This window comes from Aquimarina macrocephali, assembly GCF_051627225.1.
Classification (GTDB): domain Bacteria; phylum Bacteroidota; class Bacteroidia; order Flavobacteriales; family Flavobacteriaceae; genus Aquimarina; species Aquimarina macrocephali.
In genome coordinates this window covers 4,614,157-4,729,499 of record NZ_CP151795.1, presented here as the reverse complement: position 1 = coordinate 4,729,499, position 115,343 = coordinate 4,614,157, and the positions used below count along the sequence as shown (strand labels likewise).

Genomic DNA, 115,343 nt, shown 5'->3' with positions numbered 1-115,343 from the left:
TTTTATCAGGATCGCGTTTTACTGCAACTTTAATAGCTTTAGCAAAAGCTTTAAAAATAGATTCAATCTTATGATGCTCATTGATACCTTCTGCTTTTACATTTAGATTTGCTTTAGCTCCGTCTGTAAACGATTTAAAAAAGTGGAAAAACATTTCTGTAGGCATTTTACCAATCATTTCACGATTAAATTCTGCTTCCCATACCAGCCAATTACGCCCTCCAAAATCAATAGCAACTTGTGCCAAGCAATCATCCATTGGTAAACAAAAGCCATAACGTTCGATTCCCAATTTGTTATCCAGAGCTTTACTAAATACTTCTCCTAATGCTATCGCAGTATCTTCGATAGTATGGTGTTCATCAACTTCTAAGTCTCCTTTAACTTTTATATCTAAATCCATTTGACCATGGCGAGCAATTTGGTCCAACATATGATCAAAAAAATCTAATCCTGTACTAATATCACTTTTACCGGTACCATCAAGATTTAATTTGATGTAAATATCAGTTTCATTGGTTTTTCGGGAAATTTCGGCAACTCGATCTTTTAGTTTAAGAAATTCATATATTTTTTGCCAGTCATTGCTCTCCAGAGCAATATGATTATCTAATTCCTCCCTTTTGATTGTAATCTCTCCTGTTCCCAGGTTAGTATTATCATTAATAAAAATCCCTTTTGCTCCCAGATTTTTAGCCAATTCCATATCAGTTAGACGATCTCCAATTACAAAAGAGTTTATCAGATCATATTCATCAGAAAAATATTCGGTTAATAAGCCTGTTCCCGGTTTTCTGGTATCGGCATTTTCATGAGGAAAGGTTCTATCAAGAAATACGTTATCAAACACAACTCCTTCATTTTCAAAAGATTTCATAATAAAATTATGCACAGGCCAAAATGTATCTTCAGGAAAGACATCGGTACCCAAACCATCTTGATTGGTAATCATTACCAATTCATAGTTTAATTCCTGAGCAATTTTACCTAAGTACGTAAATGCTTTTGGGTAGAATATCATTTTCTCGAACGCGTCTATCTGCTCGTCTGCAGTTTCTTTAATAATCGTACCATCACGATCTATAAATAATACTTTCTTTTTCATAATGTAATAGTGTCTCTAAGTTTAGAGTATTTTTATTTAATTGCTAATATGTTATTTGACTACTCTAGTTTTACTTTTATTTAAAAATTTCTGAAATGAGTTCACGATTTCGAAATTGACATAAGTACCTGTATTAGTTTTTCATTTTCTTCTTTAGCACCGATTGTAAACCGAAGCGTATTTTCGCATAAAGGTTGTGTACTTCTATTGCGAACCACAATACCATTCTTAATCAACTGATCGTATCGTTTATTGGCATCATCTACTCTTACCAAAATAAAATTGGCATCACTTCTAAATATCTTCTCTACAAAATCTATGGTGGACAAAGCTTCTTCTAATTGAATGCGCCCTTTTATTATAGCAGATACTTCATCTTTAATTTGATCTTCTTCAATAACCCTTTGCAGTGCTCGCTGTTGTGTTAGTTCATTCACATTATAAGGGGGTTTTATTTTGTTTAAAACATCTATTATTTCTTCAGATGCATAACAAATCCCTAATCGTATACCTGCCAAGCCGTAGGCTTTGGATAAAGTCTGTGTCACTATAAGGTTTGGATATTTGTATATCCCATCCACCCAACTTTTTCTATCGGTAAAATCGATATAGGCTTCATCAATAATTACCAATCCACTAAAACGATCAAGAAGTTCCTCTATTCGTTTTTGTTCAATTAAATTTCCCGAAGGATTATTAGGAGAACAAATAAAAAGTAATTTAGAATTACTATTCTCAGCTGCTAGTATCGCTTCAACATCAGGTTGAAAATTTTCTCCTAACCATACTTGCTGTTCTTCTATATTATTGATATTTGCCAATACTTTATACATCCCATATGTAGGGGGCATTGTAATAATATTGTCGATACCAGGTTCGCAAAATGCTCTAAATATTAGATCTAATACTTCATCACTACCATTACCCAGAAGTATATTTGTTTCTGAAACTTTTCTTTGGCTTGCTATTATCTTTTTTAAACTTTTCTGTTGTGGATCAGGGTATCGATTAACTCCGTTCTCATATGGGTTTTCATTGGCATCCAAAAAAACCATATCCTGGTCAAAATCTGTAAACTCATCTCTTGCCGAACTATACGGTTTTAGATGTAGTATATTCTTGCGAACTAATTGCTTTATATTAAATTGTGTTTTCTTCATTTTTAGTTTATTGCTGTTGGTTAAAGCATCATTTATGATTCCTGACTACTTGTCACGGCCAACTATTTTAAACTCTCTAGTCGTAATGTTACTGCATTTTTATGTGCTTGCAAGCCTTCTGCTTCGGCCATAAGTTCAATTGCTTTGCCTATATTCTGGATACCTTGTTTTGATATTTTCTGAAATGTCATTGATTTCATAAAGCTGTCCAGGTTTACACCACTATATTGTTTTGCATACCCGTTGGTAGGTAATGTATGATTGGTTCCCGAAGCATAATCACCTGCACTTTCTGGTGTATAATTACCAATAAACACTGAGCCTGCATTAGTTATATTATCAATATAAAATTCTTCATTCTTCACACATACTATAAAATGTTCTGGGCCATACTCATTGATTAATTCTATAGCTTCCTGATCATCTTCGACATAAATTAATTTAGAATTGGATATTGCTCCTTCTGCAATTTCTTTTCTAGGCAAAACTGCTAATTGTTTGATAACCTCTTCTTCTACTTTATCCATTATTTCTTTAGAAGTAGACACCAAAATTACCTGGCTGTCTTTGCCGTGTTCTGCCTGGCTTAACAAATCAGAAGCAACAAAGGATGCATTAGCAGTATTATCTGCCACCACTAGTAATTCACTTGGTCCGGCTGGCATATCTATAGCGACACCAAACTTCGTTGCCAGTTGTTTTGCTACCGTTACAAATTGATTACCCGGACCGAATATTTTATATACAGATGGAATAGTTTCTGTACCAAAAGTCATTCCTGCAATAGCCTGAATCCCTCCTACTTTACATATTTTCGTTACTCCGCAAAGGTCGGCTGCATACAAAATAGCTGGATGTATTTTCCCTTCCTTATTTGGAGGAGAGCACAATACTATTTCTTTGCATCCCGCAAGATTAGCGGGAACAGTTAGCATTAAAATCGTAGAAAACAAAGGAGCTGTTCCTCCTGGAATATATAGTCCTACTTTTTGGATTGGTCTTTTCTCTTGCCAGCATTTAACTCCACTTGTTGTTTCTATAGAAACTTTATCAGTTTTCTGTGCCGCATGAAACTTTTCTATATTAGATTTAGCTAATCGTATTGCATCTTTTAAACCCTGATTTACTTGTCTTTTTGCTTCTTTTATCTCCTCAGCATCCACAAGGATAGTATCTAGATCTACATTATCAAATTTCTTAGTATATCGTTGTATTGCCTGATCACCCTCTGCTTTGACTTCTTTAAAAACAGTAATTACTTTTTCTTCAATATCAGCCACAGTTTGCGTTGGTCTTTTCAATATTTCGGGCCAATTGTTTTTATTTGGATTGTATATTTTTTGCATCTCTTCTTAATTTCTGTCTTTACAGAAACACATTAAGTTATTTATAAAACCATTTTTTCAATTGGGCAAACCAAAATTCCTTCTGCTCCTTCTGCTTTTAGCTCATCAAGAATATCCCAAAACTTATTTTTCTCTACAACAGTATGAATAGAACTCCATCCTTTTTCTGCCAACGGTAATACTGTAGGACTTCGCATACCAGGTAGTATCTTAACAATGTCTTTTATTTTGTGGTTGGGAGCATTAAGTAAGACATATTTAGAATTTCTGGCTTTTAAAACTGCTTTGATTCTAAATTGTAATTTCTCAAGAAGTCTTTTATTATCGTTTGATATTTTTGGGGACACTGCTAGCACAGCTTCAGAAGTGAGCATTACCTCTACTTCTTTCAGGTTATTTTTAAATAATGTACTACCGCTGGATACAATATCGCAAATTGCATCTGCCAAACCAATATTCGGTGCGATCTCTACAGATCCCGATATTTGGTGTAATTCTGCCGAAATCCCTTGTTTATCCAAATATTCACTAACTGTATTTGGATACGATGTAGCAATTCTTTTTCCATCAAGATCTTTAATCGAACTGTATTCAAAATCTTTTGGAACCGCCAGAGAAACTTTACATTTAGAAAAATTGAGTCGTTCTGTAATCGAAATATCTTTTCCTTTTTCTATAAGTACATTCTCTCCTATAATAGCAATATCAACAATACCATCCCTTAGGTATTGAGGTATATCTCCATTTCGTAAAAACATAACTTCCATAGGAAAATTACGAGTTTGAGCTTTTAGTTGATCTTTACCATTATCAATAGAGATACCACAGTCTTTCAGTATTTTTACTGAATCTTCATTAAGACGCCCACTTTTTTGAATTGCAATTTTAATTTTTGACATTTTTTATTGTTGTTGTGCTTGAGTAATTCAAAAACGAGTTTTGTAGAAACAAAAAACCCGTTTGAATTACTCAAACGGGTTTTCATATTATTGTGTTATACACATATCATACCTACCACGCCTGAGCGAAAATGTAAGAATGATGATGATGTATAAATATATTATTCATTGTTTTTTTCTAAATACCCTGCGAATTTATAAAAAATTATTTTTACTCAAACGCATTTCAACTTATTTTTTTGCGATTCATCTTTTTTCTATGATTAAATCCATAGAATTTAAAGCCTTCAATAGGTTGATTATAAACATTTTTATAACTTTAAGAAACCAATACTAATCAACAACACATGAAAAATCTTTCCTCTTTTCTTATTTTTCTACTTTTTGCCTGGCTGGCAATATGGTGGTATTACTCCTGTGATTGGTGTACAAAAAGCACTAATAAAAGTATACCTGTGGTAGAACAAAAACCTGATCCGGAATCAGAAGCATTAGCTAAAAAAGCATATGAAGATAGCATTACAGCAGCAAATAGAACTGTTGGATTATTTGCAAAAGGCCCACATGGGCAAGATGTATTTAGATATGTCGAAAATTTAAAAATTAACAATACTAACGCAGATGTATTTATTCCTGATCCTCTAAAAGGATTTAGTCAACAAGTAGCTGATTATTTAGGTCAATATCAAGATCAGGAACTCATCGTTTATGGTTACGAGAATTCTTCTGAAAATAGAGATAGTACACAATTGGGTATCTCTAGAGCTAACTTTATTAAAGATATTTTGGTTAAGACCGGAATTAATGCAGATCGTATCGTTACCAAAACACAGTTGAATAATTACACTTATTCTGATGATGGTAACTATACAGGTGGAATACTATTGAATTTTATGACACTAAATGAAGCTAGATTGGCTGAAGTAGAAAAAAGTATAGCGGCCAGGACATTGCATTCTAATTTTGCTCAAAAAACATTTCAACCAGATGCTACTTTATCTAATTATGCACTAGAACTCAAAAATTACATCAATAAATATCCTGACAAGTCTGTTGTAATCACTGGACATACAGATGATGTTGGTGAGGAAGACGCAAATCTCTGGTTTGGACAACAAAGAGCAAATAATGTACGGGAGTATCTTATTTCACAAGGTATTGTCAAAGATAAAATCATAGCCTTATCCAAAGGAGAATCAAGTCCTATCGTTCCAAATGATAGTGAGGAAAACAGAGCAAAAAACAGAAGAATAGAAATAACCGTAAACTAAAAATATTACAACTATGTTAGATTTTTTAAACGAAGCAAATTGGTGGTGCTTATTATTGCTATTATTCCTGGCATTTTTGTTAGGAAGATTTTTAGCAAAAAGAGCGCTCAAAAAAAAATATAAAAAAGCATTGGATGAGTGTGAAAGAGAAAATACCATGCTTAAAAATGCAACTAATGAAAAGGCAAATTCTACATTTTCTAACCCAGAAAATGGGATTAAAGCAGTTAAGACGCGGGATCATGGAGGAGTAGCTGTTACAAATGGTGGAGAACTGCCTACATTAAATTTTGATAGTTTTGGTAAAGCAGATGCCTCTCAAAAGGATGATTTAAAGCTAATTAGCGGTGTCGGTCCTTTTATTGAAGAAAAATTAAACAGTATTGGTATCTATACTTTTGATCAAATTAGTAAATTTACCGCAGAAGACATAGATACAGTAACAGCACTTATTCAATTCTTTCCTGGTAGAATTGAAAGAGATAAATGGACAAAACAAGCTGAAAAACTTAAAAATAAGTAGTAACCACTAACCATTTTACTATTTAGTTAAGGCCTTCATAATTTATATTATGGAGGCTTTTTTACATATAAAGTTAAAATCAAGATATATAACTTATTCAAAAAAAAGAAGACTGCCTTTTCAGACAGCCTCCTAAACAAATCACTCTAATAAAATTATTATTTTTTCACAAATTGTTTAATCATTATATCATTTTCTGATTTCAATTTCAGTATATATATTCCTTTATTCAAGCTTTGAACATCTACTATATTATTAGTAATAACTCCTTGATCTACAATTTGACCAGCAGCATTCATTATCATATAATTTATTTCTGATGTATCTGTTGTAGCAACATACATATCATTTTCTACAGGATTAGGATAAAAACTAAGTGGTATCGGAGGTCCTGCAAGATCAGTGTTTGAGGCTGAATTAACAGATGCAACCGCAGCGGCAACTCCACATGGTCCAAGATTAGTCCAGGTAGTAGCCGTCCTCTCATATAAACTTCCTAAGTATGTAACTCTACTTCCAACCGGATATGCCTGGCCAGAAACATGGGCAGCCACTCCTGCACAAGGGTCAACTGGTGCTGGAGCTAATGTATTAACATTAAATGCATTACTAAATCCAGATTCGTTTCCTGCTGCATCCTTAGCTTTAATAGTGTATTGATAGGCAGTATTGGCGGTTAATGAATTAACCCCTGTACTAGTTGCACTTGTAGATCCAATTTTAGTATTTCCTTGATATACATCATATTCTGTAACTCCAACATTATCATTAGATGCGGTCCAGGATAATGTTAGTGTAGTTTCTGCAATATTAGATGCTACAAGATTCGTTGGTGCTGTAGGTGCTTGAGTATCTCCTGGAACTCCACATGCTCCAAGATTAATCCACGTTGTAGCAGTTCTCTCATACAAATCTCCCGAGAATGTCACCCTGCTTCCAACCGGATATGCCTGACCATTAACATAGGCAGCTACTCCTGCACAAGGGTCAACTGGTGCTGCCGCTAATGTCGTAACATCAAGCGTATTACTAAATCCGGATTCGTTTCCTGCTGCATCCTTAGCTTTGATTCTAAATTGATATGAAGTATTAGCAGTTAATGAATTAATACCAGTACTAGTTGCGGTTGTTGATCCTATTTTAGTATTTCCCTGATATACATCATATTCTGTGACTCCAACATTATCATTAGATGCGGTCCAAGATAATGTTAGTGTAGTTTCTGCAACATTAGATGCTACAAGATTCGTTGGTGCTGTAGGTGCTTGGTTATCTTGCACTCCGTTAGCAGTAAATGAACCTGTAAAAATGCCTCGTCCATAAGTAGAAGCTATAATCTTATTGTTATTTTGATTTCCATTTATTTCCCAATAATCGAAAGAGGTTACACTAGCATCGCTCATACCATTTTGTGATCGAACCCAATTTGGATTTGCTGCATCAAAATTTGTAGTAACCCAAACTCCTAGTTGTGTTGCTACAATTACTTCTGTTCTATCTAAAGGGTTTTGTAAAATATCTCTAACTGGGATATCAGGAAGGTCTCCTTCTTTATTTGACCAATTAGCTCCTGCATCAGATGAGTACCATACACTAGTAACACCATAATTATGAATCGTCACTATAATATCATTTGCAGTTGCTCCTAATCTAACAGAGGAAACAGATCCTACAAAAGGTGTATTTATTTCTGCCCAGTTAGCTACTCCTAAACCAACATTTGTTAATCTCAACAAACCGCCAGAGGAAGTACCCACATACCATGTATTGTTGGCAAAAGAAGAAGCTATAAAAGCTGTAGGTTTACCTGTTAATAATGCATTTGTAATATCTGCATTTCTATCTCCTGCAACATCTATTGTCTTTATAGAATAATTCCAAGCCCCAGCGGCTCCATCATAAGAAGAACCATTTGACAATAGGTAATTAGCGTTACTATCATATCCCATTTGGTTTACAAAATCACCAGTTCCCTGATCATTTACAAGCGTTGTTGCTCCTCCTTGGATTCTACCGCGCCCGTCCCATGGTAAATTAAACCTATAAATTACATTATGTACATACGTAGCAATCATATATTCACCATCTTTATCTACAAAAGTATAGAAACCATCTCCTCCTGTTAATTGTTCGGATCCATTTATTCCCGCTACTACATTTCTAAATACCTGAGATCCATTATCCTGAGCTCCTGCAGAAAAAATACCAGCTACGTCACCAGCTCCATTAGGTCCTATACCTGCCTTTACATATTGGGTTACATTATAATTATTATTTCTTGCTCCAAATACATTATTATTTGCAGCTGTAGACAAGCTATTTGCATAAAATATCCCTCCATCATTACCAAAAATTGCTTGATTTGAGTTTCCTGGTCTGAACGCCATAGCATGTTGATCAGCATGAACAATAGAAGCTCCTATTCCTGCTAAATTATTATTGTTTGACCATTTAGAAATTTGGCTCCATGCGTCACCGCTATTTGCTGATCTAAAAAGATCTATTCCTCCAACATATACAATGTTATCATTATTAGGATCAGATTCTATCATTAAATCATAAAATGCTTGTCCTCTTGTAAAATCTTTTGCAGGAATACCATTATCTACATCATTTGGTAATGCTGTAGCAGTTGGAGCTGTTGCAAAACCATCCAGTGTTTTATATACATGAACTGGGTCTATGACTTTATTATTTGCATCTCTGGCAACACCTTGAGTTAGTGCATATATTTTATTAGCATTGGTTGCGGAAGTCTCTAACTCTACTCTATTAGAATCATTAAGCGGGGAAGCCGCTGCTTCTGTCCAGGTTGCGCCATCATTAGAACTAAATACGCGTCCTCCACCATTTCCTCCAATTCCCGGAGAAGTAATAGTTCCCATCCACAGTCTATTATCTGCTCCAATTTCAAAATCATTTGGAATATATGAGTATTGGTTCCCATTATTCGCAAATCTCATATTTGCCGATTCTATTCTATTCCAGGTAGCGCCTCCATCTATAGAACGATACAATCCTGCAGATTGAAGTCCCAACCAATTTCTTGGTGTAGAAGCATTACCATATAAATGGGCTCCTACTCCTACAAATAATTCGGTACGATTCTGCGCTGTATTATTCCAGGCTACAACATCATTTACATAATAAATACCCGAAAGGAATAGGTTTGAGGCGTTATTATTAAAATTACCACCACCAGCAGCAGGGATATTAACAGCTTGCCAAGTATTACCACCATCTGTAGAACGGTATACTCCACTACCAACTACTGCTCCAAAGGTATATTGTTCTCCTGTACCTACATACCATATGTTTGAGTTTCTTGGATCTACAGTTATTGATGTTACCGAAAGGTTTCCGGGGACATTCTGCACTCGACTCCATTGTGAAGCTGCGGATGTAATATCATTATTAACCCATAATCCTCCACTAACACCTCCGGCATAAACCTTTCTGTTGTTAGCATCATTAGGATCAAATAAAATAGCACGTGTACGTCCTCCTATATCATTAGGACCTCTTTCTACCCAAGGATTATCTTGAGCATCTCCCGGTGCTCTTTTTGCTGTATTTACTAATTGTTTTTGAACTGCATAGATTTTCTCAGGTTCTGTTTTACCAGTTGCAGGGTTCATTGTCAATTCCCACATCTGCTCAAAATATCTATTTGGCGGAAGTCCTTTGGCTTTTCTCTCAGACTTTGTTAATTTTAAAGTCTCTTTGTAGGGGCTGTTTTTTAAATATTTACTGTGTTGTTCTCGTAGATTATCGATTTCAGTTTTGTTCGTACTTTGTTCTAAATTGTCTTTCTTTATAGAAATTATTACGATTACTGATAGGGCGATTAATCCTAGGCCCAGTAGAACCGGGCGGATCATTCTTTTTTTCATATTAGCATTAGTTGAGTTTGAGGTTTAAAAGTAATATAATTACGGTAAAAAACCAAATTTAACATAATAAAAGTTAAATTTAACTTAATTTAACTTTTAACATCTAATACTAACCTAACTATACTCTATTTTTCATCACTCCAAGCCACAGAAGACATTTTCCAATCAAGACCTACTTTGATAAACTGAATCGTTTTCATTCCCCGAGACTCAAAATATGAACCGTTTAATTTACCAGATTTTTCGTAAAAACTAAATCGTTGCGCTACATTTCTATATATTTCTGTTTTATGTGAAATTTCACGTTCACTAAAATCTGTAAGCGTCCCATCACTCAACATTTTTTTTCTTGGAGTTATAAACTCATTAATATTATAGGTCTCTGGAACACCATGAGTATTACTTATTATAATACCATTAGTAATAAATATATTTTCTATATCCTCAACATTAGGAATCTTCCCTCCTGCATTGGTAAACAGACTAAAAAACCTCGTTGTAAGTTTACTTATTTCGTTTTCTTCTTTAGTATCTGTAGGGGTAGAAAAAAATAGAACTGTATCCTTTTCTGATAATTCTATAGTTTTTTCAAAACGTAATCCAATCTTATTTAACAACTTAATCGAAGCAATATTATTAGGGTTTGTTATACCTACAATTTTATCAAGATGTAAGGTATTTTTAGCATAGTTCATTGTTGCATTTGCTATTTCGTAGCCATAGCCCATCCCTAAATATTCTGGAAGCATTGCAAATCCAATATCAATATCTTCTAGTGTATCTCTATTTACTAATCCACACATTCCTATAGAAACATTGGTTTCTTTCAATACAACTACCCATAAACCAAACCCATTTTCTTTGTAACTTTTTATTAGGTTATTTTTTAAATATCCCTCTGCTTCAACATTTGTCTTAATATTCCTGTCTCCAATAAATTCTATCCACTTTGGAGAGTTTATCAATTTTAAAACAAAGTCAGAATCTTCTAAACTAAATTCACGTAGAGACAATCTTTCGGTTTCTAATATTTTTCTCATTTGCTGCCTAACTTTCTATATTATAATTAATTATTGCTCACTTATGATTTTATTAAACATATCTATATCTGTTGCACCTTCTGTACTTATAAAAAGAATATTAGTGGTTTCATTTATATTTAGTTCATCTATAATAGGTTTACATCCTTGTTCTGTCATGATTGCAATAAAGCCAGCTAAACCACTAGCACCGGATTCTCCAGAAATTATTTTTGCATCTGAATCATTAGCAAAATAAAGTTCCCGAATTGCTTCTCTTGAATATTTATCATCAATTTTGATAGACACATCACTTCCATTTTTTAGTAAGTCCCAGGCTCCTAGTGAAGGTGTTCCACAATTAAGCCCTGCCATTATTGTTTTACTATTCCCTAATGAAGTAGTTATTTTTCCTTCTTTAAATGAAGCAAGAATAGCATCTGCTTCTGTTGGTTCTATAATGATAATCTTAGGACGATTTGCGCCATACCTTTCTAAGTAATACCTAATTCCTGTTCCTGCGAAACTCCCAACGCCAGCCTGTAGAAAAACAAGATCTATTTTTGGGTTTGGTATGAGATGAAGATTATCTTCCATTTCCTGAAAGAGCGTTAAATATCCACCCATAATATATGCCGGTATTTCTTCATAATTTTCCCAGGCAGTATCTTGTACTAGCTTCCATCCATTTTTTTTACTCATTTCTTTAGCATAAGCACAAGTTTTATCATAATTACCATCCACTTGTTCAACTACTGCTCCTTCTTTCTCAATAGCTTTTATGCGTTGATCTGTAGTATCGTTTGGGACAAAAACCACTGCTTTTTTATTAAAAAAATTAGCGGACCACGCCACAGCTCTTCCATGATTACCATCTGTAGCTGTACAAAAAGTTTCTATCTGTGGTTTCTTTTTAAGAATTTGATATATAGCATATGAAGCTCCTAACCCTTTAAATGCATTTAAACCAAAACGAAATGATTCATCTTTGATATAAATATTACCAACATTATACTTTTTTGATAAGCCAGGTAAATGAACTAAAGGCGTTGGTTTATATCCTGGTAAAGATGAATGAAATGCCAATGTATCATCGCATTCCTTAAGAATAGAAGTAGTTGTATTATCTACAAACGTATTATCTGGATTATTGATGTAAAACGAAGAATCCTTCTTATTTTTTATCTCCATTTAAATATTTTTATATGTTTACCAAAAATGCTTTTACACGTATTTCAACTCATAAAAAGAACAGGCACCCTAGAGTGCCTGTATATATAATCATGTGATCCAGTTTTTTACTGATTACCAAGAATTATTGGCATTCCGTTTTTTCCTGATCCTACAACAACAACCTTAGCATTAGGTGATTTGGCCAGTTGTAATGTTGCTTCAATTCCTTTTTCTGTAAGAATTTTATCTGTTAACGACGCACTCAAAATCTGGTTAGCTACTGCTTTACCTTCTGCATCAATTTTTTGTCTTTCAGCTTCTTTTTTGGCTTTTTCTAGTCTAAACTCATATTCCAGAGCTTCCTGCTCTTGTCTTAGTTTACGCTCGATTGCTTCTTTAATCGTAGGTGGTAATGTTACATCACGTACCAACACCTCATTAAGCTGAATGAATTGATTACCTACTATCTTTTTTGTCTCTTCAAAAATTTCTTTTTGGATCGCATCCCTTTTACTAGAATACAATTGTTCTGGAGTATATCTTCCTACTACACTACGAGCTGCAGATCGTATTGTTGGTAATAAAACTCGTGCTACATAATTTTCTCCTTTTTGCTGGTGTAATAGCCCTAATTTATCATAATCTGGTTGAAACCATGCAGAAGCATCTAATTTAATTTCTAATCCGTTAGAAGAAAGTACCTGCATTTTTTCAAAAACTTCTTGCTGTCGTACTTCGTAAACGATTACTTTATTCCAGGGAGCAACTAGATGAAAACCTTCTCCCAGAGGTGGACCATCTGTAACCACACCTCCTCCAAATGTTTTATAAAGCACACCGGCTTCTCCAGAACCAATAGTTTCTGTTGATTTTGAAATAAAGACGATTGCTAATACTAATAGAATTAGAATAGGCAATCCTATTTTTGGTAATTTTTCCATAATAATTTTGAGTTTTTAATTTTAAATAAGTCCGTTATATTTTCGTGCAAACCACTCTATAGTAAGTAACAAAATAACTATTGCCAAAAGATATTTCCAGTCTATTAAAGATACTACATTTTCCTTATTTTTCTGTATGGTTTGATATCTTTGATCTTCTAGCAGTTCTTTTATAAGTGTGTCTTTTTGGTTTAAATAATATGACTTACCATTAGTATTAGTAGCTACTTGCATTAGTTTTGTTACATCTGCATTAAGAAATTGTTGTTCTACATCATATTCTAGAATTGCAAAACTCCCAGAACGTGCTATATTCTCACCTAATACTGTTACTGTATATTCATAATTTCCTGCTTCAAGATTACTCAAATCCACTTCATATGAATTATTTTTCAATAACATAGGTATAGTCTGGGTAGCTTCTGTTTCTTTATTTTTAATTGAAATTCTTAAATTTCCTCTCCTTTCAAATTCATAATTCTTTGTAAAATACTCTGCTTTAATAACAACACTAGCATTACCATAATAAAATGACTCAGAGATGGTATTTAACCTACTCTTTCTTTTACTAGAAGCCAGATACTGAATCAGTTTACCGAAAAACTCATCAAAATCTTCAAATTTTTGAGTATCTAAATAATTTTGAGCTCTCCATCTCCATATTCCTTCTCCAAACAAAACTGCTTCTCTTACCCCTCCTCGTTCTATAGTAGCAAGTAATATTTCTTCAGTATCAATATTACTTACCGTTCTGTATAATAAAGGATCGTGATTAGAATTCATTCTAATTTCGCCAAAAGTTCCTATTAAAGGAGGATAACTTTGAAAACCAATATCTTCTTGAAGAAATGCTCCATAATTATTATTATACCTGGGAACATAATATTCATTTTGCCTTGTAATTTCCTGGGTATACTTATTTTGAATCCTATTAAGAAAAACCCAATCTGTTTTTGGGCCGGTAATAGTAAAATAATTTTTTTTCAGCGTATTTAATTTTTCATAAACTCCTCTATATCTGGTGTTGGGTTGATATAATATAACTAACTGATAATCGTTTAGATCCTTCTTCTCATTAGGTTTACTAATCGTAATACTTCGTCTTTCATTGCTTTCAACACTTTTCTTTATAGCTCCAAGATCTGGATGTACTATATCACTTATCAATAAGACATTGGTTTTTTGATCAATTACCTCTACTGCAAAAGTTTTTGAGTTATTTATTGTATTTTTTTCTATATCCAAAGGTGTCAATGCGGCAACATATTGATTTACACCTACTCTATTAGCCGGAAGCGTAAAATTAACTACTGTAGAATTATTTGTACCTGAGAAAGAAACGGGCTGAGAAAAAATTGTACTATTTCCCGATTTTACTTGAAATGTAGTCGTAATTTCCTCATTACCGGAATATGTAAGAATTACCTCGACGGGAAACTTATTTTTTAAATATGCATAACGATTAACATTAAGTTGTTGGATTTTTGTATCCAACACCTTTATTGTATCTCCAGAAATAATTGGATACACAGCTTGCTTATACCCTAAGCTACTAAATTGATAATCTTTACCATAAGTTTGATTTCCATCTGTGATCACAATTGTGGGTGCAATTGTATTTTTATGAATTTGCTCTAATTCTTCTAACGCTTTCGATATATTGGTCTGCTTTTGATCAAAAGAAAAACGTAGAGAATCATTTAATTTATCAGAAAATGAATAGTAAGTAATATCAAACCTTTCATTGAGTTCTTCATTCTCTGCAATTTGATTTGCAAACTGAGTAACTTCCTGATCTTGCTTAAGATATTTTATTGAAGAAGAATTATCCACTGCAACCACCAAAACCGGTTTCTCTATATAGTAGGTATTCTGTTTGAAGGTAGGGTTAATTAACAACAATAGCAGTGCAAAAACACTAAGGAAACGCAAAAAAGCAAAAAACAGGATATTTTTTTTCCTGTTTTTTGTCTTATACCAATATTGAAACAATGCAACAATTAATGCTGTTATAAAAGCGGCTATGATCAATAAGATTATTTGTGTTTGCATTCTATAAATTACAATATACGATGGTTGAGTTACGGATTACAGTTTATTTTAGAGTGTTAAGTGCAACTCTTTTCATACAAGTTGAAATTTAATGACTTTAAAATCAAAAAATATTAAAATATTCAAAAAAAAATGATTCTGAAATCGCTAATCGTAATTCTAAAATCAGGTAAGCATTCCTCCATCCACATTAAGTACTTGTCCTGTAATATATGCGCTTAAATCACTTGCCAGAAACAAACATGTATTTGCAATATCTTCTGGACTACCGCCTCGTTTTAGCGGAATAGCATTACGCCATCCTTCGACAACTTTTTCGTCAAGTTTTTCAGTCATTTCAGTTTCAATAAAACCAGGTGCAACTACATTACTTCTAATATTTCTAGATCCAAGCTCTAACGCAACAGATTTTGAAAAGCCTATAATTCCAGCTTTTGAAGCTGCATAATTAGCTTGACCTGCATTACCTTTTACTCCAACAACAGAACTCATGTTTATTATACTTCCTTTACGTTGTTTAAGCATAGTTCTTTGAACAGCCTTAGTCATATTAAATACGCTTTTCAGGTTTACTTCGATAACTTTATCAAAATCTTCCTCACTCATACGCATTAAAAGGTTATCCTTTGTAATACCTGCATTATTCACTAAAACATCAATACTACCAAATGTTTCTAAGACATCTGCAGCTAATTCCTGCGCCTGATCGTAATTTGCAGCATTACTTTGATATCCTTTAGCTTTTATTCCTAATCCATTTAATTCTTTTTCTAATGTCTTAGCTGCTTCAACAGAAGAACTATAAGTGAAAGCAATATTGGCTCCTTGCTGTGCAAAAATTTCTGCTATTCCTTTGCCAATACCACGAGTAGCTCCAGTGATAATAGCTGTTTTACCTTGTAAAAGATTCATTCGTTATGTTCTAATTTTTGTGGTATCTAAACCAGTTATAATTTGCAATGTGAATTCAAATATAAGAATTACAAACAGGTCAACAGCAATAAACCCTGTGATTTCTCACAGGGTATATAAATTAATAATCGTTTATCTGATTTTACAGTTTTATATCTTCATTTTTCTTCTCGTAATTAAAAAGATAATCAACATCCATTTCTTTAACTACACCTAATTTAGATAACGCATCCATATTTACATCTTTTTTATTACCAACTACAAGTACGTTATAGGTTTCTCCTTTTATATTTTCATTAAAGAAAGACTTAAGATCTTCTAGAGTCATATCTTTAATGGTATTATACATCTCTTCTCGATTATCATTATCGATTCCTCTTTTTTTCAACCCTTCATAAGTCCAGAAAATTTTAGATTTAGTTATACGCTGAGCAGCAATTTTCTTTAATGTTGCTTCTTTTGCAGCATTAAACTGTTCTTCTGCTTCTGGCATATTAGTCATTAAATCCATCATTGCATCTACTGCCTGAGGCATTTTATTTGCCTGGGTACCTATATATGCATATACATAATTAGAATCTCCTTTTTCTGATGCTGTTGAATATGCAGAAAATGCAGAATATGCTAATGATTTTGACTCTCTAATTTCTTGAAACACTATAGATGATAATCCACTACCAAAGTATGTATTAAACAATCTTGAAGCTGCCATTTTACCAGAATCAAACTCTGATCCTTTTGCCAAAAATATCATTTCACTCTGTACCATATCATAATCAACAAAATACACATTACCTCCGGTTTCTTTTTGGACGTATTTAACTTCTTCTGGATAGTCTAACAATTCACCCTGAATCTTATGATTTTTGTTTATAGAAGCTATTGCCGCATCTACATCTTTACCATAATAAAATATACGTTGTTTAAAATTACGAAGCTCTTTAATTTTATCTACTAATTCCTGTGGATTAACAGCCTGCAACTCTCCTATTGTATAGATATTACGTAAAGGAGAATTATCACCATACATACCATAGCTCATCAACCCATTCCATAAAATGTTTCCTTTTTGTGTTTTCGAATCCTGACGTCCTTTTGCGATCTGATCTACATATTTCGCATATGTTTCCTGGTTAGGAACTGCATTAGTCCATAAATGCTCTAATAAAGCCAAGCCTGCATCAAGGTTTTCTTTTAACCCAGAAATACCGACATAAGTTTTATCAGAACCTGCATTTACAAAATAATCAATTCCTAGTTTATAGAATTCCTTTTTTAGCTCTTCTGGAGAGTATTTATCTGTACCTAAATAATCTAAATATCCTGTTGCCAGAGAAACTTTACGATCATTATCTCTTCCCATATCAAAAATGATACTAAGGTTAAATAAGTCATTATTAGGGTTATCAATATAGGATACTTTTAATTCACTTGTTGTCTTAGTTTCTTTAATCGCTGATTTATAATCAATATACTTAGGGGTTAAAGCAGGAGTTTCTTGCTGAGTAAATGCCTTGATAAATTCTGATTGTTTATCTCTGTTTAACTCTACAGGAGTAATACCAGGGTTTTCTACTTTAGTAATGTTTTTATCTTCTCCTTTACGCTTGTATATCACTACATAATTATCCTTATAAAAAGAATTTGCAAAATCTACTAATTCTTGTTTTGAAACTTTCTTAAGTTCATTTAAAAATTCGACTTTATCTTTCCAATCTTCTCTATGAATAAATGCATTGTAATATGCCGAAGCTAATGCAGTATTATTTTCATATTCTCTTGTTTGGCTAAGTTTTAAGTCATTAACCACTGCAGAAATCATCCACTCGTCAAACTCTCCTTTTTTTAACTTATCGATTTGAGAGAGCAATAAATCTTTCACTTCATCCAGAGTCTGATCTGCTTTTGGTGATCCATAAAATTGATGGTATCCATAATCATTTAAAAATGTTGGTGAACAACCTGCATTTTGAACCGCTTGCTTTTGATTTAAGTTCAAATCAATTAGACCAGCATTACCATTAGCCAATAACATATCTGCTAGTGTTAGAAGTTTTTCTTCTTTTGTTCCTATAGCACCTGAACGAAATGCTACAGAAACAGATTCTGCAGTAGGTCCAAATACTTCTTTAATAACCGGACTGGTTATTGGTTCTTCTTTTGGCAATACAGGATGAACAACTTCTTTCTTCTCAAAACCACCAAAAGCTTTGTTTACTTTCTGTATAGTTTGATCAAAATCAATATCTCCAACCAATACCATAGCCATATTATTAGGAACATAATACTTGTCAAAATAATTATGTATCGCTACCATTGAAGGGTTTTTAAGATGCTCAGAGGTTCCTATTGTTTTTTGTTGCCCATATGGGTGATTGGGAAACAACCCTTCTAGCATTGCAGCATATGATTTCCACCCATCGCTATCCTGTCCTCTATTAAATTCTTCATAAACAGCTTCTAGCTCTGTATGAAACAAACGCAATACCAGTTGACTAAATCGCTCACTTTCTACATTAAGCCATTTATCTAGTTCATTAGCCGGGATTTTGTTTTTATATACAGTCTCTTCAAACCATGTATGTGCATTGGTTCCTTCTGCTCCTAAAGAACTAATCATTTTATCATATTCATTAGATATAGATATTTTTGAGGCTTCAAAAGAAACTTCATCAATCTTCTTGTATATCTCCTTCTTTTTATCTTCATCTGTTTCTGCTTTATGTTGTTCATATAAATCAGAAATCTGTTGTAGTAATACTTTTTCTTTTTCAAAATCCTGAGTACCTATCTCATCAGTACCTTTAAAAACCATATGCTCTAAATAATGAGCAAGCCCTGTAGCTTCTTTAGGGTCATAATTTGAACCAGCTCGTACGGCTATAAAAGTTTGAATTTTTGGTTCTTCTTCATTTTTAGCTAAATATACTTTTAAGCCATTCTCCAAGGTATATAATCTTAACCCTGTTGGATCGTTAGTAACAGTTTCATAGTTGAAACCTGCTGTGTCGGTATGTTGTTCGACTTTAATTTCTTGCGAAACACTCGTTTCTGATGATGATTTTTTACAATTGCTAAGACAAATAACTGACAGCAATAACAAAACCGTTTTAATTAATTTCATATGTTATTTTAATTGTTTTATGGTGTCTTGTAAACACACCAGAGTTGATTATATGAGTTAGTTTATAATTAATGTACTATAATACGTGTAGTAATTATCAATGTTACAAATATTAAGAATATTTTAACAGGAATAAAATTATCCAAGAAGAGTAAATTATGGGTAGTAAGCTGCCTCGATACTGGTATACTAAATATTCAATAAAAGAAAGGTTTCTCAATAAAAACCCTAGATACTCAAACTTTTCTGCTTATAAGAAGTTAAGCTTGGTAAACTGAGCTGTACGAAATTAAACGAGGAGTTTTCAAAATGCTTCTGTAGTACAATTAGATTACATTATAGGATTTTCTAAAAAAGGAAATACTGGTATTGAAGATATATTAATACAAAAAAAATCATTAAATACATCAAATAGAATTTTTACAATTCTTTTATTTTTAAATATTCAAGAAAAAAATCCACTGGATAATAAGATAAGTATTCTTCATTGGTTATTAACCTTTCATAACCTTTTAATTTTTTGCCAATAGGTTTTACTGTAAATTTTTTATTGTTAGCAAATACTAAAGCATTATAAACAAATTCTGAGCAATACAACCCCAAATTGGTTTTAGGGTCAAAATCAAAATGAATCTTTTCTTTTTCAAGTTTTTTTATATACTCTTTCAATCTTTCATATTCTTCTTTACTAATTGGCAATGACCAAATTCTATTATCTTTATTATTTGGTGAAGACCAAAAGAAATCTATTCTTTCTTTAATTAAAGAAGACCCAAAACCATTTATACTATCATAGCTAACATTGTAAACATACGCATCTATATCTTTGCTAAAAGTGATACCAATATGTGAAATGTCGTTAGGAGTTGAATTGTATTTTAAAACTAAATTACCCTCTTTACTTTTTGAGTTTCGTGATACAATATATAAATGCCCATCATAATTAGTACGATCACAACTTAATAACATAAGAGTTAGTAAAAAGAATGCAGCTATTTTGACTAAATAAATTTTCATAATTGTGTATAAAACGAATTCTAAATATTATGTTCCAGTAATTAAATGTAATCTGTATTTTTAAATAGCGTGAGTTTGAATTATGAAAGCTGTTTTAGTTTCATAATTCAAACTCACGCTATCTAAAATTGGGTTATGCTATTTATACAAACCAATCCCTTATTTATTGTCTGGATCTGTATAGGTATAAGCTGTTGAGCTTGCAGTCACTCCTGTAGCTATGGTCCCCGCCATTGTACCGCCAACATCTGCAGCACCTACTATTAACCATTGCCACCATTTTCTCTTCTTTGCAAGTGAATTATCAGCTACTCTTACAGAGCCATAATAATTATACCAGTAACATGTTGAGTATCTCGCCGTAGAAATAGCAGATAAAATTGTTTTTCTCTCCTCTCTAGTGTAATCTTTATTTCCAAGAGCATTATTCTCGAATCTAATTAAATCCCTCTGAACTGTATCAAAATTAGGTTCTCTCTCCGAATATGCGCTATCAAACAGATAATCAATTAAAACTTTTAAATCATTTTTTGCACGTGATGACAATCTCAGGTCGTTTATAATGTTATGAAAATTATTTCCAAAATCATCAATTCCTCTCAATATATCTGATGGATCTACAGGGGTTTCCTCACCCTCAATACTTAAAAATCTAGGATTCTCATTTGCTAAACCTTCAACAATACTAACTATTTCATCTACCGACAATCTTTTTCCCGAATAGTTAAGAACAAATTCATTTAATATTTCATTATGTATTTCACCAACATAATTATAAGGGTTTTTCGAATCAGCTATTGTATTACAATATTCAGTAGCATTTTTAGAGCTATCAGAAATAGTTTTTAATTGATTTTCTTGTAAATCATTATTATTATCTTCTGCACAAGAAAACAGTAAAAAACCTAAAAGGAACGTTATTATAATTTTTGATTTGTGTAACATATTTATTATAATTTTAATTGTATTAATACTATAAACATTTAAAGACACTCATAGTGTATGTCCATTCTTCGCGAAAGAATTTTTATGATATAATTAGAAAAGAAAAAAAAGATTCTCTTTTAATAATTATGCTGTCCTGTGACCATAACTAGTATTTTGTTACCCAAAAAAATTATCTTTTTTTGATAAAAAACAGTAAAACACTGATTATCAATACTAAAAAAAGGAATGAAATAATCCCATAGAAGAGATTATTGGATGGAAATAATTTGGTTTCTGAATCACCAATTAATACAAATGTTGCCCAATAATGTGGAGAAGCGTCTGATAAAGAAGTAGAGTTTATATATTCAATTTTGGCATTATGCAAAGCTTTAGATTTAGTTTGCCCCTTATCTAAATTACTATAAAAGCTTTCCATTATTTGAGCTGTAGATTTATCATTAGCATTCCATAGAGATGAAATCACCGTATTAGTCCCTGCATAGAAAAATCCTCTAGCCAAACTCATAACACCTTCTCCTTTAGCTATTTTTCCTAAAGACGTATTACAAGCACTTAATACCACTAATTCTGCTTGATTTCTGGACGTATATAACTCATGATATTCTAGACTAGTATCATTAAATGCTATTTGAAGGTTATCCGAAAAATTAGCATGCGTAGCCAGGTGGATTATTTTATGATTCGTTGTTTTGGATAAAAAGTTTTGTTTAGATGCTTCCTTTTCTAGGTAACTATTTAAGGATATATAATTATCTATAGCATTAATTTCATTGATACTGTTGGTAATATCATCTAAATCACTATGTGCAAAAGTTACTGGAGCAAAGGCTACTAAATCCATAGATGGTTTTCTCTTTACGGTAGCATTATGCTGTAAAAAAGACATAGAATACCCATAACTTATTTCGTTGTCTTCTATAAGATATCGATTGGTATTCTTATCTACTACTAAGGATTCAAAAGGAATATATTGTAGAGTACCATCAGGAATTATAATAAGGTGTTTTTGATTCAAAGACGTTGAGATTTTGCCTTTTGGAATCAATAAAGTATATAATTCGGAAGCTATTTCCTGAAATCTTAATCTATCTTCTTCTGTCTCAAAAGGTTTAGATAATTGATTTCTGTATGTTCTGATTAGCTTTTCTACAGCTTTTAATTCGCTTATTCTTATTATTTCTGTTTTGGTATTAGAAACCAAAACAGCATACAATTCACTAAAAGAATCATCATCATCATCCCTATTACTAACATAAGATATGATAACACTGTCTTTATCTAAAGTTTCTTGAATTTTCTTTAAATCAATTATGCTAGTCGTTTCTTTCTCTTTGTAATAATCTGGAAATGCTATTTGTAAAGAATCTTCTTGTTTCTGATATTGTTGTTTTAATTCAAAACGCTTATACTCTAACTTCTTAATACTATCTCTATTTTTCTGAGAAGAAATTAAATTTTCTAAATCTAGAATCTGTTTTTTAAGCTCATTTTCTTGTTCTAATATTTCACCTGGTAATTGCCATTTATCAGTATTCTTAAGGATATCTTCTGTTAAAAGTAATGCTTTCTTTTTTTCTGAAAAGTAAAAGGCTTTTTCTTCTTTATCAAGAATTTCACAAACCAGTATTCCCTTTAGATAAATTTCTGAAGCTTTTTTTCGCCAGTTTAATCTTGATTTTTCTTCCTTGCTAACATCGAGTAAAATATCAACTAATTTATCTGCTGATAACAAATTAGAAAGCGCAAGTTCAATATGTTTACTATTATTTTCTTTCTCATATAATTTTATAAGAATAGTTGCTTTCTGGATCAAGGCTAATAAAACATAGTACTGATTATCCGAAATCATTAAATCATTCTGCCTAGGTAAAGCTGAGATATTCTGATCCAGACGAATACTCTCAATTAAAGATTTTTGAATATTAACAAGTGCATCGTGATACTCATTCTTATCTAAATAATAATTACTCAATTGATGGTATACAATAGACTTCTCTTCTCTTCTTCGAGAATATTTCAATCCATTATTCAAAAAGAAGAGAACGCTGTCTTTTTGTGTTTCATCTTTAGCATCTATATACAATCTTCCAAGGTTGGTATAAGATGTACATATAAAAGTAGAATCATTATCCTGTATGGCTTTATTTAGGTTTCGATAGCTATAATACCTGGCTTTATGAAAATCTAATCTTTCTTCGGTAGAATAATAATTTGCATAGTCATTGTTCAAAGTACGATAATCGTTTAATGAATAATCTTGAACAAGAAGAAAAAGCTGATTAGTCTTATTCATCACTTCAAACATTTGGTCCAGACTCTTTTTAGTGTCTATCCCAAATAAAACATGATAATAATCTATATATTTTTTTATTAAAAGTTTCTTTTTATCAAATTTTTCTAAACCAGTAACCCCACGAGAATAGTAATCTTTTGATCTAAAAAAATCTCCTCTTTTATAATAATACTTTCCTAATTCGCAAAATGCCTTGGCGGTACTATACTCATCGGTATTAATATCAACTACTTCTTGATAACAAGTTATAGATTTTTCAAAATTCTTTACAAGGGAATAAAAAAGCCCTAAATTATATAGAGCTTTTGCATACATATTATTTCTTAAATTTAACTTTCGGTATACTGATATTTCGTATTCTACATAGTTAATTCCCTTTGTATATAAATCTTCTCGATAGAGTTTTCTAGAAAATTCATGAGCGATTTTAATACTATGTAAATACTGTTCTTTTTTCTCATAAAGGTCTATAATACTATCAACTTCTTTTTCAATACTAGAAATAGTGATGTCCTTACGATCCCATAAAGATTCGTAATATTCATACAGGTCCTGAGCATTTCCATTTATTGTTATGCACAAGAATCCTATCCATAGAAATTTATACGATTTCAATATTAATCTTACTTATAGTCTTTACAGTTAGCATTCAATGTCACTTTATCCATATCTTCTTTATCAGGATTGGTAAGTGGTGCAGGATCTTTTGCATAATAAATTTCAGCATTTACTACCCAAACTTCAACATCGTCATTATCCTTAATTTCACATTCTTCCCAACTTAACAGCAGCCCGGTGCGGATGTAATTGCCACGAACTTTTTCCTTATTATATTCCGAAGTCCCTTTTCTATATTCAATTAAAACTTCCATAGTTCTAACAGCACGTACCTGCTTCACATCTGTTTTTTTAGTAACATCATAAGGTATATCAGTATCATATGTACAACTTACTACAGACAAAAATGCACATATAATCAATACTATATTCAAAAAAAAACTTCTTTTCATCACTATAATTTTATAAATTAATTTACTTTCACCTTATCAGTTACCAAAACATCAATTTTGTTACCCAAACGAAGATAAAAAAATTATTTTCGCATAATAGATTCACAATTTTTTGATGACGGAAAAAACACAACACCTTACTAGTTTACTTAATAATGATTCTAAAGGAATCATGAACATCTATAACCTGGTATTTCCTAGAGTTAGAAAATTTATTATACAAAATAAAGGACAACAACAGGATGCCGAAGATATTTTTCAAAAGGCTTTGTTACAGATTACCGTTCGATACCGTAAAGAAAGATTCGAAATCAAAAGTAGTTTTGAAGCCTATTTATTTACCTCTTGTAAAAATTTATGGCGTAGAGAATTAAAAAAATTAAAAAACAGGGTAACAAATAGTGAAATTATTGAACTAGTACCTGCTGAGCGTAATCTTGCATTATCAATTCTAGAACAAAAAAGATGGGAATTGTTTACCGAAAAATTGAGTTTAATCTCAGATAATTGCAAAAAAATATTAACCCTATTTTTTAATAATACTTCTTATAAAGATATTGTAAAAACAATGGGTTATAATTCTGAAACCGTTGCCAGGCAGCGTGTTTTTAAATGTAAAGCAAAATTATCTGAAGTAATCAAAAACGATGAGCGTTATAATTCTCTAAAAAAACTATGAGTATAGATGAACATATATTAATTCAGGATTTTCTAAATAACAAACTCACAGAAAAAGAAAGAGATCTGGTTTTGTCAAGAATGGAAAGTGATAAAGATTTTCTTGAAAAAGTTAATTTTGAGAAACAACTCATTCTTAATTTAAATGATTCTGAATGGAGTATTAGTAGTAATATTCATCACCCTGAAATTGATGAGTATGAGAAAATACTTAGAAGTGAATCAACTCAGACACTAAAAGACACATTGTATGCTGTAAATTCTAAATATCAGCTAAAAGAAAAGAAAAGAAACCGGTCTTGGATTCTATACACTGGTATCGCAGTTATTTTGGTTATCATTGGTCTTACTCTTTTTTCTCCTTTTAAAACTTCTCCTAATGAACTATACGCATATTATTTAGATTTATCAGAACTACCTTCTTTAGTAGACCGGGGCAATAGTGAACAAAAATTACTAATCAAAGCGCAAAAATTATTTGAAGCTAAAGAATATGAGCAATCATTGGGTATTTTAGAGAAGGAGTTTTCTACTGCTCAAGAGAATAGAGCAACCATATATCTTTATACTGGAATTTCTCAAATGGAACTAGGGCAATTCGATAAAGCAGAAATCAGTTTTAATACGTTAATAGAAAACAAATTTATAGACAGTCCTAAAGGACAATGGTATAAAGCTTTATTATTTCTCAAAAAGAATGACTTGTCAAAAGCAAAAAACATATTACTTCAAATCACAGAATCTTCAAGTAATTACAAATTTAAAGAAGCATCAGAACTTCTAAGTAAGCTATAAAAAAAAACTTATAATGAATTTTCATTATAAGTTTTTTTTAAGCGATAAACTAATCCCTTTTTTTGAGACCAATCGTATAATTTCTAACCGAGTACTTCGGCTACTTTTTTACCTATTTCTGCAGGAGAGTTTACTACATGAATTCCGCATTCTCTCATAATTTCTTTTTTTGCTGCTGCAGTATCTTCACTACCTCCAACAATAGCTCCGGCATGTCCCATGGTACGTCCAGCAGGGGCAGTTTCACCAGCAATAAAACCTACAACAGGCTTAGAGGTTCCACTTTCTTTTATCCATTTTGCAGCATCTGCTTCTAATTGACCTCCTATTTCACCAATCATAACCACACAGTCTGTTTCTGGATCATTGATCAGTAATTCAACCGCTTCTTTTGTTGTGGTACCAATAATTGGATCACCACCGATTCCTATTGCAGTAGTTATCCCAAGTCCTTGCTTTACTACTTGATCTGCTGCTTCATATGTTAGTGTACCTGATTTTGATACAATACCAACATTACCTTTTTTAAATACAAACCCTGGCATAATACCAACTTTTGCTTCTCCCGGTGTAATTACTCCAGGGCAATTTGGACCAATAAGTCTACATCCTTTATCACTAATATAGTTTGATGCCGTAATCATATCCGCAACGGGAATACCTTCTGTAATTGTAATAATTACTTTTATTCCTGCATCTGCAGCTTCCATAATTGCATCTGCGGCAAAAGCTGGTGGTACAAAAATAATTGTAGTATCTGCATCTACTTCTCTAACTGCATCTTCAACGGTATTAAAAACAGGTCTATTCAAATGAGTTTGTCCTCCTTTTCCGGGAGTCACTCCTCCAACAACATTTGTTCCATACTCGATCATTTGACCTGCATGAAAAGTACCTTCACTACCTGTAAATCCTTGTACAATAATTTTTGAATCTTTATTAACTAAAACACTCATTGCGTTATGATTTTTTATTTTTTTAGAGCTCCAAAAGTAAGCTTTTGAAAATTATGGTTGAAATGAAAAACTAATTATTTTGAAATAAATGACATTATACTTTCTGGAGCATTATCTACTTGTTGACTTATTTGATATCCTTTATATAATTTATCATTCTTAAGTTCCCAAATTGTAATAAAATGAGCTATCGGATCTTCTTTATCTGGTGCTTCGATAGTTTGAACATAATATGTATATCGTATAGTCACTGTATCCCCTTCGGCTATAAGGTGACTAATTTCGCATCTCAAAGTTTCAAAAGACAGGGCCATTTCATTAAACATGGCCTTAATATCATTAAAATCTTTCTTGTTGAACCCAAAACTGCTATTCCAATACAATTCAATTTCAGGATGTAAATACTCAGAAAAGGCTTCAGTATTATGAATAAGATCTGTTTCATAAAAAGACCGTACTATATCCTTAACTGTTTTACTCATTTTTTTTCAATTTATCTATCAAATCAGGAATTTGTCGTATTGCAGCAATCTCCTTGTATTTTTTTCTAAAATCATCTGCAGGAGTACCAAAATAACTCTTATTAGCTTCTAAAGATTTACTCACTCCTGATTGCGCAGAAATAATAGCTTTACTACCAATAGTAATAGCACTGGTAATACCAACTTGCCCCCAGATCGTTACTTCATCTTCAATAACAACACAACCAGAAATGCCTACTTGAGAAGCAATTAAACATTTTTTCCCTATTACAGTATCGTGGCCAACATGTACTTGGTTATCTATTTTGGTTCCTTCTTTTATAATAGTATCTCCGGTAACTCCTTTATCTATAGTACATGACGATCCCAAATCTACATTATCCTCTATAATCACACGACCTCCAGAAATTAATTTATCAAATCCATGAGGTCTTTTCTGATAATAAAAAGCATCTGTCCCCAAAACGGTACCTGCATGTATCGTAACATTATTACCAATAATAGTGTTATCATAAATGCTTACATTGGCATGAATAAGGCAATTATCACCAATATTTACATTATTCCCAACAAAACCACCAGGTTGTATAATTGTATTTTTACCTATTTTGGCTGTTTCTGAAATCAAAGAATCAGCTTTTTTAAATGGCCTAAAATATGTTGTAAGTATATTAAAATCTCTAAAAGGATCATCAGAGATTAGGAGTGCCTTACCTTCTGGGCATTCTACTTCTTTATTAATCAAAATTACTGTTGCTGCACTTTGCAATGCTTTATCGTAATATTTGGGATGATCAACAAAAACTATATCTCCTGGAGAAACTACATGTATTTCATTCATCCCTAAAATAGGGAAATTAGAGCCCCCTACATACTCTGACGATATAATAGTGGCTATTTGCTGTAAGGTATGCGCTTGCGGAAATTTCATTCTAAAAATTCGGAATATAAAATGTTATTCTTTTATTCTTTCTTTATACGTCCCTTTTTCTGTTTCGACCTTAATTTTATCTCCTTCATTAATAAAAAGAGGTACCATTACTTCTGCTCCGGTCTCTACGGTAGCTGGTTTAGTAGCATTGGTTGCCGTATTTCCTTTAACACCTGGCTCTGTACCTGTTACTTCAAGAATAACACTGGCAGGCATTTCTACAGAAAGAGGCATTTGGTCTTCAGAATTGATAATAACAGTTACCACTTCTCCTTCTTTTAATAATCCAGGAGCATCCAAAGTGGATTTCTCTAATGTGATTTGATTATAATCCTCGGTATTCATAAAATGAAAAGTATCTCCCTCTGCATATAAGTACTGAAACTTGTGTGTCTCTACTCGCACATCATCTATCTTATGTCCTGCAGAAAATGTATTATCAATTACTTTTCCAGTAGTTACACTTTTTAGTTTTGTACGTACAAATGCAGGTCCTTTACCAGGTTTCACATGTAAAAATTCAATAACTTTAAAGATGTCGTGATTGTATTTGATACACAATCCATTTCTGATATCACTAGTACTTGCCATTATTCCTTAATTTCTTATGATTATTATCTATTATCGAATTATTTAATTAGAGAAATATCCTTTCATAATTCCTCTCTGAGAATTTTTAATAAATTCTAAAACCTCATCTCGTTCTGGAGTTGCTTCCATTTCGGCTTCAATAATCGCTACTGCTTGAGTATTATTATAATTCTGTTGGTATAATATTCGATAAATATTCTGTACTTCTCTTATTTTTTCTGTTGTAAATCCTCTTCGGCGTAAACCTATAGAATTAATACCTACATATGATAAAGGTTCTCTGGCAGCCTTAACAAATGGAGGGACATCTTTACGAACCAATGATCCTCCTGTTACAAATGCATGATTACCTATACTGCAAAACTGCTGTACCGCAGCCATACCAGCCAAAACAACATAATCACCAACATTGATATGACCTGCTAGTGTGCTGTTATTAGAAAATATACAGTTGTCACCAACAATACAATCGTGGGCTATATGGCAATATGCCATGATCCAACAATTTTTTCCTATTTTGGTTTTCATTCTATCGGTCGTCCCTCTATTGATTGTAACACACTCTCGAATCGTAGTATTATCTCCAATTTCGGTTATGGTATCTTCATCATTAAATTTTTTATCCTGAGGAGTAGCAGAAATAACAGCTCCTGGAAAAATACTACAGTTTTTTCCTATGCGTGCTCCTTCCATAATAGTAACATTAGAACCTATCCAGGTTCCTTCTCCTATCACCACATTATTATGTATGGTTGTAAAAGGTTCTATTACAACATTTTTTGCAATTTTTGCTCCTGGATGAACGTATGCTAATGGTTGATTCATCTATTTTATTGATTATTTTGATTTTACAATTTGCGCCATAAGTTCTGCTTCGGTAACTAATTTACCATTAGCATAGGCAAAAGCCTGCATATGACAAATACCACGACGAATGGGTGTTATAAGTTCTAATTTAAATATCAAGGTATCGCCTGGTAATACTTGCTGTTTGAATTTCACTTTATCTATTTTCATAAAATAGGTAAGGTAATTTTCTGGATCGGGTACAGTACTCAATGCTAAAATACCACCTGTCTGAGCCATCGCTTCAATCTGAAGTACTCCTGGCATTACTGGTGCACCCGGAAAATGTCCTACAAAAAATGGCTCATTCATGGTTACATTTTTAAGGCCGACCACATGTTTATCAGACATTTCTAAAATCCTGTCTATTAACAAGAAAGGAGGTCTATGCGGAAGCATACCCATTATCTTATTAATATCCATTAAAGGTTCTTTGGAAAGATCAAATTGAGGAACTTTATTACGTTTTTCAATTTTTATAATCTTCGAAAGCTTTTTAGCAAACTGAGTATTCACATAATGCCCAGGCTTATTAGCAATGATTTTTCCTCTAATCCTTGTTCCTATCAATGCTATATCTCCTATAACATCCAATAGTTTATGGCGTGCAGCTTCGTTTGGGTAATGTAATGTCAAATTATCCAAAATACCATTAGGCTTTATAGCAATAGATTCTTTTCCAAATGCTACTTTAAGTTTTTCCATAGTACTTGGACTTAATTCTTTATCCACATACACGATAGCATTATTTAAGTCTCCTCCTTTAATCAAACCATGTTCTAGCAGCATTTCTAATTCATGTAGAAAACTAAAGGTTCTAGCATCTGCAATTTCTTTTTTAAAATCCGATAGACGCTTTAAAGAAGCATTTTGAGTCCCTAAAACTTTGGTCCCAAAATCAACCATTGTAGTCACCTGATATTCATCAGATGGCATTACAATAATCTCACTACCAGACTCTTCGTCAATATAAGATATTACATCTTTTACGATATATTCTTCTCTTTCTGATTCTTGTTCTACAATACCAGCTTGCTCCAGAGCTTCAATAAAAAACTTACTAGAACCATCCATAATTGGAGGTTCTGATGCGTCTAATTCTATCAAAAGATTATCAATCTCTAATCCTACACAAGCTGCAAGGACGTGTTCTGATGTTTGAATACTGACTCCGTTTTTCTCTAAATTTGTCCCTCGTTGTGTATTTACAACATAATTAGCATCAGCTTCAATAATAGGATTGCCTTCAAGATCGATTCTGCAAAATGCATAACCATGATTCTCGGGTGCCGGTTTAAAAGTTAAATTCACTTCTTTTCCAGTATGTAGGCCTACACCTGTAAGCTTTATCTCCTTTTTAATGGTTCTTTGTTTTCCTACGACAATATCACTCATTATTGTTTATCTTTTTCTCTAGTTTGTATATTCTATCCTCTAATTTGGGAAGATTTTTAAAATGTACATAAGATTTATTAAAGTCAGAATATCCTAAAGCAGGGGAACCCTGAATAGCTTCTCCGTCTTTTATATTTCTTCCTATACCTGATTGCGCCTGAATTTTCACATTATTACCTATAACAAGGTGTCCCGCAATACCTACTTGCCCACCAATCAAGCAATGTTTACCTATTTTGGTAGATCCTGCAATTCCTGTCTGAGCAGCAATTGCTGTATGTTCTCCTATTTCTACATTATGAGCAATTTGTATTTGATTGTCTAGTTTTACTCCTGTACGTATGATTGTAGATCCAAGTGTAGCTCTATCAATCGTTGTACCCGCTCCTACATCAACATTGTTTTCTATTACAACATTACCTGTTTGGGGTACTTTACTATATTCTCCTTTTTCATTGGGTGTAAATCCAAAACCATCAGCTCCTACTATAGCTCCGCTATGAATTACACAATCATTTCCGATTATAGTCTCTGAATATATTTTTGCTCCGGCAAAAACAATTACATTATCCCCTATAGTTACATTGTCTCCTATATATACATTAGGAAAAATCTTGGCGTTTTCACCGATTTTAACATTGTCTCCTATATATGAAAATGCTCCAAAATAAATATTTTCTCCAAAAGATGCTGTTTCAGAAATAAAACTTGGTTGTTCTATTCCTGCTTTATTCATCTTTACCATATTATAGTACTCCAGTAGTTGGGAAAAAGCTTTATATGCATCATCTACCCTAATAAGAGTTGTTTTAATTTCGGACTCTGCCTCAAAGTTTTTATCTACAATAGTTATTGATGCATTAGTAGAATAAATATATTGGGTATATTTAGGATTTGACAAAAAGGTTAATGAACCTTTAGTTCCTTCTTCAATTTTAGCTAGTTTAGATACTTCGACGGTTTCATCCCCTTCGATTTCCCCGTTCAAAATACCCGCAATTTGTGTGGCTGTAAAAATCATTCTAGCAAAAGTATAAAAAATGTGTTAATGTTTGTACTTTGGATAGCACATAAAATATTTGGTTACTGGTTTTGATAGGGCTTCAAGATTAAACTCATCTGTAGCTTTAACTACATCTACAATTTTTCTTGACTTATATAAAATATTTATATTCTGCTTGTTAAGGTGGTAAGCCTGGTTAGAAATAGTCCCTTCAAAAATAAAATAACGAGCTTCTTCATCAGAAATTTTATATTGTTTCTTAAATTTTTCGATATGATTTTCTTTTTTATGATTCTGAAAAGGCTTCTTTTTAATTTTTATTTTCAAAAGATCCCTATCAATAATCATCGAAGACAACGTGCTTAAAACAAAATCTTCTGAACGTGACCATTCTTTCATTGCCGAAATAATATCATAATCATCTAATCTAGAAAATGTTTCCAAAACTTCGGAAGTGAAGTTTTCTGCTGTTATCTTATTTTTGAGAAAAAACGTTAGTGCTTCACTTGCTTTTAGTGTCACCCCAGTATCTGCCAATTCTTTAGCTCTTTTTAATACTCTAATCAATAAATTCTCTGCTACTAAGCTTGTTTTATGAAGATATACCTGCCAATACATCAAACGCCTAGCTAGTAAAAACTTCTCAACAGAATAAATTCCCTTTTCCTCTACTACTAATTCATCATTAACAACAGTAAGCATGGTAATCAAACGCTCACTATTAATATTTCCTTCGGCTACACCAGTATAAAAACTATCCCGTTTCAAATAGTCCAAACGATCCATATCCAGTTGGCTCGAAATCAACTGGTGTAAAAAATTACGATGGTATTCTCCCTTAAAAATCTGAATTGCCAGCGTTAAACTACCGTTAAATTCTTCATTAATCTTCTCCATAAACATGAGGGAAATAGATTCATGATTCACCTCATTTACAATACTATGTTCCATCGCATGAGAAAAAGGACCATGACCAATATCATGTAATAAAATTGCTGCACAAAGGGCTTCCTCCTCTTCTTCAGAAATGGTAACTCCTTTAAAACTAAGAACTCTCACAGCTTTTTGCATAAGATGCATACATCCTAAAGCATGGTGAAATCTAGTATGATGTGCTCCCGGGTATACCAAATATGAGAGCCCCATCTGAGATATACGACGTAACCTCTGAAAATACTTATGTTCGATCAGATCAAAAATTAGTTCATTCGGTATCGTAATAAAACCGTAAATTGGGTCGTTTAATATTTTAAGCTTATTTCTTTTTTTCAAGTTCATCTTGCATTTACGGGAGCAAATATACATATATGCTAGGCATATAAAACATTTCAAAATGAAATTAAATTATTAAAGTTTTCTTAGTAAAGTGAACAAATAGGCTAAATATTAAGTTTATAAACAAAAAAAATAAAATTTGATGAGTAAAATAAAGATACTTTGGGTAGATGATGAGATTGATTTGCTTAAGCCACATATATTATTTTTGGAACAGAAAAACTATGACGTAACCAAGTGTCAAAGTGGTACTGAAGCATTAGATATAATAGACGATAATAATTTTGACATCATTTTTTTGGATGAAAACATGCCTGGACTTTCTGGGATAGAAACATTATCAGAAATTAAGGAAAAAGAAGATAGTATTCCTGTAGTAATGATTACCAAAAGTGAAGAGGAATATATCATGGAAGAGGCAATTGGTAGTAAGATTGCTGATTATCTAATCAAGCCCGTTAATCCAAATCAAATACTTCTAAGTTTAAAGAAAAACCTGGATAACTCTCGTTTAGTTTCAGAAAAAACTACAGCCAATTACCAGCAGGAGTTTAGAAAGATAGCTATGGATATGGCTATGGTAAATTCATACGAGGAGTGGTCTGATTTATATCAAAGACTAATTTACTGGGAACTACAACTAGAGAATATTGAAGATACCGGGATGTTCGAAATTTTAGAATCACAAAAAGTAGAAGCCAATTCGCAATTCTGCAAATTTATCGATAAAAATTATCCCGATTGGTTTGATAAAAAAAATGAGGCACCAATAATGTCTCACACTTTGTTTAGAGAAAAAGTAGTACCCGAAATTAGTAAAAATCAACCTACTCTTTTGGTAGTGATTGATAATCTACGATATGACCAATGGAAAGCTTTTGAACCTACGATAAATAACTATTATAAAAAGGAGCAGGAAATTTCGTATTGTAGCATTTTACCAACAGCAACTCAATATGCCAGAAATTCAATTTTTTCTGGTCTTATGCCCTCTGAAATGAAAAAAATGCATCCTGATCTCTGGTTAGATGATACAGATGAAGGAGGAAAAAATATGCATGAGAATGATTTTCTAACTGCACAATTAAAACGATTGGGCATGGATATCAAACATGAATATTATAAAATCACTAATGAAAGATCGGGAAAAACTTTAGCTGCAAATTTCAAAGGATTAAAAGATAATGATTTAACAGTCGTAGTATATAATTTTGTGGATATGCTTTCGCATAGCAAGACAGAAATGGAAGTTATTAAAGAACTTGCTTCAAACGATAAATCGTATAGATCTTTGACTCAAAGTTGGTTTAGAAATTCTCCTTTACTGGAAATGATACAGCAAGCGCAGCAACTAGGATTTAAATTACTGATAACCACAGATCATGGTACAATAAATGTAAAAAACCCATCTAAGGTAATAGGTGATAAAAACACAAGCCTTAACCTACGATACAAGACAGGAAAAAGTCTTACCTATGAAAGAAAGGAAGTTTTGGAAGCTACAAACCCAAAAGAAGTACATTTGCCATCAATAAATATGAGCAGTTCTTTTATTTTTGCAAAAGGAGATTATTTCTTTGCATATCCCAATAACTATAATCATTATGTTGGTTATTATAGAAATACATATCAACATGGTGGAGTATCTTTAGAAGAAATGATCATTCCTTTTATAGTATTAAATCCAAGATAATTTCAAGATTTTTGTAGTATTCTGGATTTAGAATATCGAATTATTAAAATGACAATAGAATATACCTTGCAGGACCTTCCTGATGTGGCAGAAAAAATAATCTCAAATGCAGCGAGTAAAATAATTCTCTTTGATGGTGAGATGGGAGTTGGTAAAACTACTTTAATAAAAGAAATATGTAAACATCTGGGGGTAAAAGATATTATCTCCAGTCCTACCTATTCTTTGGTCAATGAATATGAAAGTAATAAAGGATTAGTATATCATTTCGATTTCTACAGAATAAAAGAAGAAGAAGAAGCGTATCAAATAGGGTTTGAAGAATATTTGGATTCTGATGCATGGATATTTATAGAATGGCCACAAAAAGTTTCTAGCTTATTGCCAGAAAACTGTGTTACTATTACTATCCATTTACTTGATGATAAAAAGCGTATTCTTTCGTTTTAGACGTATTGATTATTAAGTTTATACTATCAAATAAGCGATCCTATTTGTTTTCTTGGCATTTTTATTCGTAATTTGAGTTACAGAATTTCACGCAAATGAGTACACCAAAATCTCCTTTTACCAAAGAGCAGCTGCTACCGCAGGAAGAAATGATCGAAGTAGCCCGCAAAAAAGGAAAACTTTTTATTGGAATCCCAAAAGAAACCCATTATCAAGAAAAACGAGTATGTCTTACTCCAGATGCTGTGGCTGCACTAACAGCACATGGTCATCGAGTTTTATTAGAAACCAATGCTGGTATTGGAGCTAGTTTTACCGATAGAGATTATAGTGAAGCTGGTGCAGAAATCACTAATGACAAAAGAAAAGTTTTTGGATGTCCGATTATTTTAAAAGTAGAGCCGCCTTCTTTAGAGGAACTTGAGTTTATAAACCCACAAACCGTACTAATTTCTGCTCTACAGCTTAAAACACAGTCCAAAGAATATTTTCAGGGACTTGCTAAAAAAAGAATTACAGCACTTGGTTTTGAGTTTATTAGAGATATCGATGGTGCCTATCCTGCTGTAAGAGCACTTAGCGAGATTGCAGGAACAGCAGCAGTACTCATTGCTTCAGAATTAATGAGTAGTGTCACAACTATGGGGTCAGGATTAATGATGGGTAATATTAGTGGTGTACCTCCTGTAGAAGTCGTTATTCTTGGCGCAGGTACTGTTGGCGAGTTTGCTGCACGTTCGGCTATTGGGTTAGGTGCAAATGTAAAGGTCTTTGACAACTCTATTACCAAACTTCGTTGTATACAAACTAATGTAGGCAGGCCATTATACACATCTACTATTCAACCAAAAAATCTATTAAAAGCTTTACGCCGTTGTGATGTGGTAATTGGAGCTATAAGAGGAAAAAACCGTGCTCCGATTATAGTTACAGAAACAATGGTAGAAGCTATGAAACAGGGAGCAGTAATCATTGATGTAAGCATAGATATGGGCGGATGTTTTGAAACAAGTGAAGTTACTTCTCACGACCACCCTACTTTTGAAAAACATGGAGTTATACATTATTGCGTACCCAACATCCCTTCTCGATATGCCAGAACATCTTCATTATCGATAAGCAATATCTTTACACCTTATTTATTACAAATTGGTGATGAAGGAGGAATAGAAAATGCCGTACGCTTCGATCGAGGACTTAAGAATGGGTTATATTTTTATCATGGAATTTTGACCAGCAAACCTATTGCTGATTGGTTTGATCTTTCTTATAGAGATATAAACCTATTAATTTTATAGCATTTATGTTCTAATTTTTTTACAGTAAACTTTGCAACTCATAAGAGTATAATTCTTTAAAACTTTACTTACTTTTGGCATCATAATATTGCATTCTGTTTATGAAATTAGCACAACGATTATTTTATTACTTAGGTGGATTTGCCATCGGTCTTATTCTTTTATTTTTCTTTTTGGGCGGAAAAAAAGCTTCTTGTGACTATGGTCCCTCGGCCAGGGTTCTTAAAAACATCAGAATAAAGAAAAAAACTTTTTCTGAACAAGCATCAGACAACATGCTGAAATACCAAATAGACACTGCAGATATTGCATTATTATTAACAAATGGAGATGTAAGTTTTTCTAAAAGTAATACCAAACTAGATTCCTGCAAAATCTATTTCATTGAAGGTTCTGTTAAAGAAAAAAATATTAGCATGCTTATTGAAAATTGTGATTCTATTGCCAGAGTTAATGTGTTGGATATTATTCAATAATTTAACTATACTTACTTATTCTTATCGGAAGTTCTACGCAAATTACCGTACCAATACCATAGTTAGAATCTATTTTTATAAGTCCATTATTATCTGATATTCTTTGTTTTATACTTCTTAATCCAACTCCCGAATTGTTTTTTTTAGTATTAAAACCTCTACCATTATCTTCAACTATCATATTCACTATATTACTTTCTTCATGAATTGCAATATTTATGGATACTTCGGTCGCCTGGGCATGCTTATTTATATTAGTTATCAATTCTTGAATAATTCTATAAATTGTTAATTGTAGACTTTCTGATATACTATTTAGTTTTTTCTCAGGATGAATATAATATTTATACTCTATATCTTTACTGGTAGAAAAATCAACTAGTTCTTTCATTAAATCTGTAAAATACAAGTGATTAATATTTTTTGGCATTAAGTCATGAGAAATGGATCGAATTTCATTGTAAGTAGAATCTACACTAGTAATTATGGGCTCTAACTCTGAAGGCAATCTATTCTTTATACGATTCAATCGCATCTTGATAGCAGCTAAACTCCCTCCAATGCCATCATGTAAGTCTTTTGAAATTCTTTCTCGTTCTTCATTTTGACCATCAACATACGCCTTGATTTTTTGCAACTTATGTGTATCTAATAAATTGCTAACCTTTTCCTCGTTTAGCTCTTTCTGATTCGTATATAATAGTTTTTGACTCTTCAAACGTTGTATATACATATATAATATCATACTTAATAGCATGACCAATACTATAGCAATAACGATATGTGTTCTTTGAGTAAGCACCAACTCTTTTTGACGTGCTATTTCTAATTCTTTTTTTGAAGTTTCATATTTAGCCTCTATTTCAAATATTTTTTGATTACGGTTAAAATTATATAAACTATCAATTGCATTACGATATCTAACGATGTATCGCCTAACCTTTTTAATATCGGATTGCAAAGCATATACAAGTATCATATTATTTGCAACTGTAGAAAGTGCCTGATAATTACCAGTCTCCTTAGCCAATTCTTCAGCTTTTTTTAAATAAACTAATTCCTTTTCATAATCTTTTTCTTTATGATATATCACAGATAGATTAATCAGAACCATGCTATATAAATTTATATAGCCGAATTCTTTAGTCAATTTACTTGCTTCAATTAGATATTCTTTAGACTCCTCAATCTTTTTTAATTTGTAATGCATCGCTCCTAGATTGATTAAAATCTTACAAATATTATTGTTGTCTTTTAGTTCCTTATACAACTCTAAGCTTTTTAAAAGATTAGCTTTTCCGTTATAATAATCCTTATTACTATATTGAATCAATCCCAAAGAGTTATATGCAGCTGCCAGTAAATGATCTAATTCTGTTTCTTCGATGATAAGCTGTAGATAATGCTTTGCTTTATCAAAACTCGCTAGTTCTCTATGTACCTCAGAAAGTTTATAATACAATTCATGTTTTTGTTTTGGATTTGGATTATTTTCTATTTTCTGTAATGCTTCAAAAATTAACTCTACAACTTTTTCCTGATCTCCGCGTATACTATTTAATTGGCTCATTCTTATTACTGAAAAAGCAAACAAAGTATCACTATCAACGGTTCTACTTATATCAAGAGCTTTGTCATAAAACACAACTGCAGAATCTGACTTCGCTAAATTCTCATAAGCGGTGGCTAGTTTTACATAACTACTAACCATGTAGGTATTATTTTTAGATTTCACACTATAGTCTACCATCCCTCGAGCATGTAGTAATGCTTTATCAGATGACTCGTTCTCAATACTATCAAATTGCCTCTCAAGAGTTTTGAAATAATCCTGCTGACTATACAGATGGAACGTTGAAAGAATAAAAACTAGGGTAAGAATATTGTTATGAATGCTATTCATTACACAAAAATAAAGTTAGGTTTATTCACATTGTAGTTACACTCATAAAAAGAAATAAATGAGTTAGGTGGTAATATACTAATTGTTTAGATATAAAATTGATCTCCAAAAGGAATTCGGACAAAAATATCCGAAAAAAGATCACTTTTTACAGAACTACATTCATATTTGGAATAAAAAATTAAAACTGAGTAACTGTAATTTACAATAAAGAAAAGCCTGAAGATTCTCCTCTTTTCTTCAAAAATGTGGTTGCTCGACTTCGAATCTTTTATTCAAAAAAAGCAACACATATCTTTATTCTTTAACTGAGTTTTGTGAAGAAACCAAGTTTCATGGTATACACCCAATATCTTTTTCCTAATCGTTCAATTTCTTTTACTCTTTTAAATCCTTTTTTCTCATACATGATCCGAGCAGCATTCATAAACTCTGATGTATGCAGTGCAATGATTTTTTCTTCACTCTTTTTTGCATACCTTATACAGAGATCAACTAGTTCTTTTCCTATTCCAAGACCTCGATATTTTGGATCAACACCCAAGAATCGTATATAGCACCAATCAGATTCGTACAATTCTGTTGGGTTTCCATTTGGAATGAAATAAATCATCCCAGCTATACCCGAATCTATTTCACAAATAAAAATTTTACTAATTTCTATAAGATTTAATACATTTTCTTCGCTTTCTAAAATAGCACTCAATGTGTTCCAGTTCTCTGTACTTAATACATTTGAAAACTCTGCATATGAAATTTTTCCTAATTGTCGTAATCCTTCCAGGTCATTTATATCGGCTACTCTATACTTCAAATCTTTACTTATTTACAATTATTTCAGTTTAGTTTTCATTGCCCAAAACTCAAAAGTTTCATCGCCAATAGTAAAGTTATGTTCTCCGGCAATTTGATAGCCTTTCTTTTTATAAAAAGCAACAGCTTGTTTTTTTAGTTTCAGATTAGATAACCATAGGTAATTGTGTTTACTATCAACAGCAGCTTGTACAATACATCGATGTAACTTCCCTCCTATACCTCTTGCCTCATATCCTTGTAATAAATATATACGCTGAAGCTTACAAATATTCTCTTCATCAATAAGTTCTGAAGGGGAATCTAATTTTAATTTGGCATATCCAATTGGTAATGAGTTATAAGTGTCAGTAACCAACCAATATAGATTTTCGGGTTTTGTCAAACTATTTTTGATTTTTTCAATAGAAAAAGCCCAATCCAAATAACTTATCAGGTTATTCTTATTATTAAAAAATTCTCCATAAGATTCATCAAAAGTTTTTCTTCCTAAAGACGAAATCTTTTCTGCATCCTCTATAGTTGCTCTTCTTATATCAATCGTCTTCATTTTTTATCATCTTTTCTTCAGTAAATTTATTTAAGTTACTATTTTAGAATCTCAATTATTTCTAATAGTGTAACTGTATGCATAAAAATCTTCATCCTTTACAAATCCAATCTTTTCATACAATCTTTGAGCTGTAGCATTATCTTTTCCTGTTCCTAAATCTACTCTTATAGCTCCAACTTGTTTTGCTAAATCAAAAGCTGAATTAATTAACCGTTCTGCAACTCCTTTTTTACGATACTCAGGTACCACAAATAAATCATTCAAAATCAATATTTCCCCCTGTGATACTGAACTAAATGAATAGTAATTTAATACGAAACCTGCAGGGTTGCTAGTATTATCATCTAAAGCTAAATAGACTGTTGCTTCTTTATTTTGAAGCCTTTCTTTTAGATAAGACCTGTACTTGTTTGTATCTGAAGGCTTCTTATAAAAAACCATATATTGATCAAATAATTGTGTCAAAACATCTAATTCTTCAACAGTAGTTTCAATAATTTTAATATTCATTTTTTGTAGTATGTTACTTAGATTTGTTCTTATCTTTTTCTTGGTTCTATGTTAGTAAACTCTTTCAAAATCTCTTTAAAAGCATTTTCATTAATTGGTTTGTATACTACTCTTATACCTACAGGGTGTTTTTCAACGCAATTACCCGTTAGGCAATTTACCGGTCGAGTTGGTCTTTTTTCAAAACCACCTCCGCAATTAGGACATACATTATGCAGAACAGTATCCACACAACTAGTACAAAAGGTACATTCATAAGAACAAATCATTGCCTCATCACTATCATTAGGTAAAGCTTTATTACAATGCTCACAATTAGGTCTTATTTCTAACATATCCTTGTTTTTTTATGGTTTGTATTGCTTTAGCGCACTTTGTATTTGTTGTTCTTCAGTAGTTTCTGGATATAAAATATATTTTGGTGCTAGTATTCGCTTTACCTCTTTAACAACAATATTTGTGATTGTTGCGAATGGAAACTTACCACCCGTTATCTGTAACAAAGGGGTTTGGATAGAAGTATAATCTGGATCATCCTTTGCCACAATATTAGCCACTCCTTTTAACTGAAAACCTTTTTGAACAAAGACATCTATAAAACTAACACATACATTATTATTTTCTCTAATATTTTTAACGGTTTGTGGAGAAGCAATATTGGCAATAATAATATTAGTATTACTATAATACGTAAAAACTTCTTTGGGTGATACATTAGGAATATTATCCAATGAAGATGTAGCTAACCAGCATAAAACACTTTTATTAACATATTCTTTTATTTCGGTAGTAAGCATTTCTATTATTATTTATTATTCTTCACATAATTTAATACTGCTTTTGGCACTTCTATATTTTTTGGTAGATCATTATCAGAAATCGCATCAAAAGCTACTTGTTTAATAGGAACTACTCCAGCCCATATCGGTAAATCAAGATCACTAGGTTCGTCATTTACTCCTTCTGCTCTTACTTTTGCTGAAGCCGTTTCTATACTAATTTCTAAAACTAAAGTTCCTTTAAATTCTTTTTCGTTTGGTTGCCTCACATTATCCCAATGACCAGGAACCATATGATTAAGTATGCATTCCAGAGCGTCCATTTTTTCTTGTGGATCTTCTACTTTTTTCACTTTACCAAATACATTCACCGATCTATAATTTGCAGAATGATGAAAAGCCGACCTTGCTAATACCAATCCATCAAGATGCGTTACTGATATACTAGCTTCTCCCGCATCCAACAAACTCAACATCATGCGGTTCTTTAGTGATCCATGCAAATAGATCTTATCATCCTTTCTGGCGTATGCCATAGGAATCACAATAGCCTGATTTTTAAAAACATACCCAACATGACATAAAAATGCATCATCCAATATGGAATTAATAGTATTTACATCGTAATTTGCTCTTTTTGGACCACGAACTACTTTATTAAGTTCTGAAATTGAATATTCTGCCATAATTTGTTTTATTTCTTACTCAAAAATAATAGTTTTATGGTGTGTTAAAGTAATCCAGTTTATAAATAATTAGTAGTCCAGTTTTGTTTCCATTTAAAAATAACATAATCCTTGTCAGAAATAGTAATCGCAATCTATACCTTCAATTATGTGATCAGATTATTGGATTCATAAAATCTGGAAAGCTACCGCCTTCTACAAAATTGCCAGGGTCTCGAAAACTAGCTAACGATCTTAACATTCATCGCAAAACAGTAATTTCGGCATATGAAGAACTTATCTCACAAGGATGGGTTGAGGCTATTCCAACAAAAGGTACCTTTGTTACCAGTTCTCTACCTGTAGTTAATCCTAAAAATTTTGTTCAACCAGCTCCAAAAAACAACAGAAAAGAGAAAAGCGGTTTCCCATTCCTGACTCGACCACATTTAATACGTAAAACTAAGAATAAAATCAATCAAAAAATGCTAGTTGTTGATGATGGATGTCCCGATCATAGATTAGCACCTATAGAGGAAATTGCAAAAATATATCGAAACATTACTAAAAAAAGTTACCATGAAGATTTACTTACCTATGGTTCTACATATGGAAATTTAGAACTTAGAAAAGCTTTGGTTACTTATCTTAATCAAACCAGAGGATTGCATATTACTATTGATAATATTTTAATTACTCGTGGAAGCCAGATGGGAATCTATTTAAATGGCCAATTACTACTTTCTGCAAAAAATAAGATTATTGTTGTTGGCAATACCAATTATATGACTGCTGATAATACATTTAGAGAGGCAGGTGCACATATAGAGCAAGTACCAGTAGATAACCAAGGATTGGACACCAATGCCATCGAAAAACTTTGTAAAACCAAACAAATTAGTGCTGTTTATGCTACTTCTCACCACCATCACCCAACTACCGTAACGCTTTCTGCAGAACGACGCATGCATTTATTGCAATTAGCTCAATATCATAATTTTGCAATTATAGAAGATGATTATGACTATGATTTTCATTATAGTAATGCTCCAATTTTACCCTTAGCCAGTAATGATGACCACGGAAATGTAATCTACATTGGAGGGTTCACCAAGATCATCGCCCCCTCTATTCGGATTGGATATTTAGTTGCTCCAAAAGATTTTGTTGACGAAGCTGCCAGGTTAAGACGGATTATCGATCGGCAAGGTGATGCTCTGCTAGAACAAACTCTGACTCAAATGATTAGTACAGGAGATGTACAAAGACATTGTAACAAGGTTCTTAAAATTTATAAAACACGAAGAGATCTGTTTTGCTCTTTATTAAAAGAAAAATTAGATGATTATTTTGATTTTGAAATCCCTAAAGGCGGAATGGCGATATGGGTAAAACTAAACAAAGCATACCATTGGGATACAATATGTGCTGAAGCCGAAAAACTAGACATGGAGCTTAACCCGGATTGGCGTCGCTATGATAATGATAACTCAAGACATAATGGAATTAGAATGGGATTTGCTTCATTAAATGAAGAAGAGATTCGCGAAGTCATTGAGCGATTGGTAACAATTTTTACATCAATTAATATCACATCCAATTCTAATTGATATGATAATCATCAATATATTCTTTTGGATATCGTTCATAAAGAATTTTAAGATATTGATTTTTCAACCTCTTTATCTTTAAAGCCCTAAAAAAACTACTCAATATCCAAATCATATTTTGTCAACAACCCTATAAGTCCTGATGCACTAAATCTGGCTCTCTTTAGCTTATTGATTTCTGGATCAATTGTAAAGTTTTTAGAGGTTCTAAAATCAACTTTATCTGCAATAGTTCTTTCAAAAATTGCTCCTGATAAATTACAATTAGACAATATTGAACCAGTAAGGTTGGTATCTGTAAAATCTGCTTCTTTTAAGCTACAATCGTTAAACCTAGTATTTTTCATAGAAAAACCATAAAAAGATATATAATCAAGGTTGCAGTGATCAAATTTTACTTCAAATAGAAAATCATTGCATGTACCAAAATCTAATCCCAGCATTTTACAAGCTTCGAAAGTAACTTCCTGAAAAGAAGTCTCTTTCATCATTACAACATTAAAATTACAGGTATCAAATCTACATTCTAAAAAAGTAACCACAGACATATCTGTCTTAGAAAAATTACAATTTATAAATATGCAATTATCATATTCTCTTGATGGTAATTTTTGATTAGAAAAATCCTGATTTTCAAAGGTTTGATCGATGACTGGATTACTCATAAAAATAGGTATCAATACGTTAGTTTATTCTCCAGGGTGGATTTTTTCTATTATTTCCAGCAAAATACAAAATGATTAGGTTACCATCAGGATCTTTAAGTCTTGCTTCTCGCCATAACCATCGTTGATCTGTTGGCAGTAAGTCGAATTGCAGTCCTTCACTAGTAAGACGCTCTACTTCTTTATCTAATTTTTCAGTTTCAAAATATATATGTACACCATTATTTCCGGGCAATGCATCAACCAGGTGGATAGAAAAAGTAGCATCACCATCTACACATTCAAAACGCGCATACTGCGGTAATGATTCAACAATAAGATGTAAACCTAGTTTCTTATAAAAAGAAATAGATGTTTCAACATCAAGGGATGGGATGGTAACTTGGTTTAGATTCATTTTTATATTCTTTTTAACTTATAAAAACAGTACTATATACCTCATTTTATCCCATATACATCTTTTAAAATCTGTAAATACGAGAAATTCTGAAATTTCGTTTTCAAAATTTCTAAGGTATACCTATAGTCTTCTTCTTTTCTTCTCTTGAGAAAGTAAATTTAATTCTCTACTGGTTTGTCCAGCAACCGAAGTATTTTCCTCTGCTCTTCGAATTAGGTATGGCATTACATCACGTACAGGGCCAAAAGGCAGGTATTTTGCCACATTATACCCTTCTTCTGCCTGATTAAAACTAATATGATCACTCATACCATATAATTGTCCAAACCAAACTCTAAAGTCATCTTTGGCAATATTAAGTTCTGTCATTAATTTCATTGCCAAGTAACTACTATCTTCATTATGCGTTCCTATAAAAACAGAGATATCTTCTATGTTTTTAAGAATATATTTCATTGTAGTATCAAAGTTCTGATCTGTATGTTCTTTATCTTTACAAATAGGTGTAGGATATCCTTTTTCATTAGCACGTTCGTTTTCTTTTTCCATATACGCGCCACGTACAATCTTTATACCAATCTTAAAATCATATACCCTTGCTTCTTCATGTAGTTTTTGTAAATACTCCAGGCGATCATGTCTATAAAGTTGCAATGTATTATATACTATAGCTTTTTCTTTATTATACTTTCTCATCATTTTAGCCACCAATTCATCTGCAGCTCCCTGCATCCAGCTTTCTTCTCCATCGATTAGTAAAGCTACATCGCAATCATGGGCTTTTTTGCATACCATATCAAAACGTTCTTCGATACGCTCCCACTCTTTTTCTTCTTCTGCATTTAAAGGAGTGCCTTCGGTTTTCTTTTGCCAAATTAAAAAACGACCAAATCCTGTAGGTTTAAATACCCCAAAAGGCATTGCATCTTTTTGATCTGCAAACTCCAAAAGTTTTATCGTTTTCTCTAATACGGCATCAAATTGTGCCTCCTCTTCTTTTCCTTCTACCGAATAATCTAATACAGAACACACCTTTTTGCCATACATGTTATCTACTACCGATAAACAATCTTCTTCACTAACTCCTCCACAGAAATGATCAAAAACAGTTGCTCTTATCAACCCTTGAACTGGCAAATGTGCTTTTATGGCAAAATTTGTAACCGCAGTTCCTATTCTAACCAAGGGTTCATTAGAAATCATTTTAAACAGAAAGTACGCTCTTTCTAGCTCTGAGTCGCTTTTTAAGGTAAATGCAGTCTCAGTATTATCAAACAAATTGTTTTGGTTCATCAAAAGTTAATTTTAAAAATATGCACGTAGAAATATGATTAATTTCTATGCATACATTGCATTTATTTTAAGATATCTGCAAATATAGAACTTGCGAGTTTATTTTATTATAAATTCTGCTTAATTTCGCTCCTCATAATTTAATACTATATGAAGCCCATAGTTTCAAAAGATTCAGTCGTTTATTTTGGTCAGGAATGCTATACTGCATTAAACACTTACCTCTCAACAGCAAACCATTCAAAAATATGTATTCTGGTGGATGATAACACCCATGAACATTGTTTGTCTTTATTGATGAGTAAGATTGAAAAAGAATATGATATCGAGGTTATTGAAATAGAGAATGGTGAAATTCATAAGAATATTGAAACGTGCAGTGGTATCTGGAATGCTCTTTCTGAATTAGGTATGGATCGAAAAAGTTTAATGATCAATCTGGGTGGTGGTGTTATTACAGATCTAGGTGGTTTTATAGCTTGTACCTACAAAAGAGGAATTAGCTATATCAATATCCCAACTTCACTACTGGCAATGGTAGATGCTTCTGTAGGAGGAAAAACCGGTGTTGATCTGGGTAACTTAAAAAATATGGTAGGTGTAATTAGTGAATCCGAAATGGTTCTTGTTGATACAGAATACCTGGGAACCCTACCAGTAAATCAAATGTGTAGCGGGTTTGCAGAAATGCTAAAACACGGCCTTATTCAAGATCGAAGTTATTGGAAAAAAATAAGCGATCTTTCTCAACTTAATTTTGAAGATCTGGATCAAATGATCTATGACTCTGTGGTGATTAAAAACAAGATTGTTTCTGAAGACCCTACTGAGCAAAATGTTCGTAAGTATCTTAACTTTGGTCATACACTAGGTCATGCTATCGAATCTTTCTATCTAACTCATCCAGAAAAACCTACACTACTACATGGTGAGGCAATTGCTATAGGAATGATCATGGAAGCTTATATATCTACAGAACTACTATCCTTAGCAAGGGAAGATTTGCAATATATTGGAGCAGTAATTTTGGCTACGTTTCCAAAAATAGATATTGACGCAGGAGATTATAAAAGTATTATGGAACTTCTTATTCATGATAAAAAGAATGAAAAAGGAAATATTTATTTTGTTCTATTAAATACTATTGGTGAAGCAAAATATAACTGTGTCGTATCTGATGAGTTGATTCTTAAATCCTTTGAGTATTATGCTTCTTCATAATGTAAGAGATACAGTGTGTTTATTTCATGATTAACTAGTGCTGCGATATAGGTTTCATTATCACATTCTTTTTCTTTAAGCAGGGATATCGATTTCAATAATGGTACCTCTATCAATCATAGTATCTATATGCATGTTACCACTTAGCGCCTTAGTACGGGACAATATATTATTCAACCCTATTCCTTTTGAAATGTTTTCTGTATCAAACCCTACTCCATTATCTTCGATAATAAACTTAATTCGTTTGTCTAGTATAGTAAACTGTAAATTTACCTGATCTGCATGGGAATGTTTAATAATGTTATTCATTAATTCCTGGGTAATTCTATATAGCTCAATTTTTATCTTATCTGTTAGTTGATTAAACCTTGATGATGGATAAAAATCATTATTTATAATGAATGAGCAGGTTTTGGATAGATTACTCAAATACTCTTTTATTAATTTCTCAAATGAACTTTTTAGGATTTTTGGAGGTATTAAATCATGAGAAAGCGTACGAACCTCATTATATGTTCCATCAACATTTTTAATTACTTTTTGAAGCTCACGATTAGAGTTATTTGACAACTTAGACAAATCAAGCTTTATTGCAGCAAGATTCCCCCCGATACCATCATGTAATTCTTTTGCTATTCGTTCTCTTTCTTTTTCTTGACCATTGATATTAGCGTTTATTGTTTCTATCTCTTTTCTTGCAATAATTTTTTGTGTTTTTAATCGTTGTCGATAATACATTAATGCAAAAAATGAAACTATAAGAGCTAGGACTCCACCACCTATTATAATATTTCTGATCAGCAATTCTCTCGCTAAACGGGATTTCTGTATACTTAGCTGGTTATTTTTGATTTCTTTTTCTGCAATCTGCAGATTATTTTGCATATTTAACTGTTCGATCTCGCTATGTTTTCGAGCCGCTTTTAATTGAATTATATCACGTTCTTTTCGCTCTCTTTCTAAATCTTTTTCCAGATTTACTCGATATAACTCATTCTTTTGACTATTAAATAAAATGGTTTGATACTCCTTTTCTTTTTGCAAAAATAATATCTCTTTTTCCTTTTTATCGGTATCATACTTTATCTGTATATCTGCAATTTGCTTAATCTTATTAAGATTAAAAATACTATCTTTTACAATAGAGTATTTTTTATAGTACTCTAAGCCTTTTTCATATTTATTTAATTTTTCATAACATTTGGATAACCAAAAATAATTATTCTTGACTTCCATTTTAGATTTCATTACTATAGATGTTTTTAAGCTTTTCTTAAAAAACATCTCTGCCTTTTCGTATTTCTGAAGTTCGTAATAAATTGTACCTAACCTTGTGTATGATTCTATTTCTGGTTTTTTAAATTCTTTCAATTTATCTTCCATATTCAAAACCTGAAGCATTAAATCGAGGGCCTCTTCAATTTCACCCTGATTATACTTACATTCTGCCATAGTATTATAGTAAAGTATCAGTTCTCTAGAGTTACCCATTTTTTTCACCTTATCATGTGCTTTTTCTATATACAACATAGCTTCTTCAAATAGTTTTTGTTTCACTTTTAAAGCTCCCAAGTTCAAATAAGAAACCGCAATACCTTTCTGATCCCCCAATTCTTCGCATAACACCACCCCGTTTTGATAATTTTCTTCTGCTTTGCTAAAATTATTTAATCGGTAAAAAGCTTCTCCAATATAGTTATACAGTACAGATAGTGAACTTTTATCATTTAACGTTTCATAAAAACCTAAACTTTTATATAAATACTCAATGCTTTTTTCATAGCTCCCTTGTTCTATATGTATAGCCCCAATTTTTCTATATATACTAGCTTTCCCCTTTTTATTATTTGTTTTATTTACTACTCTTAAAGCTTTAACAAAATAATTCATAGCTTTCTCATAGCCTCCTTTACCAAGGGAATTTTCTCCTAGACCAGAGTATACAAGTATTATCCTATTATGATATCCATACTGTTCGCATGTTTTTAAAGCATCCATAAAATACTTCTCTGCTTCCTTAAATTTCTCATAGTTGCTAAGAGTTACCGCCCAATTGATATTTATTGCACTACTTGCTCTTGGATTCTTCTTTTCTACCGCTAACTGAAGAGCTCTTTGATAATGCTCACTTATCTTATCTAAATCTCCATGTTGATAAGCGATAATATCGGCAATCTTTACATGTAGATTAATCTGTAAATTTTTATCTTTTAATGATTTAGCTAATTTTAATGCTTCCAGTGCAGAGCTTTCAGCTTCCTCCATTTTCCCTCTTTCAAGATAAATACTCACAAGATTATTAATACTCCATGCAATCTTTTTTTTATCACCTATTTTTTTGCTAATTTTTAATCTCTTAAGATAATATTCCTCAGCTTTGTCGTAATTATTTGTTTTAATATATAACTCTCCCAAGTATCCATATAAATCAACTTCATCTTTTTCACTTTTAACCATAGAAAATACATCTTTTGCTTGTTCAAGATGTTTTTCAGCTTCGTCAAATTTACCCGAGACAGTATATGCATCTCCAATTAGAATATGAGCTCTTCCCATATTTAACTGATCATTATATTTTTCACTTAACAGTATGGATTTGTTTGCATACCTAATGGCTTCTTTTTGCTCGCTGTTCTGGTAACATTTGGCCAATGCTAATAATATAGAAATACGTTCTCTCTCATTAGAATTAGCTAATCTAGTAGTAAGACTATCAATAACATCAAGGTTTTGTGCCTGAACCACTGGAAACGATAAAACAAGTATAAGAAAGATTTTAACGAAGAATTTTGATTTTAAAATATTTTTCAAAACACAAGGGGTATTTTTTGGTGAGTACGCTAAAATAAATAATTCACCAGTTAAATCCTATAAAACTAATTTCGTATACACTATAGCTACTTAATTGATCAGAAGTAGTCTGTGCCTCTTCTATAACTTAATATTAAAAAGTCATATTCTTAGTATTTTATTACATTCGTAAAAGACAAAACACACTAAAATCATAACCTCTTGAGAAAAAAACTAATAAAGCTTCTTAAAATACTATTGTTAAGCATACTTGCATTGGTGATTATTACTGTTACAACTTTGTATTTTTCTTTACATGAAAAACTTCCTGAAGGGAAATCTGGACCAGAAGCTGATGAATTTGCATTAAAAATACTAGATGCCGTTAAACATGATAACTACCTGAACACTGATTATTTGCAATGGACTTTTAGAAGTAAAAATCACTATCTATGGGATAAAAAGTCAAATACGGTAACTGTAAAAACAGAGGATAACTCAGTACTTCTACATTTGGATTCTCCAGAAAAAAACCGAGTACTAAGTACAATGTATTTTAATGATCAGGAAAAGAAAAAAATGGTAGAAAAAGCATTGATGAATTTTAATAATGATTCTTTTTGGTTGATTGCTCCTCATAAACTTTTTGACAAAGGAGCTATTCGTAAATTAGTAACCTTAGAAAATAATACTAAAGGATTATTAGTTACTTATCAGTCCGGAGGAACTACTCCTGGAGACTCTTATCTCTGGAAAGTAGATACAAACTACAGGCCAACAAGTTACAAAATGTGGGTATCTATCATCCCGATTGGAGGTCTCGAAGCTTCCTGGGAAAACTGGACAACTACAAAAACAGGAGCCCACCTCTCTCAACAGCATAAATTACTTGGTTTCGGAATCCCAATAAGTAATCTTAAAACCTGGAATGACTAAGACATAAAAAAAGGGTGAAACATATAGTTTCACCCTAATATAATAGCCCAAATGTTACATTATAATTATTTTATAGACACTTTCTGGGTAACTGTCTTTTTAGAATCTGTTACCTGAATAAAGTACATTCCCGGAGAGAGAGAGCTAACATCAATTGTATGACGATCTTTTCCTCCCGGAGGGGTATCTAAACCAACAACTTTTAGCACTCTACCATTGATATCTTTAATAGATAATGTAGAAGAAGTATTTAATACGTTACTTACTTCAATAGTAAGAACTTCATCAGCTGGATTAGGATACGCTTTGATACTTAGTTCTCCCGAAATCTCATCTCTTTGTAGAGAAACTCGAGTAGCAGAACCACAAGACCCAAGATTTTTCCATCCAGTAGATGTTCTTTCATATAAACTTCCTTGATACGTCACCTTATCTCCTACAGAATATGTTGTACTGCTAGAATATGGCTGCACTCCTGCACATGGATCATTTGGATTAGTTGGGCATGGTCCCAGGTTTTTCCAACCTGTAGATGTTCTTTCATATAAACTTCCTTGATATGTTACTCGATCTCCTACAGAGTATGTTGTACCACTAGAATATGGTTGCACTCCCTCGCAAGTGATTCCTCCACCGTCATTACAGTTACCCGTAGAAGCATAACTATCTTGACTACATTGAATCGTAAAAGAATCCACAGTAGCATTAGACGAGTTTTTAGCCTCCCAGCTTGCTCCTCTAGTAGTTGAAACCTGTCTGGATTGACCAGAATTAATCGAAAACTTAGAGCTATTATTTGTAAAATACTCTAAAGTACAATCTGTATTATTATTAAACGTTACAGTTGCAGAATCACCAGTATTACACCCGGTAGTACCACATGCCTGAAGGCAGCTTGAAGAACTGATCTTGTTACGAATCACATTACCCGGTTGAGTACCAAATCCTTTAGTGAAGTTGATTCCTGCACTAGTAAGATGACAATAACTCATAATAGTACCTCCATCTGATGGGATTGCTGGTCTAGAACAACTACCTTCTACATTATAGCAACCATCAATTGCAGTATTATTACCGTTCCAAACACAAGCTTGAGTATGATTTGAACCCAGGTTATGCCCCATCTCATGTGCAATTACCATTACAGAAAATGAGTATGTAGGTACATTACTAAAAGTTTTATTAATACCAGAAACTCCATATCTATAATTTGACTGACAAACACCACCTAAATATGCCACACCGCCAGAAAAATTATAAGTAACAAAATGTCCAAGATCTGCTCCATTAAGACCATTTTGCTCTCTATAACTTGAATAATCGGATAACCCACTAAAAGGGTTTTGAGAAGTCCACGCGTTTATCTGCGATATTTTCACAGTCACATTATCATTTGAATATAATATAGCTACCTGATTAAATATAGATTGTAAATAATCAGAAGCCTGCTGACTTCCTCCTTTATCCGTTACAACATCATTTCCTATATCAAAGTATACTTTAACACACTTTTCTGCTGCTTTACTGGTAGAAGGATTGTCTGAAAGCTCTTCTTCTGTATAACCTTCATAATTCGCTTCGGTATTACAAGTAAAGTCTTGTAAATGAAGTAAATTATTATCCTCATACATAATGTGTTCTGAACTATTTTCTAATCGTCCCATAACGAGGTTCCCATTACCGCCATCAATACTGATAACCCCAGAAACTTCGCCGTCTAATAAACTAACAGCCGCAATAGAGTTTGTTTTACCTCTTACTACTCCTCTATAATGAGAAACAGTTTTAGTCGATTTAACAACTTTACCCGAGGGCATTTCTACAACTTTAAAATCATCTGTAGCGATATCTACTTTTACTAATTCTAGTACCATCGAAGATTTTTGCCCTGGGATTTCCAAATTCATAGTTTTGGGAGCATTAGACTTCATAGACACTAATTTTTTAGTGTCTAAAGAAAATAAAGCATAATCTTTAACCTCTTTTGGTAATTGAACATTTGCTTTTTGTTTAACAGTCATTAAACTAAACAAATTAACTTCTTGAAAATCGGAACCCTGTGTTTTTTGTTGTTTTACCAACTCACCAGGTGTATGCTGCCGCTGTTGAGCGTGCATAAAATTTATTACCATGAAAAAGGTAATTGCAATTTTGAACATGTTTTTCATCGTGATTAGTTTTAATTTTGAAGAATTACTCTATTGACTTTATTGGGCTATTTATACTATCAATAGTAAAAACTTCAAAGAGTTTGTGAATAATTAAGTTACTAATTCTGCATGCCGTTTTAACAAAGTTTATGGGTAGTTTTAAAAAATAGAAATCATTCAATCTTTTAGTTAAAAAACTAAAATATTCTCATTACAAGAGTTATTTGGGTAAAAAAAAACATCAAAAAAGAGCATAGTACTGGATATATATACTTCCAAAATTTAGTCATAAAATCAAATAAATACCTAATAATTGACAATAAAAAAATTTGAGAATGCAACCCATTCAAAATTTCACAAAACTTCTTACTTGTTAAAAAAAAATTCTTACATGCACTTTAAAATGAAAGAAAAATAATACATTCAAATTATGTTTTTTCCATACATAAGATATTGTTTTTCAGTTATTTAAAATATTTTAAAAAAAATAAAAAACTATTATATCTAATAAAAATGTTGATTTAACATAACTGAAACTTATCCAATTTCACAAAACGCTGCCAAATAACTACATTTGCAATCTTGGTTTAAAATTTATGGTAGCATCAGAAGAAAATATTGAGGTTTTAGGAGCACGTGTTCACAACTTGAAAAATATAGACGTTACCATACCTCGTGAAAAGTTAGTAGTGATTACAGGTTTATCAGGGTCTGGTAAATCTTCCTTAGCCTTTGATACCATATATGCAGAAGGACAACGACGTTATATAGAAACTTTTTCTGCCTATGCCAGGCAATTTTTGGGAGGATTAGAACGGCCAGATGTGGATAAAATTGACGGGCTTTCTCCCGTTATTGCAATCGAGCAAAAAACAACCAGCAAAAGCCCACGCAGTACCGTTGGAACCATCACAGAAATCTATGACTTTCTTAGGTTATTATTTTCTAGAGGAAGTGATGCCTACAGCTATAATACCGGAGAAAAAATGGTAAGTTATAGTGATGAGCAGATCAAGGATCTAATTTTAAAAGATTTTTCTGAAAAAAAAATCAGTATCCTGGCTCCTATTATTCGTTCTAGAAAAGGACATTATCGGGAGTTATTTGAGCAAATTGCAAAACAAGGCTTTGTAAAAGTACGTACCAATGGTGAGATCAAAGATATCACCAAAGGCATGAAACTTGATCGCTATAAAACTCACGATATTGAAATCGTTATAGATCGATTAATGGTTACCAAAGATCAGGATAACTCAAAACGCCTGATGGAAACAATCAATACTGCAATGTACCATGGTAATGACGTATTGATGGTAATCGAACAAGAATCTCAAGAAGTACGTTTCTTCAGTCGAAATTTAATGTGCCCATCTAGTGGTATTTCATATCCTAACCCAGAACCCAATAATTTTTCATTTAACTCCCCAAAAGGAGCTTGTCCCAAATGTAATGGTATTGGTAATTTATATGAAGTAAACTTAAAAAAGATCATCCCAGATGATTCTATATCTATAAAAAATGGAGGATTAGCTCCGCAAGGACCTCAAAAAAACAATTGGATTTTTAAGCAATTAGAATTAATTGCGCAACGATATGATTTTAAATTAAGTGATCCTATAAAAAAGATTCCCAAAGAAGCCATGCAAATTATCCTTCATGGTGGAAAAGAAAAGTTTACTGTAAACAGTAAATCTCTTGGGGTTACCAGAGACTATAAAATTGATTTTGAAGGAATCGCTTCGTTTATCGATAATACATATAGAAATAATGACTCCACTTCATTACGAAGATGGGCCAAAGATTTTATGGATAATATTCAATGCCCGTCTTGTGAAGGGTCAAGATTGCGTAAAGAGTCCTTATATTTCAAAGTAAATACAAAGAATATAGCAGAATTATCTGCAATGGATATTAATGAACTTTCCGATTGGTTTAAATCTCTTCCAGAACATTTAAGCGAAAAACAAAATAAGATTTCGGGAGAAATATTAAAAGAAATTAATGCCAGACTTCAATTTTTGGTAGATGTAGGGCTCACCTATTTATCTTTAAACCGAAGTAGTAAATCACTCTCTGGTGGTGAAGCGCAACGTATACGACTAGCTACTCAAATTGGATCGCAACTCGTAGGAGTTTTATATATTCTGGATGAACCCAGTATTGGTTTACACCAGAGGGATAATCAAAAATTAATTAACTCACTAATTCAGTTACGGGATATTGGTAATTCTGTTATCGTTGTAGAGCATGATAAAGATATGATTGAGCGTGCTGATCATGTTATCGACATAGGTCCTTTGGCAGGAAAACACGGTGGAGAAATTATTAGTGAAGGTACTCCCGAAGAATTACAAAAACACAATACACTTACAGCTGATTATTTAAGTGGTAAAAAGCAAATCGAAACCCCTTCCAAACGAAGAAAAGGGAATGGAAAAACTATTTCACTAAAAGGAGCTACCGGAAATAATTTAAAGAATGTATCTATCGATATTCCTTTAGGCAAAATGGTTGCCGTTACAGGAGTTTCGGGTAGCGGAAAATCTACACTCATTAACGAGACACTCTACCCTATCTTAAATGCGTATTATTTTAATGGTGTAAAAAAACCAATGCCATATAAAAGTATCAAAGGTCTCGAACACTCTGATAAAGTAATTGACATTAATCAATCTCCTATAGGTCGCACACCACGATCTAATCCTGCAACATATACAGGTGTTTTTTCTGAAATAAGAAGCTTATTTGCCAAAACTCCCGAGGCTATGATTCGCGGATATAAACCAGGACGTTTTAGCTTTAATGTTCAAGGAGGAAGATGTGAAACCTGTAAAGGTGGTGGATTAAGAGTGATAGAAATGAACTTCTTACCCGATGTATATGTTGAATGTGAAACTTGCCAGGGAAAACGATTTAATAGAGAAACTTTAGAGATTCGATATAAAGGAAAATCCATTTCTGATGTCTTAGAAATGACAATTAATGAATCCTGCATATTTTTTGAGCATATCCCAAAGATTTCAAGAAAATTAAAAACTATCCAAAATGTTGGCTTAGGATATATTACCCTAGGACAACAATCAACTACACTATCTGGTGGTGAAGCACAACGTATCAAACTAGCAACAGAACTATCAAAAAGAGATACCGGTAACACTTTTTATATTCTTGACGAACCTACAACGGGTCTTCATTTTGAAGATATTCGTGTTTTGATGGACGTACTAAATGAATTAGTAAATAAAGGAAATACAGTTTTAATTATTGAACACAATATGGATGTAATCAAAATGGCTGATTATATTGTTGATATCGGATATGAAGGAGGAAGAAATGGAGGGAAAATCGTGGCTAAAGGAACGCCAGAAGAAATTATAAAAGATAAAAAAAGTTATACTGCACAGTTTTTAAAGAAAGAACTGTAAGTAACAATATAAAAAAATAAATTTATGAGAAAAGAGCAACACCATAAAGGCTGGAATGAAATAAAAACAAATGATTCATGGGCAATCTTCAAGATTATGGGAGAATTTGTTAATGGGTTTGAAAAAATGAGTAAAATAGGGCCTTGTGTATCTATTTTTGGATCTGCCCGTACAAAAACAGATGATAAATACTATCAATTAGCCGTAGATGTCGCCAAAGAAATTGTAGATCAAGGCTATGGAGTTATTACTGGTGGAGGTCCCGGTATAATGGAAGCGGGAAATAAAGGAGCACATTTAGGAGGAGGAACTTCTGTTGGGCTCAATATAGATTTACCTTTTGAGCAACATGACAATCCATATATCGATAGCGATAAAAGCTTAGATTTTGACTATTTTTTTGTGCGTAAAGTGATGTTTGTAAAATATTCTCAAGGATTTGTAGTTATGCCAGGAGGGTTTGGAACTTTGGATGAATTATTCGAAGCAATAACATTAATACAAACCAAAAAAATTGGGAAATTTCCTATTATATTGGTAAGTACCGAGTTTTGGGGAGGACTCATAGATTGGGTAAAAAGCACATTGTTACAAAAATTCGGAAATATAAGCCCCGGGGATTTAGATCTAATACACATTGTAGATACCCCAGGTGAAGTATTAGGAATTTTAGATGATTTTTATGGAGAGTATAATTTAAGTCCGAATTTCTAATTCATTTTATTATCAATCAATCATTAATATAAAATCGATTTTGAAGAGTATCATAGTAAGGCATTGCTATAAGTAATAAAGTTTTGATAGATAAATCCAGATGGGTAACATTATTCCTTTTTGATTTATATCATAAAAATGTCTTTAATTAAATATAAAAATTGAATATTTTAAAAGTATATAGTTTTATAATTATCTTTTTTGTGCTAACCATAGGGTCTGCTCAACATAATATCGTTATAAATGCTAATCTGGATACCAAAAAAAAGGTAGTAACGATAGAGCAGGAAGTTACATATACAAATTTATCAAAAGATACACTTACACAAATATTCTTTCATGATTGGGCCAATAGCTTCTCTGATAAGACCACTCCTCTTGGTAAAAGGTTTGCAGAAGATTTTATAAAACGTTTTTACTTTGCCAAAGATGAAGAACGAGGGGGAACTATAATCCAAAATGTTAGCAATAAAGAATCACAACCCCTACAATGGGGTCGACATTCTGGAATCCAGGATATTATATGGATAAAATCTAATAAGCCTATTTATCCGGGAGAAAATCAAACTTTTCTATTAAAATATCAAATCAAAATTCCCAGTAACAAATTTACCAGATATGGATATCACGCAAACGGGAATTTTAGTTTAAAATACTGGTATATACTTCCTGCTGTATACGATACAAAATGGAATATCTATAGTCATAAAAATTTGAATGACTTATATGCACCTATAGCAGATTACCAACTCAACTTCACTTTACCATCTGCGTATGAAATAGTTAGTGATCTAAAACAAAAAAATACTATTTTATCAGAGGACGAAACAACCAAAACTATACAATTTGAAGGCAACAAAAGAAATGAAGTAAACTTATACATAGAAAAGGTATCATCTTTCTACAGCTTCCCATCCGATGGTGTTCAGTTTATAAGTAATATAGATGATAATGATTTAATGCCAAAAATGAAATCGGTAGCGACCGATAGGATTATTGGTTTTTTACAAAAAAAATTAGGTCCATATCCTTTTGATAAAATTGTTATTTCTGAAAATGATTACAAAAACAATCCCGTATATGGACTAAATCAACTACCAGATATATTAAGACCTTTTCCCGATGGTTTTCAATTTGAAATTAAACAACTTAAGACAATTACCGAAAATTATCTAGAAAGGACTCTTATCATAAATCCTAGATACGATGCCTGGATAAAAGATGCAATACACATCTATTTAATGATGGCGTATACAGAGCAATATTATCCCGAAATGAAAATTATCGGTAAACTTAGTAAAGTGATTGGTCTACGATGGTTTCATGCTGCGGATCTGGATTTTAACGATCAATACTTTTTAGCTTATAAAAATATGGCTCGATTGTTTTTAGATCAGCCTTTATTACAGCCACAAGATGAGCTCGTAAAGTTTAATAAAAATATAGCAAATGCATATAAGGCAGGAGTAGGATTTAAGTATCTCGAAGATTATCTCGGTGATGATAATATTGTGGATTTAAGTATTAAAAAATTTTATACTCAAAATGTATTAAAATATACAAATTCTGAAAAATACAAAAAGGTACTTATCGATATAGCTCCCAAGGACATAGAATGGTTTTTTGAGGATTATGTACAAACCAACGAAAAGCTAGATTTTAAAATAAAATCTGTAAAAAAAGGAAAAGATTCGATTGAGGTTACAATCAAAAATAACGGCAATAACACAATGCCAGTTTCACTTTATGGGTTTAGAAAAAAAGATATGGTTTCTAAAACCTGGGTTACAGGTATCACAGGCACCAAAAAAGTAAAAATTGCCAATGAAAATATTAGTAAACTGGTAATAGATTATGATCAGAACATCCCAGAAGTAAATAGACGTAATAATTATAGAAACCTAAAATGGATATTTAACAAACCTATACAATTTAGGTTTTTACAGGATATAGAAGATCCAAGGTATACTCAAGTATTTTTTATTCCCGAAGTAGAGTTTAATGTATACGATGGTTTTTTGTTAGCTTCAAAATTTTATAATAAGACTTTTATAAAAAGAAATTTTCAGTACAACCTATCCCCTGCTTATGGTTTCAAATCCAATAAACTATTAGGATCAGCATCTATCTCCTATAGACAACAACTGTCTGATTATGGATTATATAAAGTACAATATGGAGTAAATGGTAGTATGTTTAGTTATGCTCCCGATTTATTATTTAAACGATTTTCATCATCTATAAGTTTTTATTTTAGGCCCGAAGATCTTAGATCCAATAAAAAACAAAGACTTCTTCTTAGAAATATTAATGTTTTTAGAGATCGAGACAAAGAAAACCCTGTTACTACCCCTGATTATAGTGTATTTAATGTAAGATATCGATATTCTGATTTTAATCTCATTAATTTTCTAGGATATACTGTTGATTATCAAATATCTAAAAACTTCAGTAAACTATCTGCGACTGTAAATTACAGGAAGTTGTTTCTTAATAATCGCCAATTAAATTTGCGTCTATTTGCAGGATCTTTTCTTTTTAATGATACAGAAAAAGATGGTGATTTCTTTAGTTTTGCTCTAGACAGACCTACAGATTATTTGTTTGATTATAGTTACCTGGGACGTAGTGAAGATACTGGTTTGGTAAGCCAGCAAATTATTTTGGCAGAAGGCGGGTTTAAATCTCAACTCGAATATCCTTTTGCTAATCAATGGATCACTACCTTTAATGCCAATACCAATATATGGAACTGGATTTATGCATATGGGGATGTAGGATTGGTGAAAAATAAAAATATCTCTCCAAAATTTGTCTATGACGCAGGAGTTCGACTCAGTTTAGTAGCCGATTACTTCGAAGTCTTTTTCCCTGTAGTATCTAACAAAGGATGGGAAATATCACAACCAAATTACGAACAGCAAATTCGGTTTATCATAACATTAAGTCCAGAAACGTTAATAGGTCTTTTTACCAGAGAATGGTATTAATTTCTTTATGAAAAAGTATACTGAAAAATAAATGTGAAAATTTTGAGCATTTGTTAACCAATCCTTAAAATACTGTTCAAAAACTATAATTCATCAATAAAAACACAGTTTTAATGAATTATACTCAAAAAAATTAAGAGTTTCTGCCTTGCAAATGGCTAGGATTTTAGCTAAATTTGCAAAACATTAAAACACCGTTCACATGCAGCCTGAAACCATTACTTCATCTAATATTTCATTCGAAGAATATAGAGATCAAATACTTAAAGACTACAAAATAGCATTAATTAGTAGAGAATGTAGTTTGCTGGGAAGACGAGAAGTATTGACAGGTAAATCTAAGTTTGGAATTTTTGGAGGAGGAAAAGAGTTACCGCAACTTGCGATGGCCAGAGTTTTTCGTGACGGTGATTTTAGATCAGGATACTACAGAGATCAAACATTTATGATGGCTATTGATCAATATACTGTAGAGCAGTTCTTTGCTGGCTTATACGCTCATACAGATATCAATAAAGAACCTTTTGCTGCAGGAAGACAAATGGGAGGACATTTTGCAACTCACAGTCTTAATGAAGATGGTACATGGAAAAACCTGATGCAGCAAAAAAACTCAAGTGCAGATATCTCTCCTACTGCTGGTCAAATGCCTAGGTTATTAGGCCTAGCTCAAGCATCAAAGGTATATCGTAACGAAAAAAGTGTTTCTAATCATTCTAACTTCTCTAATCAAGGAAATGAAGTAGCTTGGGGAACTATTGGTAATGCAAGTACCAGTGAAGGCTTATTTTGGGAAACTATTAATGCAGGAGGTGTTCTACAAGTGCCAATGGTTATTAGTGTCTGGGATGATGAATACGGTATCTCTGTTCATGCAAAGCATCAAACTACCAAAGAAGATATTTCTCTTATTCTGGAAGGTTTTAGACGTGATGAACATCATGAAGGCTATGAAATATTAAAAGTTAATGGTTGGGATTATCCTGCTCTCATGGATACCTATGAAAAAGCTGAAAAATTAGCACGTGAAAAACATATTCCTGTTATTATTCATGTTAAAGAATTAACACAACCACAAGGACACTCTACTTCTGGTTCTCACGAAAGATACAAAAGCGAAGAACGATTAAATTGGGAACGCGAATATGATTGTAATAAAAAGTTTAAAGAATGGATCATTGAACATAATATTGCAACAGCAGAAGAGCTTCTGGATTTTGAAAAAACTGCAAAAAAGAAGGTAAGAAAAGGAAAGGCTGAAGCTTGGAACGCATATTTGTCTGAAATCAAATCAGAACAAAAAGAAGCATTAGAAGTTCTAAAATCTGTAGAAAATAAAAGTGCAAATAAAAATTTCATTTCTCCTCTGGTTAATGTATTAGCTTCTAAAGAAGAACCTATACGTAGAGATATTCTTGAGGCTACAAGAAAAACATTACAATATATCACTAAAGAAGATTTTGCAGAGAAATCTACACTTCAGGAATGGATAAATAATTATATTTCTCTTATTCAACCAAAATACAGTAGTCATTTATATAATGAAAGTGATTCTAATGCTATACATGTTAAAGAAGTAAAAGCTCAATACGACACCAATACAGAACAAGTTGACGGTAGAGTTATCATAAGAGATAACTTTGAAAAATTATTTAGCAGAATTCCTGAAGCACTTATTTTTGGAGAAGATAGCGGTAAAATTGGTGATGTAAATCAAGGCCTTGAGGGACTTCAGGAAAAATTTGGAGAAACAAGGGTATCCGATGCTGGTATTAGAGAAGCTACGATAATAGGACAAGGAATTGGGATGGCCATGCGAGGATTAAGGCCCATTGCAGAAATTCAATATTTAGATTATATTTTATATTGCATACAAGGATTAAGTGATGACCTTGCTACGTTGCGATATAGAACTTTTGCAAAACAAAAAGCGCCTTTAATTATAAGAACACGAGGACATAGACTAGAAGGAATATGGCATTCTGGTTCTCAAATGGGTGGTATTGTTCACCTACTAAGAGGTATCCATATTCTTGTACCTCGAAATATGACCAAAGCCGCAGGTTTTTATAATACATTAATGGATAGTGATGAACCTGCTTTAGTTGTAGAATGTCTTAATGGATATCGTCTAAAAGAAAAAATGCCTACTAATTTATCCGAAATCAGAACACCAATTGGTATTGTCGAAACAGTTAAAGAAGGAACAGATATTACCTTGGTATCCTATGGCTCTACATTGCGATTGGTTGAACAAGCTGCAAAAGAATTACTATCGGTAGGAATTAATGCCGAAGTAATTGATGTACAATCCTTACTTCCTTTTGATCTAAATCATGATATTGTAAAAAGTGTTGCTAAAACCAATCGATTATTGATCATTGACGAAGATGTACCAGGTGGTGGTACTGGATATATTTTACACAAATTGATTGATGAGCAAAATGTGTATCAATACTTGGATAGTAAACCACAGACCTTAAGTGCTCAACCACACAGGCCGGCTTTTGGAACGGATGGAGATTATTTTAGCAAACCTTCTATAGAAGATATTTTCGAAAATGTATATGCCATTATAAATGAAACAGATCCAGTTAATTTTCCTAAATTGAGATAATTAACTACTGAAAGTCTTCAATTTTTAATCGTTTTCCATCTTTATAGGATATTACAAATATTCTCTTATCAAACCCTGAGGCTATTAGTGTTTTTCTAAAATCCTGAGCTTCGGCTAAGGTTTCAAAAATACCTAAACTCATTTTATAGAATGAAGTATCACTATAAATAAGTGTATTTGTAAATTTCTCAGAAATAGCAGGAGTGTTTTTTGCATTAAACGCTTTTAACTGCACCGAATACACAGTATCTTTTTTAATCAAACTTCTATACAAATATAGATTCTTGATTTCTTTAAGGTTAATCTTTTCTTTTTTTAATGCTTTTAATTCTTTCTTAGCAGAGGCCAATTCTTGTTTTACTACAGAAAGTTCATTAATTCCTGCTTCATCATTTTTTGATGGTGGTTTGCTAAAATAAAAAGCATTAGCAACAAGAAAAATAGTTAATAGAAATAGAACTAGTGAGAATGATCCAAATAGTCTATTAGATTTCTTACTTTTTTTTAGCCTATCCGACTCTTCATCCAGAAGGTCTTCGAGCTTTTTCTGTTTAATTTCGGCTTTTTCTATCTGGTAATGTAGAGATAGAAGATCCTCATCTTTCATAACTTTCATTGTGGGGGGTAGCTTCAAAAGTTTAGTTAGTTATTCTAAAGATATATTTTTAAACAATGCTTAAGGGAGTTTCTGTTCGGTTATTTTATATACTATTCCATTATTAATTTCCAAAATTAAAACAGGTTTATCTGTAATTACTTTCTGGAAAGCCTTCAATGGAAAACCGGAAGAAATTTGATTAATATTTTCAATCTTCACCCTCGCCTTATCGTCAAGTTCTAATATTTTAGACCTAGAACTCTGGTTATGAATATAATAATTATTATATAAAAAATACAATGTATCTCCATTTTTATCTAAATCATATTCAGCTTCCCCTAATTCTTTAGCTTTTTTAACTGCTTTTCTACCCTGATAATACTCTATAATATCTGCTTCTATAAAAACAACATCGTTGCTTTTATAAACTCTATTTATGTAACAATATTTCCTTTCAAATTTTAGTTTAGATTTTCCATCCGCAACATCTTCTTCTCCTTTTTTTATACTTCCAATATTACCAGAAAGAGAAGTTGTAGTATCTACCTTATTTGATAATTCTTCATTTTGATATTTAGAAATATCTGTTTTAAGTTTATCCACTTCCTTTTGTAAAGAATCATTTTCAAATATAAGTCGCTGTACATCTACATCCCCTTCTAAAGACTCAATTTTAGTACTATTTTCTTTTTCGCCAAGGATCACATAAAGACTTCCCGCAGTTAGCAACAACATCAAAATAAGAATAAAAATAAAGTAAAAATTACGTCTTCTTTTACTTCTCTTCAAGTCTTCAGAAATAGAGATAAGGCGATCCTCCAGCCGTTGCTGTTTGATATCAGTTTTTTCCATCTGATAGTGCATCGATATAAGCTCTTCTTCTTTTTTATCCATTGTATACTAAGGTAATTCTAATTTTAAAAAAGATCGGTAATTATAAAATTATGGCATCCATTTAATGTTCTTAAAATCTGGCTTTCGCTTTTCAAGAAATGCATCTCTTCCTTCTTTGGCTTCCTCTGTCATATACGCTAGTCGTGTTGCCTCTCCTGCAAATACCTGTTGTCCTACCATACCATCATCTGTAAGATTCATTGCGAATTTTAACATTTTGATAGATGTTGGTGATTTTTCAAGGATTTCTTTTGCCCATTCATACGCTGTATCTTCTAGATCATCATGAGGAATCACAGCATTTACCATTCCCATTTCATAAGCATCTTGCGCAGAGTAATTTCTTCCTAAAAAGAAAATTTCACGTGCTTTTTTTTGCCCAACCATCTTTGCTAAATAAGCAGAACCATATCCTCCGTCAAAACTTGTTACGTCTGCATCGGTTTGTTTAAAAATAGCATGTTCTTTACTTGCAAGAGTAAGATCACAAACAACATGAAGACTATGCCCTCCTCCTACAGCCCATCCAGGCACTACTGCAATAATGACTTTTGGCATAAACCTAATAAGCCTTTGAACTTCTAAAATATTTAATCTGTGTCTACCATCATCTCCAACATACCCTTGATGACCTCTAGCCTTTTGATCTCCTCCACTACAAAAACTATACACTCCGTCTTTTGTCGAAGGGCCTTCTGCAGAAAGCAGAACCACCCCTATAGATGTATCTTCTTGCGCATCATAAAAAGCATCATAAAGTTCACTTGTTGTATTTGGCCTAAAAGCATTACGTACATTTGGTCTGTTAAATGCTATTCGTGCAACACCTCCCGATTTTTTATAGGTGATGTCTTCGTATTCTTTTACAGTTTTCCAATCTATTGAACTCATTAATATATTTTTTTGTATCCTCAAAAATACTACAATATACTATATCTCACTGCATCAATTATGGGGTAAATCCCCTAATTTTTGATTTTATTTTAAATAAAAAACAGATTTTAGTATAGTTTTTGATGGTTATATCTGAATTGATAATATATTTACCATTATGAAAGTTTTTTTAGCAATACTTATCGGAGGCATCAGCTTTTTATCATATGGACAAGAAGATGTACCACATACAATATCTATAGAATGGGAACAATTAAGTGCCCCATTAGTAATGAATAAAAAAGAGCTTAAAACTAAAAAGTATCAATTACAGGAAGTAGATTTGACCGTAGACTTAAGACAGCAAGCATTTAAGAAAAGCTATACAATGTACATTGACTCTCCGAAGTATAAAGATATTTCGTCAAAATATAATGTTGCAATCCCTCAACCAAAAACATCTGGTTTTAGATTATCAGGTAATGGCTACAACACTAATACAAATATTGGGGGTATAAAAAATACAGCTTATAAGGATGCTAGTCTATATAGTGGTGCTTTCTGCCCCATTACCGGTTTAGCCTATTAAGCCTATTTATACAAAAAAAACATCTTAGATTAAATTTACTATATATAAATTATTTACCAACAGGGATTCTTTCATCAATGAATTGAAGTGGCATATCTCCTGATAAATCAAACATATCTAAAATATCTTTAATAGTCTCTTCTTCCTCAAGCTGCTCTTCTACAAACCACATTAAGAAGTTTTCTGAACCAAAATCATTTACTTTCCTACATTTTGCAACAATTTTATAGATAGACTGTGTGATGGATATCTCATGATTTAATGCAGTTTCAAAAATTTCTCTAAGAGAAGAAAATTCATGAGTTATATTAGAAACATCAGGAGAGTAGGCTGATCCACCTGTATCATTAATAAACTTAAAAATTTTCATCATATGCTCTCTTTCTTCCGCTGCCTGCTTATAAAAAAAGGAAGCACTATTTACAAGCGTTTTTTGATCACACCATGAGGCCATTGCTAAATACAATGACGAAGCTCTTTGTTCTTTCTCAATTTGCTTATTAAGCATATCCATTACTTCAAGATTAATGCTTATTTCTTGTCGTGTAAGATTTTCCATTTTTCAAATATTTTTAATAAAAGTATAGAAAATCTAGATGTAAAACTTAATTGATACCCTATTTATAGTAAGTCTAAATCTAATAATAAAATATCATGATACTAGCATAGCATTTAATTCTATCATTGCAAATGTTCCTTTCATAAAATCTACAAAATCCAACACCATTAATGTGTCTAATAAAATCAAATGTTCTTTATCACATAAAGACAATACTACTGTATCATTATGGTTAAGTAAATCATCTATATACTCAAATGAGGACATTTTTTTTGCCTTATACCTTAAACTAAGTAATTGACAGAAAGAAGTTTTAACCATTTTATGGCCAAAGTCAATATAATAACATCGCTCTGCTGATGATTGATATGAGGAGTAGTATGTTGAAGAAAAAATTAATTCCATATTTAAAGGCCGCTAAAATACTTTTTATTTAGATTTAATCCAAATAAAACAAACAAAAAGTAACTTCTTCTTTGATTATCGGTACTGATTTTATTTTGGCCTACTCTACCAAGCGTATTCCCTCTTTCTCGATAATAATTTTTCTTTCTTTATACAGTGATCCAATAGCTTTTTTAAAACTTTTCTTACTCAATTGAAAAACCTCTTTAATATCTTCGGGATCTGATTTATCATTAAGATCAATAAAACCACCGCTAGATTTTAACTCTTTTAAAACCTGCTCTGCATTTGGCTCTATCCCTCTAAATCCGTGTCGTTGCAATGTAAGATCTATCTTACCATCAGGGCGAACTTTTTTCACAAACCCTTTAAGTTGATCTCCTGGTGTTATCTTTTGAAAAATTTCATCACCATATACTAATCCTAAATGTTTTTGATTTACAATCATATTCCAACCTTGTGGTGAAGGATGAGAAGCGATAAGATCAACTTCATCATATGAAGACAGTAAAACTAAAGAATTATCTAAAAAAGCGTTGGTTTTACTTGATGCAACTAGTCGATTGGTTTCTTCATCTAGATACACATAAACAAGATACCAACTACCTACTCTCATTTTTGAAGATTGTTCTCTAAAAGGAACAAAAAGATCTTTTTCTAATCCCCAATCCAGAAAAGCACCAATTTCTGACACATTTGTACATTTTAAATAAGCAAAAGATTTTACAGTTGTAAAAGGCTCTAAGGTAGTAGCAACAATACGCTCTGAGCTATCTAAATACACAAAAACCTTTAAAATATCTCTTATTTGAAATTGTTCTGGCACATACTTATTGGGCAATAAAACCTCATCCCCTTCTTCGTCACAAAGATAGACACCTTGATCTCTTTCTCTAACAACCTCTAACATATTATATTCCCCAAGCTTAAGCATATCTCTATTTTTGCGCAAATATAATTCTTTAATCCTCCTGTTTATCTAAATTCTACAAAAAAAGGTGTTCATTGCAATGAACACCTTTTTTTGCTGTAGAAAATCGTATACTATTTGTAAACAGATTCTTTTCCAAAATGTTTTGTTAAAAGATAATAAACCACCGCTCTATACTTATTACGGTTTGATTTACCATAAGCCTCAACTACAGAAGCAATACCTTCATCTAGTTTTGGTCCATCAGAAAGACCAAGTTTCTTGATCAAAAAGTTTTTCTTTACGGTATCTAATTCACTTTGATCCGAACCAGATACTGTAGCTGCATCTGCATTGTAAATTGAAGGACCACATCCAATTGTAACTTTGGTTAAAAGATCCATGTCTGGAGTCTGACCAATTTTATCTTTGATATCTGCGGCGTATTTTGTGATTAATTCATCTCTTTTACTCATAGGATAATTGTGTTTTTAGGTTTTTAGTTCACTTTTTTTTCCAGATCAAATATAGAGGAATTATTCATTAATAATTCATCTGCAAAGTATATTAAAACAAGGATATTAGACAAAATACCTAAAATAATCGACTAAAGTACTATCGTTTTCTTTTCGGGGAGTAAAAACTTCAAGCAATTGGGGCGTATTATTATTTTTGTATATCTTTTTAGATTCATGAACTAATTCTTCAAGTGTATGTGCAGTATGATATTCTAGACCAAACATTTTGCATAAATGCATTGCCGTAAGATGATGTGTTGTCTCAAAATATTTTTCAAAATTAACACTCTCCTCTTTTCCTGGTAAGATTCTAAATATCCCACCACCTTCATTATTAATAACAATAATTTTAAAATCTGAAGGGATATAATCATTCCATAACCCATTACTATCATAGAAGAAACTTAGATCTCCCGTTATCAAGGTTGTAGGTACTCCCGAAGCCAGAGCCGCACCAATAGCGGTAGATGTGCTTCCATCGATACCACTTGTTCCTCTATTACAAAACACCTGAAAAGTTGGATTTAACGTAAATAATTGTGCATAACGAACAGTAGAGCTATTACTTAATTGTATCATTTGCCCATCTGCAATACCATTAAAAATAGCTTCAAATGCTTTAAGATCACTAAAAGAAATTTTATCAAGATATGCTGCATGCCGTACTCTGCGATGGTCTCTTATAGAAATCCAAAAAGGTTTATAGGTACTATCGACGCTCTTCATGTTTTGAAAAAAACGCGAGAAGAATACATTGGGCTGCAATTTTATATGTTCTGTGAGACAGAAATAGGTATCATATGCTTTTTTTGAATCAATATGCCAATGTGATTTTGGCTGATATTGTCGCAAAAATGCTTTAATCCGTTTAGAAACAACCATACCACCAATGGTTAAAAGAATATCAGGCTGCAATGTTTTAAATTCATCTTCTTTTAAAGTAGAAATTAATTGATCGATACAATTAATGTGTGATGCATGATGAATATTAGATGTCGTTTCTGTTAATACCAAAACCGAAGGATCATCGGCAAAATACTCTATCCACTTTTGCTCAACTGTTCCTGGTGAATTAACACCTATTAATACCATTTTACGTTTTGCCTGACTCCACTCTTCATGCATTTCTGATTGTAAATCTTCAGAAAACTGATGATGTGGCTTTTCTACAGGAATATTTCTGGGAATAATAGTAGGTTGATCCAGTTTATCATATAAAGGTTCGTAAAAAGGTACATTAATATGTACTGGTCCTTTTTGCTCTATTGCTTTATTTAATGCCAGATTGATTTCTCTTTCATTATGCTTTTGAGCTTCATGTTGTTTTTGGCGTACTTTGGGATCATCAATTTTTGTTTCGGCAACAACTTCAGAATATAAATTAGCCGAATACAAAATATGGTTCTCAAATACATTTTTTTGACGAATCGTTTGCCCGTCCCCAATATCAATTCTTTCAATAGGGCGATCTGCACTTAAAACTACTAAGGGTATATCACTATAAAATGCTTCTGAAATTGCAGGGTAATAGTTTAATAATGCACTACCCGAAGAACAAACCAAAGCAACTGGTTTTTGGATCTGTTGTGTAATACCTAATGCAAAAAAAGCAGCACATCGTTCATCTACGATACTATAACACTGCATACCTGGATGTTCACTAAAACCAATTGTTAGCGGTGCGTTACGAGATCCTGGTGAAATAACAATATGAGTGATTCCTTTTGCTTCGCATAAGGTAACAATAGATTGTGCTAAAGGAATTTTTGAATATAAGCGTTTCTTCATTCGAATCGCTAAATTACAATATCGAACTAATTTACACCAGAATTTTAGGTAATTTAACCCTGGCTAAAACAAAACTCTTTTCATTGTCTCTGTTTTCTTTACAGTTTCCTCCCACTCTTTCTCTGGATCAGAATCTTTTGTGATCCCTCCTCCTACATAAAGAATTGCTTTTTCATTACTCAACTCCATACAACGAAGGTTCACAAATAAATCCGATTTAACAGCACCTTCTTTATTCATATTGAGTTCCCCCAGAAAACCTGTATAATACTTACGATTGTATCCTTCTGTAGTAAGAATAAAAGATTTAGCTTCGTCTTTAGGAAGTCCACAAACAGCCGGGGTTGGATGTAACACCTTAATTATTTTTTCTATGCTTGAATTTTCATGATCCAAAACCCCGCTAATATCGGTACGTAGATGTAAAAGTGTACCTGCTTTATGCGTGTAAGTTTTAGAATATTGTATATCATTAATAATTGAAGATAATCCATTAGTAACAAAAGAAGTAACCATTTCCTGTTCTACTAGTTCTTTAGTTCCCCAATCAACATCTATAGTATTTATATATGGCTGTGTCCCTGCTAAGGCCATTGTAAAAAAATCATTGTTTTTTACCCTAATTAAAGTCTCTGGAGTCGCTCCCATCCATGTACCAATTTTGGGATGATACCACAGGTATACAAAGGCCTTTGGATAATAGTCTATCAGGTTTTTAAATATATGTAGATTACTAAAAGAATTTGGTATTAAAACCTCTTCTTTTCGTGACAACACTACTTTTTTAAAACGATCAGATTGTATTGCTTTAATTCCTTTTTTTACAAGCTCAATATGTTTTTTTTTAGCTTCAGATTTTACCAAAAAAGAATCTGTTGATGTCTCTGAAGCTCTTTTTTTGCTACTTATAGTTTGTGATGAAATAATAGCATTGTAATAGTTACTTTTTTCTGAAGGAATAATAACAGCTTTGTCAGAAGTATCAAAAGGAGCAAAAACAAATCCCGAAACAGTATAATCCTCTACTTCATATATTTGGTTATTTTCTTGAAAAATAGCATGTAATGTAATAGAATCGGCTTTCCTATACACTACAAAAGGTAGATGTTGATCTAACTGCTCTTCAATTTTAGCATAAACATCTTCTATGCTCATACTATTTGGTTTTAGGAAGTGCAATAGTAGTCAACTTAACTATTGAAACCAGGTTACCTTCTTCATCCTTTATCTTTATATCCCATAACTGGGTAGTACGACCCTGGTGTAAAATTTCTGCTTTAGCAAATACATAGCCTTGTTTAACACTTTTTACATGATTTGCAGAAATCTCTATTCCTCTTATATAAAAATCTTCAGCATTAAGAAAAATAAATGATGCTGCACTGCCCACACTCTCTGCAAGTGCTACCATAGCTCCACCATGCAAAACACCATCTGGCTGGTGTACTCTGGGAGTCACAGGCATTTTAGCAACCAGATAGTTTTCACCAACTTCACAGAAAGAAATCTCCAAAGTTTCCATTAAAGTGTTTTTACACATCTTAGCACATTGTTCTAGCACTTCTTCCTGTGTCAAATTCATAAGCTTTATAATTTAAACCAAAAATATACAATGCTATCTAATAATTCTAACTATATTTGATTATTATTTTAACGAACGTTCAATAAAATGCCAAAGGTAAAAACATCCAAAGAAGAAGTTCTAAAAAAGATAATCCCTATCCTACGCTCCAGAGGGGTTCAAAACAGCAGTATGAGTGAACTTTCTAAAGCCTGTGGCATACAGAAGTCTCATTTTTATTATTATTTCAGCAATAAAGAAGATTTAATTAGAGAAGTTCTTGCAACTGTTCACAGTTATTTTAATTACAATCTATTTAGGATTATTGAAAGTAGCACTTTAACTCTTAATGAAAAAGTACTAAAAATGAAGCTACTTCTGGACAAATTATTCAAAGCCTCAGATGGTGGGTGTATTATGGCAAATACAGCATTAGAAACCATTCACCTCGACCCCATATATAAAAAAGAAATACAATCATTTTTTAAGGATTTCATCTCTGGGTTACAACAACTTCTTGAGGTAAATCACCCAACAGAAAAAGCATTACTACTGGCAGAACAAATGGTTCAGGATATCGAGGGAGGTATTTTATTGATGCAGATTTATGACGATCCAAAATATCTTAACAATGCCATTGAAAGAACAGAAATAGCAATATTAAATCAGTAAAAATATGGAATCATACACTATTCATTCTTCTGACGGCTACCCCATTTCGGTAAATGAGTTTGTTCCTAAATCTCCTAATCACAAAACAATAGTTTTTGCTCCTGCAGTAGCAGTTCCTCAAAAAATTTATTTCCCACTTGCAGAATATCTCGTTGCCAGGGGGTGTAATGTATTTACTTTTGATTATCGAGGAATAGGAGATTCTCTCTCTCAAAGCATTCAATCTTTAAAAGAACATGGTTTTTTATTCTGGGCACAGGATTTTAAATCAGTTTCTAAACATGCAAAAGAAGAATTTCCTAAAAACGAACAATATATGATTGGTCATAGTTATGGCGGTAATAGTGTTGGTTTTAGTGATGCCTATCAATATTATGACAAATACTTTACTGTAGCTTCGCAATTTGGGTTTTATAAGCATTTTACCTTAAAAATGAGGGTACTCATCTATCTTAATTTTAAGTTTTTTGTACCACTTACCACTTCTCTTTTAGAATACTACCCATCTGGTTGGTTTGGATTAGGAAAACCCTTAACCACCAGGGTAGCCAAAGATTGGGCTATTTTTTTATTACACCCAGATTCGATGTTATATTTTACCCAAAAAGACACTAGCACATACTACAAAGAAATCAAAGAGCCTATGCTTTTATTAAGTATTGATGATGATTCGTTTGCTCCTAAAAAATCAGTCGATATTTTAGGAGAACGTGTATACAAAAATGCCAGAGTGACCAGAAAACATCTAAAACCTAGTGATTTTAATCTAAAAACTATTGGCCATTTTGATTTTTTTAGAACAAAAAATCGAGATATCTTGTGGCCAATTATTGATGATTGGTTTCATCTTAATTAAATACAAAAGATCTATTATCATATATCATATGAGTGCTACCGAAAAAGAAATCTCTTACACTGCGACAAACACATATTCTACACTTAATAATCTGCATCCAGGCACTAAAAATGTTTGGTTAGTTTTTCATGGGATTGGATATTTGAGTAGATACTTCATACGGTTATTTGAAAGTCTTAATAAAGAAGATAATTATTTTATTGCACCGCAGGCTCCATCAAAATATTATAAAGGTGATAACTACAGAAGGGTTGGTTCTAGTTGGCTAACTAAAGAAAACACTCAGGCAGAGACCAAAAATGTATTACGATATGTTGATGCAATATTATCATCTGAAGAAATTCCTGAGCATACAAGGCTAATCGTATTAGGATATTCTCAAGGAGTAAGTATTGCCAGTAGATGGATTGCCAGTCGTAAGATAAATTGTGATGCTTTGGTCATGATCTCTGGTGGCTTTCCTAAAGAACTGTCTAGAGAAGATTTCACTTTTCTTACTGATCAAACAAAAATCACTCATATTCTGGGGGGAAAAGATCCATTTTTTGAAATAGAAAAAGTTGAAGCCGAGAAAGTACGGGTACAACAAATATTACCACAAATTGAGTTTAGAACTCACCCCGGTGGACATGAACTAGATCCAAAAACTTTGATTGATTTACTATAAATCTACCTACCTATTACTTTTTCAACTCTTCTATTGCTGATCTGCTATGAACAGTATCATAAATGATAGTAAGTTTCTGAATCTTATTTTCAGAATTTAGTACTATTACATCTACCACTTTAAACACAACTCTTTTTCCATCTTTTAATTCCCAATCAAAATCAAAAAGCAGTGAAATTCTATTTGAATCTTTTTCAGAAAATAAGCCGTCAAAATTTAATTTTGAAGTAGTGGTATCATCTGCCAATGCTTTATAAAACTTACTAGCTGGCATTGTTCCATACAATGGAGATTCAACAATCCCGTCGTCTGCAAATAAACTAACAACTTTATTCACTTCATTTTTTTCTAAAAATGATAAGTAATTCTGAGCAACTTCTTCTTTTGTCATATCTTATAAATATCTTTCTTTTATAACCTCAAAATGATGTTTTTGATGTCCTATTAATATATACCCTGCAGCTCTTGAACTCATAGGGCTACCACTCGCCTCTCCTATTCTGGTTAACATTTCACCAGTGAAGCTTTTGAATAATGAAATAGAGTTATTTCTCGCAGACTGAAAATCTGAAATCAATTCTTCTTTACTATAATTATTCGCATTTGAATACGGAACATAATCATCTTGTTCAAACCCCATAATTGGTGTTTTATCATTCCTTGCAAAACGCAAAGCACGATATGCAAAAATACGTTCGCCATCAATTACATGTTGCAACACCTCTGCTACAGTCCATTTACCCTCTGCATAGGCGTGAGTAAGTTTTTCTTCAGGAATGGACTGTATAAAATCAACAAATTCTTTTTGACCGCTTTCTAGCCCCTTTACAATATCTGGCGACCCCGCTTTAGCAATATATGTTTCATAATACGGGTTAAATTCTCCCTCTTTTAACTGTGATACCATAGTGTATTAGATATAGATTAAATTCCAATTTATTTGTAATAGTATGTAAACTCACATTACACTATAAAACTTTGTTACGAAGTATAATATGAGTTAAAAAATGAAGCTGAAATTTAATCATTCCAGCTTCATAATATAATATCCTTAACAGTACTTTATTAAAAAATTATGCCGAATTACGACTGGCATTAATATTTCCAAACAAAGAACGAGTTACCATCTTCTCATAAATTGCAATATCTTCTGGATTTGCATCCTTATCCCTACTTAAGTCCTGAATTTTCTTCAATGCATATTGTTGTATGGTAAGCAGAGGTAATACGATATTTTCTCTAATATCGATAGATGCTTTTCCTGCAGGTTCGTTTTGCATTAGCTCAGAATATCCTGTTAACTTAAATAACAATCTTTTTGTCAACAAGTATTCATCATGAATGATGTCCCAAAATGCACCATATTCCTCATCTTCTTTCATATAAGAAGTTAATTCAAAAAAGGATTTAGTAAGACTCATCATACTATTGCCAATCAACGTTCTAAAGAATGGTGAATCTTTATAAAGTGACATTACTTTATCAAATTCTCCCTTTTCTTCAAATGCTTTTAAGGCGGTTCCTACTCCATAAAAACCAGGAACATTCTGTTTTAACTGGCTCCAACTTCCTACAAAAGGTATTGCTCGTAAATCACCAAAATCCAAAGTCTCGCTTTTACTTCTTTTAGAAGGTCGACTACCAATATTTGCTTTCCCGTAGTACTTTAATGTACTCATATGCTCAAGATAAGGAAGGAATTTAGGGTGGTTTTTAAAATCAACATATGTTTGATAGCTTATATCTGCAAGCTCCTGCATGGTTTGCTTATTCTTTACAGAGAAAAGATTACCCTCATTACTAGTCAATTCATTTTCTACCCCAGCTCCTAGTAATTGTTCTAAATTATATTGGCAAGAATCCAGTGTACCAAAATTAGAACTGATTGTTTGTCCCTGAACGGTTAATTGTATTTCCTCGTCTTCAATTGTTGGACCAAGAGAAGCATAAAATTGATTTGTATTTCCTCCTCCTCTTGCAGGTGGTCCTCCTCTACCATCAAAGAACACAACTTTTACATTGTATTTTCTAGACACTTCAGTTAATGCCTCTTTTGCTTTAAAGATCCCCCAATTCGCCATAAGATATCCTCCATCTTTGGTTCCATCAGAGAAACCAAGCATAATAGTTTGCTTCATTCCGCGGCGTTTCAGATGTTCCATATATTCTGGATTGTTATACAAAGACTCCATAACCTCATGTGAGACCTGTAAATCTGGCACCGTTTCAAAGAGGGGAATTACATCTACCGTAGGAAACTCCCAATCACAAAGTCTTATCAGTGCAAATGTTTCTAATACATTCAGTTCATTTCCATTATTACTAATAATGTAACGATTAGCTGCTCTTTCTCCATTATTTTGCTGTATTGTTTTAATAGCATAAATGGATTCTATTGTTGCTCTTGTTATATCATCATCAAAAATAGAGGGATCTATTTTTCCATTAATGGTAGAAAGCACACTGATCTGTTCGTTTTCAGAAAGAGATTCATATTGCTTAGGAAAAAGATCAAATTCCAGTTCATTAGTCTTCTGTACAACTTCTGTAAGTACTTTATGATGAATTCTTGAATCTTGACGAACATCTAGTGTCCCGAAATGAAAACCAAAAATTTTCACTTTATTAATTAGATCTTGCAGATCTTCAAGAAATAAAGATTGATGCTCCTCTATTAACTCTTCTCTAATTTCAAGCAATCCATTCATTAATGTTTCTACCGATAATGGTTCTGCGGTTTTTGCATAATAAAAGTTATCATACAATGCATTTTCTAAAACTGCTATTTTATCCTGAAGATTACCAAAAGTGATTCTTCGTTTTAATACTCGAATATCTCGATAATAATTTATCAAAATTGTTTTTCGTAAGCGTTTTGCTACTTTTAATGTAATCTCTGTGGTTACAAACGGGTTTCCATCTCTATCTCCTCCCGGCCAGAATCCTAAATTGATTAAATCATTTTCAAGATCTTCTCCTTCAAATATATTTTGTTGGATATAATTATATATGGTTCCTGCCGAATGGTAAAATACATTTTCTAAATACCAAATCAAGCTTACTGCTTCATCATAAGGTGTTGGTTTTTCCTTCTTAAAGAAAGCCGTTTTACCTAACTGAGCTAATAGTTTTTTTATTCTAGGAGAATCATTATCACGAATTGCTGCATCCAAATCATGAATAATTCCTAGTACTGTTCCTGGATAAAACTGTGTAGGATGTGCTGTTAAGGTTGGGCGTATTTTAAATCTTCTTAGATAATCTTTCAATTCTTCTAATTTACCTTTTGCCTGGGCTTCTTCTTTTATACTTCTTAAAGTCCCGCGACCATCCATATTATTAACTACAGGAAAGGCAGCATCTTCTATTGCATCAAATAACACAACTTGACGCTCTATATACTGGATAAACCTAAATAGCAAATCATGCTTTTCTTTTGGCATAGGGTTATCTTGATATAATGAAAAAAAGTCTTCTACAATTTCTGTAGGATTTTTGTGTTGATCATAGCCTTTTTCACACACTTCTTTAAAAAGTGGTAACAAAACCCCTGTGTTACTTATAGTATCAAAAGGTAATGTTATAAATATACTATTGTATATCTGGTACTTAGCAAGAACGTTTTCATTAAAACGTTCGATTTTTGGTTTTCTAGCCATTGGTGTGGTGGTACTTATTTATGGTTAATATGCTTTTTTATTAAATACAGTAGAGAAAATTTGTTTAGTACATCTCATGCCTGATTATAAAAAGTCTTTTTAATTAAAAAACCCTTTAAGATTTTCTTAAAGGGCTTACTCTATATTTGTTTAGTATATCCCTTTATAAATCCTGGAAAATAGAATGCATTAATCGTTTCTTATCATTAATGCTCTCTTCTAATGAAATCATAGTCTCGGTACGATATACACCATCAATATCATCTAGTTTAAAAATAATCTCCTTAGCGTGATTAGTATCTTTTGCTCTAAGCTTACAGAAAATATTAAACTTTCCTGTTGTGATATGAGCAACAGTTACAAATGGTATTTCATTAATCCTTTCTAAAACGAATTTGGTTTGCGAAGTATTTTGAAGATAAATACCAACATATGCTATAAATGAATATCCTAATTTCTTATAGTCTAATGTTAATGAAGACCCTTCAATAATACCTGCTTCTTCCATTTTTTTAACTCGCACATGTACTGTACCAGCAGAAATCAACAATTTTTTTGCGATATCTGTAAATGGTGTACGTGTATTCTCGATCAACATGTCTAGAATCTGGTGGTCAACTTCGTCTAATTTAAACTTTGCCATATTGTTTTTTTATTATTTTTCCCGATTATTTACATTGCAAATTTAGCAGAAAAATACAGTTTCCATACATTTTATTTTAACTTTTTGCTGATTCTATTAAGAATAATTCAGAGTTTAGGTGAAATTTTAACAGCTTAGCCTCTGGAACTATCTCTACTGTAACGTTTTCGTTATGTATTGTTCTTTTTTTGCCAATAATCTCCCTATGTCCGTAAAATTTTTGGAGATCATCAATTTTAACAATTTTTGGTATAAATTTCACACTATTTTTGATTAATTCTTCGCTGTATTGAACGGCTATATCTACGTTTTTGCCTTCTAACATCACATCTCTTATAATAATATCATAGAAGCATTTTCCATTTTCTGGTATTAAAAAATAATCTTTATATGTATCTCCTATAATTTTAGTAGTCGTTATATATTGTATTGAAGTTATAAGGGAATAAAATATGTATTCTCTGGTTATTTCACGATCATAATCATTTGGGTAATGCCCAGCTTCAAAAAGTATCGTCGGCACTCCCATATTAGCCAAAGTATCTCCTACACAATTTAAATTAAAACCATCATCATACCTTCCTACCTGATTTGGAATGCACTGTTGGAGTACTGTATTCATTTTTGCTATGATTTCCATAGCTATTTTACGGCTTGGAGTTATTGATCGTTCTAAATCACTTGCCGGAGATAAAAAAGATACCGTAGCAGGATATTTAGTTTCTCCCGCACTAAAAATAGTGCGTTGTCCATGAAGATTAAAAGCAAAATCTGGTTGAATACGTTGGACCAGTTTACTAAACACTACACTTTCCTTTTGTGTTTTTTGTTGTGCATCTCTATTAAGATCTACATCGTTATAATTAAGTCTTGTATATGCTTTTGCCCCATCTGGACTTAAAATAGGTACTATATATATTGTACACTCTTTTAAAATAGCTTTTGCCGAATCATTTGAGATGTCTGTAACGAAGTTTAAGAAATCAAATACAGCTTTTGTCGTCGTACTTTCATTACCATGCATCTGGGACCAAAACAAAAGTTTTTTAGATCCATTCCCTAATTTAATAAGATGTATAGGAGCATTATTCTCTGAAAGTCCTATCTGCTCAATTTCGGTTTTTAAAGACAAAAGATCCAATAAAGGAGAAATATGATCTAGAGTAATATAACGTCCAAATAAAGAAGGTTCTTTATAAGTATTGAACCAGTTATGTAGTATACGAGTATCCATTAATTCATTTTAGAAAACTACGAAATTACTATAGTTTACTGAAGATTCATAACAAATCAGATTAATATTTACACTTGTAAACTAAAGAGATGTTTACAAGTGTAACAACATCTTATTTACATTTGTAAACATTCAAAACATACACAATTGTTTACATAGTTAAACAACAATGTTCACTATGTTTCCAAATGTATTTGAGTTATTAACAAAAAAAATAATATGATTAAGTAACGTCTATTATATCTTTATAAATCAAGTATTTAAGCATATCTATTTAAACAATAAATTCATTACGAAACATTGTTAGTTTACAATTGTAAACCATTGTTTTCAACAAATTTGTTTACCTTTGTAACCAACATTTACTTCTAAACTGGTTTACAATGGTAAACAATAAGGATTTCGGTAAGAGAATCCAAAAAATAATGGATTATCACGCTGTATCTGCCTCATCTTTCGCAGATTACATGGGTGTAGGTCGTTCTTCTATTTCTCATATTCTTAGCGGACGAAACAAACCTAGCCTAGATTTTGTAATGAAGATTGTTGATGCATATACAGATGTAGATTTACAATGGTTACTATATGGAAAAGGAACATTTCCGAAGTCTGAACATATTTCTGTTGAGAAAAAAATTCCTTTGTCAGATACCTCTACTATTTCTCAATCAACATCTGCTCCAACTACAATTTCTAAACAGGATTTATTTTCGCAGTCGTCACCAGAAGAAAAAATAGCTGCACCAAATACTCCTCCACTCGAAAAAATTTCGAGAGTAATTTCTGCCGAAAATGAAATAGACAGAATTGTTATTTTTTATACGGATGGAACCTTTAGTTCATATCACATGAAAAAATCTTAACAACTTTTTTCTTCCTTTCTATTAACTTTCTGGAAATAGAATTATTTTCGTTTTTCATTTATAACTATTATGAAGCGATTTGCTTTACTATTTTTCTGTACTCTATTTATTAGTAGTTGTTACCAACAAGAACGTAACTGTATAGATTTTCATACAGGTACTTTTGAATTTGAAACTTTTTTGGATGGTGAGTTAATTACGACCACCTTTATTCGCAATGATACTATAGAAATTGATTATTTCAGAGGTAAGATTGACACAGCCAGTATTCGATGGATTAATGACTGCGAATATATCGTACAGAAATTGTCTCCCAAAAATATGGCTGAGAAAAAAGCTATACATATGAAAATCTTAACTACCGATAAAAACATCTATACATTTGAATATGGATTAGTAGATGCAACAAACAAACAACGTGGAACCGCAAAAAAAATAAAATAATGTTCGAAATCTTTACATCTGCAGATGCCTGGGTCGCCTTATTAACACTTACATTTTTAGAAATTATTCTTGGTATTGATAATATCATTTTTATTTCATTGGCTTCTAGTAAATTACCAGACCAACAGCAAAAAAAAGCAACCAATATTGGACTATTCTTAGCCATGATCATGCGTGTCGTTTTATTATTTGGTATATCATTATTAGTTGCTATGGAAGCTCCTTTCTGGCATATCAATCTTCCTTGGATAGAAGCTGGTATTAGCGGTCAAGCCTTAATTCTATTTGGCGGAGGAATGTTTCTACTATATAAAAGTGTTCATGAAATCCATGAAAAAGTCGATGAAAAAGGTGAAGAAGAAAAAGAAATCCAAGCCAAAAGTTCTTCTTCTCTTTCTAATGCGATTGTACAGATTACCTTAATCAATGTTGTCTTTTCTTTTGATTCTATTCTTACAGCCGTAGGGATGACAAATGGATTAAGTGATGATCCCAATGATGCATTATTATTAATGATTATTGCTGTGGTAGTATCTGTTTTAATTATGATGCTGTTTGCAACTCCTGTAGGACGCTTTGTAAACAAACACCCATCAATCCAGATATTGGGACTCTCGTTTTTAATCCTTATTGGATTTATGCTTATTGCAGAAGCTGCACATTTAGCCCACCTTCAGATATTCGAAAGCGAAGTTGGTACCATACCAAAAGGATACCTTTATTTTACAATTGCATTTTCACTACTAGTCGAGTTTTTAAATTTTAAGCTACGAAAAAAGCAAAAAACTTCTAAACAAAAAGCATAAAATATAAATTGTGACATTATAAACCAGTTCAAAAAATATATGGTTTTAACTTATCAAAAATAAAATATGAATAATTTTTTTTCTATTGTATCTCTCTTCTTTATTTCTATATCAATTTATGGGCAAGAATATAAAGAGAAACTTAGCAATGATGTCTGCAAATGTTTTACCGAAAACAATAAAAAAGGGATTAATACGCTAGAAAACTGTTTTACTCAAAATATTGGTAATTATCGAAATGAATTCGATAAGCTCATTGACAAAAACTCTTCTATTTCTGAGTATGAACAAGGAGAAATCATTGGGAAAAAAATATTCTTTGAAATGCAGCAAAATTTAATTCAAAAATGTGATGCCTATTTTCTTTTCTTTGAAAATTTAAGAGAACAATCAATTCTCGCTATGAAAAAGAAATACAGTCAATCAAAAATGGATTCTATTACTACCCTCATTTCAAAAAACAAAACAACTGATTTAATTTGGGAAAGAGCAAATTTATATTTTGCTAATAGCGAATTGAAAAATGCAGAAATTGATTATCAGGAATGTTTAAAAATGGATCCAAACCATATTCCAAGTATGTTCTTCTTAGGTTGGCTACATGAGAGAAATAAAAATTATAGTAAAGCAATTGAACTTTATAAGATTATCCTAAATGCAACCAAAAAACAAGAAATAGTCTTGTTTATAGAAATTGCTACAAGGAAATCAAAAGAATGAATATTTGATACTAGTCATAAAGCTATATAATTCATGAAGAGAATATGATAAGCTGTAACAACTTACACATTGATTCGTCTTCAGAGAAATGTATAGATAATGAGTCAATTAATAGTCCAAACAGAAAAGCTTAACTTCTCGTATTCGAAATCAAAAAAAGATATTGACAGTTTAGATTTAGAAGTCCCTAAAGGAAGCATATATGGTTTTTTAGGTCCAAATGGTTCAGGAAAAACAACTACAATAAGACTTCTCTTAGGTTTACTCAATAAAAACTCGGGAAATGTTAAGCTCTTCGAGAAACCTTTTGCAAACAATAGAATTGATACACTATCAAAAATAGGAGCACTAATAGAAAACCCTTCTCTTTATAATCATTTAAGTGCAAGGCAAAATTTACTCATTGCCTCTAATTATCGAGGAAACATCAAGAAAGATCGAATAGATGAAGTTTTAGAAACGGTTAATCTTTTACGCGTGAAAGACAAAAAGGTTAAAACTTTTTCTTTAGGAATGAAACAACGTTTAGGTTTAGCGATAGCACTACTTTCAAAACCAGAGCTATTGATATTAGACGAGCCAACTAACGGGTTGGACCCTAAGGGAATTATCGAAATGAGAGAATTAATAAAAAAACTTAATAAAGAAGATGGTATTACCATTTTTATATCTAGTCATTTATTAAGTGAAATTGAAAAAACATGCACTCATGTTGGTATTATTAGAGAAGGAAAAATGCTTTTTCAAGATACCGTTAAGGCTTTAACTGCATCGCAATCAGATCAATTACAAATCGAACTTGAAACAGATGACAAACATCGTGCATATGATCAACTGATTCAAATGGGATTCGAAATAAAAAGTATAGAACATGAAGAACACCTTCTTTTGGTTTCTGTAAAAGAAAAATCTCAAATCCCTGTACTGGTAGATTCCCTTCGGAAAAATGATATTAATATTTACCAGGTAATGATCAAGAATAATCTTGAAGAATTATTTCTAAACCTCACCGAAAATTAATTAAAATGACAGCTATAACATTCTATTTCAGCAGTTTAAAAAACGAAATAATTAAGTTAAAACATACTTTTGCCTTATGGTTAACTGCTATTTGCGCACTACTTATTCCTCTATTATTTTTTATAGTATATACCATAAAATGGGAAGGTTTGATTCCTGAAGAGGGAGTTAATCCCTGGAATCAATACGCAAATGAGCAAATTATGAATAGCCTTCCTGCATTGGTTCCTCTATTTATTGTTCTTATCACAAGTTTAATTATCCAAATAGAGCATAAAGCAACAGCCATTAAACATTTATTTGCTTTACCTATCCCAAAATCGAGCGTTTATTTTGGTAAACTAAGCATAGTTATTGCTACTGTATTCGCTACATATGCTATGTATTATGGATTAATTTTGTTAAATGGAAATTTATTAGGCGGCATACGTCCACAATTAAATTTTTCAGAATTCTCTCCAGAATACATATTTCATACAAAAATATTATTTCGTTCTTTTATCTCTGTTCTAGGCATTCTAGCTATTCAATTTTGGTTAAGTTTTAGATTTAAGAATTTTATTATTCCATTAGGAATCGGTATGGTATTGGTAATTATTGGTTTAATAGCTGCTAGAGCTCCAGAAGCAATTTATTTTCCCTATTCCTATTCTGTGATAAGTATGAACCCATTAGACGAAAAAACTTCGGACCTTAGTCTATTTTGGTGGTTCCCTACTGTATCAATATATAGCCTAATATACTTTTTGGTTTTTTCTATAGCAGGTTTTTTTGATATCAAAAGAATAAATGTAAAATAAAAAGAATATTCACGATAAAAACAATCGCATTTATCAGTAATCAATATTCAAAAATAATTCTGGATCAAATCCCACTCTGCTCCTTAATTATAATCAACACAAATTATTAATATTTGAAGATGTTTTTCACAAGTATAATATTAGAATCAAAATAATTTGGTTAATATTATACTCCTAAAAAATATTTTTCACATGAATGATTTAGAAATAGCAAAACAGATACAACTTAAGCACATAAGTACTATTGCCGAAAAACTAGGATTAAATTCTGACAATATCGAAATGTATGGTAAGTATAAAGCCAAATTACCACATTCGGTTATTGATAAAAATAAGGTAAACAAAAGTAACTTAATTCTTGTTACTGCTATTTCTCCAACACCTGCCGGTGAAGGAAAAACTACAATGTCTATAGGTCTGTCTGAAGGTCTAAATCAATTAGGAAAACAAACCACAGTGGTTTTAAGAGAACCTTCATTAGGTCCTGTTTTTGGGATTAAAGGTGGAGCTACAGGTGGTGGTTACTCACAAGTACTTCCTATGGAGGATATTAACCTGCATTTTACTGGTGATTTTTCTGCTATAGAGAAAGCTCATAATTTACTATCAGCTGTTATTGATAATAATATACAAAGTAAAACAAATTCATTGGGTATAGATGCCAGAACTGTTACCTGGAAAAGGGTAATGGATATGAACGATAGAGCCCTTCGACATATTGTTGTAGGCTTAGGAGGAACAACTTCTGGTGTACCAAGAGAAACAGGTTTTGATATTACTGCAGCATCAGAAATAATGGCAATTTTATGTCTTGCAGATGATTTAGAAAATCTAAAAGAGCGATTAGGGAACATCTTTATTGGGTATACCTTTAGTAAAAAGCCCGTTTATGTAAAGGAATTGAAAGTTGAGGGTGCTATGGCAGCACTTCTTAAAGATGCCATTAAGCCAAACTTGGTACAAACAATCGAAGGTAACCCGGCAATTATTCATGGTGGACCTTTTGCCAATATAGCACAAGGTACTAATTCTGTAATCGCAACACGAATGGGAATGTCTCTTTCTGATTATACCGTAACAGAAGCAGGTTTTGGTGCGGATTTAGGTGCAGAGAAATTTTTGGATATAAAATGCCAAAGCGCTGGAATATCACCAAAAGCAATCGTAATCACTACTACAATACGAGCATTAAAATATCATGGAGGAGCAGATTTAAAGTCATTGACAGATCCAAATGTCGAAGCGCTTAAAAACGGAATACCAAATCTTGAAAAGCATTTGGAAAATGTAAAGCAATTTGGAATCACTCCTGTTATTGCTATCAATAGATTTGTATCTGATAGCGATGAGGAAATTGCTGCTATTCAAGAGTTTGCAAAAAACAATAATGTAAGAGTTGCTTTAGCCGAAGTTTGGGCTAAAGGAGGAAAAGGTGCTATAGAACTTGCAAAACATGTCGTAGAGATTGTAGAATCTGGTGAATCAAACTTTTCTCCACTATACAATTGGGAAGCAGATGTAAAATCTAAGATCGAAACTATTGCCACAAAAATATACGGCGCAAATCAAGTAGATTATACTGCAAAAGCAAAAAAGAATTTAAAAACAATTGCTGATTTAGGATTGGAGAATCTTCCTATTTGCATGGCTAAAACTCAAAAATCATTATCTGATAATCCAAAATTAATAGGTCGCCCTAAAGATTTTACTATAACTATTAGAGAAATAGAAATAGCTGCAGGTGCAGGATTCTTGGTGCCAATTACCGGAGATATGATGAGAATGCCAGGTCTTCCTGCGCATCCGGCATCAGAAAACATCAATATTGATAATGACGGAAATATTACAGGCTTATTTTAGAAGTCAATATCAATAAATATGCCCTTTTGCATTATAGTTAATGTTTAACATAATACAATTATTTCTATTAACTTTGTGTAAATGGCTCTTTATTAATTAGTAGTTCTTATGGCGATTAGAAATTATGAAGGCAAGAAATATGAAGTAGATTCAGTGAATAAAACATTAGATTCACTTACTATTGAAGAAGCATTGCAAATAAATATCAACAATAAACCCTTTACGGTGTCTATGAGGACTCCGGGAGAAGATATTAGCCTAATTCGAGGGATGCTTCATTCTGAAGATATCGTTAAAAACATAAATTTCATGCCCGATATCGTCCTAAAAAAAGAGAATGATGATGGCATTGTAACCATAGTAAATCTTACTATTCCTGAAGAAGAACTAGGTGATGGGTATTCTAACAGCAGAAGTTTATTATCTGTCTCTTCTTGTGGCATTTGTGGCCGAACAGAACTTGGAGATCTATCATTTCTTGGAAAAACTATTGATGATACCGAAATAATTGATGTCAATATTATTCATCAACTATTTACAAAAATGAGTGCTTTACAGCATAATTTTAACCAATCTGGTGGTGCGCATGCTGCAGCTGCATTTACTAATACCGGAGAACTACTATGTTCTATGGAAGATATTGGTCGTCATAATGCTGTAGATAAAGTTATTGGTAAACTAATTTTATTGAACAAACTGGATCAAGCAAAAATAATCACTGTGAGTGGACGTGTTTCTTATGAAATCGTTGTTAAATGTTTTAAAGCAAAAATTCCGTTTTTAGCAGCGGTTTCTGCACCATCTTCTTTAGCTGTTGATTACTCTAAAGAACTAGGGATTACACTATTAGCATTTTGTCGTAATCAGAGAGCAACCTGTTACTCTAATCCTTATCGAACTAAAACAACCAAACAATTTCGAGACATCGATACAAAAGCAAGTTAAAAAGAATATATGTCAGATAATTTAAGTGAATTATTAGGTAGAAAAAAAGTAGATCAAAGCCTCTTTAATAAAATGGGAGAGCTGGCAAAACCTGCAGGTACACCAAGTGATGAAGAGTTAGCTAAATTAGCTGATGATTTTTTAATTGGAAAAGCCAATGCCTATGGTACAGCTAGTTTCTATGATTTTTTAAAGCCTGAAAACAAAGGTAAGAAAGTATATGTATGTAATGGGACCGCATGTGTTTGTGCCGGTACGCAAGATACTGTAGGCAATTCACTTAAAGATCATTTCAAGGAAGATGAAATTGGACATATGACATGCCTTGGAAGATGTCATGAAAATAACGCATTTCATTATAATGGAAAAAATTATTCTGGTGATGCACTTCATAATCTTGATCAAATTATTAATTCAAAAAATGAGCTAAATCAAGATAACTATACTATAAAAGCAAGCGGAAAAGCAATACTTACCCAATCATTCACTACTATTTCTGATTTTTATAAGCCTCTTATAGATGCACTCAAAAAAGATTCTGCAGAAATATTAGAAGAAATCAAAACCTCGAATGTTCGAGGTCGTGGTGGTGCTGGTTTCCCAATGGGATTAAAATTAGAGTTTTGCAGAAATGTAGAAAACGCTACAAAATTTATTATTTGTAATGCCGATGAAGGAGATCCCGGTGCTTTTTCTGATCGATATTTATTAGAACATCAACCTCATTCGGTATTATTCGGGATGCTTATTTCTGGATATGTTACACATGCAAGTTACGGGATTGTCTATATACGTGCAGAATATCCTGAAGCAGCAAAAATTGTACAGGATGCTATCGATGATCTTCGAAATGAAGGATTGATCGGGGATAATATCCATGGCAGTGGGTTTAATTTTGATTTCAAAATCATACAGGCACAAGGATCATACATTTGTGGAGAAGAAACGGCGCTTATAAATTCTATAGAAGGGCAACGACCAGAAGTTCGTGTTCGCCCACCCTATCCAGCTCAAAAAGGCTTATTTAATAAGCCAACTGTAGTCAATAACGTGGAAACATTAGCCGCTTTACATTACATTATCAGTAACGGAGGAAATGCCTGGAAACAAATTGGAACTGAACGTTCTTCTGGAACAAAACTAGTCTCCTTAGATAGCTTTTTTAATCGACCTGGCCTCTATGAAGTAGAAATGGGAACTCCTCTTTCTGTAGTTATTAATGATTTGGGTGGTGGATTTAAGTCTGACGTTAAAGCGCTTCAGATTGGCGGCCCTCTTGGAGGAGTAGTACCCATCTCAAAAATTAATGATTTAACAATAGATTTTGAATCTTTTTCAAAAGAAGGTTTCTTACTGGGGCATGCATCAATTATTTGTATTCCTTCTAGTTTTCCGATGATGAAATTTATAGAACATCTTTTTGATTTTGCTTCTTATGAAAGCTGCGGAAAATGTTTTCCTTGTAGACTAGGGACAAAACGTGGTCATGAGCTTTCTACCAAAGCATTACATTCTGGTCATAAAATAGATCAAAAATTATTCTCAGACCTTTTAACTACCCTCGAACAAGGCTCATTATGTGCGCACGGAGGTGGTATCCCACTACCTATCCGAAATACGTTACACTATTTTGAAGATGAATTGAAAACGTACTTCAACTAAATATTTAATATCATGAAAACAGCTTATATAGATAATCAGGCTTTCGAAATAGTTGAAGGAGAAACTATGCTCTCTTTTATAAGAAGGTATAAAGAAAGAAATCTTGTTCCAACCTTATGTGATGCACCAAACTTAGATCCTTTCGGTTCTTGCCGTGTGTGTAGCGTAGAAGTAGCTTTAGAAGAAAACGGAGCTGTTAAGACTTTGGCCTCTTGCCATACACCAGTTTCAGAAGGACAATATATATACACAAATTCTGAATCGGTTAAAGAATTACGAAAAAATATTGTTGAGTTAGTACTAACAGACCATCCTCTTGATTGTTTAACCTGTGAGGTAAATGGAAATTGTGAGCTACAAACAGTTGCTGCCCAGGTAGGAATTAGAGAAGTACGCTATCCAGAGGGAGATAATCATCTTCATAAAACAAAAGATTTAAGTCATCCCTATATGACTTCAGATTTATCCAAATGCATTAATTGTTATCGATGCGTACGTGCATGTGATGAAGTACAAGGGCAATTTGTACTAAGTATGTCTGGTCGAGGCTTTGATTCTTCTATTATCAAAGGATTAGATCAATCTTTTATGGATTCTGATTGTGTAAGTTGCGGTGCCTGTTCTCAAGCATGCCCTACTTCTGCTATTTCAGATGTTTTTCAGTCAAAAGCTATTAAAGCAACCGATACAACAAGAACTATTTGCACCTATTGCGGTGTAGGTTGTAATCTTGAAGTCGCTACCAGTAATGGAGAAATATTAAGTATTCAAGCTCCTTATGATGCCGAGGTAAACCAGGGACATACCTGTTTAAAAGGTCGATATGCTTTTAAGTTTTACGATCACCCAGAGCGTTTAAACTCTCCTATGATCAAAAGAAATGGGGCATTTGAAAAGGTTAGCTGGGACGAAGTATATGAATATATCGCTTCAAAATTAACTTCTTATAAAAATGAATTTGGCTCGGATTCTATGGCAGGGATTTCGTCTTCACGATGTACCAATGAAGAGAATTATTTAATGCAAAAATTCTTTAGAGCAGTAATACAGACTAACAATATTGATGGTTGTGCACGAGTATGCCACTCGCCTACCGCATTAGGAATGCAACGTACATATGGTACCGGAGCAGCTACAAACTCTATTGATGATTTAAAAGACACAAATTGTATTATGGTTATTGGGGCTAACCCAACCGATGCGCACCCCGTTACAGGAGCCAAATTAAAACAGTTTGCGATGAAGAGTGATAATGTATCTATTGTTATTGACCCAAGACGTACCGAATTGGCTAAATATGCAACACACCACTTAGCATTAAGACCAGGAACTAATGTGGCTGTTCTTAATATGATGATGTATTACATTATAACCGAAGAACTGGCAGATGCTTCTTTTATCCAAAGTAGAACAGAAGGATTTGAAGAGTATAAAAAAGAGATTCTTTCCATAAATATAGACAAATTAGAAGCTGTTTCTGGTGTGGATCGTAATCAGGTACGTGAAGCGGCCATTGCCTATGCTTCTGCTCCAAATGCGATGTCTTTTCATGGACTAGGAGTAACAGAGCATTCTCAAGGTACATTTACAGTAATGCAAATTGCCGATTTGGCTTTGCTTACTGGTAATATTGGAAGACGCGGTGTTGGTGTAAATCCGCTACGCGGGCAAAATAATGTGCAAGGTTCTGCTGATATGGGTGTACAACCGCATCAGGGAGCAGGATATTTGGATATTACTAGCGATAAGGTAAATAAACAGTATAATGAATTTTATGGTGTAAATGTACCTATGAACATAGGATACAAAATACCCGAAATGTTTGATGCTGCCTTGGCAGGAAATCTAAAAGCTATTTGGATTATAGGAGAAGATGTTGTGCAAACAGATCCTAACACACAAAAAGTTATTAAAGCACTTCAGTCAACCGATCTTGTAATTGTTCAAGAATTGTTCATGACCGAAACTGCAAAATATGCAGACGTTATTTTGCCAGGTGCATCGTTTCTGGAGAAAAACGGAACGTTTACCAATGGAGAGAGACGTGTGCAAGCGGTTCATAAAGTTGTTGAACCTATTGAAGGATCTAAACCAGACGGGCAAATTATTGTAGATATTATGAATAAAATGGGATATGCTCAAGCAGACTATACTCCCGATGGAATGCTGGAAGAAATATCTCAAATCGTTCCTTTCTTTGCCGGGATTACATGGGATAGATTAGGTGTAAACGGACTGCAATGGCCTGTTGCAAAAGATGGTACAGACACGCAAATTCTTCATAAAACAGATTTTAAACGAGGAAAAGGATTATTTGAGTTTAATTCTTGGGAAGAAACCAAAGAATTAACTTCACATGCCAAAGATTATCCATATATTTTAACAACAAACAGGGAGTTAGAGCATTATAATTGTGGAGCTATGACTCGTAGAACTGCTAATGAACAAATACTATCTGATGATTATTTAATGATTCATCCAGAAGACGCTCAGGAAAACTTAGTTAATGAAGGTGATTATGTCTGTCTAGAATCTCCCAGAGGGAAAGTAGATGTAAAAGCCAGAATTACAGATGAAGTTAAAAAAGGTGTATTAAGTACTACTTTTCATTTCCCAGAAATTATGATTAATAATTTAACCGGAGATATTCATGATTCTGAAGCAATGTGTCCAGAATATAAAGTTGTCGCTGTTCGAATACGAAAAAGTAAAGGAAAATTTAAACCACAGTTAAGTTAATCTATAAACCTATAATCATTCAGGTATTCTTGAGGTAGGTTTTTGACTTTACCCGAGGATAACTGTATTATTAGTTTTTCTAAACCATTTTCGCAATACCGATCAAAAAATAGTCGAGTTTTAGATGTACTATTGTAGTGTTCAAAAAGCAAATTATGCCTAAAAGCGCTAAAGACTCATACCAATATAGAATTTCTAATGCAATTACTTTTATAGAAGAGAACCTAAAAAACGTACTTACATTGGATCGTATTGCACAGGAGGCTTGTTACTCTAAATATCATTTTATTCGTCTTTTTGCGGCTGTTACCGGAGAAACAGTGGTAGACTATGTTAGAAAACGAAGAGTTTCTGAGTCTGCTCATGAGTTAATTCTTACTCGAGAACCTATTGTAGCTATTGCAGAACGTTATCAATTTGATTCTCAGCAAGCATATACACGTGCTTTTCAATCTGTGTTTAATACCAGCCCGGGAAAGTATAGAAAAAAAGGGCATCGACTTGTAACTTTTGAACGATATACCTTATCACCAGCCGATATCAATAAATTACAAAACGATTTTGTTTCTATGGAACCAAAAATTATTACTATTACAGATAGAAAATTAGTAGGAATGCGAATAAAAACTTCACTATCTAATGATACGACATCTCAAATGTGGCAACAATTTATGCCCAGAAGATTTGAGATCAAAAATAACAAAAACACGGGGTATTATTCTGTACAGTCATTTGATGAAGACATCACTTTTGACACTTTTACAGAAGATGTGATATTTGAAAAATGGGCTGCCGTCGAAGTCACAGATTTTGATCAGATTCCAGAAGGAATGGTCTCTTATGTACTACCAGGTGGCAAATACGCTATATTTATTCATAAAGGACCTGTTGATACTTTCAAAAAAACAATGGATTATATACACGGAAAATGGCTTCCTAATTCGGGTTATGAATTGGGTCAAAGAAATCATTTTGCAATTATGGGAGACAAGTACCATGGTCCACATCATCCGAAATCTGAAGAAGAAATCTGGGTTCCTATTCAATGAATTGCATAATCATTGACACTATGTTATACAGGTTTCAAAAGATATACCTATCTCCTATCATATTTTTTCTAAAAATGGAAACACCTTATCTCTGTAACTAACACCTATAGGAATCTCTACAGTGTCAATATCAATATCGTTTGTTGTAAAAGCCGTTACTTTTTTTAGATTAATAATATAAGATCGATGTGTTCTTAAAAATTCTTTATCTGCTAATTCAAGTTCTATATCACCGATTTTGTATTTAGCCACAATACATTTCTTATCGGTATGTATTTTTATATAATCTTTTAAACTTTCAATATATAGAATGGTATTTAAATGTATTTTGTGATGTTTGTTTCCTGATTTGATAAGAATATATGGATCTTCTCCTGTTAATGCATTAACGGGTGCTTCTGTATCTCTCTGGATTCCATTTTTTATTCTGAAATAACGCTCTACTGCTTTAAAAAACCTGTCAAAAGTCACAGGTTTCAAAATGTAATCTACTATATCCAGGTCATACCCTTCTAGAGCATAATCTCTATAAGCAGTTGTTAGAATAGTACTAGGAGGGTGTTTTATCGTTTTTAAAAGGTCTATCCCTGTAACCGAAGGCATTTTTACATCCAAAAACAATAAATCAATAGCTTCATTATTCAAAATCTCAAAAGCTTTTAGTGCATTATTACAGGAAGCAACCACTTCTAAAGACTCTATTTGAGAAATGTGCTTTTCTATAAGTCGTACAGCCAAAGGCTCATCATCAACGATCAAACATCTTGTCTTTGTAATAAATGTATTCATACTGTAAGTTCTAGGGTTACTGTAAATAAGCTTTCTTTTTCATCGATATTAAGGATATAACCATTGGGGTAAATTAAATCCAATTGTTGTTTGATGTTATTAAGTCCGATAGACTCCTTAACTCCCTCTTGTGTAGAGTTAGTAATAGAATTAGCTACTACAAAGGTAAAAATAGTGTCTTGATAATTAATAGAAATATCAATTTTTGGGGATCCGCTATCCTCTCCTGCTCCATGCTTAAATGCATTTTCTACTAATGGAAGCAAAATAAGCGGAGCTATTTCAATATCCTCTTCTAATGATGTATTAAATGTCACCTGCAAACGATCGTCATATCTTAGTTTTTCAAGGGCGATATAATTTTCCAGGAAAGAAATTTCGTTTGTAACAGAAACAAATTTAGTATTACATCTATATAGCACATAATCCAGTATCTCTGATAGCTTACTTATTGATTCTGGAGTTTTTGGAGAATTATCCAAAGACAACATATAAATATTATTAAGTGTATTAAATAAAAAATGAGGATGTAATTGAGTCTTAAGCATTTTTAATTCTGCTCCTACTTTCTCTTTTTCTAATAACAAATTTTGCTGTTTCACCTTAGAAATATCTACTATAAACTGGACTGCCAGAAAAATTAATGCTGCTATATAAATACTAGGGAAATAATGAGTCATCAAAAATTTCACATCTAGAAAAATTTCAGCAACTGTTTCTTGAGTAAACGGAGGTATTCGTACCAATGGTTCTGCTACATGAACTATTAACACTCTACTTAATGCACTAAATATGTAAGCACTAAGAAGCATTAAGATCGTAAAACGTACATATTTTTTGGTGTAAATAAATTTGGGAACCAAAATGTATGTCAAAGAATAAGATGCCAATATTTGAGGAATCATAATACAAATCTTATATACCAAAGAAGCGACCATTGTATGGTTTTCTTCAAAATCATCTCTAACCATAAAAAACAATAACACGACCAACCAAAATGTAATATGAAAAGATAATCTTGACTGTCTAAAATCTTCTTTTAATTTTTTAAAATTCATAATCTAAATATGCTGTTATATACGACTTTTTCTCTAAAAAATATTATTCAATAATTTTACTCCAAATTACTGCTTTTTTGAAGAGATCTTTTACTGTAGGCCAACTACTTTTCATATAGAAACTCGGCGGCAGATGCTCCCATTTTTCGATGATTATGACCAATATTTGGTATTATTTTTAGCTCCCAATTAAAATCGAGATTCATCTTCTTCGCTTTTGCTTTTGCCTCGTTAAAAAAGAATTTTCCTCTTTCTAATCTATGTACTCCTTGTTTATCCGCAGACACTGATCTCAACAATGTGCCTCCTATTTCATCTTCATTATCTAATTCTCCTATAAATAAAATTAATTTTTTTCTAAACGAAGATTTCAAATCTTGCTCTGTAAGTTTTGTGTTTTTTATTCCAAAAGGAAGTTCTGATTCAAAATCTGGTAATGTATAAAAACCAGAATTAGATGCTAAAATCCTGTTGGCTTTAGAATTTTGCTGGAAGATTGCCATACGATGTAAAATTTGACCACCTGCAGAATGCCCAAAAAGATCATATTGTGTTTGGGTAGCATGTAGAGTATCAACAACAAGATCAAATAATCTGTCAAAATCCTGAAAAATCCATTTTTCAGGATTAAAATTCACTTTAAAAGTAAAACCATCCTCTTTTAGCTTTACAATATTAGAGTTTTTTACATATTCTATATTGTTTTTTAAATTCAAGTCATACATCAATCCGCACATATGATATGCTCCAAATCCATATTCTTTTTCAGAATACATCGGCGAAAGAATAAGTATTCCATATTTTTCTGAAGCCGAAACCCAGGCATCTCTATAACTATCTCCATTTCTTCCAGCTCCGGGAACAACGATTAAGATTTTTGATTCTGATTGGTAATTTTTTGGTTTATGATAAAAGACTTTTATGGTTTTGTTTTTATTTTCATTTCCTCCATCAATAAGGAACTCTCCCGAACCATTTTGAATGTCAATTTCATTTAAAACCAACTTTTTTTCTAAATCACTTTTCTTTATAAGCTTCATTTTACAATGTGAGCAAGTTCCGGGTTTAGAAAAAGTAAATTCATCACAGGATAACCCACAAGGTTTACAGACATAGTCCTCTATTTGATTTTCAAAAGAAGTAAAAATTAGAATTATAATAAGTAGAAAGACTGGTTTCATTTTCATTTGTTTATAGCTAATAAATAATAATATCTAATTCAAAAATAAACGCTGTATTGCCTTTAAATGAATGAAGTAGACGAATTCATAAAAAAACTGCCTGAATCAAGTAAAATAAACGACGAATATCTCTTACTCATCATCTTTTATCATCCGACGATTTTTTGTTGGTATTGGTCGACAACTCAAAATCGGTACTCATAAAACAATCATTTTTGACCAAAATTAAAAAACTAGTCAGAATGAAAAAAATAGCGTTTATATTCTTGTTAAGCTGTATTATGTCTTTACAAGCACAAATGTCAAAACAACTAACTCTTAGTGGTAAGGTAATAGAAAAAGTGTATAAACAACCATTAGAGTTTGCTACAATAGCAGTCATAAACTCGGTAAATCAAAAAACTATTACGGGTGGGATTACCAATGCAGAAGGAAATTTTGTTATAGAAATTTCCCCTGGAAAATATAATATTAAAATAGAATATATCTCTTTTAAAACATACATAATAAATAACATCACTATCGATGCCGATATGACTCTTGGTACTATAATACTTGAGGAAGATAATGAGCAATTAGCAGAAGTAACAATAGTATCAGAAAAAACTACTGTAGAGTATAAATTAGATAAAAAAGTATTTAATGTAGGAAAAGATCTAATTCATAAAGGAGGAACAATAAGTGATGTATTAGATAATGTGCCTTCGGTAAGTGTAGATGCTGCAGGGGCTGTTAGTCTTAGAGGAAATCCAAGTGTTAGAATACTAATTAATGGCAAACCTTCTGTGCTGACTGCAAACAATGGGCTTGAGCAGATTCCGGCAGAAAACATCGAAAAAGTAGAGGTAATTACTAATCCTTCAGCCAGATATGAATCTGAAGGTGCTGCAGGTATTATAAACATTATTCTTAAAAAAAATAAACGTTCTGGTTTTGGAGGTTCTTTACAACTTACTTCAGGAATTCCTGCAAATCACAATGCAAATATTAACCTAAATTATAAAACAGAAAAAATTAATGTGTTTGCTAACCTGGGGTACAGGTATGCTAATTTTTTTGGAGAAGAAAAACAAACACAGACTACCCAAATAAACGCTATAGCCAATAGTGTAAATCTTAATGCAGACACCAAAAGAAATGATGATCATTATAATATATATTTTGGTGGGGATTATTACATTAATGATAAAAATACACTTACCACAAGCTTTTATCATAACAAATTAAAGAATACTGATGAAACTGATTTTACTTATACCTATCTAAATACCAATAAAGAAACAGATAGTGTTATATCACGAAAAGAGGATTATAAAGAACCTCAGAATTTTAATCAGCTAGAAATCACCTATGTAAAAACATTTGATAAAAAGGGGCAAAAATTTACAGCTAATGTTCAGTACGATTTTTGGAATGATGATGAAAATGAAATGATCACACAACAACGTATTCTACCTACCGAAGGAGGTCTAACAAGAATCAGAACCCGGGATGTAGAAAGTAGTAAAGATCTCCTTATGCTATCTGATTTCATATCTCCTTTGACCGAAAAATCCAGATTAGAAACAGGTGTAAGAGCAGAAATCAGGAGAATTACCAGTGATTATACTGCATGGATAGACGATCAAATATTAGAAGGTTTTGATAATCGTCTGGATTATGACGAGCGTATTTATGGAGCATATATGCAATATGGTAACAATAGAAAAAAGTTTAATTATCTTCTGGGAGTTAGGCTAGAACATTCTGATATCGGTATTAGTGATCGCGAAGCTCTTTTCAGTAATAAGAAAAAATACACACACATATTTCCTACCACTCATTTTACTTATAATTTTACAGAAAGAACCAATCTTCAATTAAGTTATAGCAGAAGAATTAATCGACCACGATTTTGGCAACTAAATCCATTTGGAGGGCTTTCGGATCCTAGAGATCTCTTTGCAGGAAATCCTGATTTAAACCCTGCATATGCAAATGTTCTTGAACTTGCATTATTAAAAAGATGGACAAAAATAACGCTCAATCCATCAATTTACTATCAATATCATACTGATTTCTTCCAGTTTATTACCTCTCCTACTGCCGAAGGAGGTTTTATAACAACACCCGTAAATTTATCTCATGAAGAACGTCTTGGATTTGAGCTAGCAACAACATATAACCCGTTTAAATGGTGGCGTTTATCTGGTGAATTCAATTATTATACTTTTACACAAGAAGGAACTTATGAAAACATCAATTATGATACAGAAGATACAAAATGGTCTACAAGAGTAAATTCTAGAATGAAGTTTTCAAAAGGGTTTTCTATACAAACAAATTTCACTTATCAGGGAAAAAGTAATAGTGGGCAAAGACTTATAAAATCACAATATTGGGCAAACTTTGGGATTAGTAAAGACCTATTTAAAGACAAAGTTTCTCTAACACTTAATGCGAATAACATTTTTGATTCGAGAATTAACAAATCGACAGTTACAGGGCAAAACTACAGTTTGGTTTCCTCTGCTACCAGAAGCGGCAGAAGAGTTAGCGCAACTCTCACATATCGTTTTAATCGTAAAAAATCTGACCGTGACCGTTTACCAGACTAATCAATATACTTGGCACTAAAATTTCAGTTAATAAAACCCTTTAGACTTTCTAATTCTAATGGGTTTTATTATTATTTGCCGTTATCAATAAATAGTTTACTTGGTATTTCATAATTATAAATTTTAATGCACTTTTGCAGTACCAAACAATCTATATATATTAAACGTATCATTATAATGAGTCTAGAAAGAGAATTACACAAGCGTAGTGGATCTGTATGTGAATTATCAGGAGAAACTGAAAATTTAAAAGTCTATGAAGTTCCTAAGTCTCCAGGAACAGGTATGGATTCGCATATTCTCATTTCTCAAGTGTGTTTAGAACAAATAGAAGACCCTGAGAAAGTAGATGCAAATCACTGGCGCTGCCTTAATGATAGTATGTGGAGTGAAGTTCCTGCTGTACAAGTAATGGCATGGAGAATGTTACATAGATTAAAATCTGAAGGTTGGCCTCAAGATTTATTAGATATGCTATATCTGGATGAAGATATGGCGGCATGGGCAAATGCTACAGGAGATGGTGATGATAAAGAGAATGCTATTAAACATTTAGATGCTAATGGTGCACTATTACAAGCTGGAGATTCTGTTGTCTTGATTAAAGATCTCGATGTAAAAGGTGCTAATTTTACTGCCAAACGAGGTACTCCTGTTCGAAATATTTCATTAGTGCATGATAATGCCGAACATATAGAAGGTCGAGCTAATGGGCAACATATTGTGATTCTTACTAAGTTTGTAAAAAAGACATAAAGAGCTAAAAAGTAATAGAACAATCTTAAAATGTATTCAACAAAAAAACTGTGAGTCTAAATCAAAGACTCACAGTTTTTTTTATGTATCCCAATTTTTATTTTTATAAATTCTTACAATACATTCATATATTTTAGTCGTGGTTGTTCACAGTGGTAACCTCTCGCTATAAAAACTTTAACCTGGGAATGTTTAGAAACATATGCACCTCCATTTATATCTGTCATCGTACAAATCCAAACTCTTTCTCCGTTAATGTTTTTTAGCTTAGATTTTTCTATTTCAAATTTTTTGAATTTTTCTAATATACTTTTCATTATACTATTTTTTTTGAATTATATGTAGTATCAAAAGTACTTATGTTCTAAATTTTAAAAACCTGTATTATATAATCGCTCTGGTTATGGTAATAATTGATAGTATTAAATTGATAAGTGTAAATTGGCCATCTGTATTTGCCTGTTAAAACTCAAAAAACCTTTATTTGAACTTAGAATAGCTAATTTATTACTATCTGATGACGAAGACTTACACCTTAAATTCGCCTTTATTTTAATATTAGAAAAGAATAATAGTTTTCTATACTTTGTTGACAGGAGTATTTATATATTCGTTTTCAAGCATCGACATGATTATTAAGTTTTTAAATTCACCATTAACCCATATGCTATCTCTTAATGTTCCTTCCTCTTTAAACCCTTCTGATTGATATAAATATCTGGCTCTTTTATTAGTTTCGAATACATCTAACCACAATCGATGGCAGTTTAATTTTTTAAAACAATACTGTTTTAATTCTTTGATTGCCATTCTACCAAAACCTCTGCCTTTCTGGTTTATAACAATTCTACGAAACTCAATACTTCTATTGTTATTTTGCAATCCTGCCAATATTACAAAACCGATAGTTATGTTATTTTCAGATTTCAGTATCAAATGTTCAATATTTCTATCTGCTATCAGATTTAAGTGTTCCTCTTTTGAGCTAGTCAATATGAACTGTGAATTCTCAATATCGGTCTCTATCGATACTACAGTATCGATATCTATTTCTTGAGTTTTACAGATTAACAAATTAGAATGTTTTTTACTTCTTTCATTTCTAAAGAAGTTAGTTTCTCTATTAAGTTTATTAATATGTACTGTACCACTACATATTAATCCTTTTTAGTCAATATCTAAAAAAGGCTCGCCTGTTCCCCTTCTTCACTGGCATCGGCGTCATCATCTGAAGATTTTGCTGAAGTTTGATTGTTGGTTGCTTCAGGAGATACATTTTCTTCTTCAATCACTTCAATTTCTTCGGTAGGAAGTGATTCTTGTTCTTCATATGGTAATGAATCCAGTAAATTGATCTGTTTTACTTTATGTGTAGTTAATTGATTCCCTAAAGCTTTTGATCCTTTGATCGATATAAACTCTTCGAGGTTTATTTCTTCGGTCGGTCGTTGATCTTTGCCTCTAAGTTTCGTAAATATTATTTCTGCTATCGGTCTATAATCTGTAGAAACAACTTCTAAGAAAGATTTTTGATGTTCTGTAATAAAAGTTTCCTCGCGCTCTGGGTGTTCAATCAGAAAACGTTTTATGTAGTATCGCTCTTTCTCTCCATCCCAATATATTGCAGATATTGGTTTTTTGGGTTTCCATTTTTCTAAAACAATCATATCCGAACTAAAATGCAATGTCATTTCGGGAATTATTGTTTTTGCATTACCTTTTTGAGTAATAACCAAAAGACGATCCTCTCCTCTAAATTCACCTAACAATTCACCTCTTCCATCTACATTAAGGCGCTGTACCGAATCATCAAACCAAATTCTTCGTGGTTTTAGAGTAGATACTCCTTGTTCTTTCAATTCAACACGTTTAATATTATATTTGGTAACAATATTTCCTTTTACCCCTCTACCTTTGATTAACAAGTCTGCAAAATCAAGATCGAATTTTAATTTTTTAATACTTCCTGCTTGTCGCAAGAAAATAGTAATTACTTCGGCCTCACCATTTGGATTAGCAGAGAAATATGTGACTTTTGATCCTTTTTTTCCTTGTGCAAGATCATATTCTTTATCTCTTGTTACTCCTGTAACTGCAAAACGCTTAACATATGATGCTCCTCCTCTACCATCTTGATAAATCATATTATAAATCGTACGTTTATCTTTTTTCTTAAAAACAGCTATATGAATTATATTTTTACCAATAAAAGTTTTTGATCCAACTTTGGTAATCATCAATTTTCCTTCTTCTGTAAAACAGATAATGTCATCAATATCAGAACAATCTGCTACATACTCGTCTTTACGTAGCGAAGTACCGATAAACCCTTCTTCACGATTTACGTATAATTTTGTATTTCGAATTACAACTTTGGTTGCTTCAATATCATCAAAAATCTTGATTTCGGTCTTACGTTCTTTTCCTTTACCATATGTAGTTTTTAGCCTTTTAAAGTAATCTATGGCAAACTCTATAAGGTGCTCGAGATGATGTTTTACTTGGGCTATATCTTCTTCAAGTGCATCTATTTTTTGTTGTGCTTTATCTATATCAAATTTAGAAATACGTTTAATTCGAATATCTGTCAGACGTACAATATCTTCCTCGGTAATTGCTCGTTTTAGATGTTTAATATGAGGTTGTAATCCTTTATCAATAGCTTCAATCACCCCCGGCCATGTTTCTACTTCTTCTATATCCCGGTAGATCCGGTTTTCGATAAATATTCTTTCTAATGATGCAAAATGCCATTGTTCCTGTAACTCTTCTAACTGGATCTCGAGCTCTTTCTTTAGTAATTCTACTGTATTATCGGTAGAACGGCGCAACATTTCTGAAACACCAATAAAGTTTGGCTTATTATCTTCTATAACACATCCTAATGGTGATATAGACACTTCGCAATTCGTAAATGCATAAAGTGCATCGATCGTTTTATCAGGAGAGATACCAGAAGGAAGATGTATTAATATCTCTACTTTTGCTGCGGTATTATCCTCTATTTTCTTAATCTTTATCTTTCCTTTTTCATTAGCTTTAAGAATAGAATCAATTAAAGATGTGGTTGTAGTAGAAAATGGTATCTCATTTATAACCAAAGTGTTCTTCTCATATTGAGATATCTCGGCACGTACCCTAACTTTACCGCCACGATTACCATCATTATAGTTTGTAAAATCTGCTATTCCTGATGTAGGAAAATCTGGGAAAATAGTAAATCGTTTGCCTTGTAAATGTTTAATGGATGCATCGATCAATTCGATGAAATTGTGTGGTAAAATCTTAGTACTTAATCCAACGGCTATTCCTTCTGCTCCTTGTGCCAGTAATAAAGGAAATTTTACAGGAAGATTAATAGGTTCTTTCTTTCTACCATCATAGGATAATTGCCAGTCGGTAACTTTGGGATTGTATACTACATCTAATGCAAATTTAGACAGGCGGGCTTCTATATATCTCGATGCGGCTGCTCTATCACCGGTAAGGATATTACCCCAGTTACCTTGCATATCAATCAGCAATTCTTTTTGCCCAACTTGTACCATTGCATCAGCAATACTGGCATCACCATGAGGATGATACTGCATCGTATGCCCTACAATATTGGCCACTTTATTATATCGACCATCATCGAGATCCTTCATAGAATGAAGAATACGACGTTGTACTGGTTTTAAACCATCTTCAATTGCCGGTACTGCTCGCTCTAAGATTACATAAGATGCATAATCCAAAAACCAGTCTTTATACATTCCTGTAACCTTAGTGATCACCTCTTGTGGTTGATGATCTTCGGGGGTAGAATCGTGATGTAGTTCTTCGTTTTCGTTTTCCAAATCCATATATAATTTCTGGGGCTTCTAATAATTATAATTCTTCCTCTATTGTATCAAGTTCTACTTTTAGATTATCTATGATAAATTCTTGTCGTTGTGGTGTGTTTTTTCCCATATAAAAAGACAATAATTCTTCAATCGATTTTTCTTTATCCAGCATTACAGGGTCTAAACGTATATCATCTCCTATAAAGTGTACAAATTCATCTGGAGAAATCTCACCTAATCCCTTAAATCGTGTGATTTCTGGTTTACCCGATAATTTTGCAATAGCATCTCTTCTTTCCTGCTCAGAATAACAATAGATTGTTTCTTTTTTGTTCCGAACTCTAAACAACGGAGTCTGCAATATATATAAATGCCCTTCTTTTATTACTTCGGGAAAGAACTGTAAGAAAAAGGTGATTAACAATAATCGTATGTGCATTCCATCTACATCGGCATCTGTTGCGATTACAATATTATTATATCTTAAATCTTCTAATGATTCTTCTATATTTAATGCTGCTTGTAACAGATTGAATTCTTCATTTTCATAGACAATTTTTTTACTCATGTTATAGCTATTCAACGGTTTTCCGCGTAAGCTAAAAACAGCTTGAGTATTCACGTCTCTGGATTTGGTTATAGATCCACTTGCAGAATCTCCCTCGGTAATAAATAGAGTACTTTCGAGATTACGATCTTTCTTACTATCGGTAAGATGAACACGGCAATCTCTTAATTTCTTATTATGTAGACTGGCTTTTTTTGCTCTTTCTTTTGCCAGTTTCCGAATTCCGGATAAATCTTTACGTTCACGCTCTGCCTGTAATATTTTACGTTGTAGACTTTCAGTAGTATTTGGATTTTTATGTAAGAAGTTATCCAGTTGTGTTTTTACAAAATCATTAATATAGGTTCTTACTGTAGGTAGATCTCCTCCCATTTCCGCAGACCCTAACTTGGTTTTTGTCTGACTTTCAAAAACGGGCTCCATCACTTTTATACTTATCGCAGATACAATGGATTTACGAATATCACTGGCTTCATAGTTTTTACCATAATATTCTCTAATGGTCTTTACTATAGCCTCTCTAAATGCAGCTTGATGTGTTCCTCCTTGTGTAGTATGCTGTCCATTTACAAAAGAATGATACTCCTCACTATATTGTGTTTTACTATGAGTAATCGCGATTTCAATATCATCACCTTGAAGATGAATAATATCATATAATTGATCCTCCTTATTTATAGTATCAGAAAGCAAATCTTTTAATCCATTTTCTGAAAAATATTTCTCTCCATTAAAAATAATGGTCAAACCAGGGTTAAGGTACACATAGTTTTTTAGCATTTTGGCCACATACTCTGCGCGGTACTTATAATGCTTAAATATTGTATTATCTGGTACAAAAGATACTTTAGTTCCTCTTCTACGAGAAGTTTCTTCTAATGTTTCCTGATTTGTAAGGTTTCCTTTTTCGAATTCTGCCGAAGCTGATTTACCGTCTCGAGTAGATTCTACTTTAAAGAATGCAGACAACGCATTAACCGCTTTGGTACCCACTCCATTAAGTCCGACTGATTTTTTAAATGCCCGGGAATCATATTTACCTCCGGTATTCATTTTAGAAACTACGTCTACCACTTTGCCTAGCGGAATCCCACGACCATAATCTCTAACAACTACTTTTTCTCCTTGTATAGAAATCTCAATCGTCTTACCGGCTCCCATTACATATTCATCAATCGAATTGTCGAGTACCTCTTTTACTAAAATATAAATTCCATCATCTGCAGAAGAACCGTCACCTAGTTTCCCGATATACATTCCGGGTCGCATACGTATATGTTCTTTCCAGTCGAGGGATCGTATATTATCTTCGGTATATTTGGTTTCTTTGCTCATAAATTTTGGGTAGAATGCCTGCTAATATAAGGTTTCACTTACAAAATTAAAATAGCCTTTCTACAAAGTAATTAACAAATCGATAGTGAATTTTGTTGATTATTTGGTATGCAGCCATTTGATCCATCTAATTAGACCGTTTTTAAATAAAAAACGGAAATCAAAAGATCATTATTTTAAAATAATTCAAAAAATTTGTGCACAGATTAAACCATTTCTATAAAATGTGGTCATAGTACGTACAACTAAAGATCTCGATACTATGAAAAAAATCCTGCTACTATCAATTTTATTAACTACTTATGCTTGTTCTAATGATGATATATCCAATCAGGAAATCGATATTAATACTGAAACCACTACAGATACAAACCCGGTAACTTCTTCTTTTGATTTCTCTTCGTATTTTAATATTGATTTCGACAATTTATCCAATTATGTAACAATACCTCCTGCCTATATTACAAAAGATAATACAAATGGTAATGAAATCACTAATGAAGGAGCTACTTTAGGTAGAATCTTATTTTATGATAAAAATTTATCTTCTAACAACACTATTTCATGCTCTAGCTGTCACATTCAATCCACTGCTTTTAGTGATAATGCATTGGTAAGTCAAGGTGTAAATGGAACCACCGCCAGGCATTCTATGCGGCTAATTAATTCTAGGTTTGCAGATGAAACAAATTTCTTCTGGGACGAAAGAGCTTCTTCATTAGAAGAACAAACAACAATGCCAATCCAGGATCATGCAGAAATGGGATTTAGCGGTACTAATGGAGATTTAAATTTTGATGGTTTATTAAATAAACTAAATGAAACTGATTATTATCCAGAATTATTTAATTGGGTTTATGGTGAATCAGAAATTACAGAAAATAAAATACAGTTAGCACTAGCTCAATTCATTAGAAGTATTCAATCTTTTGATTCTAGATATGATACAGGAAGAGTTTCTTCTCCAAATGACAGGGCACCATTTACCAATTTTTCGCAAAATGAAAACAATGGAAAACAGTTGTTTTTAGATCGCCCAAACTTTGATGCTGGCGGAAATAGGACTTCTGGTGGAGTTGGTTGTGCTGCATGTCATAGACCACCAGAATTTGATATTGATCCGCAAAGTTTAAATAACGGCTTTATTCATCGTATTGCAACAGTCATAACAGATACTGATTTTACCGTTACCAGAGCTCCCTCTCTACGTGATATTTTTAATCCCGAAGGAGAACTTAATGGTCCTTTAATGCACTTTGCTGTTGACTTAGATCAGGTTATTGATCATTATAATGATATTCCTAATACATCAGACAACCCTCAGCTAGATCGAAGATTAAAGCCTGGAGGGAATCTACAAAATCTACAAATGACAGCTCAAGAAATAAATGATTTGAAAGAGTTTTTATTAACACTCTCAGGAAATGATGTTTATACTAATGAAAAATGGGCTAACCCATTCCTATAGTATAAAGAATTGTTAGCAAAAAACAGTGATTCCTAAGCCTGGAAATCATATCTCATTTAAAACACATTTAGGGTTTAGCATCTCACCTTAAGTGTGTTTTAGATTGTATTTTTCTGAAATCATATACTCAAAAAACTCTCTTCAAAGCTTGAAACAAAATCGTTAATATATTTTTTATTAATGTCTTCTTTTCTAATAACCAGATAATGAGTTCTTTTCACACCATACTTTCCAATGCTTTTAAAAATCAAATCTTTAGGTATTTTTAGTGATTTTATTGCCCATTTCGGCATACATATAACTCCCATATTTGCGTTCACCATTTCTAAAGAAACTTCGGTAAGGGGGATAGCAGAAATTTTTATAGGTGTTATTTTATTGGGTTTTAAGAATTGCTCATAAACTGATACTGTTTCTAATGGAAAAGAATGAATAATCAAATGAATATCCTCAAAATTATCGGCACTTAAATATTCTACTTCGCTATATCTATGCTCTTTGTGCATAATAGCATAGGTTTCATCCTCAAACAATGCAATACTAGACAATTGATCATTTGCTGGTTCTGAAGTAACCAAGGCGATATCAATCTCATTTGATAATAGTTTTGAAATCGGTTGATGCGTGGCTTCAAGAATAAGATCAACATCAATTTGAGGGTATAGCATTCCCATTTTTTGAATGAACCCAGGTAATCCCTGATAAAAAGAATAACACTCTGTACTTACTTTAATACTTCCTTTGGATCCATTTTTTATTTGTTGAATACTATTAAATCCTTGCTCTATAGTTTCCAGTACTTCATTAGCCATCTTATATAGTTCCAAACCTTCTTCAGTTAGTTTCCATTTATTTCTTGTTCTATGAAATACTTTAAAGCCTAACCTTCCTTCTAATTCTTTTAATTGATGACTTAATGCCGATTGAGTTAAAAATAATCGTTCTGATGAGTTAGCGATATTACCTTCTTCAGTAATAGTTTTTATTAATCTAAAATACTTAACATCCATACCTGCAAAGCTACAATAATACTATTGTAACGAATATGAAAATATTTCAGTTACAACATCAAATCATTCATCTAATCTATTAGAAACAGGCTCTAAATTGATGTTACATTTGACAAAATAAAAACGAAGAATTATGGAAAATCAAATTAAATTTTACGAAAACAAATTAGCTTATGAAATGGATCCATCTGACTTATTTGATGCTCTTGAAAAAGAAGAAAACATTGTAGTAGTTGATGCAAGAAAATCTTTTGGGTATGAAAAGGAACATATCCCGACTGCTATTAACTTACCTCATCAAGAGATGACAGTAGAAAACACAGCCCATCTTGACAAAACAAAAACTTATATTTGTTATTGTGATGGTATCGGTTGTAATGCTTCGACCAAGGGAGCATTATATATGACCAGGCTTGGATTCAAAGTAAAAGAATTAATGGGTGGCATTGAATGGTGGAAATTTGATGGATATGCTACCCAGGGAACCAAACCTACTGAAGGTTCCTTAATTCAATGTGCCTGTTAAAAATAAAATCATGACTATTAGATTTGCAAAAGAACAAGATATTAAACAAATTGTTTTACTATGTGAAGCTCACGCAATATATGAAAAAGCAAAGTTTAATTCTAAAGAGAAAGTAACATCACTTTTACACTATATTTTAGGATCAGAGAGTGTTCTAAAATGTGTTGTTGTAGAGCAAAATAATGAGCTTTTGGGTTATGCAACTTTTATGAAACAATTCTCGACCTGGGATGCTGATTTTTATATCTATCTTGATTGTTTGTATCTTAAAGAAGAAACACGAGGAAAAGGAATTGGCGTAAAAATAATGGCTATTGTAAGAGAATATGCTGTATCACAAAATTGTAGTATTATTCAATGGCAAACTCCAGATTTTAATATCGATGCCATTACATTTTATAAAAAAATAGGCTCAAAATCAAAAGCCAAGGAAAGGTTCTTCTGGAAAGTATAGAAAAAAAATAATCTAAATGTATTCTTCTGGTTATTTTATGCAAAAAAATTGCCGTTAAAGATCCATAAAATTCATTTTCTTTTTACCTTTAATGTCTACTTATTTAGAATAACAAATTACAAATTTTATGTTTACACTTGAAGAACTAAATCAAGTCAAAAAACGGAAACATTTGATCAATATTGCTGATCAAAAAAACATCGACATTAAAAAAATATTACAGAAACTTCGATATGAAGAAGAGCTTCGTTTTCTACAAGGAGAACTGGTAAATCTTCAGCAATGGATAGCAAAAAAGAAGTTACGTGTTGCAATAATTTTTGAAGGGAGAGATGCTGCAGGAAAAGGAGGGTCTATAAAGCGATTTACAGAGCACCTTAATCCTCGTTCTATGCGTATTGTTGCATTATCAAAACCTACCGAGGTCGAAAAAGGGCAATGGTATTTTAGAAGATACATTAAAGAATTACCTAATCCAGGAGAAATTGTTTTTTTTGATCGTAGCTGGTATAACCGTGCCGTTGTAGAACCTGTTATGGGGTTTTGTACCAATAAGCAATATAAAAATTTTATGGTTCAGGTTCCAGAATTTGAACATATGCTATATGAAGATGGAGTTATAGTAATCAAATTTTGGTTCTCTATATCAAAAGAAGAGCAAAAAAAACGCTTTGATGCAAGACTACAGAATCCTCTAAAAATATGGAAATTTAGTCCCGTAGACATGAAAGGGCAGCAGCTATGGAACAAATACACTAAATACAAGGAACAAATGTTCTCAAAAACTCATACTACATTTAGCCCCTGGGTTATTGTAAAAACCAATAGTAAGAAAACTGCTCGTTTAGAAAGTATGAGGTATGTATTATCAAGATTTGACTATACGGGTAAATCGAAAGCAAAAACCACATTACTTCCTGATCCTAATGTGATCCTAAGATACTATAGATATATTGAACAAATAGATATTTGATTTATGACGGCAACTCAAAAAACAAAAAATATTAATCTTTCTAAAGAAGATCTGGAAATTCTAAACTCTCCTATTGGTTTAAAATATCTGTTTATGGATAAAAAGACTGATGTTGAAAAGGTATTGAGGATGGTTAAATATGAGATACAATTAAAAGAACTCCAGGCCGAACTTATCAAGTTACAAAACTGGACCATAAAAAATGAGAAGAAAATAGTAATCATTTTTGAAGGTCGTGATGCCGCAGGAAAAGGCGGAGCAATACGCCGTATTACTTCTCATATAAACCCTAGGCATTTTCGCATTGTAGCATTGCCAAAACCTACAAGTGAAGAAGAAGGACAATGGTATTTTCAACGTTATGTTAATCAACTGCCTACACCGGGGGAAATGGTTCTTTTTGATCGTAGTTGGTATAATCGGGCGGTTGTGGAACCTGTTAATGGGTTTTGTACAGAAAACCAGTATACTACATTTATGGGACAGGTAAATGATTTTGAAAGAATGATACTAGAATCGGATACTTATCTTATTAAATTTTATTTTTCAATCACCAAAGAAGAACAAGCTACTCGTTTTAAAGATATCAAATCAAGTCCTTTAAAAAAATGGAAAATGACCCCTGTAGATGAAAAGGCTCAAGCACTCTGGGATGAATATACAAAGTATAAGGTTAAAATGTTTGAAAAAACAAATACCGAGCTTTCTCCCTGGGTTATTATTGAAGCCGATCGCAAAACTGAAGCACGGATTAAAGCAATACAATATGTCTTGAATACGATTCCTTATGAAGAAGATATTATTTAAAACTAAAAAAGGCCCTTGTACAAGGGCCTTTTTTAGTTTTGTTTTGTAAACCCTATCCTTTTAACCAAGTTTTTCTAAGCTCTGATTGCTCCTTTGTAGAATTATCAATTACTTTAAGTTTTTTCCCTTTGGTAAAAGATTTAGTTACTTTAGTTTTAATAACAACTTCCTCTCCTGCTCTATTAAGTTTAACTTCAACATCATCTCCTTCTTGCCATTGAAAAGTTGCACCTAGTATATTATTAGCATTCTGCAATGTCAATTTAGTACCATTCACTTCTACAATATCATCGTTTGGTTTCGCTCCATTTTCTGCCCAGAAGCTATTATCAGAAACTAAATCTGTAAAAAATATAGTTCCTTTTTCCTGATTTCCAGCTACAATTAAAACTCCAGAATTTTGGATATAATTTGTTTCTACTCTTTCTGATTCTACAGATAATCCAACTTTTTTAAAGAATTCTTCATAGTTAATAGGAGTTTTTCCTACAACATGAGTTTTCAAAAATTCACCAATAGCTGGATAAGTCATTGCCGTAATCTCTTCTATAATTTTATCATCGTTAAAAGGTTTGTTTTTACCATATTTAAGAGATAATTCTTTCATCAAAGATAGGATTCCTCGATTCCCATTACTTTCTTCACGCATTAGAATATCAATACACATGCCAATTAGTGCTCCTTTTTCATATACATTAACATAGTTAGCTGCATAAGGTTGATCCAATATATTTTCACTCATTACCGTAAAACTCATTGTATCATCAAATCCACTTGCACTCTGAATTTTACCCATGATTTTATCATAAAACTCCTGCTCTTCTACTAGTCCCTGATTAACCTGAAATAAAGTCGCGAAATATTCGGTTACTCCTTCATACATCCATAAATGCTTTGAAAAAGTGGGCTTATCATAATCAAAGTAATGTACATCTTCAGAATGAACACTAAGAGGGGTTACAATATGGAAAAACTCATGAGAAACGACATCAATCATTGCAGATGCCAATGCTTCTTCTGGCATTTGTTCTGGTAATACTACTACGGTAGACGTATGATGCTCTAGTGCTCCAAATCCCGCAGGGGCATTTTCAGTACTAGGTGCTAAATATAAATATATATCATAACGAGGAGTACTATTGATATCTCCAAGATATGCCTTTTGTCCTTTCATCATTTTAAACACCGTTTCTTTTATCTTAGCTGCGGTATGTACTTTATTTGGTGAATATATACTTAACACAATTTTGATATCTCCTACCATAAATTCTTCGACATCAAGATCTCCATACATCATTGGATTGTCTGTAATTTCAAAATACCGTGTTGCCAAATATTTATCTACAGTAACTACCTTATCATCACTAACTTCTGATCCTACTTTTTGTAACGCAGAAGTTCTCTTCATTTCAGATGGAGCTTTTACCTCTAATGCATACTGGTTATTCTTCAGTACGTCAAAATATCCAATAAATCCATGAAGGTTCAATACATAATTTTTTGGTTCTATATTAGTTCCAGAAGGAGAGAAAGGCGTACCGATGTCTGTGTTCTCTATATCATAGGTGTCATTTACCAGATAACTAATTCTATCAAGCTGCTTGGCATTCGGAATCAACCATGTATTGGTGTCCTTTTTTTCTGTTTTAATTTCATTTCCCTGATAATCAAAAGCCTTAAAATCATCTACAAATTTCCCGAAATCACTTACTGCATAAGTACCTTGAACCACTTTGGGAATACGATATTTTACGGTATCCTGAATAAAGCGTCCTGGATTTATGGTAACCGGAACTTTATCGTCTTTTACCTGAGTTAAATCTATAGCTGTTGCTATAGGTACATTTGTTGCTATATCATTTGTAAGGTTACTGGTTCCACAACCAATTAATAATACACCAATGGAAATCTTGGCTAATGTTTTTTTCATTGTATTGGATTAACTATTTACTATAGCTAGACTTAAAAAAATGTCTAGTGTTTCAACTTTAATGGCGCAAATTATACAATTTGCATAGACTTTAGCTTATTTTTAGCACTTTTTATAACAAAACCACTATTTTGGATTTAATAATTGATAAACAGCGATTACAATTCTCTAAAAGCCCTGAGTTACTAGTACCAGAAAAGGCAACCGTTATTTTCTTACATGATTCTTTAGGGTGTGTTGAATTATGGAAAGATTTCCCCAAAAAAATAGCATTAAAAACGGGGTGCAATATTATTTCTTATGATCGTCAAGGGTATGGTAAATCTGCTCCTTTTATTGCTTCGAAAAGAAACAATAATTACTTAAAAGAAGAAGCATATATTCTAGCAAAAATAATACAAAATCTAGAGTTAAAAAACGTTATCCTATTTGGCCATAGTGATGGCGGAAGTATTGCTTTATTAACTGCAGCTTTGTTTCCAGAAAAAGTTATTGGTATTATTACCGAAGGGGCCCATGTATTTGTAGAACAAGAAACCATTAATGGTATTAAAGCAGCAGTCCTTGCATACCAAAATACTTCTCTTAAAGAGAAATTATATAAATACCACGGAGATAAGACGGATGCGGTTTTTAGATTGTGGGCAGAGACATGGCTTTCTGAAACTTATCAATCCTGGAATATTGAAGAATATTTATCTAAGATTGAATGTCCTTCACTAATAATTCAGGGTGAAAAAGATGAATATGGAACACTGGATCAAGTAAACTCTATTGTAAAAAACACATCGGGGTACTCAAAAGCTTTACTAATACCAGATATTGGGCATACGCCACACAAAGAGAATTCGGAAATTGTGATTGATAAAGTAAGTGATTTTATAGACAGACTAATTGTATCTTGTTAAAGAAATAATAAAATCTAAATTTCTTGTTAATTATTTAGAAACTTGTAACAATTCTTATTTTAAGAACATTAGTAAATACAATAAGTTATTAATCACATTATATTACAAACACATTAATCTAACTTTTTCAATTATGAAATCCATAAAGTCAATTCTATTACTATTCTTTATAGTATGTATTAGCAATGCCCAAGAAAGTGTCGATTACCAGAAGCCTCCTAAAGAAATTTTAGACCTTGTGGACGTATCTCCTGCTCCTTCTGTTCGTGTTGATAAAAAAGGAGAAAATCTAATCTTTCTTTATAGAGATAGTTATAAAACCATCGAAGAGTTATCTGAAAAAGAAATGCGATTGGCTGGGTTACGAATTAATCCAAAAACTAACATTTCTAGTAGAGCGAATTATTTTAATAAAATCAAGTTAAAAAAAACAGATGATAAGGATGCTAGTCAAATTATTGGGTTGTCAGAAAATATGAGGATAGCTAATTTTAAATGGTCTCCCGATCAAAGTAAAGCTGCATTTACAAATACGACATCAAAAGGTGTAGAATTATGGGTCTTGGATATTTCTGAAGGAAAAGCAAGTAAAATTACAGAAGATAATCTAAATGCAAATATGGGAATACCATTTAGATGGTACAGGGATAATTCGGCTTTATTAGTAAAATTCATCCCATCTGATAGAAAAACACTAATTGACACCCAAGAAGCTGTTCCTACAGGTCCTACAATAACTGTTAGTGAAGGAACAAAAGCTCAAAACCGAACATATCAGGATTTATTAAAAAACCCTAATGACGAATATAATTTTGAACAATTAGCTATTTCTGAAATCAAAAAAATAACTCTTGATGGTACCATAACAAATTGGGCTCCTACAGCTATGTATAATGGTTTTTCTTTTTCTCCAGATGGTAATTATGTTATGGCTACTACTGTTCAAAAACCTTTTTCTTACCTGGTTCCGTATAGGCGTTTTCCTCAGGAAACAAAATTATATAAGAATACTGGAGAGGTTATTAAGTCAATAAATAAAGTGCCTCTTAACGAAGTTTTACCAAAAGGGTTTATGTCTACACGGTTAGGTAAAAGATCAATGGTTTGGCGTGCAGATCGTCCTGCTACGATAGTATGGGCAGAAGCTTTAGATAAAGGGGATCCAAAAGTAAAAGTAGAATTTCGTGATGAAATATTTCAACTTAGTGCTCCTTTTACCAAACCTGCTCAATCTATTTTAAAAACAATTGATCGTTATGCAGGAATAGAGTGGACTAACAGTGAACTAGCAATTGCTTATGATTATTGGTGGAATACTAGAAACACCAGAACTTACGTTTTTGATCCATCTAAACCCGATCAAAAACCTAATATCATTCATAATAGAAATTATCAAGATAAATATAATGACCCAGGAGAGCCTGTAAGTATTAAAAATGAATATGGATACTCTGTAATCAATGTTCAAAGTAACACTATCTATTTGATTGGAGATGGTTATACTAAAGATGGGCAATTTCCATTTATTGATAAATTCGATCTAAAATCTAACAAAACTACTCGAATTTATCAATCTGAATTTAAAGACAAAATAGAGAACATTTATTCTGCGATTAACATGAAAAAAGGAGAGTTTTTAATAAGAATAGAATCTCCTACTGAATATCCAAATTATTACATAAGAAATATTAGTAAAACTAATAGTTTAAAACAAATTACTTTTTTCAAAAATCCTTTTGTTAGCATTCAGGGTGTTCATAAAGAAGTAATTAAATATAAAAGAGACGATGGATTAGAACTTTCTGGGACATTATACCTTCCTATTGGTTATGATAAATCAAAAAAAGAAAAAATGCCAATGATTCTATGGGCATACCCTGTTGAGTTTAAGGATAAAACTAGTGCTTCACAATCCACTTCGAACCCTAATGAATTTACATACCCTTTCTGGGGATCAATGTTATATTGGGTTACCCGAGGATATGTAGTATTAGATGATGCTTCATTTCCTATTGTAGGAGAAGGCGATGAAGAACCAAATGACTCTTTTAGGAAGCAATTAGTCGCAAATGGAAAAGCTGCTATAGATGCTGTAAATGCATTGGGATATGTTGATCCAAATAGAGTAGCTGTCGGCGGGCATTCGTACGGGGCCTTTATGACTGCAAATCTACTATCACATTCTAATCTTTATGCAGCAGGAATAGCCAGAAGTGGTGCCTATAAT

The 115,343-nt window shown here is 32.4% G+C and carries 98 protein-coding genes (2 of these 98 only partly in view); 39 read left to right on the top strand and 59 right to left on the bottom strand.

Annotation, left to right across the window (positions count from 1 at the left end; translation table 11 throughout):
* The 4 genes from hisB to hisG all read right to left on the bottom strand — a co-directional run.
* Positions 1-1,105, bottom strand: partial view of a bifunctional histidinol-phosphatase/imidazoleglycerol-phosphate dehydratase HisB gene (gene hisB, locus AAFU52_RS20975; RefSeq protein WP_438423442.1) — the 5' portion only. Its footprint begins 32 nt before the window's first position; only the first 1,105 of its 1,137 coding nucleotides appear in the window; it begins with the start codon at positions 1,103-1,105; its stop codon lies off the left edge, out of view.
* Between the two features lie 101 nt (positions 1,106-1,206).
* Entirely contained in the window at positions 1,207-2,265 is a 1,059-nt protein-coding gene (hisC, locus tag AAFU52_RS20970) for a histidinol-phosphate transaminase (protein WP_438423441.1), read from the bottom strand.
* Between the two features lie 62 nt (positions 2,266-2,327).
* A complete protein-coding gene (gene hisD / locus AAFU52_RS20965) occupies positions 2,328-3,611 on the bottom strand; it encodes a histidinol dehydrogenase (protein ID WP_438423440.1) in 1,284 nt (427 codons plus the stop codon).
* Positions 3,612-3,652: 41 nt separating this feature from the next.
* On the bottom strand, positions 3,653-4,510 hold the full coding sequence (hisG, locus tag AAFU52_RS20960) for an ATP phosphoribosyltransferase (protein WP_024769316.1): 858 nt from the start codon (positions 4,508-4,510) through the stop codon (positions 3,653-3,655).
* Positions 4,511-4,857: 347 nt separating this feature from the next.
* Between hisG and AAFU52_RS20955 the strand changes: the two genes are divergently transcribed.
* Positions 4,858-5,781 carry an OmpA family protein gene (locus AAFU52_RS20955; RefSeq protein ID WP_438423439.1) on the top strand — a complete coding sequence of 308 codons (924 nt, stop codon included), beginning with the start codon at positions 4,858-4,860 and terminating at the stop codon, positions 5,779-5,781.
* Positions 5,782-5,794: 13 nt separating this feature from the next.
* The gene (locus AAFU52_RS20950) at positions 5,795-6,304 is read left to right on the top strand and encodes a hypothetical protein (protein ID WP_438423438.1); all 510 of its coding nucleotides are present in this window, start codon (positions 5,795-5,797) and stop codon (positions 6,302-6,304) included.
* 158 nt (positions 6,305-6,462) lie between these two features.
* Here the strand turns inward: AAFU52_RS20950 and AAFU52_RS20945 are convergent, their stop codons facing one another.
* From AAFU52_RS20945 to AAFU52_RS20895, 11 genes are all read right to left on the bottom strand, one after another.
* Positions 6,463-10,197, bottom strand: a complete 3,735-nt coding sequence (locus AAFU52_RS20945) for a fibronectin type III domain-containing protein (RefSeq protein WP_438423437.1) — start codon at positions 10,195-10,197, stop codon at positions 6,463-6,465.
* Between the two features lie 125 nt (positions 10,198-10,322).
* The gene (locus tag AAFU52_RS20940; protein ID WP_438423436.1) at positions 10,323-11,237 is read right to left on the bottom strand and encodes a GNAT family N-acetyltransferase; all 915 of its coding nucleotides are present in this window, start codon (positions 11,235-11,237) and stop codon (positions 10,323-10,325) included.
* 30 nt (positions 11,238-11,267) lie between these two features.
* On the bottom strand, positions 11,268-12,407 hold the full coding sequence (locus tag AAFU52_RS20935) for a diaminopropionate ammonia-lyase (RefSeq protein ID WP_438423435.1): 1,140 nt from the start codon (positions 12,405-12,407) through the stop codon (positions 11,268-11,270).
* Between the two features lie 107 nt (positions 12,408-12,514).
* Positions 12,515-13,330 (bottom strand): prohibitin family protein, encoded by an 816-nt coding sequence (locus tag AAFU52_RS20930; protein ID WP_024769310.1) that lies wholly within the window; start codon positions 13,328-13,330, stop codon positions 12,515-12,517.
* Between the two features lie 21 nt (positions 13,331-13,351).
* Positions 13,352-15,382: a VWA domain-containing protein gene (locus tag AAFU52_RS20925; protein ID WP_438423434.1), complete on the bottom strand. Its 2,031-nt coding sequence runs from the start codon at positions 15,380-15,382 to the stop codon at positions 13,352-13,354.
* A gap of 165 nt (positions 15,383-15,547) precedes the next feature.
* Positions 15,548-16,294: a 3-oxoacyl-[acyl-carrier-protein] reductase gene (fabG, locus tag AAFU52_RS20920; RefSeq protein ID WP_024769308.1), complete on the bottom strand. Its 747-nt coding sequence runs from the start codon at positions 16,292-16,294 to the stop codon at positions 15,548-15,550.
* Positions 16,295-16,436: 142 nt separating this feature from the next.
* Positions 16,437-19,418: a M16 family metallopeptidase gene (locus tag AAFU52_RS20915; RefSeq protein WP_024769307.1), complete on the bottom strand. Its 2,982-nt coding sequence runs from the start codon at positions 19,416-19,418 to the stop codon at positions 16,437-16,439.
* Between the two features lie 420 nt (positions 19,419-19,838).
* Entirely contained in the window at positions 19,839-20,435 is a 597-nt protein-coding gene (locus tag AAFU52_RS20910) for a hypothetical protein (RefSeq protein ID WP_438423433.1), read from the bottom strand.
* A gap of 159 nt (positions 20,436-20,594) precedes the next feature.
* On the bottom strand, positions 20,595-21,380 hold the full coding sequence (locus AAFU52_RS20905; protein ID WP_024769305.1) for a hypothetical protein: 786 nt from the start codon (positions 21,378-21,380) through the stop codon (positions 20,595-20,597).
* A gap of 172 nt (positions 21,381-21,552) precedes the next feature.
* Positions 21,553-24,294: a CHAT domain-containing protein gene (locus tag AAFU52_RS20900; protein WP_438423432.1), complete on the bottom strand. Its 2,742-nt coding sequence runs from the start codon at positions 24,292-24,294 to the stop codon at positions 21,553-21,555.
* An 8-nt stretch (positions 24,295-24,302) separates the two neighbouring features.
* Positions 24,303-24,689 carry a hypothetical protein gene (locus AAFU52_RS20895; RefSeq protein WP_035090789.1) on the bottom strand — a complete coding sequence of 129 codons (387 nt, stop codon included), beginning with the start codon at positions 24,687-24,689 and terminating at the stop codon, positions 24,303-24,305.
* A gap of 115 nt (positions 24,690-24,804) precedes the next feature.
* Here AAFU52_RS20895 and AAFU52_RS20890 point away from each other — a divergent pair, with 115 nt between their 5' ends.
* Together AAFU52_RS20890 and AAFU52_RS20885 are read left to right on the top strand one after the other, a co-directional pair.
* A complete protein-coding gene (locus tag AAFU52_RS20890) occupies positions 24,805-25,368 on the top strand; it encodes an RNA polymerase sigma factor (protein ID WP_024769302.1) in 564 nt (187 codons plus the stop codon).
* Complete coding sequence (locus AAFU52_RS20885) at positions 25,365-26,162, top strand: tetratricopeptide repeat protein (RefSeq protein ID WP_438423431.1); 798 nt, start codon at positions 25,365-25,367, stop codon at positions 26,160-26,162. The genes AAFU52_RS20890 and AAFU52_RS20885 overlap by 4 nt, the downstream gene beginning before the upstream one ends.
* 83 nt (positions 26,163-26,245) lie before the next feature.
* On the opposite strand, the gene sucD is transcribed toward AAFU52_RS20885, so the two are convergent.
* The 8 genes from sucD to AAFU52_RS20845 form a co-directional block, all read right to left on the bottom strand.
* Complete coding sequence (sucD, locus tag AAFU52_RS20880) at positions 26,246-27,118, bottom strand: succinate--CoA ligase subunit alpha (RefSeq protein ID WP_438423430.1); 873 nt, start codon at positions 27,116-27,118, stop codon at positions 26,246-26,248.
* Positions 27,119-27,192: 74 nt separating this feature from the next.
* On the bottom strand, positions 27,193-27,600 hold the full coding sequence (locus AAFU52_RS20875) for a nuclear transport factor 2 family protein (protein ID WP_438423429.1): 408 nt from the start codon (positions 27,598-27,600) through the stop codon (positions 27,193-27,195).
* Positions 27,593-28,531: a UDP-3-O-(3-hydroxymyristoyl)glucosamine N-acyltransferase gene (gene lpxD, locus AAFU52_RS20870; protein WP_438423428.1), complete on the bottom strand. Its 939-nt coding sequence runs from the start codon at positions 28,529-28,531 to the stop codon at positions 27,593-27,595. Before lpxD (AAFU52_RS20870) ends, AAFU52_RS20875 begins: the two co-directional genes overlap by 8 nt.
* A gap of 24 nt (positions 28,532-28,555) precedes the next feature.
* On the bottom strand, positions 28,556-29,122 hold the full coding sequence (efp, locus tag AAFU52_RS20865; protein WP_024769298.1) for an elongation factor P: 567 nt from the start codon (positions 29,120-29,122) through the stop codon (positions 28,556-28,558).
* A gap of 42 nt (positions 29,123-29,164) precedes the next feature.
* Complete coding sequence (gene lpxA / locus AAFU52_RS20860; protein WP_024769297.1) at positions 29,165-29,947, bottom strand: acyl-ACP--UDP-N-acetylglucosamine O-acyltransferase; 783 nt, start codon at positions 29,945-29,947, stop codon at positions 29,165-29,167.
* A gap of 12 nt (positions 29,948-29,959) precedes the next feature.
* A complete protein-coding gene (locus tag AAFU52_RS20855; RefSeq protein ID WP_024769296.1) occupies positions 29,960-31,363 on the bottom strand; it encodes a bifunctional UDP-3-O-[3-hydroxymyristoyl] N-acetylglucosamine deacetylase/3-hydroxyacyl-ACP dehydratase in 1,404 nt (467 codons plus the stop codon).
* Entirely contained in the window at positions 31,356-32,384 is a 1,029-nt protein-coding gene (gene lpxD, locus AAFU52_RS20850) for a UDP-3-O-(3-hydroxymyristoyl)glucosamine N-acyltransferase (RefSeq protein ID WP_438423427.1), read from the bottom strand. Before lpxD (AAFU52_RS20850) ends, AAFU52_RS20855 begins: the two co-directional genes overlap by 8 nt.
* 24 nt (positions 32,385-32,408) lie before the next feature.
* Complete coding sequence (locus tag AAFU52_RS20845; RefSeq protein WP_438426650.1) at positions 32,409-33,638, bottom strand: HD domain-containing protein; 1,230 nt, start codon at positions 33,636-33,638, stop codon at positions 32,409-32,411.
* A gap of 145 nt (positions 33,639-33,783) precedes the next feature.
* Here AAFU52_RS20845 and AAFU52_RS20840 point away from each other — a divergent pair, with 145 nt between their 5' ends.
* The 4 genes from AAFU52_RS20840 (at position 33,784) to AAFU52_RS20825 (ending at position 37,558) form a co-directional block, all read left to right on the top strand.
* Complete coding sequence (locus AAFU52_RS20840; protein ID WP_024769293.1) at positions 33,784-35,334, top strand: bifunctional response regulator/alkaline phosphatase family protein; 1,551 nt, start codon at positions 33,784-33,786, stop codon at positions 35,332-35,334.
* Between the two features lie 48 nt (positions 35,335-35,382).
* Positions 35,383-35,784, top strand: a complete 402-nt coding sequence (gene tsaE, locus AAFU52_RS20835; protein ID WP_024769292.1) for a tRNA (adenosine(37)-N6)-threonylcarbamoyltransferase complex ATPase subunit type 1 TsaE — start codon at positions 35,383-35,385, stop codon at positions 35,782-35,784.
* A 95-nt stretch (positions 35,785-35,879) separates the two neighbouring features.
* On the top strand, positions 35,880-37,082 hold the full coding sequence (locus AAFU52_RS20830) for an alanine dehydrogenase (protein WP_024769291.1): 1,203 nt from the start codon (positions 35,880-35,882) through the stop codon (positions 37,080-37,082).
* A 101-nt stretch (positions 37,083-37,183) separates the two neighbouring features.
* On the top strand, positions 37,184-37,558 hold the full coding sequence (locus AAFU52_RS20825) for a DUF4258 domain-containing protein (RefSeq protein ID WP_024769290.1): 375 nt from the start codon (positions 37,184-37,186) through the stop codon (positions 37,556-37,558).
* Between the two features lies 1 nt (position 37,559).
* Here the strand turns inward: AAFU52_RS20825 and AAFU52_RS20820 are convergent, their stop codons facing one another.
* From AAFU52_RS20820 to AAFU52_RS20790, 7 genes are all read right to left on the bottom strand, one after another.
* Positions 37,560-39,461: a tetratricopeptide repeat-containing sensor histidine kinase gene (locus AAFU52_RS20820; protein WP_438423426.1), complete on the bottom strand. Its 1,902-nt coding sequence runs from the start codon at positions 39,459-39,461 to the stop codon at positions 37,560-37,562.
* A gap of 304 nt (positions 39,462-39,765) precedes the next feature.
* Complete coding sequence (locus tag AAFU52_RS20815; protein ID WP_438423425.1) at positions 39,766-40,275, bottom strand: GNAT family N-acetyltransferase; 510 nt, start codon at positions 40,273-40,275, stop codon at positions 39,766-39,768.
* A gap of 18 nt (positions 40,276-40,293) precedes the next feature.
* Complete coding sequence (locus AAFU52_RS20810; protein WP_438423424.1) at positions 40,294-40,824, bottom strand: GNAT family N-acetyltransferase; 531 nt, start codon at positions 40,822-40,824, stop codon at positions 40,294-40,296.
* A 51-nt stretch (positions 40,825-40,875) separates the two neighbouring features.
* Positions 40,876-41,337: a GNAT family N-acetyltransferase gene (locus AAFU52_RS20805; RefSeq protein WP_438423423.1), complete on the bottom strand. Its 462-nt coding sequence runs from the start codon at positions 41,335-41,337 to the stop codon at positions 40,876-40,878.
* 29 nt (positions 41,338-41,366) lie between these two features.
* Positions 41,367-41,672, bottom strand: a complete 306-nt coding sequence (locus tag AAFU52_RS20800) for a DUF1272 domain-containing protein (protein ID WP_438423422.1) — start codon at positions 41,670-41,672, stop codon at positions 41,367-41,369.
* 12 nt (positions 41,673-41,684) lie between these two features.
* Positions 41,685-42,134 carry a pyridoxamine 5'-phosphate oxidase family protein gene (locus tag AAFU52_RS20795; protein ID WP_438423421.1) on the bottom strand — a complete coding sequence of 150 codons (450 nt, stop codon included), beginning with the start codon at positions 42,132-42,134 and terminating at the stop codon, positions 41,685-41,687.
* Positions 42,135-42,142: 8 nt separating this feature from the next.
* Complete coding sequence (locus tag AAFU52_RS20790) at positions 42,143-42,802, bottom strand: pyridoxamine 5'-phosphate oxidase family protein (protein ID WP_438423420.1); 660 nt, start codon at positions 42,800-42,802, stop codon at positions 42,143-42,145.
* A gap of 83 nt (positions 42,803-42,885) precedes the next feature.
* Between AAFU52_RS20790 and AAFU52_RS20785 the strand changes: the two genes are divergently transcribed.
* The gene (locus tag AAFU52_RS20785; RefSeq protein ID WP_438423419.1) at positions 42,886-44,391 is read left to right on the top strand and encodes a PLP-dependent aminotransferase family protein; all 1,506 of its coding nucleotides are present in this window, start codon (positions 42,886-42,888) and stop codon (positions 44,389-44,391) included.
* Between the two features lie 95 nt (positions 44,392-44,486).
* On the opposite strand, the gene AAFU52_RS20780 is transcribed toward AAFU52_RS20785, so the two are convergent.
* From AAFU52_RS20780 to AAFU52_RS20770, 3 genes are all read right to left on the bottom strand, one after another.
* Positions 44,487-45,056, bottom strand: a complete 570-nt coding sequence (locus tag AAFU52_RS20780; protein WP_438423418.1) for a pentapeptide repeat-containing protein — start codon at positions 45,054-45,056, stop codon at positions 44,487-44,489.
* Positions 45,057-45,075: 19 nt separating this feature from the next.
* Positions 45,076-45,453 carry a VOC family protein gene (locus tag AAFU52_RS20775; protein WP_024769280.1) on the bottom strand — a complete coding sequence of 126 codons (378 nt, stop codon included), beginning with the start codon at positions 45,451-45,453 and terminating at the stop codon, positions 45,076-45,078.
* 123 nt (positions 45,454-45,576) lie between these two features.
* Positions 45,577-46,749: a proline dehydrogenase family protein gene (locus tag AAFU52_RS20770; protein ID WP_024769279.1), complete on the bottom strand. Its 1,173-nt coding sequence runs from the start codon at positions 46,747-46,749 to the stop codon at positions 45,577-45,579.
* A 150-nt stretch (positions 46,750-46,899) separates the two neighbouring features.
* On the opposite strand from AAFU52_RS20770, the gene aroB reads away from it, so the two are divergent.
* Positions 46,900-47,970 (top strand): 3-dehydroquinate synthase, encoded by a 1,071-nt coding sequence (gene aroB / locus AAFU52_RS20765; RefSeq protein ID WP_024769278.1) that lies wholly within the window; start codon positions 46,900-46,902, stop codon positions 47,968-47,970.
* Between the two features lie 75 nt (positions 47,971-48,045).
* Here the strand turns inward: aroB and AAFU52_RS20760 are convergent, their stop codons facing one another.
* The gene (locus tag AAFU52_RS20760; protein ID WP_438423417.1) at positions 48,046-50,784 is read right to left on the bottom strand and encodes a tetratricopeptide repeat-containing sensor histidine kinase; all 2,739 of its coding nucleotides are present in this window, start codon (positions 50,782-50,784) and stop codon (positions 48,046-48,048) included.
* Positions 50,785-50,985: 201 nt separating this feature from the next.
* On the opposite strand from AAFU52_RS20760, the gene AAFU52_RS20755 reads away from it, so the two are divergent.
* Positions 50,986-51,699: a hypothetical protein gene (locus AAFU52_RS20755; RefSeq protein ID WP_024769276.1), complete on the top strand. Its 714-nt coding sequence runs from the start codon at positions 50,986-50,988 to the stop codon at positions 51,697-51,699.
* Positions 51,700-51,764: 65 nt separating this feature from the next.
* Here AAFU52_RS20755 and AAFU52_RS20750 read toward each other — a convergent pair whose 3' ends face one another.
* Positions 51,765-53,867: a M12 family metallo-peptidase gene (locus AAFU52_RS20750; RefSeq protein ID WP_438423416.1), complete on the bottom strand. Its 2,103-nt coding sequence runs from the start codon at positions 53,865-53,867 to the stop codon at positions 51,765-51,767.
* Between the two features lie 578 nt (positions 53,868-54,445).
* Between AAFU52_RS20750 and uvrA the strand changes: the two genes are divergently transcribed.
* The 4 genes from uvrA to AAFU52_RS20730 all read left to right on the top strand — a co-directional run bounded on the left by uvrA (position 54,446) and on the right by AAFU52_RS20730 (position 63,595).
* The gene (gene uvrA / locus AAFU52_RS20745; RefSeq protein WP_438423415.1) at positions 54,446-57,274 is read left to right on the top strand and encodes an excinuclease ABC subunit UvrA; all 2,829 of its coding nucleotides are present in this window, start codon (positions 54,446-54,448) and stop codon (positions 57,272-57,274) included.
* A gap of 24 nt (positions 57,275-57,298) precedes the next feature.
* A complete protein-coding gene (locus AAFU52_RS20740) occupies positions 57,299-57,988 on the top strand; it encodes a TIGR00730 family Rossman fold protein (RefSeq protein ID WP_024769273.1) in 690 nt (229 codons plus the stop codon).
* A gap of 161 nt (positions 57,989-58,149) precedes the next feature.
* Positions 58,150-60,978, top strand: coding sequence for a metalloprotease (locus tag AAFU52_RS20735; RefSeq protein ID WP_438423414.1), 2,829 nt, complete (start codon positions 58,150-58,152; stop codon positions 60,976-60,978).
* A gap of 202 nt (positions 60,979-61,180) precedes the next feature.
* Positions 61,181-63,595 (top strand): alpha-ketoacid dehydrogenase subunit alpha/beta, encoded by a 2,415-nt coding sequence (locus AAFU52_RS20730; RefSeq protein ID WP_024769271.1) that lies wholly within the window; start codon positions 61,181-61,183, stop codon positions 63,593-63,595.
* A 4-nt stretch (positions 63,596-63,599) separates the two neighbouring features.
* Here AAFU52_RS20730 and AAFU52_RS20725 read toward each other — a convergent pair whose 3' ends face one another.
* Genes AAFU52_RS20725 through AAFU52_RS20715 form a run of 3 tightly spaced genes read right to left on the bottom strand, consistent with a single transcriptional unit; the run spans position 63,600 to position 65,978 of the window.
* Positions 63,600-64,211 carry a hypothetical protein gene (locus tag AAFU52_RS20725; RefSeq protein ID WP_024769270.1) on the bottom strand — a complete coding sequence of 204 codons (612 nt, stop codon included), beginning with the start codon at positions 64,209-64,211 and terminating at the stop codon, positions 63,600-63,602.
* A gap of 60 nt (positions 64,212-64,271) precedes the next feature.
* The gene (locus tag AAFU52_RS20720; protein WP_024769269.1) at positions 64,272-65,087 is read right to left on the bottom strand and encodes a hypothetical protein; all 816 of its coding nucleotides are present in this window, start codon (positions 65,085-65,087) and stop codon (positions 64,272-64,274) included.
* A gap of 48 nt (positions 65,088-65,135) precedes the next feature.
* The gene (locus AAFU52_RS20715) at positions 65,136-65,978 is read right to left on the bottom strand and encodes a 1,4-dihydroxy-2-naphthoyl-CoA synthase (RefSeq protein WP_024769268.1); all 843 of its coding nucleotides are present in this window, start codon (positions 65,976-65,978) and stop codon (positions 65,136-65,138) included.
* A gap of 160 nt (positions 65,979-66,138) precedes the next feature.
* Here AAFU52_RS20715 and AAFU52_RS20710 point away from each other — a divergent pair, with 160 nt between their 5' ends.
* Entirely contained in the window at positions 66,139-66,549 is a 411-nt protein-coding gene (locus AAFU52_RS20710) for a hypothetical protein (RefSeq protein WP_024769267.1), read from the top strand.
* Positions 66,550-66,598: 49 nt separating this feature from the next.
* On the opposite strand, the gene AAFU52_RS20705 is transcribed toward AAFU52_RS20710, so the two are convergent.
* From AAFU52_RS20705 to AAFU52_RS20675, 7 genes are all read right to left on the bottom strand, one after another.
* Complete coding sequence (locus AAFU52_RS20705; RefSeq protein WP_024769266.1) at positions 66,599-67,108, bottom strand: ferritin; 510 nt, start codon at positions 67,106-67,108, stop codon at positions 66,599-66,601.
* Between the two features lie 93 nt (positions 67,109-67,201).
* Entirely contained in the window at positions 67,202-67,513 is a 312-nt protein-coding gene (locus AAFU52_RS20700) for a hypothetical protein (RefSeq protein WP_024769265.1), read from the bottom strand.
* 100 nt (positions 67,514-67,613) lie between these two features.
* On the bottom strand, positions 67,614-68,447 hold the full coding sequence (locus tag AAFU52_RS20695) for a CvfB family protein (RefSeq protein WP_438423413.1): 834 nt from the start codon (positions 68,445-68,447) through the stop codon (positions 67,614-67,616).
* A 110-nt stretch (positions 68,448-68,557) separates the two neighbouring features.
* Positions 68,558-68,899: a DUF2853 family protein gene (locus tag AAFU52_RS20690; protein WP_024769263.1), complete on the bottom strand. Its 342-nt coding sequence runs from the start codon at positions 68,897-68,899 to the stop codon at positions 68,558-68,560.
* 105 nt (positions 68,900-69,004) lie between these two features.
* A complete protein-coding gene (gene menD, locus AAFU52_RS20685) occupies positions 69,005-70,729 on the bottom strand; it encodes a 2-succinyl-5-enolpyruvyl-6-hydroxy-3-cyclohexene-1-carboxylic-acid synthase (protein WP_024769262.1) in 1,725 nt (574 codons plus the stop codon).
* Between the two features lie 63 nt (positions 70,730-70,792).
* On the bottom strand, positions 70,793-71,884 hold the full coding sequence (locus AAFU52_RS20680; RefSeq protein WP_438423412.1) for a chorismate-binding protein: 1,092 nt from the start codon (positions 71,882-71,884) through the stop codon (positions 70,793-70,795).
* A gap of 1 nt (position 71,885) precedes the next feature.
* Entirely contained in the window at positions 71,886-72,311 is a 426-nt protein-coding gene (locus AAFU52_RS20675; RefSeq protein WP_024769260.1) for a PaaI family thioesterase, read from the bottom strand.
* A gap of 87 nt (positions 72,312-72,398) precedes the next feature.
* On the opposite strand from AAFU52_RS20675, the gene AAFU52_RS20670 reads away from it, so the two are divergent.
* From AAFU52_RS20670 to AAFU52_RS20660, 3 genes are read left to right on the top strand one after another with little or no spacing between them, the layout of a single operon-like run.
* Positions 72,399-72,962 (top strand): TetR/AcrR family transcriptional regulator, encoded by a 564-nt coding sequence (locus AAFU52_RS20670; RefSeq protein ID WP_024769259.1) that lies wholly within the window; start codon positions 72,399-72,401, stop codon positions 72,960-72,962.
* 4 nt (positions 72,963-72,966) lie between these two features.
* Complete coding sequence (locus AAFU52_RS20665) at positions 72,967-73,818, top strand: alpha/beta hydrolase family protein (protein ID WP_438423411.1); 852 nt, start codon at positions 72,967-72,969, stop codon at positions 73,816-73,818.
* A gap of 28 nt (positions 73,819-73,846) precedes the next feature.
* Positions 73,847-74,485, top strand: coding sequence for an alpha/beta hydrolase (locus tag AAFU52_RS20660; protein WP_438423410.1), 639 nt, complete (start codon positions 73,847-73,849; stop codon positions 74,483-74,485).
* A gap of 13 nt (positions 74,486-74,498) precedes the next feature.
* On the opposite strand, the gene AAFU52_RS20655 is transcribed toward AAFU52_RS20660, so the two are convergent.
* The 5 genes from AAFU52_RS20655 to AAFU52_RS20635 all read right to left on the bottom strand — a co-directional run bounded on the left by AAFU52_RS20655 (position 74,499) and on the right by AAFU52_RS20635 (position 80,021).
* Entirely contained in the window at positions 74,499-74,876 is a 378-nt protein-coding gene (locus tag AAFU52_RS20655) for a hypothetical protein (protein WP_024769256.1), read from the bottom strand.
* 3 nt (positions 74,877-74,879) lie between these two features.
* Positions 74,880-75,392 (bottom strand): DinB family protein, encoded by a 513-nt coding sequence (locus tag AAFU52_RS20650; RefSeq protein ID WP_438423409.1) that lies wholly within the window; start codon positions 75,390-75,392, stop codon positions 74,880-74,882.
* 166 nt (positions 75,393-75,558) lie between these two features.
* Positions 75,559-78,144 (bottom strand): phosphoenolpyruvate carboxylase, encoded by a 2,586-nt coding sequence (locus AAFU52_RS20645; RefSeq protein ID WP_438423408.1) that lies wholly within the window; start codon positions 78,142-78,144, stop codon positions 75,559-75,561.
* A 163-nt stretch (positions 78,145-78,307) separates the two neighbouring features.
* Positions 78,308-78,787: an Lrp/AsnC family transcriptional regulator gene (locus AAFU52_RS20640; RefSeq protein ID WP_024769253.1), complete on the bottom strand. Its 480-nt coding sequence runs from the start codon at positions 78,785-78,787 to the stop codon at positions 78,308-78,310.
* Positions 78,788-78,863: 76 nt separating this feature from the next.
* On the bottom strand, positions 78,864-80,021 hold the full coding sequence (locus AAFU52_RS20635) for a M14 family zinc carboxypeptidase (protein WP_438423407.1): 1,158 nt from the start codon (positions 80,019-80,021) through the stop codon (positions 78,864-78,866).
* Between the two features lie 383 nt (positions 80,022-80,404).
* Between AAFU52_RS20635 and AAFU52_RS20630 the strand changes: the two genes are divergently transcribed.
* From AAFU52_RS20630 to AAFU52_RS20580, 11 genes are all read left to right on the top strand, one after another.
* Positions 80,405-80,884 carry a helix-turn-helix domain-containing protein gene (locus AAFU52_RS20630; RefSeq protein ID WP_024769251.1) on the top strand — a complete coding sequence of 160 codons (480 nt, stop codon included), beginning with the start codon at positions 80,405-80,407 and terminating at the stop codon, positions 80,882-80,884.
* Positions 80,885-80,953: 69 nt separating this feature from the next.
* On the top strand, positions 80,954-81,328 hold the full coding sequence (locus AAFU52_RS20625; RefSeq protein WP_024769250.1) for a hypothetical protein: 375 nt from the start codon (positions 80,954-80,956) through the stop codon (positions 81,326-81,328).
* Positions 81,328-82,134: a TerC family protein gene (locus tag AAFU52_RS20620; protein WP_024769249.1), complete on the top strand. Its 807-nt coding sequence runs from the start codon at positions 81,328-81,330 to the stop codon at positions 82,132-82,134. Before AAFU52_RS20625 ends, AAFU52_RS20620 begins: the two co-directional genes overlap by 1 nt.
* A gap of 66 nt (positions 82,135-82,200) precedes the next feature.
* Complete coding sequence (locus AAFU52_RS20615) at positions 82,201-82,854, top strand: tetratricopeptide repeat protein (protein WP_024769248.1); 654 nt, start codon at positions 82,201-82,203, stop codon at positions 82,852-82,854.
* 99 nt (positions 82,855-82,953) lie between these two features.
* The gene (locus tag AAFU52_RS20610; RefSeq protein ID WP_438423406.1) at positions 82,954-83,874 is read left to right on the top strand and encodes an ABC transporter ATP-binding protein; all 921 of its coding nucleotides are present in this window, start codon (positions 82,954-82,956) and stop codon (positions 83,872-83,874) included.
* Positions 83,875-83,879: 5 nt separating this feature from the next.
* Positions 83,880-84,674: an ABC transporter permease gene (locus AAFU52_RS20605; RefSeq protein ID WP_024769246.1), complete on the top strand. Its 795-nt coding sequence runs from the start codon at positions 83,880-83,882 to the stop codon at positions 84,672-84,674.
* Between the two features lie 192 nt (positions 84,675-84,866).
* Positions 84,867-86,534 (top strand): formate--tetrahydrofolate ligase, encoded by a 1,668-nt coding sequence (locus tag AAFU52_RS20600; protein WP_024769245.1) that lies wholly within the window; start codon positions 84,867-84,869, stop codon positions 86,532-86,534.
* Between the two features lie 108 nt (positions 86,535-86,642).
* Positions 86,643-87,479 carry a formate dehydrogenase accessory sulfurtransferase FdhD gene (gene fdhD, locus AAFU52_RS20595; RefSeq protein ID WP_024769244.1) on the top strand — a complete coding sequence of 279 codons (837 nt, stop codon included), beginning with the start codon at positions 86,643-86,645 and terminating at the stop codon, positions 87,477-87,479.
* A gap of 9 nt (positions 87,480-87,488) precedes the next feature.
* Positions 87,489-89,141, top strand: coding sequence for an NADH-ubiquinone oxidoreductase-F iron-sulfur binding region domain-containing protein (locus tag AAFU52_RS20590; RefSeq protein WP_024769243.1), 1,653 nt, complete (start codon positions 87,489-87,491; stop codon positions 89,139-89,141).
* 12 nt (positions 89,142-89,153) lie between these two features.
* A complete protein-coding gene (gene fdhF, locus AAFU52_RS20585; RefSeq protein WP_438423405.1) occupies positions 89,154-91,880 on the top strand; it encodes a formate dehydrogenase subunit alpha in 2,727 nt (908 codons plus the stop codon).
* Positions 91,881-92,035: 155 nt separating this feature from the next.
* Positions 92,036-92,929, top strand: coding sequence for an AraC family transcriptional regulator (locus AAFU52_RS20580; protein ID WP_438423404.1), 894 nt, complete (start codon positions 92,036-92,038; stop codon positions 92,927-92,929).
* Positions 92,930-92,986: 57 nt separating this feature from the next.
* Here the strand turns inward: AAFU52_RS20580 and AAFU52_RS20575 are convergent, their stop codons facing one another.
* From AAFU52_RS20575 to AAFU52_RS20565, 3 genes are all read right to left on the bottom strand, one after another.
* The gene (locus tag AAFU52_RS20575) at positions 92,987-93,718 is read right to left on the bottom strand and encodes a LytR/AlgR family response regulator transcription factor (RefSeq protein WP_024769240.1); all 732 of its coding nucleotides are present in this window, start codon (positions 93,716-93,718) and stop codon (positions 92,987-92,989) included.
* Positions 93,715-94,776, bottom strand: coding sequence for a sensor histidine kinase (locus AAFU52_RS20570; protein ID WP_438423403.1), 1,062 nt, complete (start codon positions 94,774-94,776; stop codon positions 93,715-93,717). The genes AAFU52_RS20575 and AAFU52_RS20570 overlap by 4 nt, the downstream gene beginning before the upstream one ends.
* A 104-nt stretch (positions 94,777-94,880) precedes the next feature.
* On the bottom strand, positions 94,881-95,957 hold the full coding sequence (locus AAFU52_RS20565; RefSeq protein WP_438423402.1) for a hypothetical protein: 1,077 nt from the start codon (positions 95,955-95,957) through the stop codon (positions 94,881-94,883).
* 242 nt (positions 95,958-96,199) lie between these two features.
* Between AAFU52_RS20565 and AAFU52_RS20560 the strand changes: the two genes are divergently transcribed.
* Positions 96,200-98,554 (top strand): TonB-dependent receptor domain-containing protein, encoded by a 2,355-nt coding sequence (locus AAFU52_RS20560; protein ID WP_438423401.1) that lies wholly within the window; start codon positions 96,200-96,202, stop codon positions 98,552-98,554.
* Positions 98,555-98,731: 177 nt separating this feature from the next.
* On the top strand, positions 98,732-99,310 hold the full coding sequence (locus AAFU52_RS20555) for a PhnA domain-containing protein (protein ID WP_438423400.1): 579 nt from the start codon (positions 98,732-98,734) through the stop codon (positions 99,308-99,310).
* Between the two features lie 113 nt (positions 99,311-99,423).
* Here the strand turns inward: AAFU52_RS20555 and AAFU52_RS20550 are convergent, their stop codons facing one another.
* From AAFU52_RS20550 to AAFU52_RS20535, 4 genes are all read right to left on the bottom strand, one after another.
* Positions 99,424-99,627: a hypothetical protein gene (locus AAFU52_RS20550; RefSeq protein WP_438423399.1), complete on the bottom strand. Its 204-nt coding sequence runs from the start codon at positions 99,625-99,627 to the stop codon at positions 99,424-99,426.
* 262 nt (positions 99,628-99,889) lie between these two features.
* Positions 99,890-100,384 carry a GNAT family N-acetyltransferase gene (locus tag AAFU52_RS20545; protein WP_438423398.1) on the bottom strand — a complete coding sequence of 165 codons (495 nt, stop codon included), beginning with the start codon at positions 100,382-100,384 and terminating at the stop codon, positions 99,890-99,892.
* A 104-nt stretch (positions 100,385-100,488) separates the two neighbouring features.
* Positions 100,489-103,155 (bottom strand): DNA gyrase/topoisomerase IV subunit A, encoded by a 2,667-nt coding sequence (locus AAFU52_RS20540; RefSeq protein WP_438423397.1) that lies wholly within the window; start codon positions 103,153-103,155, stop codon positions 100,489-100,491.
* A 25-nt stretch (positions 103,156-103,180) separates the two neighbouring features.
* A complete protein-coding gene (locus AAFU52_RS20535) occupies positions 103,181-105,040 on the bottom strand; it encodes a DNA topoisomerase IV subunit B (RefSeq protein ID WP_024769233.1) in 1,860 nt (619 codons plus the stop codon).
* Positions 105,041-105,302: 262 nt separating this feature from the next.
* Here AAFU52_RS20535 and AAFU52_RS20530 point away from each other — a divergent pair, with 262 nt between their 5' ends.
* On the top strand, positions 105,303-106,508 hold the full coding sequence (locus AAFU52_RS20530) for a cytochrome-c peroxidase (RefSeq protein WP_024769232.1): 1,206 nt from the start codon (positions 105,303-105,305) through the stop codon (positions 106,506-106,508).
* 119 nt (positions 106,509-106,627) lie between these two features.
* Here the strand turns inward: AAFU52_RS20530 and AAFU52_RS20525 are convergent, their stop codons facing one another.
* Positions 106,628-107,518 (bottom strand): LysR family transcriptional regulator, encoded by an 891-nt coding sequence (locus AAFU52_RS20525; protein ID WP_024769231.1) that lies wholly within the window; start codon positions 107,516-107,518, stop codon positions 106,628-106,630.
* Positions 107,519-107,651: 133 nt separating this feature from the next.
* On the opposite strand from AAFU52_RS20525, the gene AAFU52_RS20520 reads away from it, so the two are divergent.
* From AAFU52_RS20520 to ppk2 (AAFU52_RS20505), 4 genes are all read left to right on the top strand, one after another.
* Positions 107,652-108,044, top strand: coding sequence for a rhodanese-like domain-containing protein (locus tag AAFU52_RS20520; protein ID WP_035090762.1), 393 nt, complete (start codon positions 107,652-107,654; stop codon positions 108,042-108,044).
* Between the two features lie 10 nt (positions 108,045-108,054).
* Positions 108,055-108,498, top strand: a complete 444-nt coding sequence (locus AAFU52_RS20515) for a GNAT family N-acetyltransferase (RefSeq protein WP_438423396.1) — start codon at positions 108,055-108,057, stop codon at positions 108,496-108,498.
* A gap of 127 nt (positions 108,499-108,625) precedes the next feature.
* Entirely contained in the window at positions 108,626-109,471 is an 846-nt protein-coding gene (gene ppk2 / locus AAFU52_RS20510) for a polyphosphate kinase 2 (RefSeq protein ID WP_024769228.1), read from the top strand.
* Positions 109,472-109,474: 3 nt separating this feature from the next.
* Positions 109,475-110,278 (top strand): polyphosphate kinase 2, encoded by an 804-nt coding sequence (gene ppk2, locus AAFU52_RS20505; RefSeq protein ID WP_035090760.1) that lies wholly within the window; start codon positions 109,475-109,477, stop codon positions 110,276-110,278.
* Positions 110,279-110,330: 52 nt separating this feature from the next.
* On the opposite strand, the gene AAFU52_RS20500 is transcribed toward ppk2 (AAFU52_RS20505), so the two are convergent.
* A complete protein-coding gene (locus AAFU52_RS20500; protein ID WP_438423395.1) occupies positions 110,331-112,208 on the bottom strand; it encodes a M61 family metallopeptidase in 1,878 nt (625 codons plus the stop codon).
* A gap of 131 nt (positions 112,209-112,339) precedes the next feature.
* Between AAFU52_RS20500 and AAFU52_RS20495 the strand changes: the two genes are divergently transcribed.
* Entirely contained in the window at positions 112,340-113,116 is a 777-nt protein-coding gene (locus tag AAFU52_RS20495) for an alpha/beta fold hydrolase (protein WP_438423394.1), read from the top strand.
* Positions 113,117-113,249: 133 nt separating this feature from the next.
* Positions 113,250-115,343: the 5' portion of a prolyl oligopeptidase family serine peptidase gene (locus tag AAFU52_RS20490; RefSeq protein WP_438423393.1), read on the top strand. The gene runs 348 nt beyond the window's last position; the window shows 2,094 of its 2,442 coding nt (coding positions 1-2,094); it begins with the start codon at positions 113,250-113,252; its stop codon lies beyond the right edge, outside the window.

Coding starts and splice junctions, on each gene's coding strand:
- hisC (WP_438423441.1), bottom strand. CDS start 2,265: ATGAAGAAAACACAATTTAATATAAAGCAATTAGTTCGCAAGAATATA.
- hisD (WP_438423440.1), bottom strand. CDS start 3,611: ATGCAAAAAATATACAATCCAAATAAAAACAATTGGCCCGAAATATTG.
- hisG (WP_024769316.1), bottom strand. CDS start 4,510: ATGTCAAAAATTAAAATTGCAATTCAAAAAAGTGGGCGTCTTAATGAA.
- AAFU52_RS20955 (WP_438423439.1), top strand. CDS start 4,858: ATGAAAAATCTTTCCTCTTTTCTTATTTTTCTACTTTTTGCCTGGCTG.
- AAFU52_RS20950 (WP_438423438.1), top strand. CDS start 5,795: ATGTTAGATTTTTTAAACGAAGCAAATTGGTGGTGCTTATTATTGCTA.
- AAFU52_RS20945 (WP_438423437.1), bottom strand. CDS start 10,197: ATGAAAAAAAGAATGATCCGCCCGGTTCTACTGGGCCTAGGATTAATC.
- AAFU52_RS20940 (WP_438423436.1), bottom strand. CDS start 11,237: ATGAGAAAAATATTAGAAACCGAAAGATTGTCTCTACGTGAATTTAGT.
- AAFU52_RS20935 (WP_438423435.1), bottom strand. CDS start 12,407: ATGGAGATAAAAAATAAGAAGGATTCTTCGTTTTACATCAATAATCCA.
- AAFU52_RS20930 (WP_024769310.1), bottom strand. CDS start 13,330: ATGGAAAAATTACCAAAAATAGGATTGCCTATTCTAATTCTATTAGTA.
- AAFU52_RS20925 (WP_438423434.1), bottom strand. CDS start 15,382: ATGCAAACACAAATAATCTTATTGATCATAGCCGCTTTTATAACAGCA.
- fabG (WP_024769308.1), bottom strand. CDS start 16,294: ATGAATCTTTTACAAGGTAAAACAGCTATTATCACTGGAGCTACTCGT.
- AAFU52_RS20915 (WP_024769307.1), bottom strand. CDS start 19,418: ATGAAATTAATTAAAACGGTTTTGTTATTGCTGTCAGTTATTTGTCTT.
- AAFU52_RS20910 (WP_438423433.1), bottom strand. CDS start 20,435: ATGAAAATTTATTTAGTCAAAATAGCTGCATTCTTTTTACTAACTCTT.
- AAFU52_RS20905 (WP_024769305.1), bottom strand. CDS start 21,380: ATGTTACACAAATCAAAAATTATAATAACGTTCCTTTTAGGTTTTTTA.
- AAFU52_RS20895 (WP_035090789.1), bottom strand. CDS start 24,689: ATGAAAAGAAGTTTTTTTTTGAATATAGTATTGATTATATGTGCATTT.
- AAFU52_RS20890 (WP_024769302.1), top strand. CDS start 24,805: ATGACGGAAAAAACACAACACCTTACTAGTTTACTTAATAATGATTCT.
- AAFU52_RS20885 (WP_438423431.1), top strand. CDS start 25,365: ATGAGTATAGATGAACATATATTAATTCAGGATTTTCTAAATAACAAA.
- sucD (WP_438423430.1), bottom strand. CDS start 27,118: ATGAGTGTTTTAGTTAATAAAGATTCAAAAATTATTGTACAAGGATTT.
- AAFU52_RS20875 (WP_438423429.1), bottom strand. CDS start 27,600: ATGAGTAAAACAGTTAAGGATATAGTACGGTCTTTTTATGAAACAGAT.
- lpxD (WP_438423428.1), bottom strand. CDS start 28,531: ATGAAATTTCCGCAAGCGCATACCTTACAGCAAATAGCCACTATTATA.
- efp (WP_024769298.1), bottom strand. CDS start 29,122: ATGGCAAGTACTAGTGATATCAGAAATGGATTGTGTATCAAATACAAT.
- lpxA (WP_024769297.1), bottom strand. CDS start 29,947: ATGAATCAACCATTAGCATACGTTCATCCAGGAGCAAAAATTGCAAAA.
- AAFU52_RS20855 (WP_024769296.1), bottom strand. CDS start 31,363: ATGAGTGATATTGTCGTAGGAAAACAAAGAACCATTAAAAAGGAGATA.
- lpxD (WP_438423427.1), bottom strand. CDS start 32,384: ATGATTTTTACAGCCACACAAATTGCGGGTATTTTGAACGGGGAAATC.
- AAFU52_RS20840 (WP_024769293.1), top strand. CDS start 33,784: ATGAGTAAAATAAAGATACTTTGGGTAGATGATGAGATTGATTTGCTT.
- tsaE (WP_024769292.1), top strand. CDS start 35,383: ATGACAATAGAATATACCTTGCAGGACCTTCCTGATGTGGCAGAAAAA.
- AAFU52_RS20830 (WP_024769291.1), top strand. CDS start 35,880: ATGAGTACACCAAAATCTCCTTTTACCAAAGAGCAGCTGCTACCGCAG.
- AAFU52_RS20825 (WP_024769290.1), top strand. CDS start 37,184: ATGAAATTAGCACAACGATTATTTTATTACTTAGGTGGATTTGCCATC.
- AAFU52_RS20820 (WP_438423426.1), bottom strand. CDS start 39,461: ATGAATAGCATTCATAACAATATTCTTACCCTAGTTTTTATTCTTTCA.
- AAFU52_RS20810 (WP_438423424.1), bottom strand. CDS start 40,824: ATGAAGACGATTGATATAAGAAGAGCAACTATAGAGGATGCAGAAAAG.
- AAFU52_RS20805 (WP_438423423.1), bottom strand. CDS start 41,337: ATGAATATTAAAATTATTGAAACTACTGTTGAAGAATTAGATGTTTTG.
- AAFU52_RS20800 (WP_438423422.1), bottom strand. CDS start 41,672: ATGTTAGAAATAAGACCTAATTGTGAGCATTGTAATAAAGCTTTACCT.
- AAFU52_RS20795 (WP_438423421.1), bottom strand. CDS start 42,134: ATGCTTACTACCGAAATAAAAGAATATGTTAATAAAAGTGTTTTATGC.
- AAFU52_RS20790 (WP_438423420.1), bottom strand. CDS start 42,802: ATGGCAGAATATTCAATTTCAGAACTTAATAAAGTAGTTCGTGGTCCA.
- AAFU52_RS20780 (WP_438423418.1), bottom strand. CDS start 45,056: ATGAGTAATCCAGTCATCGATCAAACCTTTGAAAATCAGGATTTTTCT.
- AAFU52_RS20775 (WP_024769280.1), bottom strand. CDS start 45,453: ATGAATCTAAACCAAGTTACCATCCCATCCCTTGATGTTGAAACATCT.
- AAFU52_RS20770 (WP_024769279.1), bottom strand. CDS start 46,749: ATGAACCAAAACAATTTGTTTGATAATACTGAGACTGCATTTACCTTA.
- aroB (WP_024769278.1), top strand. CDS start 46,900: ATGAAGCCCATAGTTTCAAAAGATTCAGTCGTTTATTTTGGTCAGGAA.
- AAFU52_RS20750 (WP_438423416.1), bottom strand. CDS start 53,867: ATGAAAAACATGTTCAAAATTGCAATTACCTTTTTCATGGTAATAAAT.
- uvrA (WP_438423415.1), top strand. CDS start 54,446: ATGGTAGCATCAGAAGAAAATATTGAGGTTTTAGGAGCACGTGTTCAC.
- AAFU52_RS20740 (WP_024769273.1), top strand. CDS start 57,299: ATGAGAAAAGAGCAACACCATAAAGGCTGGAATGAAATAAAAACAAAT.
- AAFU52_RS20730 (WP_024769271.1), top strand. CDS start 61,181: ATGCAGCCTGAAACCATTACTTCATCTAATATTTCATTCGAAGAATAT.
- AAFU52_RS20725 (WP_024769270.1), bottom strand. CDS start 64,211: ATGAAAGTTATGAAAGATGAGGATCTTCTATCTCTACATTACCAGATA.
- AAFU52_RS20720 (WP_024769269.1), bottom strand. CDS start 65,087: ATGGATAAAAAAGAAGAAGAGCTTATATCGATGCACTATCAGATGGAA.
- AAFU52_RS20715 (WP_024769268.1), bottom strand. CDS start 65,978: ATGAGTTCAATAGATTGGAAAACTGTAAAAGAATACGAAGACATCACC.
- AAFU52_RS20710 (WP_024769267.1), top strand. CDS start 66,139: ATGAAAGTTTTTTTAGCAATACTTATCGGAGGCATCAGCTTTTTATCA.
- AAFU52_RS20705 (WP_024769266.1), bottom strand. CDS start 67,108: ATGGAAAATCTTACACGACAAGAAATAAGCATTAATCTTGAAGTAATG.
- AAFU52_RS20700 (WP_024769265.1), bottom strand. CDS start 67,513: ATGGAATTAATTTTTTCTTCAACATACTACTCCTCATATCAATCATCA.
- AAFU52_RS20695 (WP_438423413.1), bottom strand. CDS start 68,447: ATGCTTAAGCTTGGGGAATATAATATGTTAGAGGTTGTTAGAGAAAGA.
- AAFU52_RS20690 (WP_024769263.1), bottom strand. CDS start 68,899: ATGAGTAAAAGAGATGAATTAATCACAAAATACGCCGCAGATATCAAA.
- menD (WP_024769262.1), bottom strand. CDS start 70,729: ATGAAGAAACGCTTATATTCAAAAATTCCTTTAGCACAATCTATTGTT.
- AAFU52_RS20680 (WP_438423412.1), bottom strand. CDS start 71,884: ATGAGCATAGAAGATGTTTATGCTAAAATTGAAGAGCAGTTAGATCAA.
- AAFU52_RS20675 (WP_024769260.1), bottom strand. CDS start 72,311: ATGAATTTGACACAGGAAGAAGTGCTAGAACAATGTGCTAAGATGTGT.
- AAFU52_RS20670 (WP_024769259.1), top strand. CDS start 72,399: ATGCCAAAGGTAAAAACATCCAAAGAAGAAGTTCTAAAAAAGATAATC.
- AAFU52_RS20665 (WP_438423411.1), top strand. CDS start 72,967: ATGGAATCATACACTATTCATTCTTCTGACGGCTACCCCATTTCGGTA.
- AAFU52_RS20660 (WP_438423410.1), top strand. CDS start 73,847: ATGAGTGCTACCGAAAAAGAAATCTCTTACACTGCGACAAACACATAT.
- AAFU52_RS20655 (WP_024769256.1), bottom strand. CDS start 74,876: ATGACAAAAGAAGAAGTTGCTCAGAATTACTTATCATTTTTAGAAAAA.
- AAFU52_RS20650 (WP_438423409.1), bottom strand. CDS start 75,392: ATGGTATCACAGTTAAAAGAGGGAGAATTTAACCCGTATTATGAAACA.
- AAFU52_RS20645 (WP_438423408.1), bottom strand. CDS start 78,144: ATGGCTAGAAAACCAAAAATCGAACGTTTTAATGAAAACGTTCTTGCT.
- AAFU52_RS20640 (WP_024769253.1), bottom strand. CDS start 78,787: ATGGCAAAGTTTAAATTAGACGAAGTTGACCACCAGATTCTAGACATG.
- AAFU52_RS20635 (WP_438423407.1), bottom strand. CDS start 80,021: ATGGATACTCGTATACTACATAACTGGTTCAATACTTATAAAGAACCT.
- AAFU52_RS20630 (WP_024769251.1), top strand. CDS start 80,405: ATGGTAAACAATAAGGATTTCGGTAAGAGAATCCAAAAAATAATGGAT.
- AAFU52_RS20625 (WP_024769250.1), top strand. CDS start 80,954: ATGAAGCGATTTGCTTTACTATTTTTCTGTACTCTATTTATTAGTAGT.
- AAFU52_RS20620 (WP_024769249.1), top strand. CDS start 81,328: ATGTTCGAAATCTTTACATCTGCAGATGCCTGGGTCGCCTTATTAACA.
- AAFU52_RS20615 (WP_024769248.1), top strand. CDS start 82,201: ATGAATAATTTTTTTTCTATTGTATCTCTCTTCTTTATTTCTATATCA.
- AAFU52_RS20610 (WP_438423406.1), top strand. CDS start 82,954: ATGAGTCAATTAATAGTCCAAACAGAAAAGCTTAACTTCTCGTATTCG.
- AAFU52_RS20605 (WP_024769246.1), top strand. CDS start 83,880: ATGACAGCTATAACATTCTATTTCAGCAGTTTAAAAAACGAAATAATT.
- AAFU52_RS20600 (WP_024769245.1), top strand. CDS start 84,867: ATGAATGATTTAGAAATAGCAAAACAGATACAACTTAAGCACATAAGT.
- fdhD (WP_024769244.1), top strand. CDS start 86,643: ATGGCGATTAGAAATTATGAAGGCAAGAAATATGAAGTAGATTCAGTG.
- AAFU52_RS20590 (WP_024769243.1), top strand. CDS start 87,489: ATGTCAGATAATTTAAGTGAATTATTAGGTAGAAAAAAAGTAGATCAA.
- fdhF (WP_438423405.1), top strand. CDS start 89,154: ATGAAAACAGCTTATATAGATAATCAGGCTTTCGAAATAGTTGAAGGA.
- AAFU52_RS20580 (WP_438423404.1), top strand. CDS start 92,036: ATGCCTAAAAGCGCTAAAGACTCATACCAATATAGAATTTCTAATGCA.
- AAFU52_RS20575 (WP_024769240.1), bottom strand. CDS start 93,718: ATGAATACATTTATTACAAAGACAAGATGTTTGATCGTTGATGATGAG.
- AAFU52_RS20570 (WP_438423403.1), bottom strand. CDS start 94,776: ATGAATTTTAAAAAATTAAAAGAAGATTTTAGACAGTCAAGATTATCT.
- AAFU52_RS20565 (WP_438423402.1), bottom strand. CDS start 95,957: ATGAAACCAGTCTTTCTACTTATTATAATTCTAATTTTTACTTCTTTT.
- AAFU52_RS20560 (WP_438423401.1), top strand. CDS start 96,200: ATGAAAAAAATAGCGTTTATATTCTTGTTAAGCTGTATTATGTCTTTA.
- AAFU52_RS20555 (WP_438423400.1), top strand. CDS start 98,732: ATGAGTCTAGAAAGAGAATTACACAAGCGTAGTGGATCTGTATGTGAA.
- AAFU52_RS20550 (WP_438423399.1), bottom strand. CDS start 99,627: ATGAAAAGTATATTAGAAAAATTCAAAAAATTTGAAATAGAAAAATCT.
- AAFU52_RS20540 (WP_438423397.1), bottom strand. CDS start 103,155: ATGGATTTGGAAAACGAAAACGAAGAACTACATCACGATTCTACCCCC.
- AAFU52_RS20535 (WP_024769233.1), bottom strand. CDS start 105,040: ATGAGCAAAGAAACCAAATATACCGAAGATAATATACGATCCCTCGAC.
- AAFU52_RS20530 (WP_024769232.1), top strand. CDS start 105,303: ATGAAAAAAATCCTGCTACTATCAATTTTATTAACTACTTATGCTTGT.
- AAFU52_RS20525 (WP_024769231.1), bottom strand. CDS start 107,518: ATGGATGTTAAGTATTTTAGATTAATAAAAACTATTACTGAAGAAGGT.
- AAFU52_RS20520 (WP_035090762.1), top strand. CDS start 107,652: ATGGAAAATCAAATTAAATTTTACGAAAACAAATTAGCTTATGAAATG.
- AAFU52_RS20515 (WP_438423396.1), top strand. CDS start 108,055: ATGACTATTAGATTTGCAAAAGAACAAGATATTAAACAAATTGTTTTA.
- ppk2 (WP_024769228.1), top strand. CDS start 108,626: ATGTTTACACTTGAAGAACTAAATCAAGTCAAAAAACGGAAACATTTG.
- ppk2 (WP_035090760.1), top strand. CDS start 109,475: ATGACGGCAACTCAAAAAACAAAAAATATTAATCTTTCTAAAGAAGAT.
- AAFU52_RS20500 (WP_438423395.1), bottom strand. CDS start 112,208: ATGAAAAAAACATTAGCCAAGATTTCCATTGGTGTATTATTAATTGGT.